This is a genomic window from Chitinophaga agri (assembly GCF_010093065.1).
GTDB lineage: Bacteria > Bacteroidota > Bacteroidia > Chitinophagales > Chitinophagaceae > Chitinophaga > Chitinophaga agri.
In genome coordinates, this window is sequence record NZ_CP048113.1 from 3,690,972 (window position 1) to 3,806,314 (window position 115,343).

The following is a 115,343-nucleotide window of genomic DNA, read 5'->3' on the forward strand; positions in this document are numbered from 1 at the left end:
CTGGTAGAACTGACCGGCTTTGTCTGTCGCACCAAATAAAGCACGCAGCCGCTGTTTAAGGTCTTCCACCTGTTTCGCCGCTTCTACACTGGCAAATTTGGATTTCTGGCGGGGACCATATTCCATTGTTTCCAGGTTCAGGGTAAGGATCTCTTTACCACCCTCACCTTTTGTCTTTTTATAAAAACCCTGACCGGTCTTATCGCCCAGCCATTTATTTTCTACCACTTTTTCCAGGAATGGCGGGATCACGAAGATACCTTTTGCTTCATCCTGCGGGCAATTCTCTGCCACACCTTTTGCCACTTTCACCAATGTATCAATACCCACTACATCGGCTGTACGGAAAGTGGCGGATTTAGGCCGGCCGATCGCCGGTCCGGTCAGTGCATCTATCTCATCAATATTCAGCTCCATTTCCTGCATGATGTGGAAAATAGCCATGATGGAATACACACCTACCCTGTTGGCGATAAACGCCGGGGTATCTTTACAGAGTACGGTTGTTTTACCCAGGTAAAGATCTCCGTAGTTCATCAGGAAATCCACAATTTCCGGGTCGGTATGTGGTGTAGGAATGATTTCGAGTAACCGCAGATAGCGGGGAGGATTGAAGAAGTGGGTTCCGCAGAAATGCTTTTTGAAGTCATCACTACGGCCTTCTGCCATCAGGTGAATGGGAATACCGGAAGTATTGGAAGTGATGAGCGTACCGGGTTTGCGATACTTTTCCACTTCGGTGAAGATGGACTTCTTGATGTCCAGGTTTTCCACCACTACTTCGATGATCCAGTCATAGCTGGCAATGTCCTTCATGTCATCCGTAAAGTTGCCCGTACGGATCAGTTTTACCACGTCCTTATTGTACACAGGGGATGGGTTGGCCTTCAGGGCGGACTGCAAGGCATCATTTACGATGCGGTTCTTCACCGCTTTGCTGTCAAGCGACAGACCTTTAGCTTTTTCTGAATCAGTTAACTCTTTAGGGGCAATATCCAGCAACAATACCTGAACTCCGACGCCTGCGAAATGGGCTGCAATTCTTGAACCCATAACTCCTGAACCTAAAACGGCCACCTTATTGATGTGTCTTTTCATAGAACGCGTTTTATATGCTACAAGCGCTGAGGCATTGTAGTGAGTCTTGATGTTAATATCGACAAATGAATATATGATTTTTTGGGAGACTAGCCACAAAAGCGGGAAAAAAACGAAGGGCCGTCTCCTGATCATGGAAACGGCCCTCTACTATGACAAGGTACTTACTTAAACTGCCTGAGGCACGGCTGCTACCAGTGCTTTTTTAGCGACAACGCCCTTTTTGCTTTTCTTCTTTTTACCCCACCATACCAGGAAACCCGTTACTGGAAGGGTGGCGCCGATCAGGGCTCCGAAGAAAGCGAGGATCTTACCGGGCAATCCCAGGATGGAACCCACATGAATATCATAATTGGCTTTACGCAGTTTTGCGCCGAATCCGGCTTCTGCAAAGCTGATATCATAGACTTTATTACCGGCCAGTTGTTTTAATGTATGCTGATCGAATGAGTAGCTTCTGTTGTTATAAAACTTACCGGCTGTAGGATAAATAGTGATCCCTATGGCAGCTTTGGGTTTGGAGGTATCTGCAAATGTATAGTAGAATCCCTCTGCATCCGGGTGCTTGCTGAGTACTTTACCCCACGCCAGGTCCATAGCCTGCTGGGGCGTATACAGTTTACCCAGCTGGGTAGAATCGGACTGTGGTCTTTTAAACGCCGGCAGTGTTTGTCCGCCGGAAGTAGCCCAGTATAACCCGTTGCTATACCATTTGATACCATAGACCATACCGGTCAGCGCGATGGCCAGTAATACCAGCATGGCATAAAAACCCAGCACGTTGTGCAGGTCATAGTTCACCCTTTTGAATGAGGCGTCCCATTTGATCCTGAAGCTTTGTTCACGGGCCTTCTTCGTCCACTTCTGTGGCCACCACAGTACTATCCCACTGATGAGGATAATCACAAAGATCAGGGTGCTATAGTTAACGATAGGACGGCCGATATCTGCGGGCATCCACAGGAAGCGGTGACCATTCAGGATAAAGCGGAAGAAGTCGGTTTCACCTGGTTTATGTGCTTTTACACTGATCACTTCACCAGTATAGGGATTAAGTCGCAGGATAGTATTTCCTTTTCTGCCTTCGCCAAGGCTCAGGTAGATGGCATTACCCTGTTGATAGGTAACATAACCAGGTTTTAGTTTAGGAAATTGTTGCGCGGCGATCTCCTGCACACGGGAAGGAGTGATCACAGGTCTATCCTGATGCGCAATAACAGTTTCAGGTTCCAGCAAACGGGTGATCTCATCATGGAATACCCAGATGCAGCCAGTCACACATACGATGATCATCACGATACCTGTGATCAGACCCAGCCATAGATGTAACCAGGCTGAAATGCGATAGAACAAACTGCGGGACTGCTTTTTTTTAACCGTTGGCTTCCTGGAAAAATTCATGTTCAGATTGTAATTGTGGCCCGATGACGGAACCTGCGCGCAAAATATTTGATAGAACCGGCCAAAATTAGCGTGTTATCCACCAAATCGTTTACGCAATCGGGAATAATAATCATGCAATTAAAGATCGGATTGGAGTTGTCAGGATCACAAGGTCAACCATTTCACCTTACCTTTGTACCCGTTAGGCCCCCAAAAAGCCCATAAGTGCCGCGAAGCGCACAGATAATAAGTATATACCATGAATCAGTTTAGCCAACGTAATGATATGAATGTCAGCGAGTCCGCACAGTTGCAGTGTATATTGAGTGATTATTCCTATGCCCTGGATGTGCTTGACAAGTATGATCACCAGTTACTGGAGATCGAAAGCGCCACTGAAGAGAACCTGTTCGTGATCACCTATGCAGCTGCTATGCAGGCTATACACGGACTAAAGGACCGCTTTGGCGGAAGTGCCCTGTTCGGTAATGAGAAGGACGATTCTTTTCAGGGGTCACTGGCCGCGATCTGCCAGACTTTCAGCGGTGATTACCTGTACCCGAGTGTGGAGGAGAAGGCGGCGCATCTGTTGTATTTTGTGATCAAGAACCATTCTTTTTCAGATGGGAATAAACGGATCGCGGCCTTCCTGTTTGTATGGTTCCTGGATAAGAATGGTATCCTGTATGGGAAGGATGGAAGAAAGCGTATTGCGGATAATGCACTGGTGGCATTTACGCTGATGATTGCGGAGTCGAAACCAGAGGAAAAAGAGATGATGGTAAAAGTAATTGTCAATCTTATTAATCATCACAACCAATAAAAAAGTCCGCCAATAGCGGACTCCTTTTATTTATGCCTGTACATTTAATACAGTAAAGCGTTTAACGCCGGCGGGCATCTTCCATTCCACTTCATCGCCTTTTCGGAAACCGATCATGGCAGCCCCCAGTGGCGCAAGTATAGAGATCTTCTTTTGTTTAATATCTGCATCAATAGGCATTACGATCCTGAAGTCGGTTACTTTGCCTGATCCTGCTTCCTTAATACTCACAAGAGAGTTAAGACGGATCGTACCCGCTGGAAGCGCATTATTATCCACAATCTTTGCGCGGTTAAGTTCATATGCCAGTGACATTTCACTTACATCATCTGTTTTGGTGCCTGCAAACTGCTTCAGGAGGTTGTAATCTTCTTCACAAAGAATTACAGGGTTCTTTTTATTTCCTGATTTCATACACTACTTATTTAATAATATTAAAAAATGATCCTGCCGATAGCGTATATCGCACAGTGGAACAAACTATATAGTTGAAAAATGAAGGGATCCCCGAACAGTAAAAGAATTAGTATAAGTCCGGGGAAAAAGTATTGAAGTCCTTAAACGTTGTGTAATAGTAGGACTTATCAGCAACCGGGGTAATGGTATGCACAACAACAGCTACGCGCAGCATCGGCGCATGCTGGACATGGGAATGATATGTTGTGTGCAATGTCATCTATACGAATATAAGAAAAATTAGGAATTAAGCAGCAGGAATTAGGAATTGGGCGGTGGCAAATGTGTTAAAAATCAGTTAAATGCATGTTTTAAATATAGGGATTGATTGCGTAAGTATGCGGAAGACGAGATAAAAAAGGGGATGCATCTGATGATACATCCCCTTTACAGGTATAATTTGTGAAAAATATTATCTCACTTCGCTACCAGCATCAACGTTAGCATCCGGGTTAACGAATACAAGTTTACCGGCAGCATTTTCCGCCATCAGGATCATTCCCTGGCTTTCGATACCGCGCATTTTTCTCGGCGCCAGGTTAGCCACCAGCGTTACCTGTTTGCCAATTACTTCTTCTGGTTTAAAATGCTCAGCGATACCGGATACAACTGTACGTTTTTCGGTACCGATATCTACGAGTAATTTCAGCAGTTTATCGGCTTTCGGTACTTTCTCTGCTTCCAGGATGGTACCTACGCGCAGGTCTATTTTTCCGAAATCATCAAACTGTATTTCAGGTTTCTGTTCTTTCACCGGTGCTTCGGCGGGCGTCACCGGTTTGATCAGACCTGCATGCAGTTTTTTGATCTGTTCTTCAATCTTCGCATCATCGATCTTAGTGAACAGGTATTCAGGCGGACGCAGGGAGTAGCCTACGCTTACCAGTTTCAGACTACCTGCGTTCTCCCAGTCCAGCACTCTATCTACCAGTTTCAGCACATGGCAGATCTTCTTAGCCGTAAACGGCAGGAATGGATTGATCAGTACAGCCAGATTAGCGGTTAGCTGTAAACACAGATGCAGACAGTTATCAATCAGTTTCTGGTTTTCTTCTGCGTTCCTAGCCAGGATCCATGGCTCTTTCTCCTGCAGATATTTGTTACCCTGACGGGCTACATCTATTACTTCAGCCAGTGCTTCACGGAAACGGAAATTCTCAAGAGAATCTTCTATCCGCTGCTTAGAAGCCTGCAGATTAGTGAGCAATGCATTATCCTTATCGTCTTTCAGCTCCTGATGGAATGCAGGTACTTTACCACCGCAAAGCTTATGCATTAATATCATTGTACGATGAATAAAGTTGCTAAAGATATCTACTAGCTCACTGTTGTTACGCTGCTGAAAATCCTTCCAGGTGAAATCGTTATCCTTCGTCTCAGGTGCGGTGCTGGTCAATACATAACGCAATACATCCTCCTGACCAGGGAAATCCTTCACATAGTCGTGTACCCACACGGCCCAGTTACGGGAAGTAGATACTTTTTCACCTTCGATGTTAAGGAACTCATTTGCCGGAACATTCTCAGGCAATACGAATCCACCATGTGCTTTCAGCATCGCCGGGAATATGATACAGTGGAACACGATATTGTCTTTACCAATAAAGTGCACCAGTTTAGTATCTTCTTTACACCAGTAGTCTGCCCAGTTCTCGGTCAGTTCTTTAGTAGCAGAGATATAACCGATCGGCGCATCAAACCATACGTAGAGTACTTTACCTTCAGCATCAGGCAGTGGCACTTTAATACCCCAGCTGGAGTCGCGGGTCATCGCTCTGCTTTGCAGACCGCTGTCCAGCCAGCTCTTACACTGTCCGTATACGTTGTTTTTCCATTCTTTATGACCTTCCAGTATCCATTCCTTCAGGAATGGTTCATAGTTCTGTAAGGGCATGTACCAGTGCTTGGTCTTTTTCTTGACAGGCACGGCATTGCTAAGGGTAGAACGCGGGCTGATCAGCTCATCAGGGCTCAGGGAGGATCCACATTTCTCACACTGGTCACCATAGGCATTCGGGTTACCGCATTTAGGGCAGGTACCTACAATATACCGGTCGGCCAGGAAGACATTGGTGGTCTCGTCGAAGAACTGCTCGCTTTCTCTCTCTTCGAACAGCCCTTTATCGTACATCGTCTTGAAGAAGTCAGCTGCTGTTTCGTGGTGTATTTGCTTAGTGGTACGGGAGAAAATATCGAAAGAGATACCCATGTCTGTAAAGCTGTCATAGATGATCTTATGATATTTATCCACAATATCCTGCGGAGTCACGTTTTCCTTCATCGCCTTGATGGTGATAGGTACTCCGTGTTCGTCAGTTCCTCCTATGAACTTTACATCCGCCTTCTTAGCGCGCAGGTAGCGTACGTATATGTCGGCGGGAATATAACAGCCAGCCAGGTGACCGATGTGGACCGGTCCGTTAGCGTAAGGCAATGCCGCTGTTATTAGATATCTGTTAAATTTTCCCATGTTCGCTTAAAGAATGCTTAAATAATCGAAATTCTGTTTTTGCTTTTGGAGGAGCGAAAAGTATTTATCAACTTAGCCCTGTCGGGTTTGGGCTAACTCCCCAAATAGTCTGCAAAGGTAATTAAAGCATAGAACAATGAAAATTCCGCCATACCTCAAAAAGGGTGATCTCATAGGCATCACCTGCAGTAGTAGTAAAATGGACCAGCAGGCAGCAGAATATGCGGCTGGCGTGATCAGTTCCTGGGGGTTCCAGGTACATCTGGGCATTACGGTAGGCACCAGTTTTCATAACTTTTCCGCTCCGGACGAACTGCGGCTGGAAGAGCTGCAGGACATGCTGGACGATCCAGATATCAAAGCTATCATTTTTGGACGCGGTGGTTATGGCATGGTGTGTATACTGGACGACCTGGATTTTAAGAAGTTCCGCAAACATCCGAAGTGGATCTGCGGATACAGCGACATTACGGCGCTTCACACCCATATTCAGCACCAGTATGGCATTCCTACCATTCATTCCATGATGTGTAGTGGCATAAAGCCGGAAACCGTTGATAATGAGTATGTGGACAGTCTGCGACAGGCCCTGAAGGGTACCTCCTACCGTTACACCACAGCGGCGCATGACCTTAACCGTACCGGGAAAGTAACAGGAAAACTGATCGGTGGGAACCTTTCCCTACTGGCGAACCTGTCAGGAACGGAATCTCAGCCGGATACAAAAGGAAAGATCCTGGTGCTGGAAGACATCGGGGAGTACCGGTATAATGTAGACAGAATGATGTATAACCTGAAAAGGGCCGGATGGCTGGAAGAACTGGCAGGGCTGGTTGTAGGCTCCTTTACGGAGGGTAAGGAGACGGAGACGCCTTTTGGCCAGACCGAGTACGAGATTATCCGGAACATGGTCCAGGATTATGACTACCCGGTCTGCTTTGGTTTCCCGGTAGGACATACCCATGAGAACTATGCCCTGAAACTGGGTTTGCCACATGAATTACATGTAACAGCCAGACAGGCCAAATTATTTCAGCGCGATATCTAGGGCTTTCTGGTAATCCGGGTATTTCTCCAGATTATTGTGGTCAGCACCAGGTATAGGAATGAATTTGTCACCTTTTTTGAACAGTGTCTCCAGCTTTTTCCCTGATTCCAACGGAATAGTATGATCGTCTGTACCATGAATGATCACCACAGGAGCCGTTACTTTAGGTAAGTATTCATCCGTAGGAAATTTAAAGTCCAGCATATAACCGTACGGGTATACCGGTGCGAGGCGATTCGCCATTTCTGTCATGTTGAAGTAAGGTGCTTCGAGTACAAGCTGCTTACAATCTCTGATGGCCGCCAGTTCGGCAGCTACGGCAGTCCCCAGGGATCTTCCGTAAAGAATGATACTATCAGGAGGAAAGAGCTTTCTGGCCACCTCATACATATGCAGTGCATTTGTATAGATAGCCTGCTCCGTCAGCTTGCCGGTCGATTTTCCATAGGTGGGATAGTCCATCATCAGAACGCTATAGCCACGGTCTGTCATTTGCTGGGCTTTAGCACCATATTTTGACACATTACGGGCATTCCCATGAAAGTATAGCACGATGCCTTTAGGCGCTGCTGCTTTGAACAGAATAGCGCTTAACGTTTGTTTGTCGTCGAGGCGGATATTGATCTCTTCAAATGGCAGGTTGTATTTGAAAGTATAGTCAGCCGTCAGCGGTTCCGGGTGAAAGATAATTTTCTTCTGGAACAGGGTCAGCAACACCCCACCTACCAGGTAGAGTCCCAGCAGGGCTGACAGTATAGGTTTTAATTTTAGTTTGCGGAACATAAACAGATTTAATCTTCGATATCAGGTAAGATCTCAATACCATAATCTTCTGCCGTTAGTACACCTCTTGCCTTGGTATCTGCCAGGATAGCAGGATTCGGGAAGAGTGTGCTCACCTGGTAGGTATTATGGAGGAAGTTCATGCTGTAGAATTTGTTGGCCAGACCATCAGGTACACCAGCGATATACTTCAGCACTTCATTGACGATCATCATACCAGTAGCACCATGCGTTACACCAATAGCACCTGCATCGAAGTTACGGTGATCATCTACCAGATCAAGGCTGCAACGATAAGAGGCCGCTGCATCGCCACTGGCAGGAGCAATATTAAAACCAGCCCACCAGGACACCCAGTTATGTACTTCGCCAATCACGAATGGTTTACCATTCGCAATACAGGCATCGTTGATGACCATATGTGTAGGGTGGTGCTGGGAACAGTCGATCACGAGATCCATCCCTTCGAGCAGCTGCCTGATATTATCAGGTTTCACCTGTAACAGTAACGGATAATGTTTTGTAAAAGGGTTACTGGCCCATAAGCGGCTGGACGCCATTTTAGCCTTATGTTTACGCAGGTCCTGCATCTGGTAGATAGGCTGACGGTGCATATCTTCATCCGCAATCACACCGTAGTCGGCAATACCGATCACACCTACGCCACTGGCGCTTAAATACTGAATAACGGGAGAGCCCAATCCACCTGCACCAACTACGAGTATGCGTGTTTCCTTTAATTTTTCCTGCATTGCTACGCCCATGCCAGGAACAGCGATAGGATGTTTGAAATGCGCTAATTCTTTTTCAATCAAAGCCATGTTAATCTCAATTAGGAATTAAGAATTAGAAATTAAGAACTGGAAGTTTGCACCTGCAAAATTCCTGCTCCTTAATTCCTAATTCTTAACTATTATTATTCTTGTGGAAATTCCAATGTAAACTTACTGCCTTTACCCACCGTGCTTTCTACTTTGATCTTGCCTTTATGGGCATCCACGATGGCTTTCACATAACTTAATCCCAATCCGAATCCTTTTACGTTATGCACATTACCTGTATGTGCACGATAGAACTTCTCAAAGATACGGGAAATCGTGTCACGGCTCATACCGATACCGTTATCTGCGATGGTAATGATGAGGTGTTTACGTGTATTGTGTGTGGAGATAATTATTTCAAGGTCTTCTTTAGAGTACTTGATGGCATTGTCCAGCAGATTGAAGATCAGGTTGGAGAAGTGCACATCATCTGCCATAATGATCGGATTGATGGCATCCAGTCGTATCTGTGCGTGTCCCTGTTTGGCGTCCAGCTGTAATTGCAGGTTTTCCACTGTACGGGTGATCACATCATGTACATCGGTGACCTGCAGTTTCAAACCTATTTCATTCTTCTCTAACAGGGCAGATTGGAGAATACTCTCCACCTGTTTATTCATACGCTTATTCTCTTCTTTGATGATGCCGGAGAAGTAGCGGATCTTGTCTTTGTTGTCCATGACCTTTTCATTGCCGATAGCATCAATAGCCAGTGATATCGTGGCCAGTGGTGTTTTCAGTTCATGCGTCATGTTGTTAATGAAGTCGGACTTGATCTCAGAGAGTTTCTTCTGATTGAGCATGGTCCGGATAGTGAGGATAAATGCCGTGATGATCACAGCCGTAAACAGCAGCCCCCCCGCCATCATTCTGCCAAGCGAGAGTAGCAGAATAGTATTGTCCTTTGGTTGCACCACCAGGAGCGTTTCCGTTTCACCTGTAGCATATTCAAAACTGTTCAGTAACGGTACATACTGGAAGAGATAGTCAAGACTGTCAACGCTGGCGGTTTCCAGCATTTTCGACAGTCCGGCGGACTGCATACGGATACCGTTGCTATTACCAAAATGTCCTTTACCCAGGATAGCAAATTCGAAGGTCGTATCCAGGTGCTCTTCACGCAGCTTGGTGGAGATGAGCTTATGCACTTCATCAGTAGTAAAGCGGTCACTGATATTGACGGTAAGATCAACCGTGTTTGTGATCTCATAGCGGTCTATAGCCAGTCCTTTTTCCGACGGACGGATGGTAGTGCCATCTACTTTAAAACGCATGGGAGGAGCCTTACGTGACAGCATTTGCTCCCTCACGGTATTCATTACGTTTACAGTACGCTGTTCCATCTGCTCACGGCGTACGATGGCTGCGTTGTAGATCCAGTTCACCTGGATCCAGATGATTCCCAATAGTGACAGGGTAATTAAAACCACAATAATGGGAAATACTTTCTTCAATGGTACCATGCTACATCAATACTAAGGCGCACAAGATACTTACAAAGAACGAGGGTACCAGCACCTGAATTGTTAAAAATCATTGCTTGCTATAGCAACATTAATACAAATTTAAAAGCTGGAAACCGTTATCTGTATTCAGTTTGGGAATAAAACATCACTTTAACGTAATTTTAACTGGTAAATAATATTTGTAATTGGACAATCTTCTGTACATTTGCCTTATCAAACTGGTACTAAATTTGATGTACTGGTTATCAAACTAGCAATTTTTAAATTTCTACATACATCGACATGGATTTCGTTTCCATAAGCGATTTAGATTTTGGTTGATAAAATGGTAAGGAGGCTTTCTAGCCTCCTTTTACTTTTTATACGCATTTTAACACCGTTAAAAGCCCTTTTACAGCTGCTATGGGAATGATTCCCTTCCTCTATAAACAATACATGAAACTGGCAAGTAATTCTCCAACAAATACTACTATACTTGCTTTCAATTAGTTAAATTTGGGTAAGTGATAAAATTGTTAGTGTATGGTTTCTTTGTCGTCTGGAATATTACTGATCGCCGACCCTTTTCTCAAAGACCAGCATTTTGCACGCACAGTCGTATTACTGTGTGAACATCAGGAGAGCAGGGGAAGCTTTGGCTTTGTACTCAACAGAGTGTTTGATCAGGCTTTGAATGAGTTGGTACCAGAAGTACTGGCAGGAAACATCCGGGTATTCTATGGCGGGCCTGTACAGATAGATACTATTCACTTTATACACCAGCAACCTGAATTAATAAAGGGCGGATTTGAGATCAGCAATGGCGTATATTGGGGGGGTGAGTTTGACCAGGTTGTATCACTTATCAATACGGGTCAGCTAGACCTGAATAAGATCAAGTTTTTTATTGGTTATTCCGGATGGAGCAGCGGACAGCTTGAGAATGAACTAAATGAAAAATCATGGATCTTATCAGAGAATAACGTACCACTCATTTTTGAAGAGAACGAACAGACTATATGGCAGCAGGCATTGAAGAACCTCGGCGCCAACTTTGCTATCATGGCTAATTTCCCGATAGATCCATTACTCAATTAGCTACGTGTATGCCAATACGTATGCCGGTAGAACAGGTATAACACCACCTGTGGAAAAAAAAGTTCAAAAATTATTATCAGCCTACACTTTGAGGGCCAACGACTAACGTCAATGGGTGCTTTCCTATTGCCCAAAACATCTTCCTTAAACGAGGATATTTAAAAAAAATCAAATATCTTGCTTAGGCAATAAAGTAATGTAGTCAGAGCATTCTATTGTTTGTAAACCTATAAGAATAGGACACCGTAGGGGAAGGAATCTAATATAACCGAATATCAATACCTATGAAGGACAAACCAGACACGTTTACACCTTCCTGGATATAAAATATTTAGAACTAAAACAATTAACAGAACGAAGTAAGTAGAAGGCCCTTTTTTCATTCAGGGTCGCAGACTTTATTTCAGTCGGTTGAAGCAATAAAATCATTCATAAACATAAAATATTCATTTTCATAGGAACAGGCCCTAGTGCCGCTGCAGGATGTATTTTCTGCGCAGCCGGGACCTGATTTGTGCAACGCCCTGGCCAGTAATCTTACTGAGCTTAGAACAGGGTTATTTATTAATTAGATTGGAATAGTTAGGACAAAAAGAAAGGCCGGGTAATCATACCCGGCCTATTTATTTTTAATCAGGAATTAAGGGACACATACTACAAATAATATCAATGACAGATGATTGTGCGGTACAATTTTACATACAATACAATCCCGGATATAGCGAATAGATTATAACAAAAAAGAGAGGCACTTTTAAAGTACCTCTCTTTTATTATTTGTAAGCTATTATCTATGCTGTTAAAGGCAATTATTGCTGGTGATTTCTCATCAGGAAGCTGGCGTTTAAATGACCAATTCCTAATTCCTAATTACTTCGCTTCCGCTCCTTCAACAAGCACAGTTGCTTTATTTCTGTAGACTTCCACGAAACCACCTTCTATGTTATAGAACTCGCTCTGTGTTTTATCCTTCAGCACCTTCATCCTGCCTTTGCCGAGGGCAGCGATCAACGGCGCGTGCTTATCCAGCACTTCGAAAAGACCGTCAATGCCTGGCAGCTGTACACCATACACTTCGCCGGAATACAGTTTTCTCTCAGGTGTTAATACTTCTAATAACATATTAAAAGTTAAGGGTGAAAAATATTAGTTCTTAGCTGCTTCCAGCAGTTTCTTACCTTTTTCAATAGCCTGTTCGATATTACCTACCAGGTTGAATGCTGCTTCAGGATACTCATCTACTTCTCCGTCCATGATCATGTTGAAACCACGGATAGTTTCTTCGATTGGTACCAGTACACCTTTCAGACCAGTGAACTGTTCTGCTACGTGGAATGGCTGAGACAGGAAACGCTGTACACGACGAGCGCGGGATACAGTCAGTTTATCTTCGTCGCTCAACTCATCCATACCCAGGATCGCAATGATGTCCTGCAGCTCTTTATAACGCTGAAGGATCATTTTCACTCTCTGTGCACAGTTGTAGTGTGCTTCACCTACGATAGATGGAGACAGGATACGCGAAGTTGAATCCAGTGGGCTCACCGCAGGGTAGATACCTAAGTCGGAGATCTTACGATCCAGTACCGTGGTAGCATCCAGGTGGGCGAAAGTTGTAGCCGGAGCCGGGTCAGTCAAGTCATCCGCAGGTACGTAAACCGCCTGTACGGAAGTGATGGAACCATTCTTAGTGGAAGTGATACGCTCCTGCATCAGACCCATCTCTGTTGCCAGGGTTGGCTGGTAACCTACCGCAGAAGGCATACGACCTAACAGCGCCGATACTTCAGAACCTGCCTGGGTGAAACGGAAGATGTTGTCAACGAAGAACAGGATATCTTTACCACCACCTGCAGTACCATCGCCATCACGGAAATATTCTGCCATGGTCAGACCAGACAATGCCACACGAGCACGTGCTCCCGGTGGTTCGTTCATCTGACCGAAGATGAAGGTAGCCTGAGATTTCTTCAGACCTTCTTTATCTACTGCGCTGAGATCCCATCCGCCATGTTCCATGGACTCCTGGAATTTCTCACCATATTTTACGATACCAGCTTCGATCATCTCACGCATCAGGTCATTACCTTCACGGGTACGCTCGCCCACGCCCGCAAATACGGACAGACCTTCGTAACCTTTTGCGATGTTGTTGATCAGCTCCTGGATCAATACTGTTTTACCTACACCAGCACCACCGAACAGACCGATCTTACCACCTTTTGCATAAGGCTCGATCAGGTCGATTACTTTAATACCAGTGAACAATACTTCTGTATCTGTTGCCAGATCTTCGAATCTAGGTGGTTTACGGTGAATTGGATAACCATCGGTGCTATCTACATCACCCAAGCCATCAATAGCCTCACCTACCACGTTGAACAAGCGACCTTTGATGCCTTCGCCCACCGGCATTTTAATTGGAGTACCCTTGTCGGTTACGGCCATTCCCCTCACAAAACCATCCGTAGAGTCCATCGCCACGCAACGAACGCTGTCTTCACCAAGGTGCTGCTGAACTTCCAGCACTACCTTTTGACCATTCTCGCGGGTAATTTCCAATGCGTTGTAGATTTCGGGCAACTTTCCATCAAAGTGGACGTCCACCACGGGACCGATAATTTGCTTGATCTTACCTGTGTTAGGCATATTTTTAAGAGGTTTATAAATGCTTAAAATGAGCGGTTTGTTAAATTTGCCGCAAAGGTAATTGTTAATAGGGGAAATTCAAAAAATAGTAAAACAGACCGCAGACGGTCGTCCACAGACTTCATTTTTTAGTTGTAAGTCAATTAGTTCTAAAGGCAAAAGTTGAAGAATGTGGAATGCAATTTAGCGATTCCTATCCTGAAATTACGTATTCTCCCTGATAGATAACTATTTTTTATTATAAGCAGGTGATAATATTATAAAATGTTATAACTCATTAGCCCTGCTAACTTCCAGCCTGCTCGTCCACTAACGTTTTTTTAACGGTTTCTGTGAATATTTTGCTAAAAAAACAGACAAGCAAACTGATCAAACCCTTTACAGGTAAGGATCTAGTGAATCAGGCACAGATATTGTTTTATATTCACCAAGCTAATATCTGACACCGTTTTATCGATCTATACTAAGATACTCAGGCCAGCTTTCAGCCTTAACAATTGATCAACTGTTATATACCACGCATTCGTTCACCGTTAAATTTTATTGCCTTCAATAAAGTAAGTCGCTATACAATTCCTGTTTAAGGACAAATTATGAGTTGCCACACCCTTTATTAAAACAGTCAATATGAAAAACATAAAACAATATATTTATTTATCTGTGATCATAGCTTCGCTGTCCGTCACTGCCGTCTCCTGTGCTTCGTCACAGCCTTACGCCTACCAGCAGTCATACCAGCAGCCGTATCAGGAAACGCAGGTTTCCGTATCCGGTTTCTATGATGCGCTCAGCCCATATGGCCGCTGGACCTCCTATGGTAATTAAGGACAGGTATGGATACCTAACGCCGGCCCGGACTTCCAGCCCTACGCCACTGCTGGTCACTGGGTTTACACCGATTATGGCTGGACATGGATGTCTGACTATGACTGGGGATGGGCGCCGTTCCACTACGGCCGCTGGACATTTGCCGACGGATATGGCTGGATGTGGATCCCAGGTACTGAATGGGGCCCTGCATGGGTTTCCTGGAGGAATAGCCCGGATTATTATGGATGGGCGCCGCTTGGCCCTGGTATGACCATTGGTGTCAGTGTGAACATTCCGGTGAATTACTGGTCTTTCGTACCCTGTCAATACATTACCAGCCCTCGTGTGAATCACTACTATGTGGATAGAAGCAGGCGTGTTAATGTATATAACAATACAACCATCATCAATAATACAACGATCATCAATAACCGGACTTACTACCGTGGTCCCGCTACCCGGGATGTGGAACGTTACACCCGTAATGAAATCCGCCCGGTACGTGTAGTGGATGGCGCCCGTCCCGGACGTGCTTCTGTAGACCGCGGTCAGGTAAGCATGTACCGCCCGAGACCGGCTTCGTTGAATCAACCTTCCCGGAATAACTCGTTCACAAATGGTAATAACAACAACGACCGGAACAATTCCGATCGTCCCGGAAGGACCGTACGCAGGGACAATATTCCTGACAGGAACAACGATGGCCGCCCTGATAACGTGCCGACACCTGGCAGAACAATAGACAGGGGTAATACGAACCGTCCGGATATCAATGGTACCGTTCCCAACAGACCCACTCCGGCTCCATCTGCGCCGGCTCCGTCTACTCCTTCTACTCCGTCTACAAGGCCTGTATTCCCTTCGAATCCGGCGAATACCAGTCCAAGACCTGACAACTCACGGCCTGACCGTTTTAACAACAGGGCGGAATCCAGACCGATAACACCAACGCCGGCTCCCGGACCAACATCGAGACCTCCACAGCCTCAGATGTCTCGTCCACAGCCACAGTCGCAGCCCCGTCAGATGGTAGCGCCCCCACAACCAAGACAGGTACAACCTCCGGTTCAGTCGCGTCCGCAGGTACAACCGTCCCGGCCGCAACCACAACCGCAACAGGCACAGCCGCAGCGTTCTGCGCCTTCTTCCCCGCGTGGTGAGAGAGCGACCAGAGGTGGCCGTTAACAATCAGCAGCCATAAACTTCGAGATAAATTTCAGTACTAATTCTTGTAAAGGTATGTTCCTCCGGGGGCATACCTTTTTGCATGAGCAGCATCGGCAAAGGCTGTCCGCCGGCCTGATAGGGAGGCTGTAGATAAGTAAATGCATACGTCTCGAATCCCAGTCCTTCGTAAAACCTGATCCGGCGCTGCGCATCAATCGTATGAGGTGGTTCAACCTCCAGTACGATAGAAGGATATTCCTGTTCCATTAACCGCATTACGGCGCTACCAATACCTGCTCCCCGCTGCTCCGGACTCACGGCGAAGTGTTCAATAAAAGCGAAGTCCGTCAGTTGCCAGTAAAAGACAAACCCGGCAAATACATTATCATTTTCCAGCAGTGCCAGTCTTAATGCACCACTGTTGAGTAATGTTTGCTGGGCAGGCAGGTTCCTACGTTCTTCCACTGGGAAGGCCTGTTCATACAACTGTATGACCTGATCAGGAATGTTAACGGGTGATAATAAATAGCGTATTGACAACATTTGCCACAAAGGTAAGGCAAGTGGTTACACACAGGCATGACCGGTATCAGATGATCAGAACCTACAGATCAGTGAGGGGCAGGTGCGTACAAAAATACCAGAGGTACTGACTGTAGTTTCGTCCAAAAACCACAGCAGTACCTCACAAACGAGAACCCAAGATTAATATTTAAAAGACGTATAATCCAAATGATCACTGTGGCACACACATGTAAGGATCTTCTGATCCGGGTGCCGCAGGCTTATTAACAGACCAGCAGAAGTTCATTGCCTGACTGGTAATACTTTGCAGGTGTAGTGATACCTTCTGTCCCTTACGACTGGCAGACGCGTCTACCGACTTGGTTCCCTTTGCCGGCACATCGTTGATGGTATACTGCTCTGTTTTAAATACATCGCCATTACCCTTCATGTACTGCACAGAGACAACCACATTATCCAGCGGATATTCTGCCTGGTTCCTTACGATGATCTTCAGGTCCTTGATACCTCCGAGAAAACCGGTACGGTAATCACTTGTATTCACCGAAATAAACTGTTTCCAGTTACGGCGGTAATATGTACGGCGTTCTACAAATGTACCCTCGGTACGTTGTCTTATTTCTCTCCTGTCGGCAATCTGCCGGGCCGTCTGGCTATTGACATCAAGAGAACGTCTCAGGTCGCGGTTCTCGTTGATCAGGCGTCCGTTCTCAGACAATACCTGCTTCACACGCTTCTGCTGCCTGGAATAGCTCAATACCAGGAAAATGATCAGGAAGAAGATTACAATAATATACCCTGCTTGTCGCTTCATACCAAGCGAGTAGAAAAAATAGTGCCAACTACGGACTCATCTTTCTGTAAATTCATACCTGATCTTCTGAGACTTCTCAAAATCGTACAGCGTCAGCAGCCTGACGGTATAGTAAGACGTCCAGAAGGAACGCAGTGCATTTATATAGTTCTGATTCGCCTGATCTTTCTCCGTTTGCGCCAGATTAAGGTCTGTAATAGATATCTTCCCAATGAAATAACGTTGCTTCGTGATCTCATATCGCTGTTTCGCTATCGTATCCGCCTTAGACGCACTTTCCAGCAGTTTACGCTGGATGTTGAATTGTTGTGTCTGCAGATAGATCTCCTGTTCGAAATTACGTTCCTGTTGCTGTATATCTATCTCTACCAGTTCCTGGTTAGCCTTCGCCTGTCTGACACGATTCCGGGCCTTTCCCCAGTCTATGATCGGAATAGACACCCCAACACTCAGTAACTGGTTTTGCTGCAGATTTCCACCTCCGTAAGCATTCTTTATCGAGCTTCCCTGACGTGCCTGTCCGAAGTTGGCCGAGAGGTTCAGCTGATAGCCGTTGTTCCCTCTTGCCTCGGCCACCGTTTGCTCCGCTTCCAGTCGCTGACGGCGGAAACTTAATACGGCCTGCCGGTTGTCCTGTGCTTCCCGTTGTGCTGTCTCCAGTGGTATCTGTAGCGACGGGATCGTATCGGGTAAGGCTACCTGTATGGATGCCCCTTTGGGTAAGGTGAGGAACTGGGTCAGTTCCCGGTAGGCGATCTCTTTATTAAGAGCAGCCTGCTCCAGGTTATTACGGGCGTTAAGGAGGTTCAGTTCTATCTGCAACAACTCATTCTCTGCGATCTTCCCCAGCTCAAACCGCCCTTTTGATATCCGGTACAGTGTATCGGTATTGGCGACGTTCTGTTGCAATATTAACTCCTGCTGCTGTGCCATCAACGCATTGAAGAAAAAACCCGATGCCTGTAACCCGGTTTGTTCCAGGGCTTCTATGTATTCCTTCTTGGATTCTTCATATAATAAGGGCTGTATACGGGCATCCCAGCGGTAGGGATTGTACAGCATTGTAGGCTGAGAATAGTTGATCATAAACGGTGTGGACAGATAACCTACACTCGAGAATGGATCAAATACATCGTTACGTTGCAGGTTGGTGGCAACAGATAACTGTCCGCCGGTGAACGGTACGATCTGGTCAGCTGCCAGGCTCGTAAAGGTGTAGGAATAGGAGCTACGGCTGAACGCGTAGGTTCCATCCGGCTGACGGATGCTTTCTATATTACCCAGGAAGCTACTGTTATTGGATGCCTGTAGCCGCAGCTGCGGACGGCGTCCTGCCACGTAGTACCGGTAGGCATACAAACTATTCAGCGCACTGCTGCGCGCCTTATAATAGGAAGGTGATTGCTGCTGTGCCTGTGATACCACACCCTGCAAAGACAATGTTTGCTGTGCATAGGTAAAAGAACAGGTTAACAATCCACAAAGTGTAAACAGGATACGTGTCTTAATCATGTCGCAAACATTCTATCGGGTTCTTATGTGCCGCTTTACGGGCAGGGGAAATACCAAAGATGAGTCCTACTGCTGATGCCAGCACGAAGGATATGAAAATGGAAATACCGGAGACAATAGTATGGATATCCGCCAGCTTATCTACCAGGTAAGCGCCTGAAACGCCCAGTATCACGCCTATTATGCCTCCTGTAAGACTGATCAGTACTGACTCGAAAAGGAACTGCATCACAATATCCTTTTTCTGCGCACCCAGTGCCAGACGTATACCGATCTCGCGGGTACGCTCCAGTACAGAAGCCAGCATAATGTTCATAATACCGATACCACCTACCAGCAGGGATATACCTGCGATAGCACTCAGTACGATATTGAAGACATCCTTTGTTTTCTGCTGTTGTTTCAGCAGCTGTTCAGGAATAGTGATCTCAAAGTCAAGTACATCATTGTGCCGGCGACGCAGCATCCGGCTGATGATCGTCGCTGACTCAGACAGGGATTCTGCATCGTGTACCTGTATCACTAACTGGTCCAGCTGATGAAAGATCTTATTACCTGGTTGCGGTTGTTCGCCCCAGTTCTCTTCTCCCGCACCGAGATAAAGGGACGGATTCTGATATCGTATCAGCGATGTCTGTATCGGAATATAGATATCAAGATTGTAATCCCTGATACCGAGGTTATCTTTGGTCGTTTTAGAAATAGCCTTTTCTTCTGTCACACCAATGATCTTCAGCCATTGCACACCACACTTTATGGTTTTACCAATAGGATCTTCTGCAATAAAAAACTTTCGCTTTACATCACTTCCGATCACACATACACCATCTCCCGATAACAACTGATGCTGATTAAATGAACTACCTGCACCTATTCTGATATTGTTGATCGAAAAGAATGCAGGCTCGATACCTACTATTTTGAGTTTACTGCTTTTGGAACCATATATCACATCTTTCTCCTGTATCATTTCAGGGCTGATAGCAGCTACAGTAGGGATCATGCGCTGGATGCTCTGTGCATCGGCCACACTCAGTCCCTTTGAGAAACGTGCTTTGGTATTGGAGGATTTGTTGTTATTCTCCTTGTCTTCCGACTGTTTCTGCTGATCATCATCTTTCTTGTCTTCTGCTTTTGGCTTGATAACAATATTATTCACACCAACGAGCTTCATCTGATCGAGGATCTCTGCCTGTGCGCCCCGACCTATAGCCAGCATGGCGATTACAGCAGCCACACCGAATATAATGCCCAGTGCCGTCAGAAAAGACCGTAACCGGTTGGCGCCGAGGGAGTCCAGGGCGATATATAGGTTGTTGAAATTGCGGTCCAGCATTACACTATTTTAAAGTCGTTATTTTGGATTCCTTTGCTGACGCAGGTTCAGAGAGACATACGACATCTCCTTCTGCCAGTCCTTTTTCAACAATTACTTCTTCATCATTGGATTTACCTAATAGCACCTGTTGTTTGGTGATGTTACCTGACTTACGCAGGTAGACGAAGCTGGTCTTGCCTTCGGCGAAAACAGCCTCCAGCGGGATGATCAGCTTACCAGGCACTTCGCTGATCAGGATGTTATTGGAGGTAGTCATCCCCGGTTTCAGAATAGAGTCCACCTTATTGAGCTTGATATTTACTTCAAATACTTTCGCTGTGGCACCCGGACGGGTTTCTCCGATATTCGCCACTGTTTTAACAACACCTTCCATTTTTATTTCGGGAAAGGCGTCAAGTCCCATTGTCACTTTCTGTGACTGATGAATTTTACTGATGTCCACTTCATTGATGAACACCTTGGATAACATGGATGAAAGGTCCGGCAGCATGGCTACGCGAGGATCCCAGGGACGCACGACAGACCCTGTTTTCTTTTTACCTCCGGTAGACCAGTCAGTAATATATACTAATAACCCATTTTTAGGTGCCTTAATAACGAAACGGCTTTTCAGCTCTTCCAGTCTGCCGATGACCTTATTGAACTCTTCGGCTTCACGCATGGCCTGCTGCATCTTCGTAGCCGCCTGTTTTTGTTTGATCTTGTAATTTTCTTTCATCTGCACAAGATCACGCTGTGCCTTTTCGAGATCGACCTCTGCCTGGCGGATCGTAGCCGGGGGCTCATACTTACTGAGTTCCAGTGCAAGCTTCTTTTGTTCCATGGTGAACTGGAGGTTGGTCTGCTGATCGCGCGCATCTCTGAGCGTGAGCGCAGTATCAAGCGCCGTCTGGGTAATGTTTGCATTCGACTTTTCCAGCGACAACTGTGTATCACTGATACGTTTATTCACTAACGTTGGGTCAAGGGTCGCAATGTAATCTCCTTCTTTCACGCGGGAGCCTTCATTCACCATTTCCTGGATCTTGATCTCTTCATAGATCTGGTTAGACTGGAGATCGGCAGGTGCGGAGATATAGACAGTATTTTCAGCCAGCAGTTCACCGGAACTATTCACGACATCGCGGAAACTTCCTTTGCGGACTTTGGCTGTTATACTGCTATCGGCAGCTTTACCAGCAAATACAAAATAACAGATTGCAATTACAGGCACAACAATGGCAGCTAGCAGCCATTTTTTCTTTTTAAGCATAGTGGGTAAAATGGAATTAGGAAAGGCCGGGACACTGAGTTGCTACAGACACGTTATAAAAGTAATCGTCCATTTGAAAAATAAATGTTAAAAGTACCTGTATCTGCAATCATTATCGACGGATGGGTGCAATCCAGTCGTCATTTACCCAACCCTATCGACTATCAGTAAAAAACCTATTTTTGCACCTCAAATTAGCTTCCCTATGGAACTGGTGATCGTAAATAACGAGAAGACTGCAAGGCAGTTTATCGACGTGCATGTTCAGTTGAATAAGAATGTACCGGGCTGGATACGCCCGCTGGATAAGGATATAGATCTGGTTTTCAATCCCGAGAAGAACAAGGCATACCGGCAGGGCGAATGCGTCCGCTGGATCCTGAAAGACGATAAGGGGAAACTGATCGGTCGTATCGCCGCATTTGTGAATAAGAAATATAAGTCCAAAGGCGACAAGCAGCCTACGGGTGGTGTCGGCTTTTTTGATTGTATCAATGATCAGAAAACCGCCAACTTCCTGTTTGATACTGCCCGTGAATGGCTGAGAGAAAGGGGTATGGGCGCGATGGATGGCCCGATCAACTTTGGAGAGCGCGACCGTTGGTGGGGACTGCTGGTAGAGGGTTTTCACGAACCGCTGTACGGCATGAACTTCAATCCACCTTACTACCAGCAGCTGCTGGAAAACTATGGTTTTCAGCCCTTCTTTCACCAGATCTGCTACGCAATGAGTGTTGACACCCAGCTACAGCCAAAGTTCTACGAAAGGCATGCGGCTATTGCAAAAGATCCTGATTATCGCGCGGAATATATTGATAAAAAGAACCTGGATAAATATGCCGGCGACTTCACCTTCATCTATAACAAGGCCTGGGCCGGACATGACGGAGGAAAAGATATCACCAAACAACAGGCACTGGCTATCTTCAAGCAGATGTCAGCAGTGATGGATGAAAAAATCGTCTGGTTTGCCTATTATAAAAATGAGCCTATCGGCTGCTGGCTGAACATTCCGGAGCTCAATCAGCTCTTCAAACACATGAATGGGAAATTCGGCATCCTCCAGAAACTTTTATTTCTCTTCCTTAAATTAAGGAAGAAGAACAACAAATTTACGGGTATCGTATTTGGGGTGATTCCTGAGTTTCAGGGTAAGGGAGTGGACTCATACATCATTATTGAGGCTGCCAAGATCATTCAGAAAAAACTTGCCTATAAAGAGTACGAATTACAGTGGATCGGTGATTTCAATCCTAAAATGATCAATATCGCCGAAAGTCTGGGTACCTATATCAGCCGCAGGCTCACCACCTACCGTTACCTTTTTGACAGGAACCAGCCGTATGAACGCCACCCTATTCTGGGCGTAAGATAGCAGCAGACAGGAAACAGGAAGACCAGCCACCAAAGACGGTCTTATAAGATAAAGCAAAATGGTCCGCCAGGCGGACCATTTTGCTTTATCTTATGCTGGTAACTGTGAGCTGAACAGTAGCCGTAGAGCCGGCTAATGAGGCGTTTTAACAAAGACGTTCTCCGGACGGAGGTGACGGATGATCACATTATAGATGTCTTTCTCTCGAAACGGTTTCAGCAGGTAGTCATCAAACCCGGCTTCAATGAATTCCCTGTTGGAAGGCATGGTGGTATCTGCCGTCAGCGCCAGTACAGGAATATGCGCCTTCTGCGGCTCCTTGTCTCCCCTGATCCTTCTGACCACTTCCAGACCTGTCATACGCGGCATTTGCAGGTCGAGGAGCACCATGTCATAGTTATTATTAACAAATAACTCATAGGCCGCCATGCCATCAGGTGCTTTATCAAAGCGGCACTGCCAGCGGGTAAGGATCTTTTCCATCAGTGCCAGGTTCATTTCCTGGTCATCAGCCACTAATATATACCGCCCTTTCATAAACTGACCAGTGGCCATTTGTTCTATTTCTTTCTGGGTAATGATCAGCGTCTGTGGAACGGGCAATACTTCATACGCCATCGTAAAAAAGAAACTGCTTCCTTTGCCAGGTACGCTATCTACCCCAATACTACCATGATGCAGTTCTACCAGCGCTTTCGCCAGCGCCAGTCCGATACCGGCACCGTGGGGAGAGCCTACTGCCGGTAAGGTATTATGCAGATAGTACTCAAAAATGAGCGGTTGTCTTTCCGGCGCAATGCCGCGGCCTGTATCGGTAACACTCACCGATACGCTGACTTCTCCTGCCAGTTCCCTGTCTACCCTCATATGGCAACGTATACTGCCGGCATCTGTATAACGGATGGCATTTTCCAGGAGGATGCTCAGTAACCGGCCTAGCCGTTCTCCATCACCAGTCACCTGTATCTGTTTATCACCTTCGTATATGGCTTCAAGAAATAACTGTCTGTTTTGTGCAATTTTTGCTGCACGCTCAGTGCTGCTGCTGAAAATCTTGTACAGAGAGAACGGAGCAGTATCGAGCTGCAGTTCACCTTTCTGCAACCAGGCCAGCTCCTGAAAGTTTTGTTGCATGCGGCTGAGCACACCAGCTGCTTCTTCAATATTTTTGAGCAGTTGCTGCTGATCGACATCGAGTGATGTATAATGTAATTGTTCACTGAAACCAACAATCGCGTTAAGTGGCGTGCGCACTTCCTGACTGATATTATTGATCATATTCACCCGCGCCTGTGCCAGTGCTTTCCCGGTACGATTTATGTGTATTAATTGTTGACGAAGACGCCAGATATAGTACAGTGCAAAAAGGAGTAATGCCACTAGCAGCACAGGTAAAAAGAATGACAGGTCAGTAACAGTAATGACCGCCGGAACAGGAGTATTGTTAACAGATTTCACATCCACAAGTACGAATACAGAGAGAACGAACGGGGTATATTCAAGAGCAACCGACTGATACATCGTATGCGTTTAAAAGTTGAAAAAACGTTGGCGGAGAACACACAATTAACAAGACTTCCTGGCTGTACTAATCCCGGTCTTTTATCAGAAGAAATGATGTACCGAATTTAACTAAAAGCGGTGAGATGGAAAATTATTTCCCTTTCGTGTTATATTCCGGGACAAAAATAGAATTATATTTATCAGGCGTTAACATGCCCATCCACAACCTGTTAACCGCTATGTCCAACACCAATGCAGAGGTTCCCATGAACAGTTGAGATTATGAGTAATATGGCGCCAGGTATGTACTTTAGACAAGAGGTCCTGAGAATGACGGGAGGCATCCTGCTATTTTACATCACCTACATTATTTTGTTATTATGCTCGCTGCTGCTAATGGCAGCCTGTGTCTGGGCAGGCAGCACAATTATCCTGTATGCTTCCTACCAGGGATTGTCAGGTATATTGACATCCATAGCCGGTGCCGGCCTACTTTTACTAGGTGTGATGCAGACACTTTTTGTCATGCTTTTTCTTTTCAATCGTCATAAAGACACCATTCCCTACCGTACTGTTGTGACGGAAAAAGAGCAACCTGTTTTGTTCGACTTTATCCATAAACTGGTACAGCAAACGAACACACCACTTCCAAGGAAAGTATATCTGGTACCGGATGTAAATGCAGTCGTGTTCCATTCTCCCGGAGTGGCAGGCCTGTTCAGCGATGCAGATAAGAATCTGGTCATCGGACTGGGCATGGTCAACAGCCTAAATATCAGTGAATTTAAAATGGTGCTCGCGCATGAATTCGGACATTTCTCACAACGCAGTATGAAGCTTGTACTGCATGTCTACACGATCAATAAGATCATCTACAATATCCTGTATGAGAACAGGGGCTGGCGTAATGCGATTATCTGGCTATCCAATAAGGGATTGCCTGCCGCGTTATTATCCCGTTTACTGCTTTTAATGGCGGCCGGATTGCACTTCCTCTTCCGTGAAATGCATGAGCTGATCAACAGACAATATATGCGTCTGAGCCGTGAAATGGAATTTAATGCGGACGAAGTGGCGGTTTCTATCTGCGGAACTGATACCGCGATCTCTGCCATGCGGAGAGCTGAAATGAGTAATGCCAGTTTTCAGCAGTTACTTCAAAAAGTAAGTACCTGGTCACATCAGCAACGGTTCATCCGGAATATTTACGAAGCGCACAGCATGCTGATAAAATACCATGCAAAACAGCACAGCACTCCGCTCGATCACCAGGAGATGCCGCAGTACAACGATGACCAGTTCAGCACCACCGTGAGAAGTCAGGTCCAGTTCCGTGATCAGTGGGCTTCTCATCCTACACAGGAAGAAAGAGAACAACGCTACCTGGAAGCCAATGTACCGGGTGTGCAGATTCCGCAAAGTGCCTGGACATTGTTTCACAATGCCGATCTGCTGCAGGAACAGATGTCCCGGCAGATCTATGAGGTGCTGGCGCCGGAGGCCCGGCCGGAAGAATGGGTACCAGCCAATGACATCATCAGGGAAATAGAGGATGTGCACGAGCAATATGCCTTTCCTGCACAATACAATCACTACTATGATAACCGCCCGTTTACTGCAATTCCGGCCGGCAGACTGGAACCGTTCTCAGAAGAGGAGCAGGTGTTGTACACTATGCAAACGCTCTACCCGAAAGAATTCCGGCAGCGTATCAGGCACTATTTCAGAGACGTGCAGGACGCAGCTACGCTACAGGCCATCATGCACCGGGAGATCCAGGTAGCACAGTTCACCTACCAGCATCAGCAGTACCATAATTCTGAAGCAGAGAAGATACTGGAAGAACTGCAACAGCAGATAGCCAGAGATCAAGAATGGTTGGAGATGCAGGACCAGCTGGCCCTCCGTTATCACTATACATTTGCCCTGCGGCAGGCAATGGAAGCAGCCACCAGTTTACAGGACCAGTACACACGTATCGTCGCGCACCAGTCCCGGGCCACTATGCTGAATGATATCGCAGGCATGATCATGGAAAGCATTCCGGCATTTTTAAGCAAAAGTAACACCCCTTCACAGGCAGCCGCCCAGCTACGGATAGTACGAAAAGAAGCGGAGCAGCTGCATGAGCTGCTACATGACCTGCTACACCAGTCTCACATCAGCGGGTTATGGGAACCCGAACTGCGGGAAAAGGTCGTACACTTCCTGCAATATCAGTATCCTTATCTGCAGGAGCATGAACCAGTGGCCGAAGACCTGGAAACCATGCATGAGGTCAGTGTGATGGTATCGGACCATTACAATAACAGTATTACCCTCATGAAGAAGGATTTTCTGTACCGCTGTATTGATCATAGTGAGTTATCACTCCAACATTGACAAACTGATTTTCCTAATATGTAAGTTATTCCCTCAGTGCCAGGTACTACGAACTGTCCGGCAGTGTCTAGGGACTGTCGACAATTTTCTGTACTTTCGACCCTCGCGAATGCGTATGCATATATGGAGAATTTTATCGTTTCAGCCCGTAAATACCGTCCACAGAATTTTTCAACCGTAGTCGGACAATCACATATTACCACCACACTGAAGAATGCGATCCGCAATAGTCAGCTGGCGCATGCCTTCCTGTTCTGTGGTCCCAGAGGTGTGGGTAAAACGACCTGTGCCCGTATTCTGGCCAAAACAATCAACTGTGAGAATCTCCAGCCGGATGGCGAAGCCTGTAACCAATGTCATTCCTGTACATCCTTTAATGAGGGTAGTTCATTTAACATCCACGAGCTGGATGCTGCCTCCAACAACTCGGTAGATGATATCAGGACGCTGGTGGAGCAGGTACGTTTTGCACCGCAGGCAGGAAAATATAAGATCTATATCATAGATGAGGTACACATGCTCAGTTCTTCTGCATTCAATGCGTTCCTGAAAACGCTGGAAGAGCCACCCTCCTATGCTATTTTCATACTGGCAACCACCGAAAAGCACAAGATCCTCCCAACGATCCTGAGCCGTTGTCAGATATTTGACTTTAAACGCATTACTATACAGGATACTGTAGATCATCTGCAGGAAATCTGTCAGAAGGAGCATATTGAAGCAGAATCAGATGCGCTGCACCTGGTTGCCCAGAAGACGGACGGGTGTATGCGTGACTCCCTGAGCACACTGGATAAGATCGTGAGTTTTACCGGCGGGCATCTCACCTATCAGAATACGCTGGAGCACCTGAATATCCTGGACTACGATTATTTCTTTAAAGTAATGGAGACCGTGCTGCAACAGGATGTAGCCGGCGCCCTGCTGATATTTGACGAGATCCTGCAGAAGGGTTTCGAAGGAGATAACTTCCTGAACGGGTGGGCGGAGTTTCTCCGTAACCTGCTGATGAGTAAAGAAGACCGGGTACTGCACCTGGTGGAAGTATCGGGTAACCTGAAAGACCGGTACAAACAGATGTCCGGCAGAGTAAGCCCCGCTTACCTGGTTACGGCCCTTCACCTGCTGAATGAGACAGAGATCAACTACCGTATGGCGCGTAACAAGCGACTGCATGTGGAAATGGCGCTGATCAAGCTGTGTTTCCTCCAGCAGGCGGTCACTCTCGTAAGCGACGATCAGACGGGGGAAGTTGTAAAAAAAAAACTGGTAGCTGATGGAGCAGTGCCGCAGAAACTGAGGTCTTCTTTCGCGCAGGCAACACCAGATGCGAAACCAATGACTGGTCAACCGGCCACTACTGCAACCATTGCTTCGAACGAAGCCCGGCTGACCATAGAATCACAGGGAGGGCAACCAACCGCACCCGCTCAGCCGGTAACCCCTTCGGCGCAACCAGCACAGCCGGTACAACGTCCGGCGCAGGTAACACCGCCAGCGGCAACTACACAAACGACACCATCTAATAATGGTCACACGGCTACTGCTACTGCTCCCAGAGCAGGGCAGGCTACAGCCAGCACACCAAAACTGACCGGACTGGCTGCCATGAAAGAAGCGCTGGCAGCGAAGCAGCAGACGCAGACCGTTCAACAGGCGATTCCGATGACAGCAGGCGCGCTGACTGTCTACTGGGATGAGTTCATTGACCGGTTCCGACAGGCTAACAAAATGACAGTCGTAAGTAATCTTCAACTGGCGCAGATTAAACTCATCGGAGCGGAAGAAATCGGGATTGTGAGCAGAAATATTGTGCAATTCCGGTTCATGGAGGAAGAAAAATTGTCCATTTCTGCATTCTTTAAAGATAAATTTCAGAACCCGGCCATTGTACTGACTTTGTCGCTTGATGAAACACAGCAAACACAGGACATTGGCCCCGCGCCACTTTCCAGTCGCGAGCAGTTCCAGAAAATGACTGAAAAGTATCCGCTGGTGAAAGAACTGAAAGAGAAGTTGAATATGGAACTGGATTTTTAAAGTGGATTAAGGAAATTTCTTCCTTAATCTAACTTTCACAATTCGCATTTCTTTTGTAGGTTTGGGCAAAATTTGGATAAATACTATGGCAGAAGTTATCAGAATGCCCCTTTTGAGTGACACAATGACTGAAGGGGTGATCGCGGAATGGCATAAAAAGGTAGGTGATACCGTAAAAGCAGACGACGTAATTGCTGAGGTGGAAACAGATAAAGCCACCATGGAAGTAATGGGTTATGTGGAAGGTACTCTATTATATATTGGTGTCGAGAAAGGTAAGGCTGCTAAAGTAAATGAGATTATAGCTATTGTAGGGAAACCAGGTGAAGACTACAAGTCCTTACTAGGTGGAGGAAATAATAATGGCCAGGCCGCACCAGAGGCTAAGCCAGCAGCTCAGGAAGCTTCCGCTCCGGCTCCTGCCGCAAGCAATGCAGACAGCGCAGCTGCTGCAGAAGCACTGAAAAATGCTACTGTGATCCGTATGCCGCTGTTAAGCGATACGATGACAGAAGGTAAGATAGTAGCCTGGAACAAAAAAGTAGGCGACACCGTAAAAAGCGACGACGTACTGGCTGAGGTAGAAACCGACAAGGCGACCATGGAAGTTATTGGTTATGCTGACGGCGAACTGCTGTATGTAGGCGTTAAAGAAGGCGATGCTGCGAAAGTAAACGGCATTATCGCAATAGTAGGTAAAAAAGGTACCAATGTAGACGCTATCCTGGCTGCTGAAGGCGCAGGTGGTGCAAAACCAGCCGCTCAGGCAGCAGCACCAGCAGCAACTCCGGCTGCATCCGCAGCTCCTGCAGCTACACCTGAAGTTGCTGAAAGCAAAGACGGTCGTGTGAAAGCATCTCCGCTGGCGAAGAAACTGGCTGAAGAAAAAGGTATCGATATCAATAAAGTTACTGGTTCCGGTGATGGCGGCAGAATCGTGAAGAAAGACGTAGACAGCTACGTACCTTCAGCTGCTCCTGCTGCTAAAACAAGTGCTGCTCCTGCTGCACAGGCGGCATCATTCACCCCAGCTGGTCAGGAAGGTCATACCGACATCCAGCTGAGCCAGATGCGTAAAGTAATTGCTAAGCGCCTGAGCGAAAGCAAATTCTCCGCTCCTCACTTCTACCTGAAAGTAGATGTTAACATGGATAAAGCGATGGAAGCACGTAAAGCTATCAACGAAGTATCTCCTGTTAAGATCTCCTTCAACGATATGGTGATCAAGGCTTCTGCCCTGGCACTGCGTCAGCATCCTGATGTAAACAGCAGCTGGATGGGTGATTTCATCCGCCAGAACCACCATGTACACATTGGTTCCGCCGTGGCTATCGAAGATGGTCTGATCGTTCCTGTTATCCGTTTTGCTGATCAGAAAACACTGAGCCAGATCGCCAGTGATGCAAAAGGTCTGTACGACAAAGCGAAAAATAAGAAACTGCAACCACAGGATTTCTCCGGTAACACATTCACTATCTCTAATCTGGGTATGATGGGTATCGACGAATTCACTGCTATCATCAACCCGCCGGATTCCGCAATCCTGGCAGTAGGTGGTATCAAAGAAACTGTTGTATCTGAGAAAGGCCAGTTCAAAGTAGTAAACATCATGAAACTGACCCTGAGCTGTGACCACCGTAGCGTGGATGGAGCTGTAGGAGCACGTTTCCTGGCTACCCTGAAAGGCTACCTGGAGAATCCGGTAACTATGCTGGTATAATTATAAAGCAACAACTGCCTATAAAACAGGCGTCCCGTCATCCGGGGCGCCTGTTCTTTTTTATACCATGCTGATCAACTTAACATGCTGCTATTCAATAGTAGAATTTGGGATTTGATATATAAATGATTAAATTTAAGGAGGCCCCACAACTAAATTAAATGGAGACTCCTAAGAATGCGGTAAGCTGGTTCGAAATCCCTGTACACGATTTTGACAGGGCCAGGAAGTTCTACAGCCAGATATTCGACTATGAAATGCCTGAAGAACAACTTGGCTTTAAAAGAAAGGCTTTTTTTCAATTTGACAGACAGCAGCAAGGTGTGGGCGGAGCTATTGTACACGGCTCCGAATATTTTCCCAGTCAGCGCGGCACATTGATCTATCTCCATGCAGGCGATGATCTGACCGATGTACTTGACCGTGTCGAAGCAGCCGGTGGCAAAATAGAACTGGATAAACGTCCGGTATCCGAGTCACGGGATCTGGGATATTTTGCGATCATCTTTGATCCCGACGGCAACAGGATCGGCTTGTTTTCCCAGGGATAACAAGGTCCCCTCCCCCCTCTGGAACCTCCTTACTGTGCATCCCCCCTTATTACATCCCTATGCCACTGACAATCAGGAGATATAGGTTTATCTTATACCTACCTCTTTCACTTTTTTTTGAAAGTTCAATAACATACCTTTACATTTGAGTAAGAAAAAGAAGGATATCACATGAAATTGGCAGAAGCAAAAGCACAGTTCATACAAAGCTGGGGATCATTGGGTGCTCAATGGGGTATTAACCGTACCATGGCGCAAATACATGCCCTGCTGATGATCATGCCTGATCCGCTGAGCGCTGACGATATTATGGCGGAACTGAACATTTCCCGCGGTAATACGAATATGAATGTACGGGAACTGATCAACTGGGGTCTGGTAGATCGTGTACTGATACCCGGTGAGCGTAAGGAATATTTTACTGCGGAGAAAGATATCTGGAAGGTAGCGACAGAAATTGCCCGCGAACGTAAGCGTCGTGAGCTGGAACCTATCATCAAAACCCTGAATCAGCTGCAGGAAGTAGAGGGAGATGCAAAAGACAAACATGTAAAAGCATTTAAAGAATCCATCTCTAATATCAACAAGTTTGCTCACCAGACAGACAAAGCAATCAGTTCATTCGTGAAAGCAGAGGAGAGTTGGTTCTATGGCACGCTCATGAAATTATTCAAGTAATATTTTTTTATCTACATGTTTCAATTTTTACTGAAAGTTCCGAAACAAAGGCAAAAACCTAAGCCATGAAAAATACAAAAATAGTCATCGCAGCAGGAACAGGATTTATAGGGACTGGCCTGGTCGATTATTTTGGTAATGATAATGATATTGTGATTTTGACCCGCCAACCTAGAAAAGATCATCACAGGATCACGTATGTACAGTGGGACGGCAAGACGCTCGACAACTGGTCCCATTACCTCGAAAAAGCGGACCTGTTGATTAACCTGGCAGGGAAAAGTGTGAACTGCCGCTATACGGAAGAGAACAAAAAAGAGATATTTGATAGCAGAACGAACGCCACCCAAGTACTGGGAGCGGCTATCCAGACCTTACAGCATCCGCCGGCACTCTGGATCAATGCTGCATCTGCAACGATCTACCGGCATGCCGAAGACAGACCGATGGATGAGTTTACGGGGGAAATAGAAGACGACTTCTCTGTGCAGGTATGTAAACGCTGGGAAGAATCATTTAACGAAACAGTGACTCCGCGTACCCGTAAGGCATTGCTGCGTATAGGCATAACAATTGGTCATCAGGGTGGCGTCATGGTACCTTATATGAATCTTATGAAGTTCGGACTGGGAGGCCATCAGGGGTCCGGTCATCAGAAATTCAGCTGGGTACATATAGCGGATATCTGTGGCATGGTGGAATGGCTGTATGACAACAAGGAACTGGATGGCACCTTTAACTGCACTGCCCCCCATCCGGTTACCAACAGGGAGTTTGTGCGTGCACTGAGAAAAGCTGGTAAACATTACTTTGGCTTGCCAGCCTTCCCCTGGATGCTTAAAATCGGCGCCTGGATCATTGGTACAGAAGCGGAACTGCTGCTGAAAAGCCGCTGGGTCCTGCCTACCCGGGCGTTGCAGGCAGGTTATGTATTCCGGTACCCGGAACTTCAGCCTGCCATGAACCAGATCATTGGTCAACTGCCAAGGCGTCGGTACCACCTGGTATAATACAATATGGTTTAATGTTTGCTCTTATATAGAAAGCACCTGCCGGTGTTTATACACTGGCGGGTGTATTAAAACGGAATACTATGAGTGATAAGAAAAAGACGGTCGTATTAGGTGCGTCTCCCAATCCGGACAGATATAGTTATCTGGCAGTATCCAGACTGACTGCAAAAGGCCATCCGGTAGTGGCTATTGGAGCGCGGGATGCCCAGATAGGCGATACGCCGGTTACAAAAGAACATCCGGTAGTCTCCGATGTGGACACCGTCACCCTGTATATGAACCCTGCACGTCAGCAGGAATATTATGACTATATCCTGCAACTGCATCCAAAACGGATCATTTTCAATCCGGGTGCGGAAAACGACGAACTGGCAGCACTGGCCAGCAGCAAGGGTATTGAGCCGGTAGAAGCGTGTACGCTGGTACTGCTCAGCACAGGACAGTATTAATTCAATGTGAATATTATTCCGGTTGGAGACTGTTCGTTGCAGTCTTCAACCATTCGTTTTCCCCACTTCTTTCAGGCAGAGAGCGGATCTTATACCACCTGGCCATTGATCCTTCTGCAGATCTCTCATTAATTACCTGTTCCTCCCACCTGATTCATGCGTAATTTTTTGTAAATTACTTATATAATACTTCCCCCATCAGCAAGGATTTAGCACGAAAGACCGGCATTACACAAGCTTAACTACCACGCCTATTCACTCTAATCATATATATTATCATGAAATGGAGAAGATTCAACGGCGAACCTATTCAGTTGCCCATTAAGGAAGAAGTGCGCCAGGCAATTATCCGGGAGACCGGTAAGGGATTTCATCTGAAAGTGTGTATTGGTACAGATTCACAGGTAAAAGGCCTGGAGACCGAATTTGCAACAGTGATCGTTTTTCTGCGTGAAGGGCATGGAGGATTCATGTTTATCCACAATGACAAAACACGTGATGTCTATTCTATCAAAGAGCGTATGCTCATTGAAGTAGCCAAGAGTATTGAGATCGCCTATGAGCTGTGCGACATGTTTACGCAATATGATGTAGATATGGAAGTACATGCAGACATTAACACTAATCCGCAGTTCAAGAGTAACCTGGCGTTGCGTGAAGCGATGGGTTATATACTGGGAATGGGGTTTGCATTTAAAGCCAAACCAGACGCTTTTGCGAGCAGCTGTTGCGCTGATAAGGTGGTGAACTAACGGCCTCCTGTTACTGATTATTCCACGCTTGCTGGATGCGCCCGCCGCATCCAACAGGGAATTTTCCCCCCTAAAGTGCTGATTATCTCAATTTTTTTCCCTAATTTATATCCTATATTATTGAATACCTGTCCAACATGCGTACCTACATAACTGTCATACTACTGTTAGTATTAGTCACTGCTGTTTCATGCAGAAAAGAGAGCATTTCAGATACTTCCACACAATCGCTGCAGGGCAGCTGGCGTTTACTGTATTCGACACCAGCCACAGGTGCTGCACTTATCAAAGAAGATAGCAGTCTGCTGACCCTTCTGAAGTTCGACGGCAATAACATGCTGCGTTACCGCCGGGATACCCTGATCTCCCGGGAAACCTTCCTGATGGCCCTTAAAAGCGATCATCAGCCATACCTGGTAGCAGACAGCGATCCCTGGAATCCAAAGATCTTCAGCTGCCGTATTACCGGCAATGACACACTTTCCCTGTTATCCGTTCATTCCAATGTACACATAGGTCAGGTATATGTGAGAGTAAAGCCCTGAGTGGAGAAAGTCCCTATTTCTCTGCAATCGCCCTGAACTGCATATTATTCTCGTCAATAAATGACAGAATGGCGTCCCGACCCATTTTCTTTATGGTACTGGTCACAAAATGGGCAGGCAGGAATTCCCATGATTCTCTCAGTTTGTTAAGAAATGCCTTGATATTCCGGCTGGTTTCAGCCTGTGTACTCTTATCAGCTTTGGTAAAAACCAGTGCGAAAGGGATCTGCCATTCGCCCAGCTGATTAATAAATTCGATATCCAGTTTCTGAGGAGTATGGCGGCTGTCTATCAGTACAAATATATTCACCAGATTTTCCCGTTTCCGGAGATAATTCTCGATCATCTGTTCCCATGACCGGCGCTGGGACTGACTTACCTTTGCAAAACCATATCCAGGCAGATCGACGAGGTACCAGGCACCATTGATCAGGAAATGGTTGATAAGCTGGGTCTTACCAGGGGTACCCGAGGTTTTTGCCAGCTTTTCATTGTTTGCCAGCATGTTGATCAAAGAGGACTTACCCACATTGGAACGACCGATAAAGGCGTATTCCGGGAGGTTGGGAGTAGGGCATTTCTGCCAGTCAACATTGCTGATAAGGTATTCCGCAGATTTAATAATCATAATATTCAATCGATAGTCAACAGTGCACAGACCATTGAAGTTTCGGCAAAGTTCATGAAAATTTAGTTATTGCCCGCATTTCTCTGTTTATACCTATTTTCTCCTAACTTTGCGGCCTATGTCAGACAAGAAGATTGTACCATTCGCCACATCAGCATTAAGCAAGAAGGAACAGGTAGCGACCATGTTCAACGACATCGCACACCGTTACGATTTCCTTAACCATTTTATGTCATTAGGCATTGATATTCAATGGCGTAAAAAGGCATTGAAGCAATTAAAGGCTTTACAGCCGAAAAAGATGCTGGATGTGGCTACAGGTACCGGGGATTTTGCCATCATGGCCAATAAAATGTTGCAACCCGATACAATCACTGGTATTGACATTTCAGAAGGCATGCTCTCTCATGGCCGTGAAAAGATCAACAAACTGGGTCTGAACAATAAAATTACCCTACAGCTTGGCGACAGTGAGACAATAAGTTTTCCTGATAAGACGTTTGATGCAATAACGGTCGCTTACGGCGTACGTAACTTCGAACACCTGGAAAAAGGACTGTCTGAAATGTTACGCGTACTGAAACCGGGAGGAAAACTGGTAATCCTGGAATTTTCTAATCCTACAGTTTTCCCTATTAAACAATTATATAATTTATATTTTCGCTATATTACACCATTGATCGGGAAATGGATTGCAAAGAGTGAGGCGGCATATACCTATCTGCCGGAATCAGTGAAAGCGTTTCCACAAGGTCAGGAAATGTGTAATATCTTAACTAATACCGGTTTCCAAGCAGTAACATGCAAAAAACTCACATTCGGCATCAGCTCTATTTATTGCGGGTCCCGCTAGTACTTCTGGTTATCCTATGGAATATGGCCGGCGCGAAAGCGCAGACCACCATGTACATGGAAGAACATGATGCCAAGCCCTATTATTTTGGTATCACACTGGCTGGCAATAATTCCAATTTCAAGTTATACCAGGATGAGATCTTCCTAAAACAGGATTCTATCATGGTAGCAGAACCATTGAAGACTTTCGGGTTTAACCTGGGTCTGCTGGGTAACCTGCGTCTGAGTGAGTATTTTGACCTTCGTTTTAATCCGCAGTTACTATTCGCCTCCAAGAATCTCTACTATAAAGAAAACTATCCCCAGAGGGAAAGCACCAAAAACATCGAATCTATTCTGCTGAGCTTTCCGCTACAGATCAAATTCAAATCGGACCGTATCGGTAACATGCGCGTGTATACGATCGGTGGCCTGAAGTATGATTATGACCTGGCTTCCAATGCCCGCGCCCGTCGTGCAGAAGACCTGGTAAAGATCAGAAAGAGTGACTTTGGTTATGAATTTGGTGCCGGATTCGAGTTCTACTTCCCCAGTTTTATCTTCTCGCCAGAATTTAAGATCAGTAACGGTATCGGAAATGTGCATGTAAAAGATGAGCATCTCCGCTACTCCAATGTGATTGATAAATTGCAGTCCAGGATGATCGTATTCTCTATTCACCTGGAAGGCTGATTTCTCCTATCTTTGCGGCATGCAAAACTACTTAATCCGCAATATATCAGTGGTCAACGAAGGGACCACCACTGTTCAGGACGTATATATACAGGATGGCCGCATTGCTAAAATTGCTCCGCAGATCAATGTAAATGGTCAGTATACTGAAATAAACGGAGAAGGCAAACACCTGCTGCCCGGTGTGATCGATGATCAGGTACATTTCCGCGAACCCGGTCTGACCCACAAGGCAAATATCTACACGGAAGCTCGTGCTGCTGTAGCCGGTGGTACCACTACCTTCATGGAAATGCCGAATACTCAGCCGGCAGCACTTACACAGGAATTACTCGAAGACAAATATAAAATTGCTGCACAGCATTCACTGGCCAACTACTCCTTCTTCATGGGCGTTGCCAATGATAATGTGGAAGAGGTGCTGCGGACCAATGAAAGGAAAGACCAGATCTGTGGTGTTAAAATATTCATGGGTTCTTCTACTGGTAACATGCTGGTGGATAACTACATCACCCTGGAGCGTATCTTCTCCGGCAGTGAACTGCTGATCGCTACGCACTGTGAGGACGAAAAGATCATCAAGGCGAACATGGAGAAGTATAAGCAGGAAGTCGGCGCTGATAACCTGACTGTTGCTTACCACCCTATCATCCGTAATGAAGAAGCCTGCTTCGAATCTTCTCTCGCAGCTATACAGTTTGCGAAAAAATTCAACGCAAGACTGCATATCCTGCACATCACCACCGAGCGCGAATTACAGCTGTTCAGCAATATGCTTCCGCTGGCAGAAAAGCGTATCACAGCAGAAGTATGTGTACATCACCTGCATTTCTCAGCTGATGACTATCCGAAATACGGCAACCTGATCAAGTGTAATCCTGCCATTAAAGCGGTACACAACAAACAGGCCCTGTGGAAAGGACTGCTCGACGACAGACTGGACATCATTGCCACTGACCACGCACCTCATACGTGGGAAGAAAAACAACAGCCTTATCTGCAGGCGCCGTCCGGTGTTCCGTTAGTACAGCATAGCTTACTCCTCATGCTGGAACACGTAAAACTGGGCAATATCACCCTGGAGAAAATGGTGGAAAAGATGTCTCATGCACCAGCTATCTGTTTCCAGATCAAGGAAAGAGGTTACCTGCGTGAAGGCTATTTTGCTGACTGTGTGATTGTTGATCTGCAGCAGGCGACGATGGTCGATAAAAAGAACATCTACTATAAATGCGGCTGGTCTCCGTTTGAGGAACATACCTTCCCGGCAGCTGTTACCCATACCTTCGTAAGTGGTCATCTTGCTTATGAAAATGGCCAGTTCAATGAATCAGTAACTGGTCAGCGAATCACTTTCAATCGCTAACCAGTTTATAAATAAACAGGCAAATGCCCTTGTCCACACATGGATAAGGGCATTTGCCTTTTACAGCACTGGTTACATTTATGGAAATACCCATGTTATGCATCTGTAATATTAATCCGGCAGCGCCAATAGGATACCAGCATTTTTTTCTATTATACGTATATTCACTAAAAATACCTGTGCATGGAACTGGACAAAACAACCTACTATGATCTCTCTATATTTAACCGTGATGAGGAGTATTCACTGTTTCATAAACTGGACTTTACCACAACCACAGGTGGCAGGGAATATTTACGGCATCTGTATAGTACGCCATTAAAAGATATTCCTGCTATTGAAGACCGTCAACATACATTACAGTATATTCTCGCGCAGGAAGAAAGCTGGCCGGCCGATATCATCAGTAATGGTACCATCGTGGTCATGGAGAATTATCTGGAAGCACAGATAGAGCCGATATCCAATCCTTCAGGCGTGGGTCTGGTAGTGAGTTCCCTGCTCACAAAGACCATATTTTCACCGGACTTTAGCTTTATCAAGTTTTCTTTTACACAGCTGCTCAACCTGCTGAAAGGTTTCCGGCAACTGGAAAAGAACTTCAACACCGAGCAGACGCCTAAAGTACTGAAGGTACTGCTGGACAGGGCCCGGGTACTGCTTTATCAGCCGGAATTTAATGATATTGTTGATGCAAGTGACGCTGGGCCGGTATCGTTTATGAACATATTAAAACATGACCACTATATCCGTAAAAAGCAGCGGAAGCATATTGCAGAACTGTTAGATATCTATCGTAAGCTGGATGCATACTATGCAATGGCAAAAGCAGTGAGACACTTCAATCTCCAGTTCCCCGTCTTTAATGATACCCCGCACCCATTTGTAGAAATGGATAACCTATATCATATCATCCTGCCGAAACCGGTATCGTATGATATTACGATGAAACCCCAGTCACACTTTCTGTTCCTCACTGGTGCAAACATGGCCGGAAAGACCACTTTCATCAAGGCAGTGGGTGTGGCGGTATTCCTGGCGCATATTGGTATGGGCGTACCCGCAAACGGTATGAAGCTGAGCTTCTTTAATGGTATATTCAGTAATATCCAGGTACAGGATAATATCTTCAAAGGCGAGAGCTATTTCTATAACGAAGTACAGCGTATTAAAAATACGATCCTTAAGATCAGCGATAATAAAAAATGGCTGGTGCTGATAGATGAGATGTTTAAAGGCACGAATGTGGAAGATGCGAAGAACTGTTCGCTGGCTGTGGTGAATGGCCTATTGAAAAGTACAAACTGCCTGTTTATTTTATCCACACATCTGTATGAGATTGCGGATGAGTTACAAACGGCGCAGAATATACGATTTAAGTATTTTGAGTCGCAGGTGATTGACGATAATCTTTACTTTACTTATCAGTTGAAAGATGGCGTGGCGAAGGAAAAGATCGGGTATTTGATATTGAAGAGGGAGAAGGTCCTGGACCTGCTGGAGCAGATAAAATAACTATTTCCTGTTGATAAAGAAGGCGTCAGTTCAGTAACTGACGCCTTCTTTATTGGATGTCCATTGATGGCTGTCGGTGGCGGAAAATGTGTCGAATCCACCGGTGGCAAGGGCCGTCCGGATCATCTTTTATACCTGCTGAAAATCAGCTATAAAATGTAAAGAATTGCCCGCTGACATCTCAACAATATAGATATGTTTATTATCCAATGGATGTTCTTTCCATATATGCAGTGCATTGTCCCCAACACACTATCCACAGACAATGACATTCAACCACGATAAAAGAGAGGGTAAAAAGCTGGTTTGGACGAACAAGCGACGGCCAAGCGACGAACTAGCGACGAACAAGCACACCTCTATTCCAACACCAGCAAAGGTCTCCAAATATCTAATTTTCCATAATAAGATAATTATTAGCCATCCGGGGCCGGAAATCAGGAGAGGGACAGCGTCGTCTGATTGTACAAATGAACGCTGCTGAACATACCGAAGGTAAGCGAACGAAAATGAATGCTCATCGCACTGTTACATCCCCTACATTCGTCCTGTATTCATCACCAACCATTATTCATCCATGATTGTTAAAACCATCGGCAGCGCCGTACAGGGCGTAGAAGCGATCTCTATTGTCATTGAAGTCAATGTCGCACCTAAAGGCACACAATTTCACATAGTGGGTTTACCTGACAGTGCGGTCAAGGAAAGTGAGCAACGGATAGAGTCTGCCATTACCAACATCGGCTACCGGTTTCCCCGCTTCAGAACAGTAGTTAACATGGCACCGGCCAATATCCGTAAAGCCGGTTCCGCGTATGATCTTCCTATCGCATTAGGTTTACTGGCGGCTTCAGAGCAGATTGACGGCAGCGCCCTACCACAGTTCACCATTATGGGAGAGTTATCGCTGGATGGTACCGTACAGCCGATACGTGGCGCGTTACCTATCGCCATACAGGCCAGAAAAGAAGGCTATAAAGGGCTGATCATTCCTGCGCAGAACGCACGGGAAGCGGCCATGGTCAATAACCTGGAAGTATATGGCGTCTCCCATTTAAGCGATGTGATCAACTTTCTGCAAACACCCGCTTCCCTGCAACCAGCCTATGTAGATACCAGGGCGGAATTTGCAGCAGCGCAGCAGCAATTTGATATTGACTTTAATGATGTCAAAGGGCAGTATACCATCAAACGTGCGCTCGAAATAGCTGCGGCAGGAGGGCATAATGCACTGCTGATTGGTCCGCCGGGAGCAGGAAAGACTATGCTGGCAAGAAGATTATCCACCATTCTGCCACCGCTTAGTCTGCAAGAAGCACTTGAAACGACGAAGATCCATTCAGTAGCGGGTAAACTCCCTGTTGACGCATCACTGATCACACAACGGCCTTTCCGTTCACCACATCATACCATCAGTCATACGGCATTGATAGGTGGTGGCGGCATCCCGCAGCCGGGAGAAATATCACTGGCACATAACGGCATCCTGTTCCTGGATGAGCTGCCGGAATTCAGCAGGCAGGCGCTGGAAGTCATGCGGCAGCCACTGGAAGAAAGAAAAGTAGCTATTGCACGTGCGAAGTTATCCGTGGAATTTCCTGCCAGCTTCACCCTGGTGGCATCTATGAACCCATGTCCCTGCGGCTTCTTTAATCATCCCGTCAAGCCCTGTACCTGCGCACCAGGTTCTGTACAACGTTACCTGAACAGAGTATCCGGTCCGCTCATGGACAGGATCGATCTGCATATAGAGGTCACACCCGTTCCGGTGGAGTCGCTAATGGAAAATACCAGTGGGGAATCCAGCGATTCGATACGGGAACGGGTAATGATGGCCAGAGAGATACAAACTGCGAGGTTCAGCGGTTATAAGGGCATTTATTGCAATGCGCAGATGACCAGTAGCCTGCTTAAAAGAGTTTGCCAGCTTAGCCGGGACGGAGAAGATCTGCTGAAGAACGCGATGCAGCAACTCAAATTGTCAGCACGGGCATATGACCGCATCCTTAAAGTAAGCCGTACAGCGGCCGACCTGGAAGCGTGTGAACATATCAAAACGGTGCATCTGGCGGAGGCCATTCATTGCAGAAGTCTGGACCGGCAGGACTGGTGGGATAAGTGAAGGCCATCAAAACGACCTTCTGTTATCAGCGTCAGTAACTGAAGGACCTGCTTGGGCCTGATCTTAACCATCTCCTCCTAAGCCACCAGCTCTGCTCCTTTATATTCCTCAGATAGTTTCTTCTGTAACTCAGGAGGCACCGGCGCATACTCAGCAAAGGCGGCCCTGATCTTAGCCTTTCCCTGTGTTACATTCCGGAGTGCTGCATACAGCTTATCCAGTTCTGCCTGCGGTGTACGCGCCTTGATCACCTGATATCCGTTCAGGGAATCCATTCCAGTGATAATACTCCGGCGGCTCTGCAGCTCACTCATGATATCGCCGGCCATGGTATCAGGAGCAGTTGTTTCAATATCAAAAACCGGCTCCAGTAACTGCGGTGCGGCCTGGTGGAACGCATCACGGAAAGCCATCATACCGGCTATTTTAAAAGAGATATCATTACTGTCTACAGCGTGCATCTTGCCATCATACACACTGACCCTGATATCGCGCACATAGGAACCGGTCAGCGGACCTTCCTGCATCTTCTCCATGACACCTTTCAGTATAGAGGGCAGGAAGCGGGCGTCAATCGCCCCTCCTACAATACAGTTGTTGAACACCAGCTTACCACCCCAGTTAAGGGCTATTTCCTCGGTTTCACGTACGGGATGTTCTTTGTAAGGCGGCATGCCATCGTAGTAGGGTTCAATAGTGATGAACACCTCTCCGAACTGTCCTGCTCCACCGGATTGTTTTTTATGCCGGTAGGTAGCGGCTGCATGCTTGCGGATCGTTTCCCTGTAAGGGATCCTGGCAGGCAGGAACTCGACATGCATCTTGTAGATATTCTCCAGCCTCCATTTTGTCATTGCCAGATGCAGCTCTCCCTGTCCGTGGAGAATGACCTGTTTCAGTTCACGGTTATATTCTATTTCCAGGGTGGGGTCTTCCATGTGCAGTTCTGCCAGCACTTCCCCGAGCTTTTCATCATCCGCCTTATTGGTGGCTTCTATCGCCACCCTTACCTTAGGCGTAGGGAAGTCTATCGGATGCACCTGTTTACCTGACTGCTTATCTGCCAGCAATGTATGATTAGTGAGGGTATTCTTCAGTTTGAGCGTACAACCGATATCTCCGGCCCTTAATACATCGGCAGCATGCCGGTTACGGCCATCAGTAATGAACAACTGATTAAGGCGTTCGACCGTATTACCCTTCTCATTATATAGCTCCACGCCTGCTTTGATTTCGCCGGCTAACACCTTAAAAAAAGAAAGGCGCCCTATATGGGGCTCCTGCAGGGTCTTAAACACAAATAATACCGGACTGGCTGAAGGGTCACAGGGGATAGGGCTGCCGTCTTCTGCCTGTTCCGCAGGCATCTCTATGGCAGCCGGGGCGACATTATCAATGAAGCCCATCAAACGGCCGCTGCCCATATTGTGCAGGGCGGACAAACAGAATACCGGAAATACATGGTGTTTCAGCATCCCGATCTTCAAGCCCTGCCGCATTTCGTCTTCATCCAGATTCCCCTTCTCGAAATACTGCTCCATAAGCGTGTCATCATTTTCCGCAGCTTTCTCTACCAGTTCATTATGCAGCCGGTCCGCCTGTTCTTTTTCGCTGTCAGGGATAGGCAGCTTCTCAGGCTTACCACCGTTATCCGGAAACCGGTACATCACCATTTTCAGCAGGTCAATAACGCTGTTAAATCCTGATCCCTGATTAACAGGATATTGCATGATCGTTACAGCAGATCCGAATACACGCCGGGCGTCTTCCACCGCATGGGTAAAGTTGGCCTGCTCTGCATCCAACTGGTTGACAGACAGTATAGTTGGCTTTTGATATTTATCCACATAATCCCAGATCTGTTCCGTACCGACTTCCACCCCATGCTGTGCATTCAGGAGTATTAAAGCCGTATCACAGACCCTGATCGAAGAAATGATCTCTCCTATAAAGTCCTCCAGTCCGGGAGTATCAATAATATTGATCTTATAATCGCGCCATTCGGTATGCAGGCAGGTGGCATAAACTGAGCTCCCACGCTCATGTTCGACATCGTGGTAGTCGGAAACAGTGTTTCCTTCTTCTACAGATCCGCGTCGGGGAATAATACCAGCTTCAAACAGCATGGTCTCACAAAGGGTGGTCTTTCCGCTCTTGGCGGCACCCAATAGTACAATGTTCCTGATGTGCTTCTCATCATAGGTCTTCATAAACGTAAGAATTAAGTATTGTCAGCCAGAGCGGGCTGATCGTAAACAATAAGAAAGTAGACGTGGGAATGCCGTTTTGGTGATTTTAGCCGTAGCTGGAAAGCTGGAACCAATTCTGAGTATTAAGTTACTCTATTTTTTCCTACCAGCGTTATTCAAAGGTGTTGCAACATCAATATAATGTAACTTTGTGCCCTAGATTGTCTTTAGCATCATGAAACTGTTCTTATATTATTTGAAAAGTTACAAATGGTTGATAGCATTGGCTTTGTTATTAGCAACCATTAACCAGGTATTCTCCCTGCTGGATCCGTATATTTTCGGGAGAATTGTAGATCTGTTTGCGGACCACCCGTACACGACTGCCAGCGGAGCGCCGCGCACCCAGTCTGACTATGTGACCAGCGTTATTCTATGGCTGCTCGCATCAGTTGGTGTTGCCATGGTATCCCGTATCGCCAAGGCTTTCCAGGATTATTTCACCAATGTTATCATTCAGAAATTTGGTGCCCGGATCTATACTGATGGCTTACGTCACTCCCTCAGACTGCCGTATCAGCAGTTTGAAGACCAGCGTAGTGGTGAAACACTGGCTGTTTTACAGAAGGTCCGTACTGACAGTGAAAAGTTCATCACTTCATTTGTCAACGTGCTATTTGTAGCCCTGATCGGTGTGATCTTCGTAATGATTTACGCCTTCAGCGTACACTGGAGCCTTGTGTTCGTATATTTTGGTGGTAGTCTGATATTGGGATGGCTGATCAATGTGCTCAGCAGGAAGATTAAAACTATCCAGAAAACGATCGTGAAGGAGACAACCATGCTGGCCGGAGCCACTACCGAATCCCTCCGTAATATCGAACTGGTAAAAAGTCTTGGACTGACACACCAGGAGATCCGCCGGTTAAACTCTACTACCATCCGTATTCTGATGCTGGAACTGAAGAAAGTACGTAGTATACGTAGTATCAGCTTTGTACAGGGTACATTTGTGAACTTCCTGCGTCAAAGCATCCTGTTCCTGCTGTTATTCCTGATATACAAGAATACCGTTACTGTGGGACAGATGTTCACGCTGCAGCTCTACTCCTTCTTCATTTTCGGTCCATTGCAGGAACTCGGGAATATCATCATGTCTTACAGGGAAGCACAGGTATCACTGCTGAACTTTGAAAGCATCATGCAGACGCCGGTAGAAGAAACACCACAGGACCCGGTGAAGATCAACCGTATTGATAACCTGACCTTTAACCAGGTAGGATTCAAACACCTGACGGCTGATAACAAAGCGCTGGAAGATATCAACTTCAGTGTGAATGTTGGCGAAACGATTGCTTTTGTTGGACCTTCAGGTTCAGGCAAGACAACCCTGGTAAAACTGCTGGTAGGCCTCTATTCACCACAGGAAGGGGCGATTAACTACAATGGTGTTGACAGCAAGGAAATAGATATTGACGAACTGAGATACCAGATCGGTTTTGTCACACAGGATACACAATTATTCTCCGGTACCATCAAGGAGAACCTGTTGTTTGTCAATCCGCAGGCAACAGATGAAGAACTGCTGAAAGTCATGAAGGATGCCAGCTGTACTACCTTACTGGAACGTGCTGACAATGGCCTGAACTCTGTGATCGGTGAGGGTGGTATGAAAATATCCGGTGGAGAGAAACAACGTTTATCCATCGCACGGGCACTATTGCGCCATCCGCGACTGCTGGTGTTTGATGAAGCTACTTCTGCACTTGATTCACTCACAGAAGAGTCCATCACCAATACCGTACGCGATATAACTTCTACCCGTGAACATATTACCGTGATGATCGCACACCGGTTATCCACTATCATGCATGCCGATAAGATCTTTGTACTGGAAAAAGGCCGCATCGTAGAAACAGGTACGCATAGTTCACTGGTGGAAGAAAAAGGGCTGTATTACGCGATGTGGAGACAGCAGATTGGAGAGAGATAATTATCTTTGCGCCATGAGTAATAAGCGACCTAATTACCTCCTCAGCATGCTCACTATGAAATGCCCGCACTGCCGACGTGGAGATATGTTTAAAACGAAAAATGCATATAGCAACCTCAGAAAGACGTTTGATATGCATGAACATTGTCCTGTCTGCGGGCAAAAATACGAACTGGAAACAGGCTTCTGGTTTGGTACCGGGTATGTCAGCTATGCATTGGGGGTAGCGTTCTCAGTAGCTACACTGATCGCTTACTGGGTTTTCTTTGGACTTTCCTGGAACGACAACAGTGTATTTATCTGGCTTGGTGTAAACGGGGTTTTACTTGTATTATTACAACCCTGGTTAATGCGCATCAGCAGAGTCATCTATCTCTATTTCTTTGTGTATTATGATGATAGCACGGCAGAACTGCCTGACAAATAATTCAAAGGCTGACCATCAGGTCGGCCTTTGTTGTGTTATACACTATTCATTTGCACGACTTTTGTTATAGCTACGACAAAAGATCTACCATGCAAATCAACCACTTACTGTTCATCTGCGGCATAGCCCTGCTATCCTCCTGTGCCACTACCACACAGGAAACGGAAACACAGGCCGATACATCTACGGTGAATGCTGTCGCCGCTGAAGCACCAGCAAAACAACAGATTGTAGACACTACCCGTAAAGCACCTCCCTCCGAAGTACTAAAACCACAGGCTGGCCCCTACCCTCCCGAATGTTATAAAACCATCACCGATATTATTCAGAGCTCTGATTTCAAATCAGACCTGGCAAAGAAAGAAAATATCAAAGTCAGGATAGATCGTCAGGAAAATAGCAGATTGATCCTTCAGCTATTCGCAAGTGAAAAAGATCATGAGTCAACGGTTGCCTGGTTAAGGCTGGATAAAGCGAACGAAAAACTGGAAGATATTACCGTAGACCCGGACAAGCCGGCACAATTGAATTATAATAGAGCGCTGATCAGTGAGCTGAGACAGAAATGCCCCTAATTAACCGGGAATTAGGAATTGAGGATTATAATCCTTCCTTATGCCTGATAACCGTCATAAATTACAGGTATGGCAATAAATAGTAAGGGGTGCTTCAGATTGAAGCGCCCCTTATACTAGCAGACTATAAATAATACTCCGATATAATTCCTTTCTATCATTCATTATCCGCAAGACCCATCTCGTGTTCCTATTTCCATTAATTAATCAACGCCGATCTTCGGTGCATTCAATTCCCAATTCTTAATCCTCAATTCCTGATTATTTAAAGTCAATCGGTATGCTCACTTTTACACTAAAGTTCCTCCCCATATTATACACACCCGCTCTTCCGGTCACCTCATTAACAGCTGCATATTTCAAACGGCTCAGGTGATTCTGATAAGCTACATCAGTAAGGTTGTTAGCCGCAAGATGCAGGGAGAACAATGTCTTGTTATTTTTCTTATTGATAAAATCAGCTCCGATGCCGGCATTCAGCAAAGTATAGCCGGATGTCGCAGTCTCTGTCTGATAAGCATAGAAGATATCGTTCTGCGCAAAGGTCCTATCAAGCTGTACACCGACGTACGCATTCTGCATAACGCCACCCACCTTTTTGAAGTTTCCTTTCAGCTCGGAAATCCAGCGTGCTGCAGGAATATTTGGCAGGTACTTAGCAGAATCCGGACCATCTGTGATCGAAGAACGCACATAGGAAACAGTATTCTCGAAATGCAGCCAGTCAATCGGATGTGGGTGGATATCCAGCATAAATTCACCACCATACAGGTTAGCTGTATGCTGTTGATATTTGAAAGCAGAATAACCATCTTCATTATCAGCAGCAGGAATAGAGTCTGTCCCTTCCACGTTCACCAGTTTACGGGCAAAGATGAAGTTATTGATGTGATTGTAGAATACACTGGCGGTCAGCGATACGTGCTGTGAGTTAAACTCAATACCAAGATCTCCCTGTGTGCTTACCTCAGGTTTCAGATCATTATTACCGTATTCATATTTGATAGTACCCTCATGTACACCATTCGCGGCCAGCTCTGAGACATTAGGCGCACGGAAACCACGAGCAGCATTCAGTTTCAGCGTTACCTGCTCACTCGCAGCATAGCTGATACCTGCACTTCCTGATACATTAGAAAAGTCACGGTTGAAGGAAGCAAACTTTGTTTCACCCCCATTATCTACCGGTACACCTTCCTCATTCAGCTGCAGACCTTTAATAGTCATGTGGCGGTTATCGAAACGTAGTCCACCGCTCAGTGTCAGTTTATCAAATGTTTTAGTGGTCACTGCAAATACACCTGCGTCAAAGAGTTCATAGGCAGGGATCAGGTACTCTTCGCCACCAATGTTGTTCTGCTGCTGCATACCATTGACGCCAATGGTCGTCTGCCAGCCGTTCATTTCCGGCAAATAGTATTTCAGTCCGTAGTTGAAGGTATTGAGCTTTAAGAACAGTTCCGGTTCATCTGGTTCCAGTACGTTCCCCAATTCCTTACGACGGTTCCACTGATACCCCAGTGTCAGACCTAACCGGCCGCCATTATGCAGATAAAGGTTATTATCCCACACCAGCTTGTTGTGTGTGATCTTCTGTGCAGGAACACCTATACTGTAGGATTTAAAATCATCATTTGTAGCTACCGCCTCCTCTTCTGCACCATTGTTATTCACAGGTTTGATGAACTGGCCGCTCTCATTACGCTCACCTTCTACCAGTCCTAATTCCTGGTTAAAAGAAGTGAAACGAATGATGGAAGAACCCCATTGTTTATTCAGACCGAGGCTACCACCATAATTGGTATTTTTAAACTTGGAGTTGAAGACATAGCCATCGTATTTGTTCTTATAATCGTGTGCAAACTTCTGGGTACCGAAGGCGCTCCAGCTGAAACCATCTTTTGATGTACCTGCGATGTCTGCATGATAGGAGATCTGACCGTTATTCGTCAGATAATTAGCCGCGACATTTCCTTTGATGTGTCCTGCGGCAACTGTGCCTGGTGGCACTATATTTACCACACCAGCCAACGCATCAGATCCATATACGAGGGAGGAAGGCCCTTTCAGTACTTCCACTTTACTCACATTGTAATCATCGATTTCAATACCATGCTCATCCCCCCATTGTTGCCCTTCCTGACGAACGCCGTCACCAACTACCACTACACGGTTATATCCGAGACCGCGAATGAATGGTTTGGAGATAGCGGGACCGGTTGTCAGCTGACTTACACCTGGCAGTTTAGCGATCGCATCAACAATGTTGGTAGAGATATTGGCATCGAGATAATCTTTTCTGACAATGCTCACTGGCGTAGGCGTCTTTTTCAAAGTCGTCGCCATATTCACCCCGGTGATCACTACTTCATTTTTCTCCAGCAGTGTTTCTGTCAGGGAGAAATCTTTATGGGTATTACCGTTAATCTGTACCACTTCTGTAAAAGCCGCATATCCTATATAATGCACCTCTACGAGGTATTTACCTTTAGGCAGGTTTTTGATCTCATATTGTCCTTCTGTATTGGCAGAAGCACCGATATGCAGGTCGGGAAAATATACAGTGGCTCCGGGCAGAGGGCTGTTAGATGCTTTATCAGTAACGATCCCACTCAGGGAATTGTCGGCATCATCGCCAGTAATAAAATTGGCAAACACGGATGAACAAGTCATTATGCTGATCACTACAGCAATATGGAGGACACGTAAATAGTGCATAACAAGATCTGTTTATAGACGATATTTTGCGCAGCAACACTACTGTTTGCAGCAACAGAAATAATACGGGCTATCCGCCCTTTCATAAAAGTTTGATAATTAAAAGGTCAGCTAAACAAAACTTGCAGCAGGAGGCGCACGCGGAGATAATGTTCTGTAGGGGAAATGATCAATAACCGGAATGACTGGTTGAGGGAAATGCCAGGTCACTTCTTTTACCAGGGCATAATAAACAATGCTGGCCGACTCATACGCTTCAGGTTCTATCTGCAGAAATCCACAGTGTACGTGTTTAACAGATAAGGTGGTACCGTGCTTAAGGATGCCAGGTGCATCGTCGTCAGTATCATGATGACTGAAAAACTGGTGTATGAATGCCCTGGGGGTGGTATTAAAAACAAATACCCCCAACAGCATGATAGCCAATATCCTGTATAGTGCTTTACGCTTCAGATCATGAGTTTGACGAATACAAATATAGGTAATAAATGCAACAACGTTGCTCAAAGCAGGTAAAACGGCAACAATATCCATAAATGATCTAAATGGCGGATAACTGGCCGGAAGCTGGTAGTAAATACAAAAGACGACACCCACATCCATTCGTCAGCCGACGAACAGATATGGGTGCAATAATATAGGCTGAGCTCTCAGCTCCTGAAAGTGTTCCTTTCCAGAACCGGGTATATCATCGATAGTATTAATATTTCACTTTCAGCATAGACCTTACATGCTGATAAACACCATTTTGCAGACGGGCATAGAATATACCAGCGGCCAGTTTACCACTATCAAAAGTGATACTGTACTCACCAGCAGGCTGCACTTTATTCACCGGTGTGGATACCAGGCGACCCATTGTATCAAATATCTGGATCATGGTATGTCCACCCCTGGTTTTATACTTCAGCGTCGTAGTGGTAACAAATGGGTTAGGATAGTTGGTGATGAGATTATGGCTGCCATTATTCACATCATCGATCGTCGTCAGGGTACCACAGGCAATACCACTCACTATCGGCAGACGCTGATAATCTTTGAACAGGACTGTCTGCAGTGTAGCGCTGTCCACACAGAACCATTGTTCCAGCAGGGAAGCATATACAGAGCGGAAATCGTACTGCATTGGCATGTTATCACTCACGTTGGACTGGGTCGGAATGTCCGGAGAGGCCCCGAGTACCCCCTGCAGCACATAGTCGCCGAATACGATCATGGGGGCGGCAGCACCATGGTCTGTACCCATACTACCGTTTGATTTAATACGGCGACCAAACTCAGAGAAGGTCATCCCTACTACCCGGCGGGACGCTTTCAGTTTGGTCAGATCGTCCATAAACGCCTTGATGGAGTCGGACAACTGTCCTAACAGTTCTGCGTGCTGGCCTTTGGTGGTGTCGCCTGCCTGGGCCTGGTTAGCGTGCGTATCAAAGAACGCATGCGTTACCATGTATACACGGGTTTTCAAACCACCTGCTACCAGTCGGGCCACTATTTTAAGCTGCTCCGCCAGTCGGTTATTAGGATAAGGGCTCTGGGAAGTTACGTTCGCAGCAGCCTTTTTAATAGAGTTCGCGAACTTATTGGACTGTTTCGCGATCAGACGTACATATTCCAGTTCGACACCCGCGTGCGTATTAGGCACCGGGTCCATGATATCTTCAATCAGGTTATAGAAATCGGTAGAGCTGGAGATAGCCACAGCCATATTCGCATCACTACCCTGGAATACCGGGGAGGTCAGCGAGCCTATCTGGATCGCCAGCGGATCTGTTCCTTCGTAAGCATCGGGGAATCCCGGAAACTGGGTTTCCAGGTAGCGGCCTGCCCATCCGGTTTCAATCACCTGGTTGGCATCAGACCCACTCAGCCAGATGTCCATTGCGCGGAAGTGGGAATAGTCAGGCGAAGGGTAACCAACGCTCTGGATCACACACACTTTACCATTGTCGTACAATTCCTGGAGACCAGTCATTGCAGGGTGCAAACCAGTTTTGATATTATTTGCCAGGGGCAATACAGCCGCCTCAGGGATCGCAATATTAGTACGTGCTGCCTGGTAATTTGCATAGATATCCAGTGGTACGACCATGTTCAGACCATCATTACCACCGATCATCTGGATCATCACCAGTACGTGGTCATTGTCTTCTGCAGACTTCTGCAGGGCGTTCAGCAGTGAAGAGCCGGCGAATGCCTTTACGGAAAAGCCGTTGATGAAAGTCGGCAATACCGTTGCCGGTGCGGTATATTTAAGAAAATCTCTGCGTTTCATAGTTTATAGGTCTTTCTAAGATCAGGCTAATTGATATTCAGACATATTCATCAGATACTTGTACAGTGTCTGCAGCCGGTTTTCCACAATACTGCGGTTAGCGGCATTAGGATTGGATTTCCATTCGTTCCATGCATCTGTCCAGTAGTAATCACTATCAGGGCTCTGGCCACTAAGCAGGATGATATTCTTCAGTTTTGCCTTTGATGTGTCGGATAGATCGATACGGTATAAAAGGTCCAGGGCATCCTGGATCAGGGTAACCGGATTAGAAGGATCAGAAAGCTTTTCCGTGAATGACAGCGGATCGATCTTCACAGATCCGAAGCCGCCTGCGCTGATCATGGAATCACTCATCAGGTTACGTTTCGGCAGTGTATCTGTGTTGATCCAGATCTCGTGATACTGAGGCGCCTGATGGTAAGCTTCCCAGCCCGCCACCTGTGGCGGTTCTCCGAGGTCCTGCAGCATATTGGCGCAATGATTACGGATAGCGTTCAGCGCTTCGTGCTCCGCCATATAGTCTGTCGGGAACTCTACTCCAAACTCACGCACCATTCCTACCGCAAATTCCACAGGGCTCTTGATGAGTGCAGACATATTCAGCGGATCGAAGAAGTGCTCGCTCTTGAAAAGGGCTTTCAGCACTGGCTTCAGCTCAAACTGGTTATCCCGCATGATCTTGGCCAGCGGCGTGATCACGTTCTGTTCAACGGCATCGTCTATCAGGTAATAAACGAAGAAACGGTATATTTTACGGCAGATGAACTTAGACACTTCCTGCTGGTCAAAGATGATATCCAGCAGGTCATCCAGTTCGGTCGCCCCTTCTGCGCCCGTCTTACCGGTGATCTTACGGTTATTATAGAAACTTGAAAACTCTTTATTGGTAATAACGTGCTGAGTGGATTCGAAGTAAGCCTCCATGGTTACCGGATTGATCCTGTAACCGGTGAGCACCTGCGCCGTAGCCCGCACATCTTCCTCTGTATAGGCGGAATCCGGACCTTTACCTACTGTGAACAGCTCGTGCAGCTCACGACCGTAGTTTTCGTCAGGGCTTTCTTTTCCATTCAGGTATCCGTTCAGGTATTTCAGCATGGCCGGATCAAGGGTAACGGCCTTGGTGAGTGCCTTGAAATTGCCGGTTGCGTTAGCCCTCAGCATGGTGTTATACTTGTACACGTAGCGGGAATCGTTCACCATATCCATTTCAGTAACAAAATGGTTATGCCAGAAAAGCACCATTTTCTCCTGTATGCTACGCGACTGATTGATCATCACCTTCATCCACCATGCTTTATAGGAAGACCAGCGCATTCTGTCCAGGTCTCCTTCTTCAGGAGGCGGAGCCGAATTCACCCAGGTAGTACCAGGGGCAATACCGGTTTCATCCTCACCGTATGTATTTAATGGCTGAGTGGTTACGGCAGTCACCGTATCGATCAGGGCATCCACAGCCGCGTCCATGCCAAGGCCTTTAGCCCAGGTCACGTCTTCGGGTGTAGAACCGAACATCGCGCGTTTCAGCAGGTGTACTGCCTGTGCAGTACCAAATTCTCCCGTGTATGCTGTAATGCCAGAATCAGTGCGAAAGCCGGCGGTTTCCGCTTTAGCTGCTGTTTGCTGACGTTTTGCAGGAAGCGTAAGGAATTGTCTGCGATCCATAGTATAGATATATGATATGGTTGTTGTTGTGTATTCAGACTATAGGGATACTAAAAAGTAGGCATTTTCCACAGGTCCAGTTTACGGATCCAAATTAATAAAAACTTTAATTCAAGGGCATTATTTTATTTATAGGCAAACTACTCAAAAAAGAAAAGGGTTGACTACCATTTAATTAGCCAACCCTTACTCTGATATTCTCAGTAATTACAATCTTTCTATTACGCCGGCAATACCCTGTCCGCCGCCTACACAGGCTGTCACAATACCATATTTTTTATCCAGGCGCTTCAGGTCATTGAGTATCTGTACAGTGAGTTTAGCACCGGTACAGCCAAGTGGGTGTCCCAACGCGATCGCTCCTCCATTGATATTCACCAGTGCCGGATCAATACCCAGTTCACGAATAACGGCTACTGACTGTGAAGCAAATGCCTCATTCAGTTCTACCAGGTCTATATCATTGAGTTTCTTCCCTGCCTGCTGTAATACTTTAGGTATTGCTGCTACAGGTCCGATCCCCATGATACGTGGATGTACACCAGCTGATGCACAGGCTACCAGTCGGCCGATAGGCTGTAAGCCCAGTTCTTTCACCATCGTTTCACTCATCACTACTACAAAAGCAGCACCATCAGACGTCTGGGAGGAGTTACCGGCAGTAACACTTCCTCCTGCCGCAAACACCGGTTTCAGTTTTGCCAGTGCTTCCGGAGAAGTGTCTGCACGCGGCCCCTCATCTGTATCTACTGTATAAGTGCGTGTTTGCTTACGCCCTTTTTCATCCACATAAACCTCGTTAACACTGATAGGTAAAATACCTTCTTTAAAATAACCATTCTCAATGGCTTTCAGTGCCTTCTGGTGAGACTGATAGGCAAAAGTATCCTGGTCCTCACGGGATACATTATACTCACGTGCAACTGCTTCTGCCGTCAATCCCATACCCAGATAATATTCCGGTGTAGTAGATGCGACACTATAGTTAGGCACTGTCTTCCATCCTGCCACAGGCACAAGGCTCATACTCTCGGTCCCTCCGGCGATGATACAATGTGCCATACCTGACTGGATCTTAGCGGTAGCAATCGCAATTGTCTCCAGTCCGGAAGCACAGTAGCGGTTCACGGTCATCCCAGGCACTTCTATCCCCAGCGCACGTACGGATATCATACGACCGATCTGCAGGCCTTGCTCAGCTTCGGGAACAGCGTTACCTACGATCAGGTCATCGACCCTTTTCGGGTCGAGCTGTGGCACACTTTTGAGCAAACCTGTAATTACATCCACGGCCAGGTCATCAGGCCGGTAAAAGCGGAAGCCGCCCCGCTTGGACTTACCCACAGCGGTTCTGAATCCGGCTACGATATATGCTGTTTCCATTTCCTTAACTCCTTTTTCCGGGTGTATTACCCGATTTTTTTTCTTTTAAGTTAAAGAAGTTTTGTGAAATAGAAAACAAGGTATTAAATTTGCACCCTGCTTCGGCAGAAAGAGTAGACTCCTTAGCTCAGCTGGTTAGAGCTACTGACTCTTAATCAGTAGGTCCAGGGTTCGAGTCCCTGAGGGGTCACCAAACCCGACTTCTTGAGAATAGTCTCAAAAGGTCGGGTTTCTTCTTTGCATGAAGTGCCCGTCAGGTCTGCAACGAGGGCGAATAATGGATTTATTTTTGTGGTTCGAGGTCGGTCATTTTCCTTGTTATAATAGATTCCTTCCGGAAATATCATTTTCTGCATTCTTTGTTTTTCCTGATAGTTGCTGAGATTCCATGTCAGCGCGGGGTTCGTTACATGCTGAGTCGCAAATTCTATATATTTTTCGAGGTTCGAGGCGTTTATTGGGGACAGTTGTAATTCGTCCAACAATTCTTTCCGCTCTGCATTGTATTTAATGATGAATTTTTCATAAAGTTCTTCTTTGATCTTTCCCTCGACATAACGTTCTTCCAGATTTTCTATCTTTTGTTCCAGTTCAGCTAGTCGGGCTCTATACTGTTTGGCAGTTTCTTCCTTCCCTGCATTTACGATGTTAAATAGTTTCCTCAATTGCAACTGAAAGAGACCGATATACTTTTCGGGGAGAGTTATCTCGCTAAGGATGGTCATAAACCGTTCATGTAACCTATTAGCACTAATATGACAGGAGCATCTACTACCATTATCGCACTTATAATAATATAGATTCTTCCGTTTAACCAGATACCCTCTTAAATACATGTCGCAGGCTTCGCACTTCATAAATAGCTTCAGCGGCAATGCCTCGTTTAGCGGATTCTGTACAAAGCCGTGGGTTACTTTATTCTTTTCTTCATTGGCTACGAGAAAGATATCCCTGCTAACCAGTTTTTCATGCTTTCCCTCTACAACTTCTCCATTTAATAGTGAATGCGACAGTATTCCGCAATAGAAAGGATTAACTAACGCTTTACCGATGGCTTGCTTTGTAAGTTTCAGCCCATGGCCTTGCAATCTTTTCAGAATTTCGACAGTACTGATCCCCTCATTGGCTTTCCATAAGAAGGCTTTCCTTAGCAGTTTACCGGTTTCATTGATAACAATGGTCTTTTGCCCATTAATAGTTACATGATCATAGCCTAAGGGGGCATGACAAGGCCACTCTCCTCTGAGCAGCCTTTCTTTCATGCCTTCAACGGTCTTTAATCGTCTTAGATCATTGTCATATTGGCTAAATAAGAATAGAATGTTTTGTTGCAGCACCCCCGCCGGATTTTTAGTGTCTATTGGCTGAGTGACAGAAATTATCTGAATGCCCAAGTCTCTTAACTGTCGAGTAAGCCAGATGGCATTATCGCCTGTGCGACTAAACCGATCAAGGCTATAAACAACAATTTTAATATTACTCTTTTGCTTTTTACTAAACTCTATCATTCGTTTAAATTCCTTTCTTTCGTCACTGGCAGCTGATTCATACGTACCTCCGAAGTAAGCTAGGATATCGTAGTTTTGTTTGTTAGCAAGGATATTACACGCCTTTTTCTGCGTCTCCAGGCTCAAATTACCTTCAGCTTGTTCCTTTGTTGAAACTCTGGTGTATATAACACATTGACGGTCGTCTTTGACTACGAATTTTGCCCCCTTGGCATATTTGGAAAAAATATCTTGATCTTGCATTTGTAGGTTTTTAATGTCTAATTTGTCAGGTTAACAAAATCGAAAATCAGGCAGCAGATGATAGTTTATCATTCTTTACTCCATTGCAATACAAGTCGTAAGTGATTAACGCAAAACTGTGAAGTGTGGCAATGATGTTTTGTAGTTCTTCAGCAGTCGCATCTTCGAATTGCTTGAACGACCGTATTTCATCTTCTATGAGGAAGAGCCGCTGGTCTGTTTCTTTGTTAGTGGATTGTATATTTAGCCAGTCATTTAAAGTGATAACTTTTGACATAGTATTAATATTTAACCACAATTTATGGAAGTGCAATTTTATCGATTAGCAGATATATCTACTATTGCCAAAACTTGATAAAATATACTCAAACAATTCCCAAATTCATATATCAATCAAGCCCCTGTTCACCTTAAAGTGCGACAGGGGCTTGATATTATTTAGAAAGGGTTCCTATGACCTTTGCCAAAAGGATATAAAATAAGAAAATTCACTAAGGTCGTCTAACATAAATTGTATTCGTAGGTAGGTACGGGGGTATTTATCTTTCGCAAATCTAAGTAAGTTCGCAATTAATTTTTCTTGGGCTTTTCTATCAACATTAATTCTAGGTAATACCTTCATTAATAGAAGTTCGTCTAAACATCTATATACTGCCTCATTATCTTTTGGGTAATCCGCCAGTTGAGAATTATATGCACAATAGGTTAAAGCGGCATCACGGACACGATAACCAAATCTAATTGATGATCCAGTGAGTATTTTGTCAATGCTTTGAAGTTCAGAGATTATTAAATCGCCTATTTTTGGGAAAAGTAAGTATGCATCCTTGCCGTTCAATATCTTCCCTAAAACCTGATCAATTTTGATCGGTACCTCGGGAAACTTGAAATCAACATCATCGGACTTAATACCTCCATAAAAGTCTATTTCGGTGAGTTCTATTACCATCATTCGATCCAGGAGCTTCATACTAAACATCTCACCAGATAAGTCAATATTTGCAGTACCGATTACAGCTAAATTAGGAGGAAGCATGATTCCATTTTTTAAAAACCTATTCTGTAGCTCGATATCAATTTTAATTCCTAATCTAACCCATATGTCAGGATCTCGCTCCGCATAATATTTCATTTTTTCAGGAGTAATGAAGGCATCTGACACTAGTTCGCCATTAATCCATTGGCGGCTTTCCAAAATAGATAAAAAATTGGCAAAGTACAGTTCAACCTTCGCTAAATTCATTTCATCAAGACACAATATAAATGGTGTGTCAAGATGCCGCCATGCTTTTACTAAAAAAATTAAAAAAGGAGTCCATTGATAGTGGCCACTTATCGTATTTAACCATCCTAAAATACCATCTGCATCGTGCCAATCTGGTTGGACTTGTATCATCTGAAAATTCCCTGGTTGACCATCCTCCTGCAAATATTTCGGGCATGTTTGATAAGCAAAGGTTCTCGCAAAACGTGATTTCCCTGTTCCACACATTCCAGCCATCAGCACAAAAGGTTTTGTCTTTATAGCCATCAATATCTGACGATATGGATGATTAAAGTCAATTATATTAGGAAATGTAGGCGAAAATGACATTCCTGACTTTGCGCCTTTCTTCGATTTGCGCTTTTTTCTCTTTCCTACATCGTCAGCAGTATTCAGATTAGATTGAATATTGCTTTCATTGTCCGAATTAATGTTAAAGTCTTCACCATCATCTTGTATTGCGCGATACCGATGTCTACGGTTTCTTATGAACGCTGTTGTATTTTGACCGGGAAAGTTTTTCATTTTTATTAGATTTATTATACTACCGATATTTTTGGCCGATATTGCATTAATCGAAAGTTCTATTTCTTGTCTTGTTTTCTATATTTCTCACAATACTCCCAAAAGCCCCCGTAGACCTCGTCAGCAACAGAAATGATCTTTTCCTTTTCAGCATTACTTATATTGGGCGAGATTTTATCCCCCCCCGAGCTTACTACATTGCGCATCTTGCGATAAAAAGTCGGAATACTCCAGGAACATTCCTCACATACCCGCTCCCGAAAATAAATTGGTAAGTTGATCATTCTCGAATGCACGTCCTGTAATAAATTGATTGGTTGAGATACCGAAGGCATTTTGTTCTTCATTTTGGGATAATTTAGATAAGATGATAATAGCGTTTTTCTTTATTGAATATATTTAATGCGACAGATCAGCATATTTTTCACACGGAATACTTATGGTAAAACTGGTAATCCCCTTACTGCTAGTGATCTTTATATTTCCATTAAGGCTTTCAACATATATTTGACATAGATAAAGTCCAATTCCGTCTCCAGCACCTCCCGGTTTGACCTTATAAAATAATCTTAATATGTCCTTAATTTCATCAGGGGGAATTGTATGACCTAAACTGATGACTGAGAATGTTATATATTCTGCGAACGTTGTAACCACTAACTGAATGTCTTTTCCTGTACTGTACCTATAAGCGTTGCTTAAAAGGTTTTGAATTATTTGCCTAAGCTTTATTTTGTCCGTAATTATTGTTCTATGCTGTAATTCATCCTGTTTTACAATGAGGTTTTTGTTCATAGTTTCGTTCATGAGATAATAAGGCACTGTACATTCATCTATGAACCCTCCTACTTCAAACTGTTGGTTATCGGTTCGAAGTGCAAAACCGTCTTCATTGAATTGTACAGTTGTGATCATATTCGACATTATCTGGTTTATGTTAAAATGAATGGCTTTGAGAGAGGATAAATAGTATGCTATGTTTGAGGAATGCGAAGAGAACGAATCCACTTTTTCAATGAGTGCTTCAACTGCAAGCGTAGCACCTCCTATTTGAGTTTTAACTTCATGAGCAAAAAGTCCGAGAAATCTCTCCATCGATATTTCCTCCATCGTTTTCCGATTGGTAAGTAGAAATGCAGCCTCAATTAGACGTCTATACTCAGTATCTACTAATTGATAGCATAGTTTATTGCTTTCGTATCCGGATCTGGAAATTGCTTCCAGAACACGATCTAGTCTATGAGTTTCTGTTCTTAGATCTGAACTGTCACAGAATGAATAAAATACTTGCATGGGGTTTAGTATTTCATCATCTGATAAACAGAAAGGAAACTTGACTTTTTGAGTTAACTTTTCTTTTGTGTTCTTCATAAACGACAATAATTAAGTTGGGCAATTGTGATTTGGATAATGTGTGGGACTACAGTCGATTAATATTAAAGGAATTACGACTAGTACAATTTGTGTTTATTACGTCGGGGGGACGTATTTATTACATATCCGATTGGGGAGAACTATCTAAATTGGGCAACTTAAAGAAATGATTGGCATTCAACTAGTGGAAATTAAATAGGGTTGAACCTACCCGCACTGCCTCTCTGGCTCTCACAAAGCCAACCACCTTGCGGTGGCTAAAGCACAATGCGTAAGTAGGCCCAACCCTTTTTATTTGGATCGGGCGCTTTAACTTACACTCGCGCTTTAAATTTGTGAGATTCGAGAGACGAGATTCGTTAAACGCTTACTTCATATCATATAAGTAGCGCAAAATAACAATTTCTGCCCAAAAGCGAACTTATTATTTACAGCTATATACTAAATCAGTAATTATAGGCGCAAAGTAATAATAAAAATCCTCAAATAAGAGACAAAAATACTCGTAATGAGATATTTATTTTTGTTATGTAGATAAATAATTGTTTGTCAACTACTTTATTGATTTTTACCAGAACAACAATATCGGGATGGCAAAGAAAATTAAAGAAACTCCAGAGGATGCTCCCAAAAAGGGACGGGGTAGAAAAATTAAGACTGTCGAAGCCTTAATTGAAGATATTGCTGCAAAGCGCAAGTCTTTGAAGTCAATTTTTTTGTCTGGTGATTTTATCTCTCTTAGAGAACTAGAATCTCTTTTTACGAAAGCAATGGCTAGTGAAATGGGAGTTAATCATACAAACTTTACAGCTAAGTTTAGAACCCCGGTCAACTTCAGTTTACACGAAATACATAGACTTGCCCATTATATAGGTATAGATCCACAGTTAATATCCAAACAGGCAGATATGGAGATTGCCAGTAATAAAGATCTTCAAGTGAAGTTGAAAAAATTTAAGAGTGTAAAGGATATGAAACAGTACAATTCAAAATAGGTTAAATAAAATGAAAAGATTGAGTAGGTGGTTAACGTATTTTTAGCGTCTATTCGGCTCCAAGGTTATAGGGGCCTAATTTATCCAAAATCATCTTTACCTGCAAAGTAGTAAAATAATGTCCTCTACGAGGCCCGATATCGGCAATAAATGGTTGCAGCCATGTGTTAAAAACCCTTCTACTCACGCCATAGGAATTTGCAAGCTCTTTTGTGTTCATAGCTTTGATTCTAAATGCTTCTTTCTCTTTCATAATGTGTGGTGTTTAATTTAATGGGTATACTGGTATATCTATTGTAGGCTAAATAAGGTTATCGTTTATGTGTTCTTAATGTTGTCCGCGGTTAACAATGGCTAGTTCTATTTTAGGAGATTGGTAATTTCAACTATCCCCCTCTCTAATTCCTGATTGGAAAGAGAAGCAAAACCAATACGTAAGATGTTTGGGTTACCATCAGTAGATGCTATCAGCTCTTGTGGGGGAATCCAAATACTATTGTTTCTTATTCTCCTACGCAATGTGTTTATATCATATTGAGAATCAATTTTGATACAATATGCCAAACCAGCATAAGGAAGATTATAATTTGCATATTTGCCGAGATGTCTATCCAGCAAATATTTCATAATGTCCCTTTTATGTTGATAAATTTTAAGACTGCTGCGGGCATACTGACCAATTATGTCAGATTTGATCATATCAGTTACAGTTTGTTCTAAAATAGCATCCCCTCGTTGATATATTGTATTATATAACCCTCGTAGCGATTGTACAAACGTTCTCGGACCAGCAACAAATGCCATTAAATTAAGAGGAGCCATCATTCTACTAACATTACTGATATATATGGTATTTCTCTCGATCCCGTCAGATGCCAGAGGTAAAGTCAGACCTGGATCGTAACAAAATTCATGGTTATGATCTGTTTCAATTATTGCAAAGCCGTATTGTTCTGATAATGCCTGAAGATGTTTCTTCCGCTGTAATGAGAGGGTGGCAGTAGTAGGATACTGACAACCGGGAGTAATAAAGACAGCTTTAATCTTCATCTCCTTGCATATTTCTTCGAGCTTTGTTGTGCATATACCATCATTATCAACTGGTATCGGAATCAATTTTGCACCGACTTGTCTGAACGTTTGCCAGCTAATAGAGCTGCCTGGATCTTCAACCACTATATTGTCTCCTGGCAATAGGATAGTTCTTGCAACCATGTACAAAGCCATCCTAGTACTATGAATAATACATATATTTTCCCCTCTTAGATTTAAACTGCGCCGACTACGTAACATGTTGCATATCTCACGGGCTAACAAATAGTAACTATTACCTCCATCATATTCAGATTTCTTTTGTCTTGCACTTTGGAGGGACATGCGCTTATAAGCAGATATAAACTTGGCAGTCGGGGCTAATTGAGGATCAGGATAACCATCGTCAACACGTATTTTCCAAAGTCCCGCCGGAATTTCGGAGCTAACTATCTGTTCTGCAAATTGATTATATGAAAAATTGCTATTCGGTGGCATTAAATCAGTGGTGGCATCCGAGAGTGTAAACTGCCGTCTTTCAGAAAATAGCCCCTCCCCAACAAAAGTGCCTTTCCGTTTTTCGGAACGAAGAATGCCTTTATCCGCAAGTTCCTCGTAGGCTTGCGCAATCGTATGTCGATTCACTTTTAATAAACTTGCTAGTTCTCTATAGCTTGGCAATAACATACCAGGCTCAAGATGACCGCTTTTAATCTGACGGGTGATACCATTCACAATCTGGTCATGAATAATTTTATTTCTGTCAATTTCAAAAAATAGAATGGTATTCCACTTTCTCAATACTGCCATAGTAAATAGGAAATGGTCTTAACAAAAACAATATATATGCTATATCCTCTTCTTTTGGTTAGTTATATGAAGACCTGACAATAGCTATAAATGGGTATAACAGTTACATCAATTTACGTTTTAGCTCTAATAGGTATACTTTCTTGAATGCTTATACGAAAATAGGTGCTATTAAGATACAACAATCTGGCCTAATATGGATAGTTGTAATCTGGCCTATTATATTTAGACGAAAACGTTATACTAATGTTAAATTCTATTCTGGGTGTAACGCCACACAATAAATAAAACTGTTATGTTAACATTTTTAATGCAGTATTAAACCTTCTTGACTATTATAGAATAGATTTTAAATGGGAATCAAATGGTAGCCGATTATCAGTCAAATGCATTTGAAAGAAGATCAGTATCCCAATGTTCTACAAAGCATGATATAGCAAATATCTATGTACCCTTATTCTCTCATAATCAAAATGCAGTAATTAAATTCGAACATTTTTATCCTTTTTTTCTCGAAATGTATAAAACCAAAACAAAATAGATTTAAAGAGGCTTTTTTTAGCTAATCAGGTTAAATCCGCGAAAGCACTATCTGCCAACTATTCATCTTTGTTTCCATAAAAACGAAGATATGACCCGCATTATTCCAATCTCACAAATCGATTATTCAACATCACATTCCCTTTGCCATGCAGCCTGGCAGTTTTCCCGTGCCGTTTTATGGCCAGAGCAATCTTTTAGTGAAGATGAACAAAGACGCTCGCTTTCGTTTATAAAAACGTACCTCAATTTTCCTGAGATAATTGAGGGATCATTTAACGAGTTTTGTGAGCGTATTTTGTTAGCCCACGAAGCAATATATCTTGAACGGTCCGTGTATCTGCCACAGCCTTCAGTATGGTTCCACCCCAATTACCAAGACGGATATATTACAACCAAAATGCAGCACCGGAAACTTTCACAAAGGCGTATAGATGTTCCTGGTTATCGTCAGGAGTATAATGTTCTTGTTACTGGTTTCTTCAGATATAGTAATCGAAATAAACCCTCATATATCAACAGCTGCCGAAGACATCTAATAAAGTTGAAGGCATTTGATCTACTGTCTCTTCTCTATCGGTCAGTTATTTATAGCAGTTTTCTCCAATCTTAAATAAAATAAATAGCAAACATGAACACATCAAAATCCACGATCGCAACAGGTCGTACATTCAAACTGCAAGCCTATACGATTATTGCAATGGCAAGGTTGTATGGAGTAAACAGACGTACGTTTAAGAGTTGGCTCCAACCTTTCTTAGCTGAGATTGGAGAACGACATGGCTATTACTATACTACTCGTCAAGTAAGTGTGATTATCGAAAAAATTGGATTGCCGTCGGAAATACCGTTGAACGAAGATTGAGCAAATTCGAACATAATTACGAGAGTTGATTAAAAGTGAGCATTTTCTTGTAAATGCTGGAAAGTAGGGCTTTAGAGGTATTGCATCTTTGTGTTGTCAATAAATGACATTTTAAAACTCAAACATGAAAACAGAAACAAGCGGATATTTCAGCAATGTATTACTTACCGGTACTCTATTACTTGCAAATGTTGATGTTAGCGGCTTACTTGATTATGGATTAAAGGCAGTAATTGGCGGTGGTATTTGGCTAGGGTTCAAGATTCTGGCGGATCATTATGATCGCAAACGTAAATCATCTGGTCAATGACTACGAGTAAGTTCTTAGCCGGAGCGTTTATAATTGGTGGCGCTGTGGCCGGTGGAAGCTATCTATACAATATGCGCCGGGCAAGTGTACAGCTTGAAATTATTCCTAAAGCATATGTACATAGCCTCTCCTGGACGGCGCTTACGTTGAGAATAGACGCTCTTCTCAAAAACCCCACCCGTGCCAGTTTTAAAGTAAAGTTTCCATATATCAGAATCACATATGAGGGTTCTTTACTTGGCAGCAGTCAGGTAGTCGATAAGGATATACAGATTCCATCTTTTGGGCAAGTGGTGATTGATAGTATGATGGTAGAGTTACCTGTGATAAGTATTGCATCGGGTGCTTACAGCATCATAAAAGCGTTGTTTGATAAAAAGCCGGTAAAGTTGTCAGCTACAGTTATCACAACTATTGACTTGGGTTGGTCACGAATACCCTATAACAGCTCAACAGACATCACTTTAAAAAAATAGCCATGCAGGCAGCGACTAACAGGCAAGTGCAAGATGGAGCAAAGTATGCACATCTATTCCCTACGGCTACTGGAATTATCAAAACTATAAAAACCGATGCTACGGTAGGTGATACCCTGGCATTTATAAAAAAGATAGTTCCTGCAACCTTGCAACAGACCCAAGGTATTGCTAATGTGTTGAAAGGAAGAAATACTTATGAAACCTGCCGTAATATCTGGCATTTCGTGTACGATCATATACGGTACAGAAAAGATAGGGACGGCTTTGAGCAAGTGCGTAGCCCCCGTCGTAGCTGGGTGGACAGGAAAAAAGGTGTTGACTGCGATTGTTACACCACGTTTATCAGTAGTATCCTTTGCAATCTAAGGATACCACACATACTGAGAATAACGAAATATTCGAAGCCGCACTTTCAACACATATATCCGGTCGTTCCTTATGGAGATAGATGCGTTACGGTAGACTGTGTTACGGACAAATTTGATTACGAAGTTCCTTATTCTGAAAAAAAAGATATGCTTATGGATTTACAATATTTAGACGGCCTAGATGCGCTTCTTCCTTATACTAGCAAGGATGATCGCATTGTAGATGGTCTTGATGGAGATGACGATTTTGGCGAGCTGGGGTTATTTGGCAAAAAGAAAAAAAAGAAACAAGCAGAGGATAACGATCCGATGAAAAACCCTGATGCTGTGCCAGGTACAGGGAAGAAAAAGAAAAAAGGTTTCTTCAAAAAGATACTCAACGTTGCTAATAAGGTGAATCCAGTAACATTGGCGCTCCGTAACGGTGTACTGGTAGCAATGAAACTGAATATTGGTAAGATTGGTAGTCGCTTACGCTGGAGTTATCTTTCTCCGAATGCGGCCAAAGCGAAGGGAATTGACATCGCACGATATCAGCAGCTTGTTAAAACCAGGCAAAAGCTGGAAGATATCTTTTCAAATGCTGGTGGTAATCCTGCCAATATGAAAAAAGCAATTCTGAAAGGAAAAGGCAATAAAGATCACGCAGTGAATGGCTTGCTTGGATTGGGTGCCGTTGTGCAAGACGATGGTATTATGGGCATGAACATCTATACCCCCCTTCCACAGTTACTTGGTCCTGAGATTTACTATGACGAAAACGTGCGTGGGATGGAAGGTTTTGAGGGTTTCGGTGAATTAGGAGAACCTGCAACTCTTGCATCCGTAGCGGCTGCTTCATCTGTTATCGCAGCTATAGCCGCATCGTTGAAAAAGATAGGCGACATATTTAAAGGAAAAAAGACTGAAGGCAGCGAAGATTTCTCTGAAGAGGCAGCAGCGGCGGCGGACACAGATGTTGCTGCTGTTAAGGATGCCGCTCCTGCCGCCGCTGCGACTAATCCAGCAACAGCCGCCGCTGCATCCACTTTTACTACTTCTGATAACAGTAATGAAAACTCTACTTCCTCTGTTGCTATGATGCGGAGTGCGTCCGACACCAGTACGGAAACAGAAGATACTTCAGCGGCAACATCTTCCGCAGATGTGAAAAAAGGGTTCTGGAACAACAATAAGAAGTGGATAATTCCGGTAGGCATCGGCGTGGGGGTGATCGGTGCATATGCGTTAACTCGTAAGTCATCTGTACCAGCTAAGGCACACTCCAGACCACTTAATGGCCCTCCATGTAACAAGAACTATCACCGTAAGCCACGAGGTGATAGTAACAGGGGGAAAAGTAAAAATCGCAAAACGCCGATAGCATTAATGTAGGATGGACATAACATATCATTTCTTACAAAAAAACTAACAATGGCAAAAGGAAAAAAGAATAGATATCAAAAAGCAGCGACAAAGCAAGCTACGCTGGCCAAACTCTCCTCAAGGTTGGATACAAAGGGAGACATTAAACATTCCGCTATGGAGACTGGTAAGGATCTACTGATTGGAGTATTGGGTGGCGGCTTGGTAGCTGCGCTGATTGGAAAACCTGCTTTTTTAGTCGGCCTGGGGGTTACAGGTATTGGTCACTTTGCAGGTAATACACTAGCCAGCACTTTCGGTCTTGGAATGATGGCAGGAGGTAATATTGTGGGTGGTTCAATAAGTGGTGTAGATGGCTTAGACGGTGCAAAGGAGCGAGTGCAGGCATTTAAAGACAGTATGCTGCAACGCACTTACCTCGACAAGTTTGTTAAGAAAGATGCAGTTAACGGTACTGTAGGTGCATTGCAATATTTCGACTACTCGCAAATGTCTGGAGCATCTGATAATCCTGAACTGTATGGAATGGGAGCGCTTGATGAAATTGAACAAAGCTTAGCTGATGTTGGGTTGGCGAGACTTCAAGGTGCGGAAGACATTGGCGTAATTGGTTCTTTATCCGAAGGAGAGCTGCAAGGCACGACTATGGGGAATACGGAGCTTGAAGGCGCAAGTATCGGCTTTACAGATGTTTCGGACTATAATTTTTAGCATCTCGCTTTCAAATAGTATATACCAATCAAATATCAACTACAATAAAAATATTTTTATGTTAGGACTAGAAGGACTTAGCAGTTTGGGTGCTGCTGAAGAATACAATAATGCCGGTGCGTTGTTTGGGCTGGACGGCCTTGAAGGTGAAGAGTTGCTAGGCGCATTGAAAAGGATGAACCCTATTAAGCGCCAGCGTACCATTAATAAACTAGCGTCTCCTGCTTCCCCTTCGAAGGGAAGTCGTGCCGAAATGGAAAAGCACTTCAATGAAATACCTGCATATATACAAGCGGGTCTAAAAAGTGGTGATCTTCGCCTTGCTGATACCATGATATACAGTATAAAGCCTGTATCCAGCCGAACTATAAAATTATGGGAACCGCAGGATGATCGTGAGGTAGGATTGCGTAATATCAGCAATGCCAAGCTGCCTAAAAATCAGGCACTATTGGTCAGCGGTATAACATTACTGGCTGGCACTGCTGCTGATGCGACAAAAGATAAAATCGTTGCTACTGATTTTAAGGCGCTAGAAGGCTTTCCAGCCATTGTTAATGGAGAGTTCAATCTGAAGGCTAATAAAAAACAATTGGTGCCAGAAACATCCATTGCAATGTTTAAGACCAACAGCTTCCATTTTGTACCTATCGGATACTATAAGTTGAGCAATCCGCGCCTGATCGTTGATGATGTACTTATCGAGGCGACCGTCGAGTTAGGCACACAGGACGGAATACCGGCCAATACCTACATATATTGCTCTTTGCACGGCACTATCACAACACCATAAATTATGCGCTTGGTTTGGCAAACCTTCAGCATTATCTTACTTGTCCCCATCTTCCTGTTGTTATACAACAAGACCTTCGCAATAAAGAATAAGCAACAGCTAGATAGTAACACTGGATTACAAAATCTCCGTGCCTTTTTGTTGATGATACAATATGCTGAAGGTACACTTGGGCCGAACGCTTATCGTACTCTTTTCGGCGGGCGTCTGATAAATAGCTTAGAACATCATCCGAATATAACGGTAACAATAGGTGGTTTTAGTTCTACAGCGGCAGGTGCATATCAGTTTCTCTATAGTACGTGGTCTAATCTTCAACAGACGCTTCGGCTTACTGATTTTTCTCCTTCATCACAGGATAGAGCGGCGGTAGAGATAATATGGCAAAAGGGAGCATTGGCTGATGTACTAGCGGGTAATACAGTTGCAGCAATCTACAAATGCCGGAAGGTGTGGGCCAGTTTTCCAGGAGCAGGATATGGACAGGGAGAGAAAAGCCTAGATGCCATGATGAAGGCTTATACATTGGCAGGCGGGCAGTATATCAACTTACATAGCAACCCAGCGGCAGGAGCTTAATCCTAAGCTGCTTTTACTTTACCACAAACCTAGAATTATGAGTATTGTCAAAAAAAGATTTGATATCACCATCACTGTTGCGCTTCAGACCGTCAGCCAGACTTTTGAATTAGACAAGAACATCACTCATGTAAAAGGTATTCTGATTACATCCGATAAAGATGATTTGCTCTATTACAGAGGTAGCCAACGTATAGAAATGAATAAAGGCGAGATAGTACCAGAGAACTACGAATCGAAATTGCTTATGTCTGGCATTAATCTCTCTCCTAATCTCCGCTATTATGAAATTGGTGATATGCCTACAGGAAATGGACAAGTTAGGATTACTTACATAGACCGCGAGGATAACAGGGTTCCGTTTGAAGTCTATCGGGTTTCATTATATCTCAATTGCGTTCAAACTGATTAACATGTCCAACAAATTACTGAGTGCTGTTATTTGCTCGAACGTACTTATTCGAAAAAAAGGGCAACGGGTATGTTTTCAAATAAAACTTCCACGCGATGTAATACGAATAAAGGGAATAGAGACAAGTATACGCAGCCGATATTGCCGCGCATTCATGCCCTGGAGGTGGGATTTTACGGCTGGGCTGCTTACGCTGAAATCACCGGATGCGACAGACATGTGTTATAGCAGTTATGTAATGGTGGAACAAAGCACATTGCTACCGACAGATCTCGGTTATCGCTTTTTCGAAGCAGGTTTTATTCCCTGGTCGTTTATCGGGACAGGTACTATTCCACAATCTGCATCAAAAGAACCAGATATACTTGATATAGCGGCTCCCAGTGTACTTAGTGGTGTATATACAGATAACTGGGGCATTACGATGGCCCGTAATCTGAGCTACCGTGTATCCATTCATCTTTGGGTTACAATTAATGACCTTTATAACGTTCCCTGCCATGAATAGTGCATTAGTTATGGAATACATAAAAAGGCGTATGATAGAGTTGGGACATGGAGACAGATATAACGTGTTGTTTCGGCATATAGTTCTGGGATCAGGTAGTAAAATAGAAATAGTTGCGTATAACGAACTCTGGGTACTTATAGAGCCAGTGGAAATGGTGGAAATAATTAGTGCCTCCGGTTTCTTTGATCTATCCGTCAATCTAAGCAATGAATTACAGTATGAGCATACAGGAGTAATAGAAATAAAGAGCTATGCAGGTGATAGACCGATACATGTTCGGTTTGTACAGGCAGTACCAAAATAAAAAACAATATATGCCTATTGTAGAAGAATGCTATGAACAGAGCCGCATTGACAGCTTACGTCGCAGCCTACAGCGAGAGGCAGATAAAGGTAGGCCTCGTGATTATGAGATTATTGTCGATGGTTTCAAAGTAGTACCCCGCACCAATGACCTGAGTGAGTTTGACGACTATGAGCAAGAGATCAGGACAAATACACGTAACGTTTCTTTTCTGTTATATGATGGACCAGGAACTAATAGGAATACCCGTTATTCATTTTCCTTTCATCATAATCAACAGTCAGTAGAACAACCTGCAACATTAGGCGAAATAGACCAGATTGTAGCGCAGAGGCTGTCTGAGAGAGATCGTGATTATGAGCTTAGCCGTCTACGGGACAAATTACAGGAAACAGTAGGGCAGTTGGAAGAGGCCGAAGAATATGCCAGTACGTTGCAAAATCGCATTACAGAGTTGGAGCTGGCTAGTAAGGGTAAAATGATGAAATGGGGAGATCTTGGTGCTTCTATTCTTATGGGTGTATTACGCAATCATGCTCACAAGCTGCCACAGAGCCTATCTGGTTTATTGGATATGGAGGATGCCCCTAAAATAGCTGAGGGTAATCGTACTGCATCAGAGGAAGGACAGGCCAGCTATAGCAAAACGGAAGAACTTGATGAACATACACGTAGCCGCCTCGCCCTGTTGGAGCAAATGCAACAACAACTCAACGAACAGCAAATCATTGGAGTATTGAACATCATTGGCTACCTGATGGAGCATCCGGCGCAAATTCCTACAATCATTGCATTATTAACTGAAAAATCAAACAAATGACAAAACACAATTTTAAGTTCACAATTGAGGCTCGGACGGAAAAGGACGCTGAGGAGAAGATAAAAGCCCTTACCGTACTTGCAGCAATGTTGTCGGCTAAAGAGCTTGCAAAATTAGCCCAGGTTGTCACATATGATCCCATAAAGACAGCAATGGCGAAAACCTATCTCGGCCTTTAGAACTTGCATATTACCGTGTCAAGGAATGTAATAATATAATTCATAATCGATGCCATGTATCCGAAACATTATCGTAGTAATCGAGCACAACTCGCGATGGGACTTACATTGAAAGAAAAAATGACATTTGGATTAGTAGGAATTGTCCTCATAGGTGGCGCGGTTATCATTGCCCGTAATGTTATTCGTAAAAGACTGGCAGATGCAGAGGAGAACAAGAGTTATCTGGATGGTAGTGCTGCGACATATGCAAAGCAATTGCGCATGGCGTTTAACAATGACGGTTGGTTCGGAACAAATATAAATGCCATCCGGGAAACTATAGTCCGTCTACCTTCAAAGCAAGTGATGCGACAGGTAATCGATAGTTATGAAAAATTATATAGTCGTTCCTTATTACGTGATATGGAGAATGAATTGCAAAGTTCTGAGTACAACGAAATGCTGGCTATTATTTCAGCTAAACCTGAGAAGTACAATGCTGATACACCCACACAGCAATTGCCCCTTGTACAGTATCAGAGTTGGGCTTCACGTTTGAAAGCGGCTTTCGACAAAAGCTATGGTCCATTTCCGGGTACTGATGAAGACGCGATCAATGCGGTGTTTAACGAAATACCTACGCAATCCGCATTTGTTCAGACCGGTACTATTTACAATTCAATGTATGGTCGCGATCTGATAACTGATTTGAAAGGAGAACTGGAGTTCTGGGAGTATCCAACTTACATGCAGGTCATAACGCAAAAGCCTAAATAACATGGCGTTAAAAAAACAAAAGAAGACAACAGGAAGTCGTACCGTCAAAGTGCAAGCAACAGCCGGTAAATCAAGGACTAGCGCAGTAACTAGCAGAAAAATAGTGCTAACAACTCTTTCTCTCGGAGCAATTGGTGTATTGGGATATCTGGGCTGGCAGTATATGAAATCTCGTAAAGCAAAAAGAGGTGCAAACCTCGATGATACTTTACTCCAGAATACAGGAGGAGGCAGAGCTGGCACATACCCTTCGGGCGTTATTATAGATCCCCTTACACCTGGTACCAGTCGTCCTATTCAGGACAGGATTGATATCCCTTCCGTATCTATACCGGCAGGTGGAGGAAAGAGTACGAAATCAACAGATGAATTTCCCATCAAAAAGGGAAGTAAGGGTGAAAATGTCCGTCGGTTGCAAGAGGCGCTTATCCGTAAGTATGGCAATGCGACATTACCTAAATATGGCGCAGATGGTGATTTTGGCACGGAGACGACAAACGCACTGAAAAAACTTAAAATGCCGCTCAGTATTTCTGAAACCTTCTTCAACGTATTGACACAGGGAAGTGAAAGTACAGCAGGTAGCAGTTCAGATATTTCTAATCTAGCATCTAAAATTTATAATGCGACAATTAGGCGTGACTTCAGTGCAGTATTATCACTGTTGAAAAATATAAAGAGTAGCACTGACTATAGCACCGTTAGTGAGGGGTTTAAGCAATTTCGTCTTGCTGGTGTTCGTAAGACGCTTGTGACTGGTTTACTGGATACCTTCAGCAGTTCTACACAGAAGCAACAACTTCGTCTAGCATTTGCGACAATGGGACTTACTTATGACGGGAATAAATGGAGTCTCTCAGGAATAGATGGTATTCCTATACTTACTGTTGTTCCTGCAAAGGTTTGGATTAATGCTACAACTGCTGTGACAGTACCTCCGCATATGATATTAGGTAATGAAGTAGCAAGAAGACTTCAATACGTGCTTTTCATCAATAATGGTCGTTATTTTCTAGTTCATTCAAATTGTATAAAACATCTTTAATCCAGTTTTATTATGAAAAAACAAAGAACTCTTTTTCGTGACAGAAGTACTTTACGAGTAATCAGATCCTCGTCTCGCGCATCAGCTGCAAAAGGTAAGACCGGATATAAGTCTAACAATATCCGATACATAGTTGTGCATAGCACGGGGACTAAATCTGATATGTTACTCAGTCAGATGGACAAGCTCCCTTATCATTTCCTTGTAACGAGGGCAGGAAAGCTATTATCCCTAAAAAAGCCTTTAAGCACTGATGGCACTATAGAAATAGCTCTCATTGGGGGATTGGATAAGGAAGGTAACCATATAGATTGTCGCACTGAACGTCAAAATGACACATTGTTTAACAAATTAGTGCAGTTGTTGGAAAGGTATCCGAATGCAAAAATTGTCCCTGCGGACAAAGTATATTTATATGCTTATCCGAATCCTGGGTTCAGTCTACAACAGTGGATAACCGACTATGTTCCTGCCTTCCTACGTGCAGCGTAATATCTCCTGTATTCATGTAGCCTCCTCTTTCTTCTGATAATAATAATATTATGACCGAACAATTGAAGCAGGCCCTTTCTGCGAAAGGGTATAGGGTCTTTTCGCGCCCATATGAATTGAATATAGTAGGCATTCGAGCAGCTACCAATGTACCTAATGCGTTCGATGATACCATTTTTGTCTTTTATTCTGATGGTACGCAATGGAAATTGCTAAACTATCCGATAACGACCGATCCCGGAATGCACTACCTGAAGCAGCCTATAAATAATGCCGGTACTGCTATACTAAAAGCAGGGCAATATTTTAATTGTTATGCAACTGGCTTACATCGTGGATTATATACGGCACTGGTGCAGCAAGCACCGGTAACAGTAATCCGGGATTTCAATAAAAACGGACTACTGGATTTTGGATCTGGTAAGGAGCAAACGGGTATGTTCGGCATTAATATACATAGAGCCGAGATAACAGGTACTACCAAGTATGTCTCAGGGCATTCAGCAGGTTGCCAAGTTTTTGCAAATGCTACCGATTTCGCTGCATTTATGCAGCTATGCGCCCAGCATAAAAAATTATACGGCAATAAGTTTACTTATACGCTGTTGGAACAAGCCGAATTACCGGCAGTATTAACATCTCACCTTCCGTCTCCCCCTTTGGGGGAGGCGGCATAAACTCTGTACCTGCGATGATTATTACAGGTACACTGGCAGCAACAGCTCTTACATTACTTTCTTATCACTTTGTTAAATCGAAAATATTATGAAAGGATTTCTGCTGGCATTACTACGAGATAAGGATGGACAGTATTCCTTGCGTGAAATTACAATATGTATGTCATTTCTAGTATTACTAACCAGTTGGATAGTTCAACCGCTTTTCAGCAGATCTATGCCGGAATGTATGTTCTTTATTCTTGGCGGCCTTGTCGTTGCTGGATGCTTAGGATATAGCCTCGAAAAAAAATCGCCACCACCTAGTCCTTCAAAAAATAGGTTTAAAAAGGGACGATATCACTCACCTTCAAAAGAAAATATGCAAAAGATAACTTCAATTGCGCAAAAGCCTATTGTTAAGCGCGCGTTGGGTATTGCACGTTCCCTTTTCTTCGCATTGGGCTTAATTGTAACACTAATCACCAGCCAGCTTTTTAAAAGCTGTAATGATGTAACACATAAAGATAATATTGTATCCAAGACAATGCTGACTGATAAAGAACTAAAGGAACAAAAGAAAACAGTGGCAGCTTATAGTAAACGTATAGCAGAACTAGACGCACAGAATACTATCCTTGAACAACAGGTTATAGATACGAGAACTGCCCTCTTACATTCGCTCAAGTCAAACGCTGGTCTACAGAAAAATTTACGACAACGGATCAGAAATACGGCTATCCTTACTAATACTGAGGAGCGATTGGTGAATTGTGATAGCCTTGCTAGTCTGACCGGTGATTTAGTTGTCTCATGCATGGAGAAAGATAGCTTATATAATAGCTTAACGGCTTCCCTGACCGAACAAGTGGCATTGAAAGACAGTACAATCGCTACACAAGAGCTACGTTACAATTACCTACAAGTAAATTATGATCGAAATCTGGCACAGCAACAACTACTAATTAATGACAATCTTGGTTTACAGAAGCAGGTAAAGCAGCATCGGGCACGGAGCAAACTACTGACAGCTGGTATGATCATACTAAGCAGTACGATAACCTATATGGCTCTGCAACATTAGTTATCATGAACAATACTGAAAAAATAGTTATCTCGACAACAACCCTTATGACCTCGCTACTGTGCTATTCGTACGCCAAAGCTGCCAGAAAGGAAGTTACACCATATACGATGGTGGGCGCATTTATCGGTTCCCTGATTGGGGAGGCATTGGTGAAGCAAATCAGAGTGAAACAAACTTCTAAGTCAATATCAGGAGTGAATAGCACAGCTCCGATCAGCAACTGATATAAATACGATTCTCATTTTCTAATCATTATAAATGAAAGCTATGAGTAAAAGAAAGAGAAAAAGCGGTAAGTGCGCCCCTTCGTTTCGAATCAGTCATGCAGGACACTTGTTAGTTACAAAAGGTAGCTCCCGCGCAGGGCGTGTGCTGGCTTCTGAAGGTAAAGAAGAGAAACAGAGACGTAAGAAGCGAGGTTGCCTCAACGGTGTTCCAGGTACTTTCAAGCTGACCACCAAACAAAAAAGGAATCTGCCCGTGGCATTACAGAAGGCTATCATCGCTCATCATCGCAGGCTAGGTAAAAAAATCCTTTCTTAATTACTTTCTTAAATAAAAGTGATCACAGCCCAACAAATAAGGATTATCATTCATGGCAATGTTCAGGTGTATAACACAGCGCCTGAACATGCCGCTGCGTTCCCTTATACGCAGGATGAACTATTGGGGGAGGTAACTCGGCAAAAACCAGAGATCAGTTTTAATACTACACGAACTGATGCTAATGGTCGCAAACTTCCTGATGGAATTGAGATACGATTTGGCTCAGCACGACCAACAGAGGCTACCCGGAAGATACTACGGGATCACAAATTCCAGTTTTCGGAGCGACAGACTATGTGGTATGCGAAGGATAACGCACTATCCCGCGCTCTGGCTGAAAAATGGGCTAATGAGGAAGTAGAGATAGACACTACGCAATACATTAAGCAACATTTTTGGGCGAGGATAAGAAGCGAAAAAGAATATAACCAATTACGCGACTACACAGAGTTCTTTGTAAAGTCTGAACCACCAAAGAATTTTAATACCAAGAAGGCGCTGGAACTTACTGCTATTGTAAACAATCTGATCTCCGGCGGCATCCTCTACTTTAAAAAATTTTTTAACAAGCCGGTTGAAGAAGACGAGATACAGGAAAACGATACATCCCCACCGGACGGATCTATAATTGCTGATCGTCTCCAGGTACTTGCCGATGGAATGCAAAAATCCATTGATGAGAAATTCAATTCTGCTACTTCCCGACAACGTCCTACTCACAGAAGAAATCGCATAGTGGAAGGGCTTGAAGCGGAGGGACGTATTTTAAGGGATACGCAAAAGGTTTTGTATGCACTTGCCAATGCACATCGTTCGGGTAATATCAGCAAGTTCCCTCTATTGGAAAATATTCGTACTAAATCTCAAGTTGGTATGCTCAACTTATTAGAACGAGCCATTAGGGGGGATTGGCGGGAAAACTGGGCGCAGGAGACATTTGTGAACCGTATCGAAGAATTTAACAGAATTGGGATTGACACTTTTGCAGATTGGGGTACTGCTGAAGAGCAAAAACAAGTATTACTGAAAGATTCATTATCTGTTAATTATCAGGAAGAAGAAAATGTCCAAAGAACACGTGAACTAGAGCGTCAGGTATGGGGTCGTGATATACCAGGATTTTTCCCAACGCCGCGTCCACTGGTAGAAAGGATGATTACTATCGGCGAATTACAGGCAAATCATTACATACTTGACCCGTCAGCAGGTAAGGGCGACATATTAGATGTTGTCCGAGATAAGTTTAATGGTGAGGGACTTTCTTATTATGCTGTTGAAATTAATAAAGATTTGACCGCAATTCTACGAGATAAAGGTTATGGGGTTAAAGAGAGTGACTTTTTACAGCTGAAACCAGCTTCCCCTCTGTTTGATCGAATACTTATGAACCCACCTTTCGAGAATGGTAAAGATGCTGATCATGTGATCCATGCATTGACTTTTTTGAAACCTGGTGGAAGATTGGTAGCCATTGTAGGTGAAGGTTTGTTTTTCAGAAAATTCAAAAAAGAGAAATCATTTAGGGAATTATTAAGAACGAAGAACGCTTATGTGAGTGAGCCAATAGAAGAGGCTTTCAGGAATGCTTTCAATAGCACTGGCGTTCGTGTACGGCTTATCGCTATTAATGAAGATGGCAGTCCTTTCTACCTGCATTCTGCGGACTGGCAGCGCCCCGGTATTGATGCACAAGATGATGATAGCATGGAACAAATAAACACTTTAGAGCTGGAAGCACAAGCAGAGCTAGAACTACTACGGATGCGCGTAGAAAGTGAACGTCGCAAACGTCAACGTGGTATTAGCGGTGTTCCTGTTTATGAGGAAAAGCTACGGTATCTTAGGCAACGAGCATTGGCGTTACGAGACAAACAGGAGGTTTCCGATTTTAATTAAAGTAGCATGTATAGCGTAGTAAAATATAAAGGTATTATTGATCTGCAGGATGATGCCACTATGAAGCGGTATCGTATGGTTGAACAGTTAAGTAAAGGCTTTACAGTGGCCAATAGCACTGCGTTGGAAATGGACAAGTTATTGACGGAACAACTTGACATGGAAATAGGTTCACCTGATGAAGACAATGGGAATGATCAAAGGAATGAAGATGAAGAGAACGTGCATAAGGCACTGACACCAACACAGTCAGCCTCCCGTAAAAAGCCCAAACTCGTTCCATCCCTAGCCATCAGCGCCAATTTGGAAAAGGAGTTTCGGGAATTGTTTGTCGCACTCAAAGACCAGAAGCCGCAGGTCATCCGTTATGAACTCCCACAGGTAGTAACTTTGGGGTTAGAAAAGCCGGAAGTTGATGCCTTTCAACAGATTGTAGACGACTTAGTACTTGGCAGTAATGTGCTTTTAATCGGGGGAGCTGGTACTGGCAAAACATATTTGGCCGAAGTACTTGTAGCGCATCAGGCTTTGGGGAGACAACATATAACTATCAACTGCTCACAGTGGACTTCGCCTACCGAGATCATTGGGGGGCAATCGATGGATGGCTATGTGGAAGGTAAACTAATCGAAGCATGGAGGCAAGGCTACGTGTTGGTGTTGGATGAATTACCCAAGATAGACCCCAATACTGCCGGATTGTTTAATGATGCACTCGCAAAAAGCAGAATTTCGAACGCCGTTATCTTCAACGCTCGAAAGGAGAGCTTTACCAAACATTCTAATTTTGCTTGCATTGCTACTGGGAATGTTTATCCAAATAAAGATAGCATGGCCTACGGAGCTAACAATAAGCAGGATTTATCGCTGTTAGATAGATTTTCTGGAAGTGTATATTTTATTGAGAAGAACCCGAAGATTGAAAGGAGAATTGTTCAGAATGATATGCTTTGGAGTATCTGTGATAAACTACGGGGAGCCGTTGAAGAATTGAAGTATGAGGCACAGCTGTCACTCCGCTTTATGCAGAATGCCAAGGATGCTTACTTTCTGGAAATGCAGCGTTATAAAAATAACGGCAGGGATGGTGTCAAATCAGATGAAGGAAAGACTTTCAAATCAGCTATAGATAGCTATTTATCTACATTTACTGACGTACAACGAGTAAACCTGAAACAGAAAATAGACTATACGGGGCTGTTCTCCCTGTATCAGTACCGGTCACTTCCAATCAATAAAATGATGTAACATGCCTAAAGCAATATTAAAGGACGATTTTAGTAACTTATTACAATATCGGCAATGGCTGGAGCATTCATGGGAGTATCTTTCGCCACTCAATAGGCATCATAAATCGAGATATACTGAAAAGGAAGTAGATGCAAAAGTCCGTTCCGACCCCAATTGGTATGGAACAAACACGTCATACAGAGAACTTGCCGAGGGGATCACCCTATATAAAGATCCCGAATTGATAGAAAGGATATATAGCAAAGTAAGCGATAAACTGTCCACTGGCATTATTAACAGAATCAAAAAACGTAAGCTGGATTTTAATGCATTGGGATTGGGTGTCTTCAGTTTTGATCGCGCGGCAATGACATTATACCGAGCCAAGACGCAAAGAAATAACATAGTGGTACGCACTGCTACAAAGGACTTGTTTGCATGGTTCCCCCAGGAGAGCCGCGACCGCCATGCTGTAGAAATATTCATTTCCTGTGACGTGCCGGGGTTGGCAGCGGCGAAGGATATGTTATATGCAGGTATTGCCGCAGTTATTCTCGCAGAGATGTTGACGTTGGCTGGCATTAGGGTTAAAATAAATATCGTAAATGGTTCTGCGCTTACAAATGGACGTGAATTATATGTCGGTTGTGTTGTGCCTGTAAAAGACTATGAAGAACCCGTTGATCGCAATTTGATTGCTCTGCTCACTTCTGATCCACGATTCATGAGGTATGATGCTTTTAAGGGTGCCATTGGAGCATTTGATCATTTTAAAATGGAAATGCCCCCGAGCATGGGGTTTCCAATGAATGCGATACAATTGAAAAATTTATTGGAAACTAGTGGTTACAGTGAAAAATTACAGTCTATGCATCGTTATTATTTCGGTGGTACTCTTTCTGAAGACAGAGCAATAAGGGATATAAGTATGACTATTGACGATCTGGCTGAAAAACTGGAACAATGAGCCTATACAGTTCACAGTTTCCATTTCTGCTGCAAAAGGGAGGTATCGAAGTTGAGGTTTTACCTGGAGACCTGCAACAATTAATTGAAAGATATGAACAAGCGATTATCGCTTTGGGACATGCGGATGCAGAAACTCAACAACGACTTTTATTTATTGTTGTTCAGACAGACGCTGTGATATGTGCTACCATCTACAGCCTGTATAAAGATCGCTTGATCCTTACAGATATACTTTCAGTAAGCACTGAATCGACAGATGAAGTGAGGCTCAATAAAATAAAGCTACTTGCATTAAGGGCAAAAGCCCTACAGCTAAAGAAAAACATTAATTAAACAGGCGGTTTATGATAACGTCGAAAAATTATTTTGAAAAAGTAAAGGATATAGATCCCAGTCGGTTTTCCGCAGATCTCCGGGAACGTTATGATTATGTAAAGGAAGTAACTGAAGATCATTCCACATGGGATTTTTATAATGCCGATAATGACATAAAGGCCGCCGTAGATCAATACCTAGCTGACTTTTCCGATTACCTGAACAAACAACGGGGAGGCCAAACTTCTCCTACCGAAAATGAAGCACGGGAAGTAGCTAAAAAGCTGATACATTCTTCTGTCAGCTACGGCGAGACAGCCGAAGCTATTAACAAAGGTATGGTAGGAGTGTACAATGGAAAAGAAGAAGCTCAGTTACGAAGTAACAAGATTTTTGTGACCAAAGTGGCTGGTCAGAAGGTAGATTATAAATTTCCGCTTCGCAGTATTTACAACGAGCTACTGAAAGAGCTAGGAGGATCAGCTCCAACCAAGCCTGTAGGAAAACCTGCTAAAAAACGACAACAAAACAAGCCTAGGCCATCAGCATCTAAACCTCGTGTTAGTGTAGGTAAAACCACAAAAGTTGAGCGTATTAGCGAGGATGTGCGTTTTATAAAGCGTTATTTACTGATGCATGGAAAGAAGAAGACTGATATGCAGATACTCAACTTTCTTAGCGCTTTACAGAAAGCAATTGTTGAAAAACGCGTCCGTAAAAGCTCCCCTTATGCCCACCAGATCGACTATATACAGAAAAATCTTGTTAAGTTATATAATGATATGGGCAGGATAGTAGAAATAAAGGTTAGGGATTCTGTATTGATCGAGTTTTTGGAGATTGCCGGTTCAGAGCAGGTTCGTTTGTCTGTATCTTACATGAAACGATACATGGGGATGCAGGGTAAGAACATCGACAAAGAAAAGGCAAAACGCTTGCATAGCCTTGTTTCAACTGCCCTGGACAAAGGGAAGATTAGCAAAACAGATCCATACCGGGAGAAGATCATACGGATAATTACTTCATTAAAACAGTTTATAGACAAAGCAAAGCCTTCCGATACTCTAAAACTGCATTCGACAGTATTGAATGGCATTAACGAGGTGTTAGATGGTTGCTGTCCTGACTGTGATAAAAAAGAGAAATTGAATGGTATGGATGACACGGATGCGCAGCCTTTGGCGGGACCGGGCGATGATATAGTAATGAACAGCATGGCTTTTTCGGGGATGCAGTTTGAGACATTAGGGTTTATGGGCAAGTGGAGAGAGTTTATTGGAGATCCTGCCCCGGGTTTTTCCGCTATGGTAAGTGCAAGGCCCAAAATGGGGAAAAGCTATCTCTGTGCCGATTTTGCCGGATATCTTGCAGAACATCACGGAGAAACACTTTTTGTTGCCGGAGAGGAGAAGCTAAGCCATACTTTACAGCAGAAGATAGAGGCAGTGAAACATCCCTGCCTACATGTTACCGGGAAGCTACCAGATGACCTTAGTCCCTATGACTTTATCGTGCTGGATAGTGTGACGCGGCTCAGGTTAACCCCGAACGATCTCCGTTCACTCAAAGAAAGGTATCCACGTAAGTCTTTTATCTACGTCTACCAGGTTACAAAGGCTGGACAATTCCGAGGATCGCAGGAAGCTCAGCATGATGTGGACGTAGTAATCGAGGTACCAGAGAAAGGCAGGGCGGTACAATCCGGGCGATATAATCAAGGGGGCGAAATGGATATTTTTGAACCTAAGGACATACAAGCTGCGTAGTGATCCATACAATATACATCTAAAAGAATTAAGGAAATTAAATGTAATAATTATTATTTGGCCGAACTTATTTCAGAAGAACGTGATCTTACACCTTTGTAAAAAGATACAAGCAGTAATTTCTGATTATCATACCTGGAATGTTAAAACTATATTTTTCATATTGAAAATTTGAATTCGATGCTTTAAGAAGTAAAATATTACTAAAATGATATTGCTGAGGTAACATAATCACATTAAATCCAAATCGGCCTACGATTGCCTCGAATTATTATGAAGTAATAGTAAACGGATTCAGCAAAATTTCATCCATACCCGTTAAATTAATTATTAGCTTAGTTTCCCTTACATGGGTCGCAAAAGCTCAGCCTCATCGCAGTTGAGCTTTTTGTTTATACATTCCAAGTTTTCCATTTTTCTTCCATATGTTTATGTTATCGGTGTGCAAAGTCTGCAACTTAAGAAAAGGAACGTAATAAATTAACGAGTTAATCACAGTTTTAACATTGTAAACCCAGTAACAGTAATGAGCTTATTTGATAGAAGTTATTTTAGTATAACTAATGAAGAGAAAAAAGAATGGACAGATTTGGTTGCTGAAGAGAAATTGAAAAAGATTGGACTATATAGGAGTTATCCCAAGGCAGTAAGACATTATTTAAGTCTATTCCCAGGCAATTTGTTAGATGCAGTGGATCTAATCGATAAAGAAGCTGAGCTCAACAAGAAAATCCAAGATTTTAAGGATTTTATTAGTCAAAATACAATTGGAGAGAGAGACATTTTAAACTTCATAAAGTCAAATGAAAGTTACTTTATAATTGGGTCATTAGTAAAAAAAGGATATCTGTTTGGGCATCATTCACTATTTATTTTTCCCGAATTCCAATTAGGGACCAACTACAAAGCTGATTATCTACTTGTAGGGAAAAGTTCAGATGGTTATCATTTTATTTTCATTGAGTTAGAGGATATTAAAGGCGCCATTAGTACTACAGGTGGGGAATTGGGTGTAGTAATGAGAAAGGGATTACTACAAATTGAAAAATGGGATGAATGGTTGGAAGCTAATTTCGCTCATTTATTACCCATTTTTGAAAAAGCGAAGGGGCCTAATCATGAACATATGCCAAGGGAATTTGTTGTTTTCGACAAAAGTAGAATTCATTTTGCTTTGATTGGAGGCAGAAGAACAGATTTTGATGTGATAAGACGTTTGCAGAGAAAACAAAGAGAAAGAAAGATAAGTATTTTTCACTATGATAATTTAGTCGATAATGCCACAGCTGCTGTGGGTTCCCTAACGTATTGATCATTACTTATATTTATAGTTTCATAAAATGTGTACACCCATGATTGATAGAATAACATATCATCGCGAAGTAACCTATGATTCAAAATACGACGCATATACAACATACCTTGATGAACACTTAAAACGCTACTACAATTTAAAGTATCAGTTATTAATTAATGAAAGCGAAAAAGGATTATCAAACTTTGCTGAAGAATTATACGATTATTATTACAAGTATAAAAAAATAAGCTTTTCGTTCCCATATTCATTGATACTGCTGACGTTAGTAATAATCTTCACAGAAATATCAAGATTTATTCCAGATAGCATTTCCGGCTTTTGTTGGGGTGTGTTGGTGACATTGTTGGCGCTAATGCTAATATATAATTTGGAAAGTGATGTTTTCATTTATCCAGTAAAAAGGAAGAAGTATAAGCTGATAGTAGAGAATCAGTATCAAAAGCGTCTTTTATCTTGATATGTAATTGCTGCGGGATGTGACAATAGTTATTTATTTATAGCAAGAAATCATCTTATTCAAACTTACCTATTATACTTATATAGGCGTGACGTTTATCATTGAACTTTATAATGAGATCGTTTGAGATTAATAGTACTTCGTGTTCATTAATATTCCGACACATTTCGTTTGTATAAATTTTACCATCTGATTTCCGATAGCACGTATAATCTGATGTAGTTATAGTCTTACCATAATAATTGCTAAGTTGCTTAGTGGCAAATTCCGCTATAGGCTTACTACTATTTTGTTCAAAGTCGACATCTATTACTTGGGAGTTAGTACTATCAGTTGGAACTACGTACAGTTTTAAATGTGGGTTTTCAATATCATTAGAAGCATTCATAACTTTAGGTACTCCAAAGAACATCAAGATAAAAACACCTATTGCGCCTGTCGCTCTAATGAACCCCTTGTATTTAACCTCTAAAAAACCAGGAATCGCTGCCGCACATCCAGCAGCGAAAATCGAAAGAATTACCCAGAAAACTCCTGTTTGGTATCGGCTGGGATTAGGAACAAACCAAGCAAAAATAGCTATAGCAATCAAACCAAGCAAACCAAAAAATGGAACTATATATTTTTCTCTCATACTTTTTTTTTGGGAAAAAGAAAACATATCGTCAATAGAAGCTAAATAGGCTCTTTTAGTATCAGGGTCGCCAATAGTATCCGCATGGCTATAAGCTAGTTGGCGAAGTTTAATTTCGTCCTGAAGATTACCGGCTATATTATATTTGAGTGGCTTCTTCATGTTTCCAATTCAAATACAATATCAACATAAAAATGATCTCGATCTACAAGCCTGCCTGTCTCATCATTTATAATCTTATCTGGTATATTGCTAGGGTTATCATAATCTCCAAGGAAAACATTATCATTAGTCCATACTTTGTATCTCTTTTGTACTATGTGTTCCCTCTCCGCTAACGAAAGTAAAAAGAGTGCATCAAACTCAGGTATTCGTAATTTTCTCGCCACTTTATCCGCAGATGTACTAGGCAAATCGTTCTCTGACTTACTTAAATCATTAAAGTAAGTCTGCAAACTGGCAATTTTAGGCGTAAAATCCTTAAATTGACTTTTGTATTTCTCTAATCTGCCTAAGTCCATAATTGAGTTCTTTTTCTAAACACCCTCTCTGTACGCGAATTTGCGAGGATTTTCTTGAAATTCTCATAAACAGATCTTTTTTTAATTCCTTTTCTGACTCTTCAACCGTCCAATTCCCGGTTAAGTCTTCTGTTGTCCATAGACCGTCTGAAGATTCCGACGCCCCTTTATATTCAATCAAATCTCTGATATCGCCCTTTTTATTACTAGGTATAGCAAAAGTTTGCTTCGCATTACTACTGACAGTCGACACACCTTTAGTAATCCTAAACCTTTTTTTTTCCTTTTCTGATATATGATTGGCTACCCCTGTAAGATTTAAATCACTAAACACCAAATCTGGAAACAATTCTCTCAGTAAGTCTCTATAATACTCTTCATAGGCTCCTTCCGTCATTTTGCCCTCATTGTTTCTATGTGAATGTGTATCCCCAGAATTGTCAAGTCTTAATTGAACAAACCCATCGTTGGTATCGATAACCACTACCACAACCACTATTCTGGAAGTTGTAACAAAACTTCTACTTTGAACGTCCGGCTCAACATCTGAATGTAGTTCAGAAAATTTTAACTTTAGTACATTATTGTCCCAAAATCCATAAATAAACGTTGGTCCTTTGTTGGGATTTCCTGTTATCCAGTTTTGAGAAGAGAAAGTTATTTGATGATTCTTTTTTAAGTGTTTTATGACAGCATCTCGATTTTGCTCTAAATTTTGAATGTTTTTAGCAGTCATCAAATAGATTTTTTTTGAACTACATTCCTCTATCTCAGCAATTGCCTGTTTCAATTGTTCAGTACTTAATTTTTGTTCGTTAATTGCCTTTTCAAGAACATCAAATAGATTACCAGTACTTCTTCCTGCTAATAAAATATCGTTCTCTTTAAGCCAAGTAAGTATTTGAGCATTCCCGACACGTTTAATATCCTCGATAGTTTTAGAAGACAAAGTGTTCTTTGAAGTCATTTATAAGAAATTTATGCTTAAGGGGTAAAAGCATGTGGTTGATAAGTGAATAACTACATATTCAAAAAAAACAAAGTAAATATACTGAATCTGTGCAATAATACAATACTGATTCAATATGAAGCTTCATTCTGCGATTTCGCTCAGGATACCACAGGTTGCAACTCGAACTTTTATAATAGTAATTTAACTTCGCAGTAAGCCTACGTTCATGATTTCTGTTATTTCTTGCATGATTTGGTTCGAGTTTCGCATACTTGGGGTCACGAAAGATTAAACGCTTCAAGTTCAAGGACTTGGAGCGCTTTTGTTTTTAGTCTATATCTATAACTGATTTACAATCAAACTAATGAAGGTTAGAGTCTCTATGGGGTGCTGTCATTTCAACAGATTATGTTGTGCTCATTTAAGCTGTCCTAATTTCCGTTGAATGTTACATTTAAGTAAAGTCGAAGATGTATTACTTCAGCCGTCCTTTATTAAAATTCTTTTTATAAGCAGAAGGAGTTTTTCCTGTATGTTGTTTGAATATCCTAGTGAAATGACTTTGATCTGAAAACCCTGTTAAATAAGCAATTTCTGTAAGTGAGTAAGTCGATGAGGTCAACAATCCTATCGCCTTTTCGATGCGTAGTTTTCTAATATACTCACCATAAGAAAGGTTATCGAAATACTTAGAAAACTCTCTTGATAAATAAGATGGATTGATGTCCAGGTTTTGAGAAACATCTTTTAGGTTCAGTGACAGGTTGGTATCAATCTGATCCTGTATCAGCGCTTTTAATTCTTTTGCCCACTCCGGAACCTTTTTGGAATCACCATATTTCAGGTATTTATTGTATACATCGATCAGTAAACGTTCTACTGTGTGCTGTGTGTGACGTTCACCTTTGTGGTATTTGGCCCAGCTATAGAGGGCGTCATAAATCACCATTCCTTTGTCTAATAACTCATAGTCGTCAGTCACATTGTGTGCAAGTCCACAGAATACGGCCCATAGTCCCGGACATTCCAGTGCAAGTTCATGCTGGTCTGTATCTGCGCCTCTTACAATTGGTGCCAGTGTGTGGACTACGGGATCTTGTATATCAAACTTTTCTATAAAATAGTCAAACGTGCATTTGTCTCCATAATGCGTAAACTCAACACCGGGCAAATCAAATGGTGTGGCACCCAGTTCCTTTGCACTTGTGATTACCTGTTCGTAAGGGACATATACAATCTCAGCTTCGGGGTCAATAAACCGCCTGATTAACCATGGACAGGCAATACGGTCAATTTTAGGATGTTCCCGTGTGATCCATTTCATGTTGAGACAAGAGTTTTATTAACTCGTAAGCTACATATAATCAACTGAATCCCGTGAATTTAACGAAAGTAAAATTTATACCAGACCAGGTAATTTCTGTTCTATTTATGCCCTGATTAATATACTAACATTGTGAGTAATCCGAAACATGATTTGAAAATGAACCGTTTTATTCTCCTTTATCGTCTAAAATTTCCCAAACTGTACACAATCGCCACAGTGCTGTGTAGCGCGTTTTTTTTCACATCAGCATCCGGCCAATCGCCTACAGTGACGTATCCCAGGATAACTGGATATGTAGGTATTCTACATCCTATTGTGACCTTTGGTAACCATGTGCCTCACTATAATTTTGATGGCGCTTATGTAGTAGGTATGCCGACAGGAATTAATATCTGGAAGAGTGCAAAAATTGGCTTCTCAATGGAATTTGTACCCATTATCAGAGCTACTGAAGGAACCAGCAGGATGAATAACTTCTTGTTCCATCCCGGTGCTTTATTTGGTTTGGGGAAAGGCTTCACTTTGGCAACCCGTGCCGCTTTTGAAACTTCAGGCAGATACGGATTTACACCGGTCATCAATAAGGTGGTACTAAAGGGAAAGGGCTGCAACTATTTTGTGGCCGTTCCTGTTCCCGTAAGATTTGGCAATGATCAGCCCGCGTCATTAACAGCAGGATTTCAGTTTGGGATATCATTCTAAGTTAAACCGACATACTCATAAACATGTTTTATTAGCACAGATATAAATAAATGTAAAATGAGAACCACCATCATTTTAGTAATTGTCATGGCAGCTATATGGCTGCAAAGCTGTAAATCCTCGTCCGGGTCTGTACCCAGTAGCTTGACTGGGCCGAAGAATGATTCTAATACAATTATTTGTTTACCGGGCAGCAGTAAATTAGATATTGCGGCAATTGAACGTATCACTGGCATGAAAGGAGCAGAGAAAAATGGGGAATATAAAATAACTATTCCTCAGAACGATCTGCAGGTTGTTGTAGATGGTTTCCGGATCATTCCGCCAATGGGTCTTGGCAGCTGGGCATGTTTCGTTCCCTGCCGAGATAGCGTCATGGTCATGGGAGATATAGTGCTGACAGAAACAGATCTTTTTGCGGTACAGGAAGAGGTGATCAGGCAGGGCTTCACTGTCACAGGGATACATAACCATTTTGTTCGCAATCATCCAAACGTCATGTACATGCATGTTGATGGTAAAGGATCGGTAACAGACATGGCAAAAGGGGTAAAAGCAATTTTTCAGCGGGTCAAGATTGTTCGTGGGCATGATCCAAAGGAAGGGAAAGCCGATAGCGTTACTAACACTTTATCATTCGCTAAACTTGACGCGATACTCGGACAAAAGGGAGAGCTAAGTAAGGGGGTGTATAAATACACCATCGGTAGACCAGATGTGATGCTTCGGGAACATGGAATACCTATCAGTAGCTTTGCCGGATTCAATACCTGGGCTGCCTGGCAGGGAAGTGAAGACAAAGCTGCTGTTGCGGGAGACTTTGCAATGCTTGAAGATGAGGTTGAACCTGTAATAAACACACTTATCAAAAACGGGATTGAGGTCGTTGCTGTCCATAATCACATGGTGCATGAAAAACCTCATATTTTCTTTCTGCATTATTGGGGAATTGGCCCGGCCGAAAAACTGGCTATCGGACTGAAAAGCGCTATAGCCAAAACAGGAAAGGGAAAAATACATTAAATGTAGCCTATGTCCACACACTCTTATACTAATTACAGCCTGAAAAGTCTTGTACTTTATTTTTTAAAATTGGGCGCTATCGGATTTGGAGGTCCGGTAGCACTGGTAGGCTATATGCACCGGGATCTAGTAGAGAAAAGAAAATGGATAACAGAAGATGATTACCGCGAAGGTCTTGCCTTATCCCAACTAGCCCCCGGACCGCTTGCAGCACAACTGGGTATCTACATCGGCTTTGTACATTACAGATTACTGGGTGCGACATTGACAGGATTGGCTTTTGTGCTGCCATCATTTCTTATGGTGGTGCTATTAGGTGTTGCGTATGAATATTATCAGGGCATCCGTTGGATGCAGGCTGTCTTCTACGGAGTAGGCGCGGCTGTAATCGGTATCATCGCTATCAGTGCATACAAACTGACTAAAAAATCAATTGGTAAGGATTATTATTTGTGGTTTATATATCTTATAGCGGCTATCGTTACCATTATTACTGAAAACGAAAATATCTTGCTTTCTATTGGAAGTGGACTATTTTACTGGCTGGTTAAATCTTCTACTGGTTTGAAGCAACAAGCAAGTACAGTTACCCAGGCGATCTTCCCTGTATTAGCGCAGAGTACCGAAGCGGGACAGACCGATGTAACAATTCATACCAGCATACTATTGTTCTTTGCGAAAGCGGGCGCTTTTGTTTTTGGCAGTGGTCTTGCCATTGTGCCGTTCTTATACGGCGGTGTTGTAAAAGAATATGGCTGGTTAAATGAACAGGAATTTATGGATGCCGTGGCTGTTGCTATGATCACACCGGGGCCGGTAGTCATCACAGTTGGGTTCATAGGCTACCTTACGGCAGGGTTCTCCGGAGCAACAGTAGCAGCCTTCGCCACTTTTTTCCCCTGTTATCTTTTTACTGTGATACCAGCACCCTATTTTAGTAAATATGGTAAACGTCCAGGTTTAAAAGCCTTTGTGGATGGGATAACGGCAGCGGCAACTGGTGCGATCGCCGGGGCCGTTATTGTATTGGGACAGCGGAGCATTCAGGATATACCTACAGTGATTATTTGCCTCGGAGTGATAGCGAGTCTGGTATTTTTTAAGAAAATACAGGAACCACTCGTTATTTTAGTCGCTGCACTATTGGGTATTTTCTTGAAATCCGCAGGTTGATACCAGACTATATTGACAAAACCTGAGTCATATATCCCTAAATTGTCCTCGAACTTTAGTGATATTATTTTACCGTTATGCTGGTTGTATATTTACTATTTGCGATAAATTATCAATGATTTGGTTCGAGTTTATGATACTTGGGGTCACAAAATGGGATTTTTCGGTTGTAAACGGAAAATCCCATTTCTCTTTTTACGGCGATTGTCTACTGTAGTGGCTATCTGCTGAAAGATCTCATCAGCTGTCGCGGTTAGATAAATTTTATCTTCAAAAATCAATTTCTGCGGAAATAGCAAACCGGTGACTACCTTTTTCCCTTTTATAAATTAAGCTGGTGTAGTATTTAGCGAGTTTTTTCAATAAATCTGTGCAGTGGAAATTATAGCCTGACAGATTGTTGTCCAACTCTGCTGGTCCGGTTGACTTTTGGTCAATTCATTTATTTCTGCTTCATACTTGTCTTTTATTTCCTTGTAGTCTTCTACATCCATTTACTGATCCAGGCACATACGCAGGGCTTCTTTTAGTATTGCTTTGATTGTGTTGATCTCTTTTTAAATTTCATCCATCGCTTTCCGTTTATCGTTGATGGATAATTTACTGTTGTCTTCCAATATTTTAAAGACAGGTCTATCACCTCTTCATGCACGCTGATCATTTGTAATCCCTTTACAAATGCATCATTGGCGAATTCTGCGCTGAATCGTTTCTTACATCCTCTCATCCGTAGTATTTAAGAGTAGATAAATGCTGATTCTAAAGTTCGGGCAATAAAAACCAAAATCCAGAGAGCGAAATTCCTGGCATTTTAAAGGAACAACCTAATTGAGCGTTTTGCAGCCAAAATGAGGATCGTTGGGTCCACATGTTTAAGTGTTCTGGCGAAAAGACAACTTTTTCGATTGGTTTTCCTTATAAATTGTAGATGCCGAATGACGGCAAGCTGTGTTTACACGTGAATGCTTGCTCGCTCTTTACTATTCCTCTAACATCCTTAATCGGCAATGGATACCCTTTCCGGGTTTTGGCTATGCAATGCCCCGATTTGACTACGCCGGACAGCTGAAGACTGATGAACTTTGCCTATATCAAAATTCAAAATCAATAATAAATGAAACAGTCAAAAACACCCATCATCAGCTTTAGTCCGGTTGTATTACCAGTTCCTGGCCGTCACGTAGACCTTGAAATAAAAGTTTCTGCTCCAGCAAGCGGAAATAACCTGCCGGTCATCCTACTTTCGCACGGGCATGGCGCCTCTAATTTTCTATCTTCGTACAGAGGATATGGCCCTATTGTAGATTTTTTTGCCGCAGAAGGGTTTGTGGTCATTCAACCTACTCATCAAAATTCCAAAGCACTCGCACTTTCTTCATCCCTTCCAGAAGCACCCTTGTTTTGGAGTTCGCGGCCAGCGGATATGAAATTTATCCTTGATCATTTGGACGAAATTATTTCTACAGTACCAGGGTTAACCGGAAGAGTGGAAAAAGCAAAAGTTGCTGCCATTGGCCATTCTTTAGGCGGCCATACCGTTGCTATGCTTGCTGGCATGGAAGTGACGGATCCCTCAACAGGCAAAATAGTGAATTTAACAGAGCCACGAATAAAAGCTCCTGTGCTGATTGGCTTACCTGGCGGTCCTGAAGGATTGAACGGAGCAGCCAGACATCATTTTCCTGTATTGGCAGCTTCAGATTTCCGCACTATGGTATTACCAGCGCTGATAGTCAACGGGGACAAAGACAAAAATCTCATGTTCTCTGATTTGGACAATTGGCGTGCCGACGCTTATTATCAAAGTCCGGGCCCGAAGGATCTGCTGACCGTGTTTGGCGCTGAACACATCTTTGGTGGTATTTCAGGTTATGATGCCCTCGAGACGAGTGATGAAGATCCGGAGCGTGTTGCTTTTGTATGTAAAAGCATTCTTGCGTATATTCGGAGTACATTCGATCCAACCGATTTAAGTTGGGAACAAGCAAAGAAAAGCCTTAACGGCGTACAGGGCGCTTTAGGCAGCATTGAAAGCAAATTATAAACAGACAATATGAAGGATGAAATGTCTAACCACAGATTCAATTCTTTATCAAGGTTGCATAAGGCGCTGGATATGCCGGCGCCTATGCACCCATTGGTAAGTTTAATAAATAATGCAGAGGGGGCCATTCCACTGGAAAACCTTCCCAGCCCCCATATCTTAAGTTTTTATAAGATATCCTATAAGATGAACTTCCAGGGAAAGTTCAAATATGGACAGCATTATTACGATTTCGACGAAGGGGGAATGTTTTTTGTTTCGCCGAATCAAATCACAGGAGGCCACGCACCACTAAGTGATCAATCTGGTTATACTTTGCTTTTCCACCCGGATTTTTTACTGGGTTACGAACTCGCTAAAAAAATTAAAGAGTATGGCTTTTTCTCCTATTCGACTAATGAAGCGTTGCACTTATCGGAGAAAGAAAAAACCATGATCATTTATGTTTTTCAAAGTATTGAAGAAGAACTGAAAGGCAGAATTGATAATTTCAGCCAGGATGTTGTGATTTCTCATATTGAATTGCTGCTGAATTATGCCAACCGATTCTACAGCCGGCAATTCATCACCCGTAAGGCGGTAAGCACGAATTTACTTCAAAGGGTAGAAGACATTTTATGCACCCACTTCCAGTCACCACATGCACAAAAGCAGGGGCTTCCAACTGTCCAATTTCTTTCTGCGCAATTAAACGTCAGTGCCAGTTATTTAAGTGATATGCTGCGATCACTTACCGGGCAAAATGCACAACAACACATTCATAACCATCTGATTGAAAAAGCAAAGGAACAGTTATCGACAAGTGAGGCTTCGATAAGCGAAATAGCCTATGAATTAGGATTTGAACATCCCAATCCTTTAGTAAACTATTTAAGCTTAAAACCAGTATGTCGCCCTTGGATTTCAGACGTTCCTTCAATTAAAGCATATTCGAGTACAGTGCAACATTATTCTTAAGGTTAATTACGACTCATAGCATTTATTCCATCAAATCCCCTTCTCGACTGGGGATAAAAGGTTAAATCGTCGAAAGCGCACTTTTGTTTACGTGCACCTGCCGGCTGGAAATGATGTCCTAAGAATACAAAATTTATGCATAAATAATAACGACTAGCAATGGTGTATAAGCCTGCTTAGTATATTACCCCACATTGATATCCCGATCAATAATGAGGGTATATTTGAACCCAAGCCCTTCTCAGAGATTCCAAACTAGTAAGGTTCCGGTAGACAGCATCTTCGGCATGTAAGTCTGAGGGTTTATGTTTGCGTTGTTTAAATATGCCCTGTATGCAATCATCCAATAATTCCACGATACGTTCATTTACAATATCGGAGAAGAAGAATATCGCGATGCAATGGAGCCAGTCAAACGTAAAGATGCAAGTGTTTTGTGATAATCATGGAATCACGGTCTCCATGCTCAAGAACTGGAGGAAGCAGTTTGCCACTCCTGCAAAAGTTCCCAGACGAAAACATTTCATTCAGCTCACACCTTCTAAGGCGAGTATACCAGATATTGCACTTCCATTCGCGGAGGTGATATCTTTATCAGGTAACAGGATAATTTTTCATTCGGCGGTCAATACAGACATGCTAAAAGAGCTACTAAACAGTAAATAAATGCTGGCACTCTCGTCCTCATGCAGGTATTTTCTGTATACTCAGCCAATCATGATAAGTAGTAGCTTTTACAAACTGGCGGCTATTGTCAATCAACAGATGCATTTGGATCCTTTAACCGGGGATGTCTATATTTTCTTTAACCGCAGAGCTACACATATCAAGCTACTTCAATGGCAGCAAGATGGATTTGCGATTTATTACAAGCGGCTTGAGAAGGGAACATTTGAGATTCCCAAACCAGGTGGGGTACAGTCTTCGCTTACTTCTACACAATTGATGCTTATTCTGCAAGGCATTCAGATGGATAAAGTCCAGTACCGCAGGCGGTATTTTCGACAATCTGCCGATCATTAACATCGCGCTAACAAATAATTGATTTACATGTGATAACATTGCAATTGCAATGAGTACGTCAGCAGAAGATAATGATTACAAACAGCTCTATGAGTCTGCCATCAACAAGGTTGAGCAGCTGCAGCATGAATTGAATCAGCTCAAGAAGATGATTTTCGGAGTTCGTCAGGAGCGATTTATTCCCGCAGATAAGAATCAACTGGCACTCGATATTCCAACAGAACAATCTGCTGCTGTTTGCAACGTGTTAGATGCAAAGAAGGTGACTTATGTCAAAGTTGTAAAACAAGATGCGACTCAAGCCAGAGATAGCCGTCATACCATACCATCTCACTTACGAAGAGAAGATGTAATTATAGATCCAGACCATATACCAGCTGGTAGTAAACATATTGGCACCACTGAAACTGAAGTGCTGGAATACAAACCCGCTGAAATTTATGTAGTCCGTTACATCCGTAACAAGTACCTTCTCCCATCTGCGAATGAGACGTCGTCAAAAATTATTGTTGGACCTTTGCCAACATTACCAGTTGCAAAATCGATGATGGGGCCAGGCTTACTGGCTCAACTGGTTGTTGAGAAGATCTGCGATCATCTCCCCGTGCATCGCCAGCAACAACGTCTGGAAAGAGATGGCATAAAGCTACCATACTCAACGCTGAGTGATGGTTTTGCTAAGACAGCTGCGTTAATTACTCCTATATACAGAGCGCTGGTAACAGAAGTACTCAACGCTGACTATTTGCAGGCTGATGAGACATCGGTACCAGTGCTCGACAAGGATAAGAAAGGGAGCACTCATCGGGGTATTACTGGCTCTATCAGGATAGTATTAACAAGCTGCTTGTCTTTGATTATCAACCCGGGCGTGGCCGAGAAGGACCCGCAGAAATGCTGAAAGATTTTTATGGTACGCTGCAAACAGACGCTTACTCTGCATATAATAGCATCGTTGACACCAATAATATAACATTGATCCACTGTCTTGCTCATGCAAGAAGGTACTTCTCTGACGCTATTTACAGCGACCGAGAAAGAGCAGAATATGTATTGGAACAGTTACAGCTCGTCTATCAGATTGAACGCGATAGCAGGGCGTTAAATCACGACAATGAAAAACGAGCAGCTTCAAGACAGAAGCACTCCTTACCTATACTGAAGAAATTAGGAAGCTGGATGGAAGACCAATACAAGCAGGTACTTCCACAAAGCCCGATAGGAAAAGCCCTTGCCTATAGTATAAAACGCTGGGATAAACTCTGTGCCTTCGTGTATGATGGAAAGCTACATCCAGATAATAACGCGGCTGAGAGATCTATAAGAGCGACTTTTATAGGCCGAAAGAATTACCTCTTTGCCGGGAGCCATGAATCAGCAAAGCGAATTGCAATGCTCTACAGCCTGATCGGAACCTGTAAACTACATAACATTAATCCCAGCCTTTGGCTAAAGGACGTTTTAATGGTCATTAACGACCATCCCATCAACAGAATCAAAGAGCTCCTACCTCATATCTGGATCACGAAGCAAAAGTAACGCTCTCCAAAATCATTACATAGGTGCTGTCTACCGGATACTTACCCAAACTAGGCAGGCCCTGCATCAACTTAGTTCGCCGCGGCTGCGGTACAGAAAATAAAACGCTTTAAGTCTTTTGACTTGAAGCGTTTATTTTTTCAGCGAGTCAACACATATGATTCATTTTCAATCAGTAATAACACTCCAGTAACATCGTACCCCGCCGTTTTATTATTAAGCATCCCGGCACTAAAACAGTTATAATTTATCAACCGGGCAGGTCTTTCACAAGATTGATTGATTTTTAGAAGTATTGATTTGATTTTTTGTAGCAGGAGGGGGCTTCCGGCTAGTACTTTTGTATCACAAACAATGACAAAAAACAAAAAAACATACCATGAAAACGAAAGAACAAATCAGAACACTGGCACAACAAGCATTTAAAAATCACCTGGAATATTTATCTGCTGGGAGAATTACTGAATGGGTAGACTTGTTCACCAATGATGGTATACTGGAGTTTCCATATGGCCCTGCTGATTTCCCAACGCACGTAGAAGGAAAAAAGGCGCTTTATGACTATATGAAGAATTTCCCTGAACACTTTAAAGTACAATTCGAGAATCTTCATTTCCATGCCACAGAAGATCCTGCGCTCGTCATTGCCGAATTTACAAGCACCGGACATGCTGTTTCCACCGGCAAACCCTACAACCAGAAATACATCTCAGTAGTTACCACCAACGAGGATGGGGAGATCATTAAGTATGTGGATTTCTGGAACCCAATGGTAGCATTAGAATCTATTAATGCACCATTGGCCAGCTTTGTGGGCAATCAGGCATAAACCTATAACTGCTACAGCCGGCCGCAGGTGTATTACCAGCGGCTGGCAATTTTTTGTACTATTCTCTTCAATTAGTCTTCATGAAATATTTCCGTAATTTTACCTTTCTGAAAAGCATTTTTTTGAATCATAATCAGAAGAAGGAATTGAGTAAACCGGAGACAATAGAAGAATATTATGCAAGCCGTCCTTTTCTGTCTACTGCTGACGTACAGAAAAACGCTGCACATTTTAACGTCTTTCGCATTGGCGAACCTAATATTGAAGATATCAGCGTGCCCTTTGGTAAAAAGGACTATTACAAGATCTGTATCATTACAGGTAATAGTCGTATACACTATGCTGATAAAACGTTTGAGGTCCAGGAACACGGGCTCCTATTTGCCAATCCACAAATCCCTTATAATTGGGAACCTATATCATCCAGTCAACAGGGTTTCAGCTGTATATTTAATGAAGCGTACTTCAATCACTTTGGCAGGATAAAGGATTATCCTGTTTTCAAACCAGGTGGGTTCCCTGTCTATGAATTGACAACTCAAGAGTTGTCGACGATCAAAGCCATCTTTGAGCAAATTATGAATGAAAAGGAAGGAAGGTTTGAGTTCAGAGATGATGCGATAAGAACACATATCCTTCAAATGATTCACAGCGCTATAAAGATGCGGCCCGCCACCAATACCATTCCGGAAAAAGTAAATGCAGCCGGAAGGATCGCTTCACTGTTTCTGGAATTGCTGGAACGTCAGTTCCCGTTAGAAAACAGTTCTTCCGAAATTCAGCTGCGCTCTGCGTCAGATTTCGCTTCGCAAATGGCCGTTCACGTCAACCATCTGAACAAATCAGTGAAAGAAATCACCAATAAAACCACGTCGGAGATCATCATGCAACGTCTGTTGCAGGAAGCAAAGATATTGCTGAAACATACAACCTGGCCTATATCTGACATTGCCTATGCACTTGGCTTCGAAGGGCCAACGCACTTCAGTGGTTTTATTAAACGACAGCTACAGCTGTCTCCTTCTCAATACCGGAACACTTAATATACATGTTCGTCTTTGTTGTATAATGTTGATTCCAGTAAATTGCATTAACAGGGATCCTTCCAAATGAACAGATTCGAAGTGTAATCAGGTAAACCCATAACTCTGATCCGGATATGCAGGCTGTTTATCCGCTGAGGTTTAAATTCGTTAAACTTTGTACGATATTGTTATCCTAAAGCATTATCTATCCATGTCTTACTTCCTTTCACGCAACAACTTCAATTCAGCTCCTTTATCCAGCCGGATTAACAGGTCTTTAAAATTATACGCAACTTTTTTCACTTCGTCACTATCATCATGGTCCCATAAGACGATTGAATAATCATTCTCTTCAAAATGACCATTTACATCAAAACAAAGTAATCCCCAATCACTCCAGTCAGCAAACGGAATATACCCTCTTTCAATAAGTTCTTCGGTCGGCCATCCGTGGAAAATCATTTTATGCTGATGTTCCAGCCAAGTATGTACCGGATGACTGCAAAAGGATGCTTCCGAGATATGTAATTCGTAGAAATGCTTATGCCGTAAAAACGTCTTGTAATCTTCCGGCAACTTATGACCGAGCTGCACTTCAAAAGACTCGATATCGCGCGCTGTCACGGTGCTATCTATCGGGAACCAGGTCCCCCAGTCGTCTTGCGACGCATAAGCCGGATCAGTCATCTCAGCGGCTATCTCACCCGGATATTTATTGAACTCATTTTCTACTACTATTTTTAAATGAGCATCAATAATGCTTATGATCGTTTCTGCATTTGTCACTGAATAAAATTTTATAAGTTACTGAAATAAAGAGGACATCCTGTTATCACAACTATCAGGTGTAACAATCCCGCCTGTTGTTACAGTTCCGCCTTCTAAGCGCGATTGATAACACAATATTACCAAGCATATTGACAGCAGCTCCACCAACTACTTAATTCATGAACTAATCTATACTGAATGTACCCAAAGCTATAATAATTGTTTCGCAGCCCTTACATCTGGCACAAATTATAACTTTAGATCCAGCATAAAATAAGCATCATTAAACCCATGCGTTATGTCCAGGTTCACGATTAATTAATTTTTACTAGTCGCTTCACTGGCTATTGATTGCATTAAATCCAAGGAGACACCTGCACCTACTCCCTTCCTGTATGAGATACACGCTAACAGGCATCCTATCTCAATTAGATACAGGCCCTGAAAAGAAAGTCTTTTACTTCGGTAACACCCCTATCGCAGTATGAAATTACCAAATGTTTATTTTGTATTTCATTCTTACTAGCCTGTACCATTATTGGAAAAATGGCCTATATTCACAACGCAATTTTAGAAAGGCCGTAATCGGCATCCTGGTTGAACCCTAGCTACAATATTATATACACTCCAGTGATGAATAACTTTTACGTGTCAGCGTATGAAACCCATTATAGATTACCCTAAAGCTCATAGTTAACCATTTAAATAATCAATCAAATGAAGACAACTATTCTCTATCGTTACCTGATCATTCTGTCAGTCGTATCAGGCGTTTTGTTTTCCTGTAGTAAAAAAGATATTGCACCCACACCGGCTGAAACAGCCGAAAACAATCCGGTTTTAAACTACATCAAGAAACTGGGTTACAACGAAAGCCAGATCAGGGATCTGGGCGATGAATACCTCGTCGATGAAGACATCTTATTCAGTAAAACCGGCACTCCTGACCTTTCTGTATTTGATGCCCCCAAAACAGAACAATACGGCACCGCCAACTATGTAGGATACAGTGTACAGCCTAACATCCTGGTGTATGTAGATCCGTCAATGAGCGGCTATCAGAGTGAGATCAACAGTGCGATCACTATCTGGAACAGTGTTGCGAACTGCAGGGTTAAATTTAATTTAACGACATCATCTGCCGGTGCACATATCCGTATTGTAAACAGTAATCTTGGAACAGGTGTTTGCGGTGCGGCCTATTTCCCTGTGAATGGCCAGCCTGGTTCACTGGTAAGGATCAACATTAACCAGATATCAGGTAACTCCTTTGAACAGCGTACACGCACCATTGCGCATGAACTCGGACATTGTATTGGTTTCAGACATACTAACTGGCAGTCCGGCGAAGGTCGCTCCGGCACCCTGCCTGACAATGGCGCTTACTATGATGCCATCCATATCCTGGGTACACCAACCGGTGGCGATGCAAGCTCGCTCATGAACGCCGGTCAATGTGGCATTGGCGCTACCGTTCTTTCTAATTACGATATCCTGGCAGTACAGTTCCTGTATCCTGCACAGGCCCCTGTAGCGGGTAGTGTGCCTGTATTCAGATACTACTCAAGGTTCACCAATCAGGACTATTTCTACACGATTGATATTAATGAACTGGGTAATGGGTCCAATGGTGGATATATCTTTGAAGGTATTGCCTTTTATGCGTTCTCCAGCCAGGTAGCTAACTCTTCACCTGTATACCGCTGGTTGCGTTCAGGTAATGACCATTTCTGGACAATATCCGCCACAGAAATTCCAGGCTCCAGTACACTGGAAGGTGTGGCATTCTATGCATATACATCTCCAATCAACAATTCTGTACCAGTTATCAGGTACTTCAGTCCTTCATACGGCGATCACTTCTATACGAAGAATCCAAATGAGCTTTCATCTATACCTGGTTACAACCAGGAAGGTGTGGCCTGGTATGCTTATTAACAGGCATGATCGTTACAACAAAGCCGGCATTGATAATGCCGGCTTTGTTATATTCTTTTATCAGCCATCCACTCCCCTGCTGCCATATTATTCCCATATTGGCCTACTTATATAGCATATTATGTAAATCTCTTCCCTTCCTGCACACTTTTCGGTAGCCCAAGGCTGAATAACCGGACCATTTAGATCTTGGTCTCACTGGTAGTGAGAATATATTTTACTAGGCTTTAATATCTCTTTTCAAGGTTGTTTAGCCGATGCCCTGCATACGGTACTGCTTTTATATTATTATTGTGCTGCGGGAGCATGTAAATGGGGTGCAGATAGGAGGCACTGATCATGCTCACAGCCATAGTAGCAATGAATTATCATAAATCATTAAATAGCAGAAAGGAAGAATAGTTATGTTTTATATCAGTGAAGTAAAGAAAACGCCACCTGTAGCATTTAAAACTGCCCTACACGAAATGGTATACACCACGTTGCAACAATTTGGTGTACCATATGAACGTGTGGAAAATGATGAGGCGATCACCATGGAAGATTGCATCCTGATCGATCAGCAGCTAAAGATGAAAACAGTAAAAACACTGTTCCTCTGTAACCGGCAGCAAACTGCTTTTTATCTGCTGGTCACCACGGCAGACAAGCCATTTATTACAAAAGACTTCAGCAGTGCAATGGAAATTTCCCGGGTATCGTTCGCTCCGGCTGATCTGCTCCTGTCTATGTTAGGCACTGTAGTGGGTGCCGCTACCATATACGGTATACTGCTGGACAAGGAAAACAAGGTACAGGTCGTGATAGACCAGGATGTACTCGCTGAAGAATGGTATGGCTGCAGTGACAGTACCACAACCGGCTACATGAAAGTACCTACTAACTGGATCATGAACGACTTCCTCCGGTTTGCAGCACATACACCGAAATTCATTCAGCTGTAGTATAATCAGATAAATTAAGATCATACCTGACAACGCATTCTCTCCGGAGGATGCGTTGTTGTTATATCATTGCTGTCAATCCCGCTTCCTGACATTTATCATAAAAGACTTTTTTGTCTCTTATTAAGAATGTTATAGCTTTGCATTCATAAACAGCGCGTTCGTTTAATATAATAAAAGACAAAAAGGTATTAATATATTAAATAAGATGACCACAGAACAGAAAGATATTGTATTAGCGACCGTTCCTTTCCTCAAGGAAAACGGCGTACAGCTGACCACGCATTTCTACAACAGAATGTTTCAGCATCACCCGGAATTAAAGAACCTGTTCAACCTGGGCAACCAGCAGCAGGGGAAACAACAGCATGCCCTAGCAGGAGCCGTACTGGCCTATGCGGAAAATATCAATGACCCGTCCGTACTATTACCTGTAATAGACCGTATCGGGCAAAAACATACCAGCCTGGATATCAAACCTGAACAATACCAGATAGTAGGTGAACATCTGCTGGCCTCCATTGGAGAAATACTGGGAGACGCGGCCACTCCGGAGATCCTGGGTGCCTGGAAGGCTGCCTACATGCAGCTGGCAGGGGTCATGTCAGGCTATGAAACACGGTTATATCAGCTGAAACAGAACATTCCATATAGTTGGAATGGATGGCGCACATTTAAAGTTGGAAAACGTGTGATGGAATCTGATGAGATCTGCTCTTTCTACCTGTATCCCGCTGATGGTGGAAAAGTTCCTGCTCATCAACCCGGCCAATATATCAGCCTGAAAATGTTCCTGCCTGCAATCAATCTCACCCAGATCAGGCAATATAGCTTATCTGACACGCCCAATAATGACTACTTCCGTATCTCTGTGAAGAAAGAAAAGGGGGCCACTATTGATACCAATGGCATGATCAGCAATGCGCTGCACGACCAGGCACCCGAAGGCACTGAAGTGATGCTGACAGCGCCATCAGGTAATTTCATCATACCGGCGGACCTCCGTCAACCAGTCATGTTCATCAGTGGAGGCGTCGGTGTCACTCCTTTTGTGAGCATGCTGCAACACGTGCTGGTACAGGAAAATCCGGTACCGGTTACCTGGCTACATGGCTGCAGGAACAGCAGTGTACATGCTTTCAAAAACTTTATCAACACACAGGCACAGCAAAACGCTCAACTCAAACAACACATCTTCTATAATACGGCGACGGAAACTGAATTAGCTGAAGGCATTCATACCGGTCACCTGGACCTGCATAAACTAACAGATCTGTCGCATACCAGCGACACGCTGTACTACGTATGTGGTCCTGGTCCTTTCATTGAAAAACAGGTACGTGATCTGAAATCCTTAGGGGTGGATCACGGAAGAATATTCTTTGAAGAATTCGGTCCGCAGGTATTACACGCGAACTAACTGGGCATAAAAAAGCGGATATATCTCATGCGTGATATATCCGCTTTCAGTTACATTTCGTCAGCATTCTTACTAACATGCAGCGGTGTCATCACCAACCATGATCTCATCTGAATTGTTTAGGTCGCTGATGCTGCGCCGCCTGTATCGCTATTTCTTCGATCCGCCGCTGTCTTGTTTCAGGTAGCTTCGCCAATACCAGCCACTGCAACAACATCTTTTTAACCGACTTACTCAGTCCTGTGAAGTAGTCCTTCGCGCCCGGATGTGCCTTTAATGCTTTTTGCAGATCACGCGGTACTACCAGTGCCTCTACCTCATCTAATACTGACCAGGAGCCGTTTTCCTTCGCCACAGCAATACTCGCATGCCCCGCATCTGTCATTAACCCTGCAGCGATCAACTCTTCTACTTTATCTTTGTTGATCTTCGACCATACACTATTCTTCTTCCGGCGACTAAAAAACTGCATAAACTGATCTCCATTGAGAGGTTTCGCCTTACTATCTATCCATCCAAAACAAAGTGCTTCTGTCACGGCCTCACTCCAGGTGATAGTCGGCTTATCTGCTGATTTCTTGTAATATACCAGCCAGACTGATTGCTCCTTATCATGATGCTCCTGCAACCATGCGCGCCATTCCTGACGGCTTGCCGGACAAATAGTCGCTACCTCGTTCTTTTGCATAGTGATCGATTATAGACCTGTAAGGTAACAGACTATTGTGACAACCCTATGTCAGTAGAGACAAACGCGATGAATAAAATATTACGCTAACCTGCTAATACTTCGCCTCACCTTTCAGATAGATCTGCTTCCTTTCTGTCTGTTTCTGGATACTCTTATAGATCGTATTCGTAAAAGAACTATCCACTGTACCTGCTCTTCGTTTCTTCAGATCCGTCTTTATATATTCCTGCCTCAGTGCAGTATACTTCTTTAACTCACTATTCAGGCTATCACGTTCCGCGATCTTCTTTTGTACATACACTTTTCTCTGGGCAACCGTCATACTTTTCATCACATCTGGCAGTTCATCCTCTTTAATCGCATCAAGACTGACTGCCTTATTTCTATAGTCCTCCAGCATTTCCTTATTACCGTAATAACTATTGGCACCAGACCAGGTAGTATTATACTCTGCCCGCTGCGCTTTTACGTTAGCACTGGAAGCGCCAGTTATCATTTTACTTTTGGACATTTTGTCGGATGACACGGCCTTCTCTCTGGCATTTCCATAATATAGCCTGGTCTCGTCTAAACGATCGGACAACTGCGCGATCCTGTCGTCATAAGGTGTATTGACCTGAATATCATTCGCATTCATACCCACCTGTGTATAACTTCCCTGATTGCAGGCCGCAATCTCTTTCCAGATCCTCATAGCCCCACGATGTCCACCCATCAGGATCGTATTCAATACGATATCTTTTTCTTTCGCCATTGAACAACTTACCGGGTATTTTACATCATTCGGATAATCCATATGTGGCGGACAATCCCCCACCAGGAATATGGTCTTATATGTCTTCAGCGACTTGTCCCACTGAAACTTGGTCACGGCCTCATACAAGGCCTGGTTTACGCTTTCCGGCTCATCTCCACCGCCATCTGCGCTGATTTGCATCAGCTTCTCATATACCGCGTCCAGATCACTTGACAATGGGACCTGGCGGGTTACAAATCCGTCACCGATATCCCTGTAAAACAGCAGACCGACCTCAATAATCGGTGCGGGTTCCGCCTGGGCAAGGCTACCCGCTATTGACCATATCTTCTCTTTGGCAGCGCCAATAAGACCACTCATGCTGCCGGTAGCATCCAGGGCAAATACGATCTGGATCCTGGACTGTGCCCGATGAGACTTCGCGGAAAGTGTATCCTGTATAGTAGCTGACACTGTTGCTGATCTCACATCAGGAACGGCAGCGCCAGTGAACAAAGACGCGCCTATAACAGCTGCAACGGGGATGATAAACCTGTGGTTCATGGGAATATATTTTAAGTGATACTACCCCATGATTCACTGGAAAGCTGATTTCCATAATAAGATCTGTTAAGGAAAATATAAAAGCTGCTGTCGTCACAGTATATGCGTAAAAACGAATTCTCACGCTTGCAGATACATGGATAATAGATTAGAACCGATGCGATAGTACTGTTTAACGCTTTTGAGCAGCTAAGAGCGCAACTGGACTGCAAACTCAGATTCCCCATCGTAAAACTAATCGCATACTAATTAATACTTATATCTTACCTTAGCAGCGGTTTGACGGTAGCTCAATTGGAAGAGGACCTGCCTTTCACGCAGGGAGTTGCTGGTTCGAGTCCAGCCCTCAAACCAATTTTTTCATATTTGCCCGCCCACTATTTCACCACTGTAGCTTCCAGCTCTACTTTTAGTGTCTCAAACAGACTTTTCACCTCCATTAGTGTCACCGCCTGTTGCATACCATGCTTTTCCACCCATGGTTTAAAAATCTCAAAAAAGATCGGCAGCAGTTCTGCGGAAGATGTAGTATAGATATTCAGCCGTACGATATTCTTACAATCATACCCTGCTGTTTTAATCACCGTTTCCAGATTATCGATTGCCTGTAATAACTGTGTCCTCATATCGGCAGTGCTGGATGTACCATCTGCATTTACAGCGGCCTGCCCGGCGCAATAAAGTGTACCTGTCACGTTCTTTACTTCAACAGCCTGTACATAACTACGCTGGTCCTGCCATTTCCATGGATTAAATACCTGTTTTTCCATCTTATATTGTTTTTGTATTTGTGCTGACACAGGCATAGCAGCGATCAGTACGCCTGCTAGTGCCATGATTACTTTTTGCATCTTTACAGTTGAAAATTTGTACTGCAAAGCTGTGAAGAACAGCGCAAACCTGACAGGACATACCGCACAAATTACGCGTGACAAATGTCACACGCTAGGAAGACAGGCGACTAAGCGTCTCACGCGACACACCCAGATAAGAAGCGATCAGGGTTTTATTGACACGTTGTACAAGAGAAGGATATTGTTTTAATAGCTGCTCATAACGTTCCTTCGCACTGGTAGATAGTAAAGACAGGATGCGTTGCTGTGAAGCGATATAACTGGACTGTGATTTTTTCCAGAAGAAGTGTTCCAGTTTTGGAAGAGCAGCGAACAACTTATTATCATCATCAAGAGAAATGTACAATACTTCTGCATCCTCAAGACAATCCAGTGACATGGTAGCCCTGGACCTGGTGAAGTAAGCCTGATAATCGCTTACCCACCAGTCATCCATAGCAAAATGCAGTATATGTTCTTTATCATTAGCATCCACGGATGATAACTTCAACAAACCAGATAACACAAAATAAGAGTATACCACACTATCTCCTTCCTGTATCAGATACTGGTGCTTTCTGACCTTTCTATAATGAAAATGCGATTGGATCAGGGCAAACTCATCATCGGTCAGTGGTACGATCTGCTCAATATGTGCTCTTAACTTTGTATACATAGTTATTCAGTTCCTGCTACAAACATACCGGAAATTTACTTAGGTGAACATTCCGGTATATACTCCCGTTGATAATATTTATCTGGCGTACCTATATACTCATCCACAGCGTCATAGACTGTATACGAATCCACCTGCATTTCCCCCTGATACAGTACTACCGTCCGCACTCCAGGCGAAGGTGCAGGTGCCGTTGGAGCATAATTCCTGCAGGGGAATAATATATGAATCAACATACAATAGAATTTCTCATGTGCGAGTCTTACGTCTTCCACCTGTTCATCCATAGATAGCTGCAACAGATATTTCCGTTCATCTTCTATCTCACTGGCCATTCAGCTTTACCTGCTGTAATCAGGCGGATAATTGCTTCATCCCGCATAGTTGCCGTTTATAGATTAATGGCGGAAGATATAAAAGGTCACCCCGGTATTTTGAATATTTTGCAAACGGCTATCCTCATAGCATTCATACATTTTTCATTATATTCGGGCATATCATATACCTTGTTTCTCATGAAGCGTAGCTCCGTTTCCCTTGTATTTAATATCTTTCTGGTAATAGGAGGTGTCATCCTGATCGTAGGTAGCGTATTGTCCTACAAGACCTGGAAGTTTACAAAAACAGCTGAAAAAACGACCGGAAAAGTAGTAGACCTCATCACCAGCAGATCTGATAGCTGTTGATATCAATCGGCGTTTTCACGTCAACAACCGTCACCCATTCTTTTTACGCTGTGAATGGAAAGACACGCTTACCGGGCAGCTACATACTTTTAAAAGCGGCTTTATATGGAATGATCCCACTCCGCTTCTTAACAACCGTAAAAAAATTGATGTCTACATAGATCCTAACAACCCCGGGAAGTATTACGTGGATATTACTCCGTATGAATAAGCATATCCATTGATCTATGCTGCATATCCATTATAATTGCTCATTATCCTCCCCCCTTCGTAGGCGGATATCCAAACTGTTTTTTAAACGCAAAAGAGAAATGCGACAGATCCTCAAACCCCACTTCCAGGTATACGTCGACAGGTTTCTTCCGCTTCTGTATTATTTCGTAATGTGCAAGTTCCAGTCGCTTTTGGGTCAGCCATCGCTGGGGAGTAGCACCAAAATGTCTTCTAAAATCCCGGTTAAAGGTGGATAAGCTTCTGCCCGTCAGATAACCAAATCGTTCCATCGGCATATTGAACATAAAGTTCTTTTCCATGAAGCCCACCAGGTCGATCTTGCCTGGTTCATCAAAATTAGCCAATACGTTGTCGATGTCGGAATCTATCAACCGGAGGATGCTGATAGCCTCATTTATCTTCATAGCGGCTATATGGACCGGAAAAGGGCCTTCTACGTCAAAATAGGGCAGTAGTGATGCCAGACAACTTTCCAGCAACGGATGCCGGTCGAAACTGCGGATCTTCTGCGACACGGGCAACTGTAACTGAATATCGAGATCCGCATAGAAGGTTTTCAGACGTTCCACAGATAAATGCATCGCCACTGTTCTGTGTGGCAATCCATCCTTGGGATAATTAATTACGGTAGACAACTGATGCCGGGGTATCAGGAAAACATCCCCTGCCTGAAACACATGTGTCGCTTCTGCCTGTATGATCTTTGTCTCTCCCGACATAAACCAGATAAGCATGTGATGTTCAAACACAACTTCTGTTTTGAACAGTTTATCCTCATAGCAGGACAACTTGATATCCGGGGTGATGTACTTCGTCTGGAATTCCATATTATACAGGTTAAACAATCGTGGTAAGGAATATTCGCAAGGTCATGGTAAATTACTGAAAGCATCTCACACAGCATCAAAAACTATATTGGTCATTGCTTCACTCAAACGCCAGAGACGCTGGGCATTCGCTTCATCCAGGGAATAGGGACGTACTCCTTTTAAGGTCCAGGGCTCATCATAGTGGTGCACTATATCTCCATTATCGATGACTGCCACATCCACGTCCTCACAATATACCCCACCTATGTGATCCAGCATAGGACTGGTGGCGCACCATACCGTTGTAGCCGCTCCCTGAGGCACTGTTTTAAGTTTCGCGGCTACCTCCGGATAAATATTCCCATTCGTATCATGTGTACCCATTTGCTGGAATAGGGCCATAGGTGCTTCACGCCCCAGGTCTGTTCCATTCACTGACCCCGGGTGTAATGAGTACGCCCGCACATGACTACTGCTACCCCGTTTGTCCAGTTCTACGGTGAATAAGTTATTAGCCGTCTTCGACTGACCATATCCCTGTAAGGTCTCGTATGTCCGTGACTCAAAATTAGGATCATCAAAATTGAACGGTGCGATCTGATGACCAAAGGAAGATACATTTATCACTCTCGCACCATTAGCCTTTTTTAATGCGGGCCATAACCGGGCGGTCAACTGAAAATGTCCCAGGTGATTAGTGGCCAGTTGTGATTCATAACCACGGTCGTCCTTTCTGAATGGCACCCACATAATACCAGCGTTATTGATCAGCCGATGTAATGGCCTGCCAGATGCAATAAATGTACTCGCAAACAAGTCGACAGACTGTGGATCCATCAGATCCATTTTAGCTACTTCTATATGAGCAATACCACCTACATTAGCAGCTGCCTTTTCCACATCTCTGGCAGGTACGATCACGGTAGCACCAGCAGCGGCCAGTATCCTGGTTGTTTCAAGTCCGATACCGGCATACCCGCCTGTAATAATGACGATCTTCCCGGTAAGATCGATCCCTTTCATCACATCCGCAGCAGTAGATGCTGCATTAAATCCTGAATGCAAAGGCTGCTGTAAAGCCCCATGGTAGTTGTGCTGTTTCATTGTCAGATCATTTTTTGATGAAACAAAAGTACATGCTAATCCCATGGAGGGCTTTGTTCACGATGTCAATTTTACTTTGTTAAAAATGTCATCTCTTCATTAGCCGGTGTATCTATTCGTTTGCAGCACAAAAACAGATGATTGCAGGCAATGCAGATGTCAGCGTTCATGTAAAAACACCTCCACAGATCTATTAAATGCATCAGGGACCTCCCTGGGCGCATCATGTGAAGCGCCTTTAAAGATCTTCAGTTGCCCGTGGGGAATTGTTCCGGCAATCAAACGGGTATGCGCTTCTTTAATAACATCATATTCGCCGGCGGTAATCAGCACCGGACATTTAATCGCTTTCAGGTCTTCCGGATTTATATTGGGCTCTTCCAGTAAACTGAGTTTCACCCGTATTGCAAAAGGATCACCTCCCTGCAGTGTCTTTATCTGATTGCGTACAGTATCCAGCACCCAACCGTATACGGCGTTAGTATCCGCAGATAGATTAGCGCCCATGGTAACCAGCTTCCTGACTTTTTCAGGATGACGCATAGCCAGGATCAATCCGGTATTGCCCCCATCACTCCAGCCCAACACATTGACGGAATCCAGTTTTAGTTCATGTAGTAGTGTATACATATCCTCCGCATAGAGGTCATAGGTAAGCCGGCTGGTATCCGCTGTAGATTTTCCATGCCCACGGGTATCTACCGCAATCACGTGGTATGACTTTGCCAGTACTGGTATCTGATGTTCGAACGATACGATGCTCTCCAGCGCTCCGTGCAATAACAGTAAAGGCGCACCCTCTCCATATTCCTCATAGTAGATCCGGCTGCCATTAATATTGGCATAATGCCCGGCTTTTTCATTCCTGCCATAACTGGTCAGCAATACACCGGAAGCATCAACCATTAATGCCTGCTTCCCGCCATGTACCTGCTGCTCAGCAGTCGCGATCTTAACCGAAGCCGGCTGATTAAAGAACTTCCAGGACGACAGATCTGATGCTTCAAAATCCTTATTATCCAGCGTGATCTCCTGCTTTTTTATCACCAGCTTCAGGTCGTCATAAACGAATTTTCCCCTGCCGCTATAATACCCGCCAACTGCAATGGAAGTAGCCCGTGCATCTATCTTACCAGATACAATCAGCCGGTTCCACTCCCGTGGTTTAAAATCCCTCATACTCCGTTTACTGAGGGCTGTACCTGACTGACTATCATTATTGAAGTTAAGCACCATCAGGGCCGTTTCTGCCGCCGGATCGTCACTATCCGGGTACATCCACCCTTCCAGGGTAAAAGAGGCGCCCTGAAGGGCTGTAACGTCGATTCTCTGGAAAAAGGTACCAGGAGGTTGCTGTCGGGCACTTGCAGTCATTGAAATAAACAGGGCAGCGCAGCAATAAAAGAGGGCATTAATAAGTGATCGCATATACGGGTTAGCATTTGGTGGTGTACCAGATGTGTCTCAGGACTATCAGAGATAAATTAGGGCAAAAAAAGCGTATTCCCAAAAAGGGCTGCTTTATTTATGGAAATCTGCCTTTATCTCATCTTAATAGTGTAAGCATCCTGTTATAGCATATTCCTTCATCTACATATAGCAATTATGCCCTTCAGCTATTATCTGTTCATCCCCTGTTTTCTGCTCATGACCACCTGTCACGAAGACAGCACTGAGACGTACATCCGGGAAGTCCCCGATACCGGCTATTACCAACCCCTTTTGGCGATATATTGGCGTCTCCCCCGGATACTGATCCCTCTGTGGCAATTCAAGATTAGGCACCTTATTAAAAGGAGGCCATTGTATACAGTTATCCTGTCCTGTGTATACGGGCATTATAAAAACAAAACTGCGCATCAAATTCATGGCTGACAGTGATGACAGCACAAATATTATCTACAGCAATGAATTTGATGGCAGTATCAACCCGGGGCAGTTCTGGGTACCCCAGGATGCCTTCTGATAAACTACGATAGTTCAATCTCCCTGACAATATTGATCTCTCCGAGAAAATACTCATCATGACTGATCACGATCAACGTCCCCTGGTATTCATTTACCGCCGCCGTCAGGATCTCTATATTCTGAATATCAAGGTTATTGGTGGGTTCATCCAGCATGATAATATCAGGCGCCTGATTACCTATTGTCAGTGAGCATAACATTAACCGCATTTTCTCTCCACCACTAAGTGCAATACAGGGTTTATCCCAGTACTCACGGGTGAATAAGAAGCGGTTCAGCCGTGTTTTGATCTCATGTTCCTGTAAACCTGTCTTGTTATACTGAGCCGCCTGCTCATATACACTACGGCTGTTATCGATCAATGAATAATCCTGATCTATGTATACGGTTTTTACAATGGCCCGTCCTATCGTACCCTGCTGAGGCACCAGTTCTCCCAGTAGCATCCTGATCAGCGTTGTCTTACCGGAACCATTCGGCCCTTTTACCACAATACGTTCTCCGCTGACGATCTGGAAATTCAGGGGTTCTTCCCAGAGTAGCTTACTACCATAACTGAAGTTGATCTCTTTCGCAGTAACAAGGATCTTTCCTTTGTGCAGAGAAGAATTATCAAAGTCCATCTTCATCTTATCCATGTCGGGCAACTCCTTCCGCAGTTCGTTCAACTCATCGGAGATATTCCCTACCTTCTCTGCATGGACGCCTTTCATGCGGGAGGTGCTTTTCTCCGCATTGTTACGCAGCGTATTCATAGATATGGTCGGCAAACCGGCCTTTTCCTGTTTCTTTTTGCCACGGGCATCCAGCTTTTGCTGCCGTTCCATCGATTCCCGCTCTGTGTCCCGGGCCTTCCGTAGCTCTTTTTCCTTACTCTTTACATCCTGGCTCAGGGCCTCACCAGCGATCATCTTCTGCTCTGCATAAAACTCATAGTTACCGCCATAAACAGTTATTCCACGCTTACTCAATTCACAAACGGTATCTAACAGGTTCAGTAGTGTACGGTCATGACTCACTATCACCAGCGCATGACCGGTAGAAGATACATAGTCATACAACAAGCGACGGGCTCGTATATCCAGGTGATTACTCGGTTCATCAAGCAGTACCAGTTCAGGCTGATGTATAGTGATACCAGCAAGGAAGATCTTTGTTTTTTGTCCGCCACTCAGCATACGCATCGGCTGCATCAGATCGATATCATGCAGTTGCCAGTAGGCAAATGCTTCTTCGCAACGTTCTTCTATGGTCCAGTCATCATCTAATGTTGTCATATGAACATCCGTGACGTTACCCGCGAGTATTTCACGCAGGGCAATGATCTTATCTGCCACACCAAGCGCCTGCGCTACCGTATGGTCGTTATACTGGCCGAACAGTTGTGGTACATAGTATGGCTGCACCTCAGATTTAATAATACCTGAAGCGGGATGTAGTACCCCTGCTAAGATCTTTAATAATGTAGACTTACCTGCACCGTTGTTACCGATCAGGGCAATTTTATCCTGTTTATTAACAACGAGGTTAATATCCGAAAATAGTATATCTCTATTGGGATGGGTATAGGTTACCCCTTGAAGAATAAGCATGATTTAACTCCTAAAAGAATGAATAATAACCACCAACGGCTGTGCCGGGCGATCTAGTTATTGTTTCTGAAAGAAATTAAATCTCACATGAAGGTATGAATTCGTTAAAGCAGGATGTAAAAATATAAAAAAATCTGGAACTCCAAATCCAGACGCAACAATTCAGCCGCGTTTTTAGCTATTGTCCCAGCGCTTACGTATGAGTAGTAGCATCACCCAGTAAGGCACAAATAACAGAAATGACTGTATTGATGGAGGATTAAATGGGAGGGAAAATATCATATCAGCGACAGCAGCTATTCCCCATATGATAGCGACCCCCAAATTAAAACGAATAGCCCACCGCTTTCCTTTCAGGACAAAATAAGCCATGAGTATCCAGGCAATCGCCGTGATGACCGCCAGTACATAATTGCCAACAATGACTCTTTTTATATCACTATTATAAAATGGGAAGTTCTCTGAATTTAGCAGGTATACCAGGCCATAGGTCCGGTAGACGATTGTCCAGGCAGCCAAAAAGAATATTACGCATAAATATATCTTCAGGGCTATAGATAAAAGTCGCTTACGGTCTACCGTCAGACTTTGATCAAATGATTCATCAAAAATGCTTTGTTGCTGGCTCATGTAATTATAGGTGATAGGTAAAGACTTATACTACTGCTCCCATTTCCGTTGTATCCGGAAGAGAAATATCCAATAAGGTAAAAATACTAAGAACGGTATAAATAGCAATAGTAAAGATAAACCGTATATAGCGAAACATGATGCGGAGAATAACAACCAGCATCCAGCCACAATACCATTAAACTTAATGGCCCATTTCACCTCCCGCCATACGAGGAATGTCATCAGAAATAAAGTGATAATGGCGATCATCAAAAAAATGCTGGCCGCTATGACAGGCAGCCATCCGGAAGACCTGACATCTTCACTGGGCCACATCAGCAACATTACCAATGTAATTGATAACAACAGGGAAAACAGACAGGATACACTCATACCCAGCCATATGTATATTTTTAAAAAGAGCGATAACAATTCTCTGCGGCGAACGGGTATCCCCCCGTTAAACTCATCACCGAAGATGCTTGGTTGATCAGCCATAACAAACAAATTTATTAATCAGAAAATCAGTAACGCTTATTCCTGTGTTTCCTCCTGCCATTACTAACTATACAACTGCCACCGCCGGTGCGGCTCATCAAATGTACCGGATTGATACACTATAATGGCTTTTATTTTTTAGTCTGTATTAGCTGTTCCCATCTTTTCTGTATACGATATAACATGATCCAGTAAGGCAGGAAGAAAAGCGTAGGAAGAAATATCGTTAGATCTTCAGAGATAACACCCGTCCTAATATCAAACATTCGAAACAGTAACGATAATAATGTCAATACTGCGAATACCCAGTTTATCCTGATAGCCCATTTCATTTCCTTCCAGATAACACCACCGATCAGCACCAACACACTACCGCCTACAAAACTCAATATTAAACGACCTATCCAATAAGTCAGCATATCAGTATCTGAAAAAAGATCATTTTTTCCCACCAGGGAACTGAATAACGAGCACAATCCTTCCAATAGGAATATGCACCCCAACACCATAAAAAACCATACGTACATTTTAACGGCAAGGGAGAGTAAGGTACGGCGACGTATAGACAGGTTGTCATCGAAACCGGCGTCGAAGATGCTTTGCTGTTCGTTCATAAAATACAGGGATCTGAAATTAAAATACAAATTTAGTCAAAAATCGTTGTTCCATGCATGCAGTTACCGTTCCCATTTACGCTGAATGCGAAACAGCATGATCCAGTAAGGCAAAAAGGCTATAGCCGTAGGGGCCATTAATTCCAATGCAAACTTTCCAGCCATAACAACAGTCAACGCTGCAAATGCCACCCATATAGCAAAGACAGCCCAGTTAAATCTGATGGCCCATTTCCATCCCATTAACACCATAAATGCCATTAAAAATACTACAATGGCGGCGGTCAGTATCAGGATACTGGAGGCTACAATAGGCCACTGTGGCAGAGACAGCGATTCATCCGGAGGTGATATCAACAAGCGGATCACTATTACAAAAAAATATAGCGTGAATATCGCCGATACCATCATAAGCACCCAGATGTTTATCTTCAGTCCGACAGATAGTAATGTCCTGCGGGAAGTTGGAATGGCTGCATCAAATTGTTCGTCAAAAATACTCTCTGGTTGGTTTATATAGTAACAGGGACTTAATTCGAAGACCGCAGGTAAATAAAAAAGGGACTCCTCACCGGTCGACCAGTGAGGAGTCAGAAAAAGGATATATGTTGATTTGTTAAACCTGAATTAGGCAACCAGCTCTGCCTGCAGAGAGATCTCGATAGCCGCATACGCACGGCTTACCGGGCAACCTGCCTTTGCACCTGCTGCGATCTCCTGGAACTTCTCATTCGTGATACCTGGTACCTTTGCCTTCAGCGACAGGTCTGAACGGGTAATCGTTCCATTGTCCAGGGTTACAGCGGCCGTAGTTTCCAGGGTATCCGCCTTATAACCTGCAGCTTCAAGGTCGAGGGTCAGCTTCATATTAAAGCAACCTGCATGTGCTGCTGCCATCAGTTCTTCCGGATTGGTACCTACACCTTCAGCGAAACGGCTGTTGAAAGAATATTGCGTTTTGTTCAGCGCAGTACTCTGGGTAGTGATGTTACCGTTACCTTCCTTGATGGTGCCATTCCAGATGGCAGATGCTGTACGTTTCATACTATTAAATGTTTTAAGTGTTTTGCTTGTTTGTGTATCATTAACTGATGATACAAAAGTACGCCGGCGCTACAGGGTGAACAATGCACATTTGGCGACTTATATTGTACTTTTTACCCCTGTCGCTCACTTGTATTGCCGGCGATGAACAAAACAATGGCACACTATATAATATATGCCATCTTATACACTATAACCTCCTGTCTGACTCTTCTATGGGCAGGTCATTAATACTCGCAAACCTGCGCTGCATGAGCCCATTCTCGTCAAACTCCCAGTTTTCATTGCCATAGGCCCTGAACCATTGACCATTCTTATCATGATACTCATACTCAAATCTCACGGCAATCCTGTTGTCAGTAAAAGCCCATAATTCCTTCTTCAGCTTATAGTCCAGCTCACGCTCCCATTTACCTGCCAGGAATTCCTTTGCAGCGGCCCGTCCATTCAGGA

At 43.6% G+C, this 115,343-nt stretch carries 110 protein-coding genes, 2 tRNA genes and 1 pseudogene (2 of these 113 cut by a window edge); 64 read left to right on the forward strand and 49 right to left on the reverse strand.

Annotation, left to right across the window (positions count from 1 at the left end):
* On the reverse strand, positions 1-1,098 hold the beginning of the coding sequence (locus tag GWR21_RS14570) for a 3-hydroxyacyl-CoA dehydrogenase/enoyl-CoA hydratase family protein (RefSeq protein ID WP_162332455.1). Its footprint begins 1,302 nt before the window's first position; only the first 1,098 of its 2,400 coding nucleotides appear in the window; its start codon is at positions 1,096-1,098; its stop codon lies off the left edge, out of view.
* Positions 1,099-1,266: 168 nt separating this feature from the next.
* Positions 1,267-2,499, reverse strand: a complete 1,233-nt coding sequence (locus GWR21_RS14575; protein WP_162332456.1) for a PepSY-associated TM helix domain-containing protein — start codon at positions 2,497-2,499, stop codon at positions 1,267-1,269.
* Positions 2,500-2,740: 241 nt separating this feature from the next.
* On the opposite strand from GWR21_RS14575, the gene GWR21_RS14580 reads away from it, so the two are divergent.
* A complete protein-coding gene (locus GWR21_RS14580) occupies positions 2,741-3,304 on the forward strand; it encodes a type II toxin-antitoxin system death-on-curing family toxin (protein ID WP_162332457.1) in 564 nt (187 codons plus the stop codon).
* Between the two features lie 30 nt (positions 3,305-3,334).
* Here GWR21_RS14580 and GWR21_RS14585 read toward each other — a convergent pair whose 3' ends face one another.
* Complete coding sequence (locus GWR21_RS14585; protein ID WP_162332458.1) at positions 3,335-3,718, reverse strand: GreA/GreB family elongation factor; 384 nt, start codon at positions 3,716-3,718, stop codon at positions 3,335-3,337.
* A gap of 454 nt (positions 3,719-4,172) precedes the next feature.
* Positions 4,173-6,230: a methionine--tRNA ligase gene (gene metG, locus GWR21_RS14590; protein WP_162332459.1), complete on the reverse strand. Its 2,058-nt coding sequence runs from the start codon at positions 6,228-6,230 to the stop codon at positions 4,173-4,175.
* Positions 6,231-6,366: 136 nt separating this feature from the next.
* Here metG and GWR21_RS14595 point away from each other — a divergent pair, with 136 nt between their 5' ends.
* Positions 6,367-7,278, forward strand: coding sequence for a S66 peptidase family protein (locus tag GWR21_RS14595; protein WP_162332460.1), 912 nt, complete (start codon positions 6,367-6,369; stop codon positions 7,276-7,278).
* On the opposite strand, the gene GWR21_RS14600 is transcribed toward GWR21_RS14595, so the two are convergent.
* The 3 genes from GWR21_RS14600 to GWR21_RS14610 all read right to left on the reverse strand — a co-directional run bounded on the left by GWR21_RS14600 (position 7,258) and on the right by GWR21_RS14610 (position 10,345).
* Positions 7,258-8,061, reverse strand: coding sequence for an alpha/beta hydrolase (locus GWR21_RS14600; protein ID WP_162332461.1), 804 nt, complete (start codon positions 8,059-8,061; stop codon positions 7,258-7,260). The two genes, GWR21_RS14595 and GWR21_RS14600, sit on opposite strands and share 21 nt — an antisense overlap.
* 8 nt (positions 8,062-8,069) lie before the next feature.
* Positions 8,070-8,882: a HesA/MoeB/ThiF family protein gene (locus tag GWR21_RS14605; protein WP_162332462.1), complete on the reverse strand. Its 813-nt coding sequence runs from the start codon at positions 8,880-8,882 to the stop codon at positions 8,070-8,072.
* Between the two features lie 95 nt (positions 8,883-8,977).
* On the reverse strand, positions 8,978-10,345 hold the full coding sequence (locus tag GWR21_RS14610; protein WP_162332463.1) for a sensor histidine kinase: 1,368 nt from the start codon (positions 10,343-10,345) through the stop codon (positions 8,978-8,980).
* A 525-nt stretch (positions 10,346-10,870) separates the two neighbouring features.
* Between GWR21_RS14610 and GWR21_RS14615 the strand changes: the two genes are divergently transcribed.
* The gene (locus tag GWR21_RS14615) at positions 10,871-11,425 is read left to right on the forward strand and encodes a YqgE/AlgH family protein (RefSeq protein WP_162332464.1); all 555 of its coding nucleotides are present in this window, start codon (positions 10,871-10,873) and stop codon (positions 11,423-11,425) included.
* An 870-nt stretch (positions 11,426-12,295) separates the two neighbouring features.
* Here the strand turns inward: GWR21_RS14615 and atpC are convergent.
* Both atpC and atpD read right to left on the reverse strand, forming a co-directional pair.
* Positions 12,296-12,547, reverse strand: a complete 252-nt coding sequence (atpC, locus tag GWR21_RS14620) for an ATP synthase F1 subunit epsilon (RefSeq protein WP_146303714.1) — start codon at positions 12,545-12,547, stop codon at positions 12,296-12,298.
* Positions 12,548-12,571: 24 nt separating this feature from the next.
* A complete protein-coding gene (gene atpD / locus GWR21_RS14625; RefSeq protein WP_162332465.1) occupies positions 12,572-14,074 on the reverse strand; it encodes a F0F1 ATP synthase subunit beta in 1,503 nt (500 codons plus the stop codon).
* 627 nt (positions 14,075-14,701) lie between these two features.
* Here atpD and GWR21_RS14630 point away from each other — a divergent pair.
* Positions 14,702-14,899: a hypothetical protein gene (locus tag GWR21_RS14630; protein WP_162332466.1), complete on the forward strand. Its 198-nt coding sequence runs from the start codon at positions 14,702-14,704 to the stop codon at positions 14,897-14,899.
* A 12-nt stretch (positions 14,900-14,911) separates the two neighbouring features.
* Complete coding sequence (locus GWR21_RS14635; RefSeq protein ID WP_317165875.1) at positions 14,912-16,069, forward strand: DUF6600 domain-containing protein; 1,158 nt, start codon at positions 14,912-14,914, stop codon at positions 16,067-16,069.
* A gap of 3 nt (positions 16,070-16,072) precedes the next feature.
* On the opposite strand, the gene GWR21_RS14640 is transcribed toward GWR21_RS14635, so the two are convergent.
* From GWR21_RS14640 to GWR21_RS14660, 5 genes are all read right to left on the reverse strand, one after another.
* Complete coding sequence (locus tag GWR21_RS14640) at positions 16,073-16,594, reverse strand: GNAT family N-acetyltransferase (protein ID WP_162332468.1); 522 nt, start codon at positions 16,592-16,594, stop codon at positions 16,073-16,075.
* Between the two features lie 193 nt (positions 16,595-16,787).
* Complete coding sequence (locus GWR21_RS14645; protein WP_162332469.1) at positions 16,788-17,390, reverse strand: hypothetical protein; 603 nt, start codon at positions 17,388-17,390, stop codon at positions 16,788-16,790.
* 36 nt (positions 17,391-17,426) lie between these two features.
* Positions 17,427-18,902 (reverse strand): TolC family protein, encoded by a 1,476-nt coding sequence (locus GWR21_RS14650; RefSeq protein ID WP_162332470.1) that lies wholly within the window; start codon positions 18,900-18,902, stop codon positions 17,427-17,429.
* Positions 18,895-20,238 (reverse strand): ABC transporter permease, encoded by a 1,344-nt coding sequence (locus GWR21_RS14655; protein WP_162332471.1) that lies wholly within the window; start codon positions 20,236-20,238, stop codon positions 18,895-18,897. The genes GWR21_RS14650 and GWR21_RS14655 overlap by 8 nt, the downstream gene beginning before the upstream one ends.
* A gap of 4 nt (positions 20,239-20,242) precedes the next feature.
* Positions 20,243-21,493, reverse strand: coding sequence for an efflux RND transporter periplasmic adaptor subunit (locus tag GWR21_RS14660; protein WP_162332472.1), 1,251 nt, complete (start codon positions 21,491-21,493; stop codon positions 20,243-20,245).
* 205 nt (positions 21,494-21,698) lie between these two features.
* Here GWR21_RS14660 and GWR21_RS14665 point away from each other — a divergent pair, with 205 nt between their 5' ends.
* Entirely contained in the window at positions 21,699-22,868 is a 1,170-nt protein-coding gene (locus GWR21_RS14665) for a hypothetical protein (RefSeq protein WP_162332473.1), read from the forward strand.
* Between the two features lie 132 nt (positions 22,869-23,000).
* Here GWR21_RS14665 and GWR21_RS14670 read toward each other — a convergent pair whose 3' ends face one another.
* Positions 23,001-24,389, reverse strand: a complete 1,389-nt coding sequence (locus GWR21_RS14670; protein ID WP_162332474.1) for a hybrid sensor histidine kinase/response regulator — start codon at positions 24,387-24,389, stop codon at positions 23,001-23,003.
* Between the two features lie 285 nt (positions 24,390-24,674).
* Here GWR21_RS14670 and GWR21_RS14675 point away from each other — a divergent pair, with 285 nt between their 5' ends.
* The 9 genes from GWR21_RS14675 (at position 24,675) to GWR21_RS14715 (ending at position 34,501) form a co-directional block, all read left to right on the forward strand.
* Positions 24,675-26,753, forward strand: coding sequence for a M48 family metallopeptidase (locus GWR21_RS14675; RefSeq protein ID WP_162332475.1), 2,079 nt, complete (start codon positions 24,675-24,677; stop codon positions 26,751-26,753).
* A gap of 123 nt (positions 26,754-26,876) precedes the next feature.
* Positions 26,877-28,793, forward strand: a complete 1,917-nt coding sequence (locus tag GWR21_RS14680; protein WP_162332476.1) for a DNA polymerase III subunit gamma/tau — start codon at positions 26,877-26,879, stop codon at positions 28,791-28,793.
* 85 nt (positions 28,794-28,878) lie between these two features.
* Positions 28,879-30,513, forward strand: coding sequence for a pyruvate dehydrogenase complex dihydrolipoamide acetyltransferase (locus GWR21_RS14685; protein WP_162332477.1), 1,635 nt, complete (start codon positions 28,879-28,881; stop codon positions 30,511-30,513).
* A 161-nt stretch (positions 30,514-30,674) separates the two neighbouring features.
* Complete coding sequence (locus tag GWR21_RS14690; protein ID WP_162332478.1) at positions 30,675-31,064, forward strand: VOC family protein; 390 nt, start codon at positions 30,675-30,677, stop codon at positions 31,062-31,064.
* A 171-nt stretch (positions 31,065-31,235) separates the two neighbouring features.
* Positions 31,236-31,742, forward strand: coding sequence for a GbsR/MarR family transcriptional regulator (locus GWR21_RS14695; RefSeq protein WP_162332479.1), 507 nt, complete (start codon positions 31,236-31,238; stop codon positions 31,740-31,742).
* Between the two features lie 65 nt (positions 31,743-31,807).
* Positions 31,808-32,752 carry a TIGR01777 family oxidoreductase gene (locus tag GWR21_RS14700; protein WP_162332480.1) on the forward strand — a complete coding sequence of 315 codons (945 nt, stop codon included), beginning with the start codon at positions 31,808-31,810 and terminating at the stop codon, positions 32,750-32,752.
* 83 nt (positions 32,753-32,835) lie between these two features.
* Positions 32,836-33,204 carry a CoA-binding protein gene (locus tag GWR21_RS14705; RefSeq protein ID WP_162332481.1) on the forward strand — a complete coding sequence of 123 codons (369 nt, stop codon included), beginning with the start codon at positions 32,836-32,838 and terminating at the stop codon, positions 33,202-33,204.
* Between the two features lie 278 nt (positions 33,205-33,482).
* Complete coding sequence (locus tag GWR21_RS14710) at positions 33,483-33,956, forward strand: ribonuclease H-like YkuK family protein (RefSeq protein WP_162332482.1); 474 nt, start codon at positions 33,483-33,485, stop codon at positions 33,954-33,956.
* 137 nt (positions 33,957-34,093) lie between these two features.
* Entirely contained in the window at positions 34,094-34,501 is a 408-nt protein-coding gene (locus GWR21_RS14715) for a hypothetical protein (RefSeq protein ID WP_162332483.1), read from the forward strand.
* A gap of 13 nt (positions 34,502-34,514) precedes the next feature.
* Here the strand turns inward: GWR21_RS14715 and yihA are convergent, their stop codons facing one another.
* Positions 34,515-35,129, reverse strand: coding sequence for a ribosome biogenesis GTP-binding protein YihA/YsxC (gene yihA / locus GWR21_RS14720; RefSeq protein ID WP_162332484.1), 615 nt, complete (start codon positions 35,127-35,129; stop codon positions 34,515-34,517).
* Between the two features lie 118 nt (positions 35,130-35,247).
* Between yihA and ubiE the strand changes: the two genes are divergently transcribed.
* The 5 genes from ubiE (at position 35,248) to GWR21_RS14745 (ending at position 41,659) form a co-directional block, all read left to right on the forward strand.
* On the forward strand, positions 35,248-35,982 hold the full coding sequence (gene ubiE, locus GWR21_RS14725; RefSeq protein ID WP_162332485.1) for a bifunctional demethylmenaquinone methyltransferase/2-methoxy-6-polyprenyl-1,4-benzoquinol methylase UbiE: 735 nt from the start codon (positions 35,248-35,250) through the stop codon (positions 35,980-35,982).
* On the forward strand, positions 35,931-36,656 hold the full coding sequence (porT, locus tag GWR21_RS14730) for a type IX secretion/gliding motility protein PorT/SprT (protein WP_449508353.1): 726 nt from the start codon (positions 35,931-35,933) through the stop codon (positions 36,654-36,656). The genes ubiE and porT overlap by 52 nt, the downstream gene beginning before the upstream one ends.
* A gap of 19 nt (positions 36,657-36,675) precedes the next feature.
* Positions 36,676-38,022, forward strand: coding sequence for a dihydroorotase (locus tag GWR21_RS14735; protein WP_162332487.1), 1,347 nt, complete (start codon positions 36,676-36,678; stop codon positions 38,020-38,022).
* A gap of 183 nt (positions 38,023-38,205) precedes the next feature.
* Positions 38,206-39,537, forward strand: a complete 1,332-nt coding sequence (locus GWR21_RS14740; RefSeq protein WP_162332488.1) for a MutS-related protein — start codon at positions 38,206-38,208, stop codon at positions 39,535-39,537.
* A gap of 577 nt (positions 39,538-40,114) precedes the next feature.
* Complete coding sequence (locus GWR21_RS14745) at positions 40,115-41,659, forward strand: YifB family Mg chelatase-like AAA ATPase (RefSeq protein WP_162332489.1); 1,545 nt, start codon at positions 40,115-40,117, stop codon at positions 41,657-41,659.
* Positions 41,660-41,736: 77 nt separating this feature from the next.
* Here GWR21_RS14745 and GWR21_RS14750 read toward each other — a convergent pair whose 3' ends face one another.
* On the reverse strand, positions 41,737-43,869 hold the full coding sequence (locus tag GWR21_RS14750; RefSeq protein ID WP_162332490.1) for an elongation factor G: 2,133 nt from the start codon (positions 43,867-43,869) through the stop codon (positions 41,737-41,739).
* Positions 43,870-44,131: 262 nt separating this feature from the next.
* On the opposite strand from GWR21_RS14750, the gene GWR21_RS14755 reads away from it, so the two are divergent.
* From GWR21_RS14755 to GWR21_RS14765, 3 genes are all read left to right on the forward strand, one after another.
* Positions 44,132-45,841, forward strand: coding sequence for an ABC transporter ATP-binding protein (locus tag GWR21_RS14755; RefSeq protein WP_317165863.1), 1,710 nt, complete (start codon positions 44,132-44,134; stop codon positions 45,839-45,841).
* Positions 45,842-45,926: 85 nt separating this feature from the next.
* Positions 45,927-46,268, forward strand: a complete 342-nt coding sequence (locus GWR21_RS14760) for a DUF983 domain-containing protein (protein WP_238430372.1) — start codon at positions 45,927-45,929, stop codon at positions 46,266-46,268.
* Positions 46,269-46,357: 89 nt separating this feature from the next.
* A complete protein-coding gene (locus tag GWR21_RS14765; protein WP_162332493.1) occupies positions 46,358-46,843 on the forward strand; it encodes a hypothetical protein in 486 nt (161 codons plus the stop codon).
* A 261-nt stretch (positions 46,844-47,104) separates the two neighbouring features.
* Here the strand turns inward: GWR21_RS14765 and GWR21_RS14770 are convergent, their stop codons facing one another.
* The 5 genes from GWR21_RS14770 to GWR21_RS14790 form a co-directional block, all read right to left on the reverse strand.
* Entirely contained in the window at positions 47,105-49,561 is a 2,457-nt protein-coding gene (locus GWR21_RS14770; RefSeq protein ID WP_162332494.1) for a TonB-dependent receptor, read from the reverse strand.
* Positions 49,562-49,672: 111 nt separating this feature from the next.
* Entirely contained in the window at positions 49,673-50,095 is a 423-nt protein-coding gene (locus tag GWR21_RS14775) for a hypothetical protein (RefSeq protein ID WP_162332495.1), read from the reverse strand.
* A 166-nt stretch (positions 50,096-50,261) separates the two neighbouring features.
* Positions 50,262-51,836 carry a DUF1501 domain-containing protein gene (locus GWR21_RS14780; RefSeq protein ID WP_162332496.1) on the reverse strand — a complete coding sequence of 525 codons (1,575 nt, stop codon included), beginning with the start codon at positions 51,834-51,836 and terminating at the stop codon, positions 50,262-50,264.
* Positions 51,837-51,857: 21 nt separating this feature from the next.
* On the reverse strand, positions 51,858-53,504 hold the full coding sequence (locus tag GWR21_RS14785) for a DUF1800 domain-containing protein (RefSeq protein WP_162332497.1): 1,647 nt from the start codon (positions 53,502-53,504) through the stop codon (positions 51,858-51,860).
* A 207-nt stretch (positions 53,505-53,711) separates the two neighbouring features.
* Positions 53,712-54,887 (reverse strand): thiolase family protein, encoded by a 1,176-nt coding sequence (locus tag GWR21_RS14790; protein ID WP_162332498.1) that lies wholly within the window; start codon positions 54,885-54,887, stop codon positions 53,712-53,714.
* 116 nt (positions 54,888-55,003) lie between these two features.
* On the opposite strand from GWR21_RS14790, the gene GWR21_RS14795 reads away from it, so the two are divergent.
* A tRNA-Lys gene (locus GWR21_RS14795) sits at positions 55,004-55,080 on the forward strand.
* Here the strand turns inward: GWR21_RS14795 and GWR21_RS14800 are convergent.
* The 5 genes from GWR21_RS14800 to GWR21_RS14820 all read right to left on the reverse strand — a co-directional run bounded on the left by GWR21_RS14800 (position 55,043) and on the right by GWR21_RS14820 (position 59,798).
* On the reverse strand, positions 55,043-56,638 hold the full coding sequence (locus tag GWR21_RS14800; RefSeq protein WP_162332499.1) for a recombinase family protein: 1,596 nt from the start codon (positions 56,636-56,638) through the stop codon (positions 55,043-55,045). The two genes, GWR21_RS14795 and GWR21_RS14800, sit on opposite strands and share 38 nt — an antisense overlap.
* A 46-nt stretch (positions 56,639-56,684) precedes the next feature.
* Entirely contained in the window at positions 56,685-56,915 is a 231-nt protein-coding gene (locus GWR21_RS14805) for a hypothetical protein (protein ID WP_162332500.1), read from the reverse strand.
* A gap of 174 nt (positions 56,916-57,089) precedes the next feature.
* Positions 57,090-58,427 carry an McrB family protein gene (locus tag GWR21_RS14810; RefSeq protein WP_162332501.1) on the reverse strand — a complete coding sequence of 446 codons (1,338 nt, stop codon included), beginning with the start codon at positions 58,425-58,427 and terminating at the stop codon, positions 57,090-57,092.
* 59 nt (positions 58,428-58,486) lie between these two features.
* Entirely contained in the window at positions 58,487-58,774 is a 288-nt protein-coding gene (locus GWR21_RS14815) for a hypothetical protein (protein WP_162332502.1), read from the reverse strand.
* Positions 58,775-58,826: 52 nt separating this feature from the next.
* Positions 58,827-59,798 (reverse strand): sensor histidine kinase, encoded by a 972-nt coding sequence (locus GWR21_RS14820; protein ID WP_162332503.1) that lies wholly within the window; start codon positions 59,796-59,798, stop codon positions 58,827-58,829.
* A gap of 593 nt (positions 59,799-60,391) precedes the next feature.
* Between GWR21_RS14820 and GWR21_RS14825 the strand changes: the two genes are divergently transcribed.
* Positions 60,392-60,796 carry a hypothetical protein gene (locus tag GWR21_RS14825; RefSeq protein WP_162332504.1) on the forward strand — a complete coding sequence of 135 codons (405 nt, stop codon included), beginning with the start codon at positions 60,392-60,394 and terminating at the stop codon, positions 60,794-60,796.
* A gap of 49 nt (positions 60,797-60,845) precedes the next feature.
* Here the strand turns inward: GWR21_RS14825 and GWR21_RS14830 are convergent, their stop codons facing one another.
* Positions 60,846-61,049 carry a hypothetical protein gene (locus tag GWR21_RS14830; RefSeq protein WP_162332505.1) on the reverse strand — a complete coding sequence of 68 codons (204 nt, stop codon included), beginning with the start codon at positions 61,047-61,049 and terminating at the stop codon, positions 60,846-60,848.
* A gap of 107 nt (positions 61,050-61,156) precedes the next feature.
* Positions 61,157-62,638, reverse strand: a complete 1,482-nt coding sequence (locus GWR21_RS14835) for an aminotransferase-like domain-containing protein (protein WP_162332506.1) — start codon at positions 62,636-62,638, stop codon at positions 61,157-61,159.
* Between the two features lie 1,529 nt (positions 62,639-64,167).
* Here GWR21_RS14835 and GWR21_RS14840 point away from each other — a divergent pair.
* The 23 genes from GWR21_RS14840 to GWR21_RS14955 all read left to right on the forward strand — a co-directional run bounded on the left by GWR21_RS14840 (position 64,168) and on the right by GWR21_RS14955 (position 83,410).
* Positions 64,168-64,353 (forward strand): hypothetical protein, encoded by a 186-nt coding sequence (locus tag GWR21_RS14840; RefSeq protein WP_162332507.1) that lies wholly within the window; start codon positions 64,168-64,170, stop codon positions 64,351-64,353.
* On the forward strand, positions 64,350-64,829 hold the full coding sequence (locus GWR21_RS14845; protein WP_162332508.1) for a hypothetical protein: 480 nt from the start codon (positions 64,350-64,352) through the stop codon (positions 64,827-64,829). Before GWR21_RS14840 ends, GWR21_RS14845 begins: the two co-directional genes overlap by 4 nt.
* Before the next feature lie 2 nt (positions 64,830-64,831).
* Entirely contained in the window at positions 64,832-66,574 is a 1,743-nt protein-coding gene (locus tag GWR21_RS14850; protein ID WP_162332509.1) for a hypothetical protein, read from the forward strand.
* A 39-nt stretch (positions 66,575-66,613) separates the two neighbouring features.
* Positions 66,614-67,276, forward strand: coding sequence for a hypothetical protein (locus tag GWR21_RS14855; RefSeq protein ID WP_162332510.1), 663 nt, complete (start codon positions 66,614-66,616; stop codon positions 67,274-67,276).
* A gap of 58 nt (positions 67,277-67,334) precedes the next feature.
* Positions 67,335-68,069 carry a hypothetical protein gene (locus GWR21_RS14860; protein ID WP_162332511.1) on the forward strand — a complete coding sequence of 245 codons (735 nt, stop codon included), beginning with the start codon at positions 67,335-67,337 and terminating at the stop codon, positions 68,067-68,069.
* 3 nt (positions 68,070-68,072) lie between these two features.
* Positions 68,073-68,648: a glycoside hydrolase family 24 protein gene (locus tag GWR21_RS14865; RefSeq protein ID WP_202929093.1), complete on the forward strand. Its 576-nt coding sequence runs from the start codon at positions 68,073-68,075 to the stop codon at positions 68,646-68,648.
* A gap of 37 nt (positions 68,649-68,685) precedes the next feature.
* Positions 68,686-69,060, forward strand: coding sequence for a hypothetical protein (locus GWR21_RS14870; RefSeq protein ID WP_162332512.1), 375 nt, complete (start codon positions 68,686-68,688; stop codon positions 69,058-69,060).
* Between the two features lie 154 nt (positions 69,061-69,214).
* The gene (locus GWR21_RS14875; protein ID WP_162332513.1) at positions 69,215-69,568 is read left to right on the forward strand and encodes a hypothetical protein; all 354 of its coding nucleotides are present in this window, start codon (positions 69,215-69,217) and stop codon (positions 69,566-69,568) included.
* A gap of 317 nt (positions 69,569-69,885) precedes the next feature.
* Positions 69,886-70,695: a hypothetical protein gene (locus GWR21_RS14885; RefSeq protein WP_162332515.1), complete on the forward strand. Its 810-nt coding sequence runs from the start codon at positions 69,886-69,888 to the stop codon at positions 70,693-70,695.
* Positions 70,692-70,874 (forward strand): hypothetical protein, encoded by a 183-nt coding sequence (locus tag GWR21_RS14890; RefSeq protein ID WP_162332516.1) that lies wholly within the window; start codon positions 70,692-70,694, stop codon positions 70,872-70,874. Before GWR21_RS14885 ends, GWR21_RS14890 begins: the two co-directional genes overlap by 4 nt.
* Before the next feature lie 54 nt (positions 70,875-70,928).
* Positions 70,929-71,633 carry an annexin gene (locus GWR21_RS14895; protein ID WP_162332517.1) on the forward strand — a complete coding sequence of 235 codons (705 nt, stop codon included), beginning with the start codon at positions 70,929-70,931 and terminating at the stop codon, positions 71,631-71,633.
* A 1-nt stretch (position 71,634) separates the two neighbouring features.
* Positions 71,635-72,678: a peptidoglycan-binding domain-containing protein gene (locus tag GWR21_RS14900; RefSeq protein WP_162332518.1), complete on the forward strand. Its 1,044-nt coding sequence runs from the start codon at positions 71,635-71,637 to the stop codon at positions 72,676-72,678.
* Positions 72,679-72,690: 12 nt separating this feature from the next.
* Positions 72,691-73,170 (forward strand): peptidoglycan recognition protein family protein, encoded by a 480-nt coding sequence (locus tag GWR21_RS14905; protein WP_162332519.1) that lies wholly within the window; start codon positions 72,691-72,693, stop codon positions 73,168-73,170.
* Between the two features lie 50 nt (positions 73,171-73,220).
* The gene (locus GWR21_RS14910; protein ID WP_162332520.1) at positions 73,221-73,847 is read left to right on the forward strand and encodes a hypothetical protein; all 627 of its coding nucleotides are present in this window, start codon (positions 73,221-73,223) and stop codon (positions 73,845-73,847) included.
* A gap of 88 nt (positions 73,848-73,935) precedes the next feature.
* Positions 73,936-74,910 carry a hypothetical protein gene (locus tag GWR21_RS14915; RefSeq protein WP_162332521.1) on the forward strand — a complete coding sequence of 325 codons (975 nt, stop codon included), beginning with the start codon at positions 73,936-73,938 and terminating at the stop codon, positions 74,908-74,910.
* A gap of 270 nt (positions 74,911-75,180) precedes the next feature.
* Positions 75,181-75,456: a hypothetical protein gene (locus GWR21_RS14920; protein ID WP_162332522.1), complete on the forward strand. Its 276-nt coding sequence runs from the start codon at positions 75,181-75,183 to the stop codon at positions 75,454-75,456.
* A gap of 18 nt (positions 75,457-75,474) precedes the next feature.
* Positions 75,475-77,355, forward strand: coding sequence for a DNA methyltransferase family protein (locus GWR21_RS14925; protein WP_162332523.1), 1,881 nt, complete (start codon positions 75,475-75,477; stop codon positions 77,353-77,355).
* A gap of 6 nt (positions 77,356-77,361) precedes the next feature.
* Entirely contained in the window at positions 77,362-78,603 is a 1,242-nt protein-coding gene (locus GWR21_RS14930; protein WP_162332524.1) for an AAA family ATPase, read from the forward strand.
* Position 78,604: 1 nt separating this feature from the next.
* Positions 78,605-79,552 (forward strand): hypothetical protein, encoded by a 948-nt coding sequence (locus GWR21_RS14935; RefSeq protein ID WP_162332525.1) that lies wholly within the window; start codon positions 78,605-78,607, stop codon positions 79,550-79,552.
* Complete coding sequence (locus GWR21_RS14940) at positions 79,549-79,887, forward strand: hypothetical protein (protein ID WP_162332526.1); 339 nt, start codon at positions 79,549-79,551, stop codon at positions 79,885-79,887. The genes GWR21_RS14935 and GWR21_RS14940 overlap by 4 nt, the downstream gene beginning before the upstream one ends.
* 11 nt (positions 79,888-79,898) lie before the next feature.
* Positions 79,899-81,635, forward strand: a complete 1,737-nt coding sequence (locus GWR21_RS14945) for a hypothetical protein (protein WP_162332527.1) — start codon at positions 79,899-79,901, stop codon at positions 81,633-81,635.
* Between the two features lie 526 nt (positions 81,636-82,161).
* On the forward strand, positions 82,162-82,947 hold the full coding sequence (locus GWR21_RS14950; RefSeq protein WP_162332528.1) for a Shedu anti-phage system protein SduA domain-containing protein: 786 nt from the start codon (positions 82,162-82,164) through the stop codon (positions 82,945-82,947).
* Positions 82,948-82,987: 40 nt separating this feature from the next.
* Positions 82,988-83,410, forward strand: a complete 423-nt coding sequence (locus tag GWR21_RS14955; RefSeq protein ID WP_162332529.1) for a hypothetical protein — start codon at positions 82,988-82,990, stop codon at positions 83,408-83,410.
* Between the two features lie 55 nt (positions 83,411-83,465).
* Here the strand turns inward: GWR21_RS14955 and GWR21_RS14960 are convergent, their stop codons facing one another.
* The 4 genes from GWR21_RS14960 to GWR21_RS14975 all read right to left on the reverse strand — a co-directional run bounded on the left by GWR21_RS14960 (position 83,466) and on the right by GWR21_RS14975 (position 86,841).
* A complete protein-coding gene (locus tag GWR21_RS14960) occupies positions 83,466-84,206 on the reverse strand; it encodes a hypothetical protein (protein WP_162332530.1) in 741 nt (246 codons plus the stop codon).
* Positions 84,203-84,565 (reverse strand): hypothetical protein, encoded by a 363-nt coding sequence (locus GWR21_RS14965; protein ID WP_162332531.1) that lies wholly within the window; start codon positions 84,563-84,565, stop codon positions 84,203-84,205. Before GWR21_RS14965 ends, GWR21_RS14960 begins: the two co-directional genes overlap by 4 nt.
* Positions 84,525-85,532 carry a hypothetical protein gene (locus GWR21_RS14970; protein ID WP_162332532.1) on the reverse strand — a complete coding sequence of 336 codons (1,008 nt, stop codon included), beginning with the start codon at positions 85,530-85,532 and terminating at the stop codon, positions 84,525-84,527. Before GWR21_RS14970 ends, GWR21_RS14965 begins: the two co-directional genes overlap by 41 nt.
* Positions 85,533-85,992: 460 nt before the next feature.
* Positions 85,993-86,841 carry a chromate resistance protein ChrB domain-containing protein gene (locus tag GWR21_RS14975; RefSeq protein WP_162332533.1) on the reverse strand — a complete coding sequence of 283 codons (849 nt, stop codon included), beginning with the start codon at positions 86,839-86,841 and terminating at the stop codon, positions 85,993-85,995.
* A gap of 132 nt (positions 86,842-86,973) precedes the next feature.
* On the opposite strand from GWR21_RS14975, the gene GWR21_RS14980 reads away from it, so the two are divergent.
* The 11 genes and pseudogenes from GWR21_RS14980 (at position 86,974) to GWR21_RS15030 (ending at position 97,177) form a co-directional block, all read left to right on the forward strand.
* Positions 86,974-87,546 (forward strand): hypothetical protein, encoded by a 573-nt coding sequence (locus tag GWR21_RS14980; RefSeq protein ID WP_202929094.1) that lies wholly within the window; start codon positions 86,974-86,976, stop codon positions 87,544-87,546.
* Positions 87,547-87,633: 87 nt separating this feature from the next.
* Positions 87,634-88,569: a DUF1259 domain-containing protein gene (locus tag GWR21_RS14985; protein ID WP_262888503.1), complete on the forward strand. Its 936-nt coding sequence runs from the start codon at positions 87,634-87,636 to the stop codon at positions 88,567-88,569.
* A gap of 9 nt (positions 88,570-88,578) precedes the next feature.
* Positions 88,579-89,742: a chromate transporter gene (locus tag GWR21_RS14990; protein WP_162332535.1), complete on the forward strand. Its 1,164-nt coding sequence runs from the start codon at positions 88,579-88,581 to the stop codon at positions 89,740-89,742.
* Positions 89,743-90,856: 1,114 nt separating this feature from the next.
* On the forward strand, positions 90,857-91,786 hold the full coding sequence (locus GWR21_RS14995; protein ID WP_162332536.1) for an alpha/beta hydrolase family protein: 930 nt from the start codon (positions 90,857-90,859) through the stop codon (positions 91,784-91,786).
* Positions 91,787-91,795: 9 nt separating this feature from the next.
* Positions 91,796-92,743, forward strand: coding sequence for a helix-turn-helix domain-containing protein (locus GWR21_RS15000; RefSeq protein ID WP_317165865.1), 948 nt, complete (start codon positions 91,796-91,798; stop codon positions 92,741-92,743).
* Positions 92,744-93,076: 333 nt separating this feature from the next.
* Positions 93,077-93,409: an IS66 family insertion sequence element accessory protein TnpA gene (tnpA, locus tag GWR21_RS15005; RefSeq protein WP_162330025.1), complete on the forward strand. Its 333-nt coding sequence runs from the start codon at positions 93,077-93,079 to the stop codon at positions 93,407-93,409.
* Positions 93,410-93,766 carry an IS66 family insertion sequence element accessory protein TnpB gene (gene tnpB, locus GWR21_RS15010; RefSeq protein WP_262888451.1) on the forward strand — a complete coding sequence of 119 codons (357 nt, stop codon included), beginning with the start codon at positions 93,410-93,412 and terminating at the stop codon, positions 93,764-93,766.
* 49 nt (positions 93,767-93,815) lie between these two features.
* Positions 93,816-95,173, forward strand: a pseudogene (tnpC, locus tag GWR21_RS31555) (IS66 family transposase); the annotation flags it as partial.
* Positions 95,159-95,305, forward strand: coding sequence for a transposase domain-containing protein (locus tag GWR21_RS31560; RefSeq protein ID WP_238430425.1), 147 nt, complete (start codon positions 95,159-95,161; stop codon positions 95,303-95,305). The pseudogene tnpC and the gene GWR21_RS31560, both read left to right, overlap by 15 nt.
* A 379-nt stretch (positions 95,306-95,684) precedes the next feature.
* Positions 95,685-96,134, forward strand: coding sequence for a nuclear transport factor 2 family protein (locus GWR21_RS15025; protein ID WP_162332538.1), 450 nt, complete (start codon positions 95,685-95,687; stop codon positions 96,132-96,134).
* 122 nt (positions 96,135-96,256) lie between these two features.
* Entirely contained in the window at positions 96,257-97,177 is a 921-nt protein-coding gene (locus GWR21_RS15030) for a helix-turn-helix domain-containing protein (RefSeq protein WP_162332539.1), read from the forward strand.
* A 198-nt stretch (positions 97,178-97,375) separates the two neighbouring features.
* Here the strand turns inward: GWR21_RS15030 and GWR21_RS15035 are convergent, their stop codons facing one another.
* Positions 97,376-97,945 (reverse strand): SMI1/KNR4 family protein, encoded by a 570-nt coding sequence (locus GWR21_RS15035; protein WP_162332540.1) that lies wholly within the window; start codon positions 97,943-97,945, stop codon positions 97,376-97,378.
* A 699-nt stretch (positions 97,946-98,644) separates the two neighbouring features.
* Between GWR21_RS15035 and GWR21_RS15040 the strand changes: the two genes are divergently transcribed.
* The 3 genes from GWR21_RS15040 to hmpA all read left to right on the forward strand — a co-directional run bounded on the left by GWR21_RS15040 (position 98,645) and on the right by hmpA (position 102,229).
* Positions 98,645-99,865 carry a M57 family metalloprotease gene (locus GWR21_RS15040; protein WP_162332541.1) on the forward strand — a complete coding sequence of 407 codons (1,221 nt, stop codon included), beginning with the start codon at positions 98,645-98,647 and terminating at the stop codon, positions 99,863-99,865.
* Positions 99,866-100,269: 404 nt separating this feature from the next.
* Positions 100,270-100,809: a prolyl-tRNA synthetase associated domain-containing protein gene (locus GWR21_RS15045; protein WP_162332542.1), complete on the forward strand. Its 540-nt coding sequence runs from the start codon at positions 100,270-100,272 to the stop codon at positions 100,807-100,809.
* Positions 100,810-101,017: 208 nt separating this feature from the next.
* The gene (gene hmpA / locus GWR21_RS15050; RefSeq protein WP_162332543.1) at positions 101,018-102,229 is read left to right on the forward strand and encodes an NO-inducible flavohemoprotein; all 1,212 of its coding nucleotides are present in this window, start codon (positions 101,018-101,020) and stop codon (positions 102,227-102,229) included.
* A gap of 106 nt (positions 102,230-102,335) precedes the next feature.
* On the opposite strand, the gene GWR21_RS15055 is transcribed toward hmpA, so the two are convergent.
* Positions 102,336-102,917 (reverse strand): YdeI/OmpD-associated family protein, encoded by a 582-nt coding sequence (locus GWR21_RS15055; protein ID WP_162332544.1) that lies wholly within the window; start codon positions 102,915-102,917, stop codon positions 102,336-102,338.
* A 94-nt stretch (positions 102,918-103,011) separates the two neighbouring features.
* Positions 103,012-104,220 carry a vWA domain-containing protein gene (locus GWR21_RS15060; protein ID WP_162332545.1) on the reverse strand — a complete coding sequence of 403 codons (1,209 nt, stop codon included), beginning with the start codon at positions 104,218-104,220 and terminating at the stop codon, positions 103,012-103,014.
* A gap of 276 nt (positions 104,221-104,496) precedes the next feature.
* On the opposite strand from GWR21_RS15060, the gene GWR21_RS15065 reads away from it, so the two are divergent.
* A tRNA-Glu gene (locus GWR21_RS15065) sits at positions 104,497-104,574 on the forward strand.
* A 23-nt stretch (positions 104,575-104,597) separates the two neighbouring features.
* Here the strand turns inward: GWR21_RS15065 and GWR21_RS15070 are convergent.
* The 3 genes from GWR21_RS15070 to GWR21_RS15080 all read right to left on the reverse strand — a co-directional run bounded on the left by GWR21_RS15070 (position 104,598) and on the right by GWR21_RS15080 (position 106,064).
* Positions 104,598-105,071 (reverse strand): RidA family protein, encoded by a 474-nt coding sequence (locus GWR21_RS15070; protein WP_238430374.1) that lies wholly within the window; start codon positions 105,069-105,071, stop codon positions 104,598-104,600.
* A gap of 94 nt (positions 105,072-105,165) precedes the next feature.
* On the reverse strand, positions 105,166-105,729 hold the full coding sequence (locus tag GWR21_RS15075) for a Crp/Fnr family transcriptional regulator (protein WP_162332546.1): 564 nt from the start codon (positions 105,727-105,729) through the stop codon (positions 105,166-105,168).
* Positions 105,730-105,764: 35 nt separating this feature from the next.
* Positions 105,765-106,064, reverse strand: coding sequence for a hypothetical protein (locus GWR21_RS15080; RefSeq protein WP_162332547.1), 300 nt, complete (start codon positions 106,062-106,064; stop codon positions 105,765-105,767).
* Between the two features lie 180 nt (positions 106,065-106,244).
* Here GWR21_RS15080 and GWR21_RS15085 point away from each other — a divergent pair, with 180 nt between their 5' ends.
* Positions 106,245-106,415: a DUF3592 domain-containing protein gene (locus GWR21_RS15085; protein WP_162332548.1), complete on the forward strand. Its 171-nt coding sequence runs from the start codon at positions 106,245-106,247 to the stop codon at positions 106,413-106,415.
* A gap of 254 nt (positions 106,416-106,669) precedes the next feature.
* On the opposite strand, the gene GWR21_RS15090 is transcribed toward GWR21_RS15085, so the two are convergent.
* The 10 genes from GWR21_RS15090 to GWR21_RS15135 all read right to left on the reverse strand — a co-directional run.
* The gene (locus tag GWR21_RS15090; RefSeq protein WP_162332549.1) at positions 106,670-107,476 is read right to left on the reverse strand and encodes an AraC family transcriptional regulator; all 807 of its coding nucleotides are present in this window, start codon (positions 107,474-107,476) and stop codon (positions 106,670-106,672) included.
* 66 nt (positions 107,477-107,542) lie between these two features.
* Complete coding sequence (locus GWR21_RS15095; RefSeq protein ID WP_162332550.1) at positions 107,543-108,562, reverse strand: SDR family NAD(P)-dependent oxidoreductase; 1,020 nt, start codon at positions 108,560-108,562, stop codon at positions 107,543-107,545.
* Positions 108,563-108,721: 159 nt separating this feature from the next.
* Positions 108,722-109,990, reverse strand: coding sequence for an alpha/beta fold hydrolase (locus GWR21_RS15100; RefSeq protein ID WP_162332551.1), 1,269 nt, complete (start codon positions 109,988-109,990; stop codon positions 108,722-108,724).
* Between the two features lie 542 nt (positions 109,991-110,532).
* Complete coding sequence (gene abc-f / locus GWR21_RS15105; RefSeq protein WP_162332552.1) at positions 110,533-112,122, reverse strand: ribosomal protection-like ABC-F family protein; 1,590 nt, start codon at positions 112,120-112,122, stop codon at positions 110,533-110,535.
* Between the two features lie 174 nt (positions 112,123-112,296).
* Positions 112,297-112,752 carry a hypothetical protein gene (locus GWR21_RS15110; protein ID WP_162332553.1) on the reverse strand — a complete coding sequence of 152 codons (456 nt, stop codon included), beginning with the start codon at positions 112,750-112,752 and terminating at the stop codon, positions 112,297-112,299.
* A gap of 30 nt (positions 112,753-112,782) precedes the next feature.
* Positions 112,783-113,232, reverse strand: coding sequence for a hypothetical protein (locus GWR21_RS15115; protein WP_162332554.1), 450 nt, complete (start codon positions 113,230-113,232; stop codon positions 112,783-112,785).
* 131 nt (positions 113,233-113,363) lie between these two features.
* A complete protein-coding gene (locus tag GWR21_RS15120; protein ID WP_162332555.1) occupies positions 113,364-113,846 on the reverse strand; it encodes a hypothetical protein in 483 nt (160 codons plus the stop codon).
* Between the two features lie 63 nt (positions 113,847-113,909).
* Positions 113,910-114,257, reverse strand: a complete 348-nt coding sequence (locus GWR21_RS15125; protein ID WP_162332556.1) for a hypothetical protein — start codon at positions 114,255-114,257, stop codon at positions 113,910-113,912.
* A 216-nt stretch (positions 114,258-114,473) separates the two neighbouring features.
* Positions 114,474-114,890 (reverse strand): OsmC family protein, encoded by a 417-nt coding sequence (locus tag GWR21_RS15130; RefSeq protein ID WP_162332557.1) that lies wholly within the window; start codon positions 114,888-114,890, stop codon positions 114,474-114,476.
* 190 nt (positions 114,891-115,080) lie between these two features.
* On the reverse strand, positions 115,081-115,343 hold the 3' portion of the coding sequence (locus GWR21_RS15135; protein WP_162332558.1) for a nuclear transport factor 2 family protein. It continues 148 nt past the right edge of the window; only the last 263 of its 411 coding nucleotides appear in the window; the start codon falls outside the window, past its right edge — the gene reads right to left on this strand; its stop codon occupies positions 115,081-115,083.

What these genes read in the sequence shown, in the direction of transcription:
- GWR21_RS14575 (WP_162332456.1), bottom strand. Translation starts at nt 2,499, where the DNA reads ATGAATTTTTCCAGGAAGCCAACGGTTAAAAAAAAGCAGTCCCGCAGT.
- GWR21_RS14580 (WP_162332457.1), top strand. Translation starts at nt 2,741, where the DNA reads ATGAATCAGTTTAGCCAACGTAATGATATGAATGTCAGCGAGTCCGCA.
- GWR21_RS14585 (WP_162332458.1), bottom strand. Translation starts at nt 3,718, where the DNA reads ATGAAATCAGGAAATAAAAAGAACCCTGTAATTCTTTGTGAAGAAGAT.
- metG (WP_162332459.1), bottom strand. Translation starts at nt 6,230, where the DNA reads ATGGGAAAATTTAACAGATATCTAATAACAGCGGCATTGCCTTACGCT.
- GWR21_RS14595 (WP_162332460.1), top strand. Translation starts at nt 6,367, where the DNA reads ATGAAAATTCCGCCATACCTCAAAAAGGGTGATCTCATAGGCATCACC.
- GWR21_RS14600 (WP_162332461.1), bottom strand. Translation starts at nt 8,061, where the DNA reads ATGTTCCGCAAACTAAAATTAAAACCTATACTGTCAGCCCTGCTGGGA.
- GWR21_RS14605 (WP_162332462.1), bottom strand. Translation starts at nt 8,882, where the DNA reads ATGGCTTTGATTGAAAAAGAATTAGCGCATTTCAAACATCCTATCGCT.
- GWR21_RS14610 (WP_162332463.1), bottom strand. Translation starts at nt 10,345, where the DNA reads ATGGTACCATTGAAGAAAGTATTTCCCATTATTGTGGTTTTAATTACC.
- GWR21_RS14615 (WP_162332464.1), top strand. Translation starts at nt 10,871, where the DNA reads ATGGTTTCTTTGTCGTCTGGAATATTACTGATCGCCGACCCTTTTCTC.
- atpC (WP_146303714.1), bottom strand. Translation starts at nt 12,547, where the DNA reads ATGTTATTAGAAGTATTAACACCTGAGAGAAAACTGTATTCCGGCGAA.
- atpD (WP_162332465.1), bottom strand. Translation starts at nt 14,074, where the DNA reads ATGCCTAACACAGGTAAGATCAAGCAAATTATCGGTCCCGTGGTGGAC.
- GWR21_RS14630 (WP_162332466.1), top strand. Translation starts at nt 14,702, where the DNA reads ATGAAAAACATAAAACAATATATTTATTTATCTGTGATCATAGCTTCG.
- GWR21_RS14640 (WP_162332468.1), bottom strand. Translation starts at nt 16,594, where the DNA reads ATGTTGTCAATACGCTATTTATTATCACCCGTTAACATTCCTGATCAG.
- GWR21_RS14645 (WP_162332469.1), bottom strand. Translation starts at nt 17,390, where the DNA reads ATGAAGCGACAAGCAGGGTATATTATTGTAATCTTCTTCCTGATCATT.
- GWR21_RS14650 (WP_162332470.1), bottom strand. Translation starts at nt 18,902, where the DNA reads ATGATTAAGACACGTATCCTGTTTACACTTTGTGGATTGTTAACCTGT.
- GWR21_RS14655 (WP_162332471.1), bottom strand. Translation starts at nt 20,238, where the DNA reads ATGCTGGACCGCAATTTCAACAACCTATATATCGCCCTGGACTCCCTC.
- GWR21_RS14660 (WP_162332472.1), bottom strand. Translation starts at nt 21,493, where the DNA reads ATGCTTAAAAAGAAAAAATGGCTGCTAGCTGCCATTGTTGTGCCTGTA.
- GWR21_RS14665 (WP_162332473.1), top strand. Translation starts at nt 21,699, where the DNA reads ATGGAACTGGTGATCGTAAATAACGAGAAGACTGCAAGGCAGTTTATC.
- GWR21_RS14670 (WP_162332474.1), bottom strand. Translation starts at nt 24,389, where the DNA reads ATGTATCAGTCGGTTGCTCTTGAATATACCCCGTTCGTTCTCTCTGTA.
- GWR21_RS14675 (WP_162332475.1), top strand. Translation starts at nt 24,675, where the DNA reads ATGTACTTTAGACAAGAGGTCCTGAGAATGACGGGAGGCATCCTGCTA.
- GWR21_RS14680 (WP_162332476.1), top strand. Translation starts at nt 26,877, where the DNA reads ATGGAGAATTTTATCGTTTCAGCCCGTAAATACCGTCCACAGAATTTT.
- GWR21_RS14685 (WP_162332477.1), top strand. Translation starts at nt 28,879, where the DNA reads ATGGCAGAAGTTATCAGAATGCCCCTTTTGAGTGACACAATGACTGAA.
- GWR21_RS14690 (WP_162332478.1), top strand. Translation starts at nt 30,675, where the DNA reads ATGGAGACTCCTAAGAATGCGGTAAGCTGGTTCGAAATCCCTGTACAC.
- GWR21_RS14695 (WP_162332479.1), top strand. Translation starts at nt 31,236, where the DNA reads ATGAAATTGGCAGAAGCAAAAGCACAGTTCATACAAAGCTGGGGATCA.
- GWR21_RS14700 (WP_162332480.1), top strand. Translation starts at nt 31,808, where the DNA reads ATGAAAAATACAAAAATAGTCATCGCAGCAGGAACAGGATTTATAGGG.
- GWR21_RS14705 (WP_162332481.1), top strand. Translation starts at nt 32,836, where the DNA reads ATGAGTGATAAGAAAAAGACGGTCGTATTAGGTGCGTCTCCCAATCCG.
- GWR21_RS14710 (WP_162332482.1), top strand. Translation starts at nt 33,483, where the DNA reads ATGAAATGGAGAAGATTCAACGGCGAACCTATTCAGTTGCCCATTAAG.
- GWR21_RS14715 (WP_162332483.1), top strand. Translation starts at nt 34,094, where the DNA reads ATGCGTACCTACATAACTGTCATACTACTGTTAGTATTAGTCACTGCT.
- yihA (WP_162332484.1), bottom strand. Translation starts at nt 35,129, where the DNA reads ATGATTATTAAATCTGCGGAATACCTTATCAGCAATGTTGACTGGCAG.
- ubiE (WP_162332485.1), top strand. Translation starts at nt 35,248, where the DNA reads ATGTCAGACAAGAAGATTGTACCATTCGCCACATCAGCATTAAGCAAG.
- porT (WP_449508353.1), top strand. Translation starts at nt 35,931, where the DNA reads ATGCAAAAAACTCACATTCGGCATCAGCTCTATTTATTGCGGGTCCCG.
- GWR21_RS14735 (WP_162332487.1), top strand. Translation starts at nt 36,676, where the DNA reads ATGCAAAACTACTTAATCCGCAATATATCAGTGGTCAACGAAGGGACC.
- GWR21_RS14740 (WP_162332488.1), top strand. Translation starts at nt 38,206, where the DNA reads ATGGAACTGGACAAAACAACCTACTATGATCTCTCTATATTTAACCGT.
- GWR21_RS14745 (WP_162332489.1), top strand. Translation starts at nt 40,115, where the DNA reads ATGATTGTTAAAACCATCGGCAGCGCCGTACAGGGCGTAGAAGCGATC.
- GWR21_RS14750 (WP_162332490.1), bottom strand. Translation starts at nt 43,869, where the DNA reads ATGAAGACCTATGATGAGAAGCACATCAGGAACATTGTACTATTGGGT.
- GWR21_RS14760 (WP_238430372.1), top strand. Translation starts at nt 45,927, where the DNA reads ATGTTTAAAACGAAAAATGCATATAGCAACCTCAGAAAGACGTTTGAT.
- GWR21_RS14765 (WP_162332493.1), top strand. Translation starts at nt 46,358, where the DNA reads ATGCAAATCAACCACTTACTGTTCATCTGCGGCATAGCCCTGCTATCC.
- GWR21_RS14770 (WP_162332494.1), bottom strand. Translation starts at nt 49,561, where the DNA reads ATGCACTATTTACGTGTCCTCCATATTGCTGTAGTGATCAGCATAATG.
- GWR21_RS14775 (WP_162332495.1), bottom strand. Translation starts at nt 50,095, where the DNA reads ATGGATATTGTTGCCGTTTTACCTGCTTTGAGCAACGTTGTTGCATTT.
- GWR21_RS14780 (WP_162332496.1), bottom strand. Translation starts at nt 51,836, where the DNA reads ATGAAACGCAGAGATTTTCTTAAATATACCGCACCGGCAACGGTATTG.
- GWR21_RS14785 (WP_162332497.1), bottom strand. Translation starts at nt 53,504, where the DNA reads ATGGATCGCAGACAATTCCTTACGCTTCCTGCAAAACGTCAGCAAACA.
- GWR21_RS14790 (WP_162332498.1), bottom strand. Translation starts at nt 54,887, where the DNA reads ATGGAAACAGCATATATCGTAGCCGGATTCAGAACCGCTGTGGGTAAG.
- GWR21_RS14800 (WP_162332499.1), bottom strand. Translation starts at nt 56,638, where the DNA reads ATGCAAGATCAAGATATTTTTTCCAAATATGCCAAGGGGGCAAAATTC.
- GWR21_RS14805 (WP_162332500.1), bottom strand. Translation starts at nt 56,915, where the DNA reads ATGTCAAAAGTTATCACTTTAAATGACTGGCTAAATATACAATCCACT.
- GWR21_RS14810 (WP_162332501.1), bottom strand. Translation starts at nt 58,427, where the DNA reads ATGAAAAACTTTCCCGGTCAAAATACAACAGCGTTCATAAGAAACCGT.
- GWR21_RS14815 (WP_162332502.1), bottom strand. Translation starts at nt 58,774, where the DNA reads ATGAAGAACAAAATGCCTTCGGTATCTCAACCAATCAATTTATTACAG.
- GWR21_RS14820 (WP_162332503.1), bottom strand. Translation starts at nt 59,798, where the DNA reads ATGAAGAACACAAAAGAAAAGTTAACTCAAAAAGTCAAGTTTCCTTTC.
- GWR21_RS14825 (WP_162332504.1), top strand. Translation starts at nt 60,392, where the DNA reads ATGGCAAAGAAAATTAAAGAAACTCCAGAGGATGCTCCCAAAAAGGGA.
- GWR21_RS14830 (WP_162332505.1), bottom strand. Translation starts at nt 61,049, where the DNA reads ATGAAAGAGAAAGAAGCATTTAGAATCAAAGCTATGAACACAAAAGAG.
- GWR21_RS14835 (WP_162332506.1), bottom strand. Translation starts at nt 62,638, where the DNA reads ATGGCAGTATTGAGAAAGTGGAATACCATTCTATTTTTTGAAATTGAC.
- GWR21_RS14840 (WP_162332507.1), top strand. Translation starts at nt 64,168, where the DNA reads ATGAAAACAGAAACAAGCGGATATTTCAGCAATGTATTACTTACCGGT.
- GWR21_RS14845 (WP_162332508.1), top strand. Translation starts at nt 64,350, where the DNA reads ATGACTACGAGTAAGTTCTTAGCCGGAGCGTTTATAATTGGTGGCGCT.
- GWR21_RS14850 (WP_162332509.1), top strand. Translation starts at nt 64,832, where the DNA reads ATGCAGGCAGCGACTAACAGGCAAGTGCAAGATGGAGCAAAGTATGCA.
- GWR21_RS14855 (WP_162332510.1), top strand. Translation starts at nt 66,614, where the DNA reads ATGGCAAAAGGAAAAAAGAATAGATATCAAAAAGCAGCGACAAAGCAA.
- GWR21_RS14860 (WP_162332511.1), top strand. Translation starts at nt 67,335, where the DNA reads ATGTTAGGACTAGAAGGACTTAGCAGTTTGGGTGCTGCTGAAGAATAC.
- GWR21_RS14865 (WP_202929093.1), top strand. Translation starts at nt 68,073, where the DNA reads ATGCGCTTGGTTTGGCAAACCTTCAGCATTATCTTACTTGTCCCCATC.
- GWR21_RS14870 (WP_162332512.1), top strand. Translation starts at nt 68,686, where the DNA reads ATGAGTATTGTCAAAAAAAGATTTGATATCACCATCACTGTTGCGCTT.
- GWR21_RS14875 (WP_162332513.1), top strand. Translation starts at nt 69,215, where the DNA reads ATGCCCTGGAGGTGGGATTTTACGGCTGGGCTGCTTACGCTGAAATCA.
- GWR21_RS14885 (WP_162332515.1), top strand. Translation starts at nt 69,886, where the DNA reads ATGCCTATTGTAGAAGAATGCTATGAACAGAGCCGCATTGACAGCTTA.
- GWR21_RS14890 (WP_162332516.1), top strand. Translation starts at nt 70,692, where the DNA reads ATGACAAAACACAATTTTAAGTTCACAATTGAGGCTCGGACGGAAAAG.
- GWR21_RS14895 (WP_162332517.1), top strand. Translation starts at nt 70,929, where the DNA reads ATGTATCCGAAACATTATCGTAGTAATCGAGCACAACTCGCGATGGGA.
- GWR21_RS14900 (WP_162332518.1), top strand. Translation starts at nt 71,635, where the DNA reads ATGGCGTTAAAAAAACAAAAGAAGACAACAGGAAGTCGTACCGTCAAA.
- GWR21_RS14905 (WP_162332519.1), top strand. Translation starts at nt 72,691, where the DNA reads ATGAAAAAACAAAGAACTCTTTTTCGTGACAGAAGTACTTTACGAGTA.
- GWR21_RS14910 (WP_162332520.1), top strand. Translation starts at nt 73,221, where the DNA reads ATGACCGAACAATTGAAGCAGGCCCTTTCTGCGAAAGGGTATAGGGTC.
- GWR21_RS14915 (WP_162332521.1), top strand. Translation starts at nt 73,936, where the DNA reads ATGAAAGGATTTCTGCTGGCATTACTACGAGATAAGGATGGACAGTAT.
- GWR21_RS14920 (WP_162332522.1), top strand. Translation starts at nt 75,181, where the DNA reads ATGAGTAAAAGAAAGAGAAAAAGCGGTAAGTGCGCCCCTTCGTTTCGA.
- GWR21_RS14930 (WP_162332524.1), top strand. Translation starts at nt 77,362, where the DNA reads ATGTATAGCGTAGTAAAATATAAAGGTATTATTGATCTGCAGGATGAT.
- GWR21_RS14935 (WP_162332525.1), top strand. Translation starts at nt 78,605, where the DNA reads ATGCCTAAAGCAATATTAAAGGACGATTTTAGTAACTTATTACAATAT.
- GWR21_RS14940 (WP_162332526.1), top strand. Translation starts at nt 79,549, where the DNA reads ATGAGCCTATACAGTTCACAGTTTCCATTTCTGCTGCAAAAGGGAGGT.
- GWR21_RS14945 (WP_162332527.1), top strand. Translation starts at nt 79,899, where the DNA reads ATGATAACGTCGAAAAATTATTTTGAAAAAGTAAAGGATATAGATCCC.
- GWR21_RS14950 (WP_162332528.1), top strand. Translation starts at nt 82,162, where the DNA reads ATGAGCTTATTTGATAGAAGTTATTTTAGTATAACTAATGAAGAGAAA.
- GWR21_RS14955 (WP_162332529.1), top strand. Translation starts at nt 82,988, where the DNA reads ATGATTGATAGAATAACATATCATCGCGAAGTAACCTATGATTCAAAA.
- GWR21_RS14960 (WP_162332530.1), bottom strand. Translation starts at nt 84,206, where the DNA reads ATGAAGAAGCCACTCAAATATAATATAGCCGGTAATCTTCAGGACGAA.
- GWR21_RS14965 (WP_162332531.1), bottom strand. Translation starts at nt 84,565, where the DNA reads ATGGACTTAGGCAGATTAGAGAAATACAAAAGTCAATTTAAGGATTTT.
- GWR21_RS14970 (WP_162332532.1), bottom strand. Translation starts at nt 85,532, where the DNA reads ATGACTTCAAAGAACACTTTGTCTTCTAAAACTATCGAGGATATTAAA.
- GWR21_RS14975 (WP_162332533.1), bottom strand. Translation starts at nt 86,841, where the DNA reads ATGAAATGGATCACACGGGAACATCCTAAAATTGACCGTATTGCCTGT.
- GWR21_RS14985 (WP_262888503.1), top strand. Translation starts at nt 87,634, where the DNA reads ATGGCAGCTATATGGCTGCAAAGCTGTAAATCCTCGTCCGGGTCTGTA.
- GWR21_RS14990 (WP_162332535.1), top strand. Translation starts at nt 88,579, where the DNA reads ATGTCCACACACTCTTATACTAATTACAGCCTGAAAAGTCTTGTACTT.
- GWR21_RS14995 (WP_162332536.1), top strand. Translation starts at nt 90,857, where the DNA reads ATGAAACAGTCAAAAACACCCATCATCAGCTTTAGTCCGGTTGTATTA.
- GWR21_RS15000 (WP_317165865.1), top strand. Translation starts at nt 91,796, where the DNA reads ATGAAGGATGAAATGTCTAACCACAGATTCAATTCTTTATCAAGGTTG.
- tnpA (WP_162330025.1), top strand. Translation starts at nt 93,077, where the DNA reads ATGCAATCATCCAATAATTCCACGATACGTTCATTTACAATATCGGAG.
- tnpB (WP_262888451.1), top strand. Translation starts at nt 93,410, where the DNA reads ATGCTGGCACTCTCGTCCTCATGCAGGTATTTTCTGTATACTCAGCCA.
- GWR21_RS31560 (WP_238430425.1), top strand. Translation starts at nt 95,159, where the DNA reads ATGCTCTACAGCCTGATCGGAACCTGTAAACTACATAACATTAATCCC.
- GWR21_RS15025 (WP_162332538.1), top strand. Translation starts at nt 95,685, where the DNA reads ATGAAAACGAAAGAACAAATCAGAACACTGGCACAACAAGCATTTAAA.
- GWR21_RS15040 (WP_162332541.1), top strand. Translation starts at nt 98,645, where the DNA reads ATGAAGACAACTATTCTCTATCGTTACCTGATCATTCTGTCAGTCGTA.
- GWR21_RS15045 (WP_162332542.1), top strand. Translation starts at nt 100,270, where the DNA reads ATGTTTTATATCAGTGAAGTAAAGAAAACGCCACCTGTAGCATTTAAA.
- hmpA (WP_162332543.1), top strand. Translation starts at nt 101,018, where the DNA reads ATGACCACAGAACAGAAAGATATTGTATTAGCGACCGTTCCTTTCCTC.
- GWR21_RS15055 (WP_162332544.1), bottom strand. Translation starts at nt 102,917, where the DNA reads ATGCAAAAGAACGAGGTAGCGACTATTTGTCCGGCAAGCCGTCAGGAA.
- GWR21_RS15060 (WP_162332545.1), bottom strand. Translation starts at nt 104,220, where the DNA reads ATGAACCACAGGTTTATCATCCCCGTTGCAGCTGTTATAGGCGCGTCT.
- GWR21_RS15070 (WP_238430374.1), bottom strand. Translation starts at nt 105,071, where the DNA reads ATGCAAAAAGTAATCATGGCACTAGCAGGCGTACTGATCGCTGCTATG.
- GWR21_RS15075 (WP_162332546.1), bottom strand. Translation starts at nt 105,729, where the DNA reads ATGTATACAAAGTTAAGAGCACATATTGAGCAGATCGTACCACTGACC.
- GWR21_RS15080 (WP_162332547.1), bottom strand. Translation starts at nt 106,064, where the DNA reads ATGGCCAGTGAGATAGAAGATGAACGGAAATATCTGTTGCAGCTATCT.
- GWR21_RS15085 (WP_162332548.1), top strand. Translation starts at nt 106,245, where the DNA reads ATGAAGCGTAGCTCCGTTTCCCTTGTATTTAATATCTTTCTGGTAATA.
- GWR21_RS15090 (WP_162332549.1), bottom strand. Translation starts at nt 107,476, where the DNA reads ATGGAATTCCAGACGAAGTACATCACCCCGGATATCAAGTTGTCCTGC.
- GWR21_RS15095 (WP_162332550.1), bottom strand. Translation starts at nt 108,562, where the DNA reads ATGAAACAGCACAACTACCATGGGGCTTTACAGCAGCCTTTGCATTCA.
- GWR21_RS15100 (WP_162332551.1), bottom strand. Translation starts at nt 109,990, where the DNA reads ATGCGATCACTTATTAATGCCCTCTTTTATTGCTGCGCTGCCCTGTTT.
- abc-f (WP_162332552.1), bottom strand. Translation starts at nt 112,122, where the DNA reads ATGCTTATTCTTCAAGGGGTAACCTATACCCATCCCAATAGAGATATA.
- GWR21_RS15110 (WP_162332553.1), bottom strand. Translation starts at nt 112,752, where the DNA reads ATGAGCCAGCAACAAAGCATTTTTGATGAATCATTTGATCAAAGTCTG.
- GWR21_RS15115 (WP_162332554.1), bottom strand. Translation starts at nt 113,232, where the DNA reads ATGGCTGATCAACCAAGCATCTTCGGTGATGAGTTTAACGGGGGGATA.
- GWR21_RS15120 (WP_162332555.1), bottom strand. Translation starts at nt 113,846, where the DNA reads ATGAACGAACAGCAAAGCATCTTCGACGCCGGTTTCGATGACAACCTG.
- GWR21_RS15125 (WP_162332556.1), bottom strand. Translation starts at nt 114,257, where the DNA reads ATGATGGTATCGGCGATATTCACGCTATATTTTTTTGTAATAGTGATC.
- GWR21_RS15130 (WP_162332557.1), bottom strand. Translation starts at nt 114,890, where the DNA reads ATGAAACGTACAGCATCTGCCATCTGGAATGGCACCATCAAGGAAGGT.